The 114,456-nt window shown below is 68.1% G+C and carries 107 protein-coding genes and 1 pseudogene (2 of these 108 only partly in view); 48 read left to right on the top strand and 60 right to left on the bottom strand.

The features are described 5' to 3' along the window. On the top strand, positions 1–39 hold the 3' end of the coding sequence (locus ABT313_RS02130; RefSeq protein WP_350847702.1) for an ABC transporter ATP-binding protein. It extends 1,791 nt beyond the left edge of the window; 39 of the gene's 1,830 nt are visible here — the last part of the coding sequence; its start codon lies off the left edge, out of view; it ends in the stop codon at positions 37–39. A gap of 63 nt (positions 40–102) precedes the next feature. After that, entirely contained in the window at positions 103–2,448 is a 2,346-nt protein-coding gene (locus ABT313_RS02125; protein WP_350847700.1) for a glycoside hydrolase family 95 protein, read from the top strand. Here the strand turns inward: ABT313_RS02125 and ABT313_RS02120 are convergent. After that, positions 2,433–3,170, bottom strand: a complete 738-nt coding sequence (locus ABT313_RS02120) for an SDR family NAD(P)-dependent oxidoreductase (protein ID WP_350847698.1) — start codon at positions 3,168–3,170, stop codon at positions 2,433–2,435. The two genes, ABT313_RS02125 and ABT313_RS02120, sit on opposite strands and share 16 nt — an antisense overlap. Before the next feature lie 290 nt (positions 3,171–3,460). On the opposite strand from ABT313_RS02120, the gene ABT313_RS02115 reads away from it, so the two are divergent. Next, positions 3,461–4,297 (top strand): class I SAM-dependent methyltransferase, encoded by an 837-nt coding sequence (locus ABT313_RS02115; RefSeq protein WP_350847696.1) that lies wholly within the window; start codon positions 3,461–3,463, stop codon positions 4,295–4,297. 43 nt (positions 4,298–4,340) lie between these two features. On the opposite strand, the gene ABT313_RS02110 is transcribed toward ABT313_RS02115, so the two are convergent. From ABT313_RS02110 to ABT313_RS02075, 8 genes are all read right to left on the bottom strand, one after another. Beyond that, entirely contained in the window at positions 4,341–4,550 is a 210-nt protein-coding gene (locus ABT313_RS02110) for an antitoxin (protein WP_350847694.1), read from the bottom strand. A gap of 80 nt (positions 4,551–4,630) precedes the next feature. After that, positions 4,631–5,386: an isocitrate lyase/PEP mutase family protein gene (locus ABT313_RS02105; protein ID WP_350847693.1), complete on the bottom strand. Its 756-nt coding sequence runs from the start codon at positions 5,384–5,386 to the stop codon at positions 4,631–4,633. A 5-nt stretch (positions 5,387–5,391) separates the two neighbouring features. Continuing rightward, positions 5,392–6,339, bottom strand: coding sequence for a sigma-70 family RNA polymerase sigma factor (locus ABT313_RS02100; protein ID WP_350847692.1), 948 nt, complete (start codon positions 6,337–6,339; stop codon positions 5,392–5,394). Then, positions 6,339–7,673: a DHA2 family efflux MFS transporter permease subunit gene (locus ABT313_RS02095; RefSeq protein ID WP_350847690.1), complete on the bottom strand. Its 1,335-nt coding sequence runs from the start codon at positions 7,671–7,673 to the stop codon at positions 6,339–6,341. The genes ABT313_RS02100 and ABT313_RS02095 overlap by 1 nt, the downstream gene beginning before the upstream one ends. 134 nt (positions 7,674–7,807) lie before the next feature. Continuing rightward, positions 7,808–8,245, bottom strand: coding sequence for a PaaI family thioesterase (locus ABT313_RS02090; RefSeq protein WP_350847688.1), 438 nt, complete (start codon positions 8,243–8,245; stop codon positions 7,808–7,810). A 941-nt stretch (positions 8,246–9,186) separates the two neighbouring features. Next, complete coding sequence (locus tag ABT313_RS02085) at positions 9,187–9,906, bottom strand: anti-sigma factor (protein ID WP_350847686.1); 720 nt, start codon at positions 9,904–9,906, stop codon at positions 9,187–9,189. Beyond that, positions 9,903–10,502 carry an ECF RNA polymerase sigma factor SigK gene (gene sigK / locus ABT313_RS02080; protein WP_350847684.1) on the bottom strand — a complete coding sequence of 200 codons (600 nt, stop codon included), beginning with the start codon at positions 10,500–10,502 and terminating at the stop codon, positions 9,903–9,905. The genes ABT313_RS02085 and sigK overlap by 4 nt, the downstream gene beginning before the upstream one ends. 2 nt (positions 10,503–10,504) lie before the next feature. Then, positions 10,505–11,173, bottom strand: coding sequence for a fasciclin domain-containing protein (locus tag ABT313_RS02075; RefSeq protein WP_350847682.1), 669 nt, complete (start codon positions 11,171–11,173; stop codon positions 10,505–10,507). A gap of 159 nt (positions 11,174–11,332) precedes the next feature. Here ABT313_RS02075 and aroQ point away from each other — a divergent pair, with 159 nt between their 5' ends. After that, the gene (gene aroQ, locus ABT313_RS02070) at positions 11,333–11,944 is read left to right on the top strand and encodes a gamma subclass chorismate mutase AroQ (protein WP_350847680.1); all 612 of its coding nucleotides are present in this window, start codon (positions 11,333–11,335) and stop codon (positions 11,942–11,944) included. On the opposite strand, the gene ABT313_RS02065 is transcribed toward aroQ, so the two are convergent. Genes ABT313_RS02065 through ABT313_RS02055 form a run of 3 tightly spaced genes read right to left on the bottom strand, consistent with a single transcriptional unit; the run spans position 11,941 to position 16,003 of the window. Then, positions 11,941–12,936, bottom strand: a complete 996-nt coding sequence (locus ABT313_RS02065) for a hydroxyacid dehydrogenase (protein WP_350847678.1) — start codon at positions 12,934–12,936, stop codon at positions 11,941–11,943. The genes aroQ and ABT313_RS02065 overlap by 4 nt on opposite strands. A gap of 9 nt (positions 12,937–12,945) precedes the next feature. Beyond that, positions 12,946–14,835, bottom strand: a complete 1,890-nt coding sequence (locus ABT313_RS02060) for a putative Ig domain-containing protein (protein WP_350847676.1) — start codon at positions 14,833–14,835, stop codon at positions 12,946–12,948. 25 nt (positions 14,836–14,860) lie between these two features. Then, positions 14,861–16,003, bottom strand: a complete 1,143-nt coding sequence (locus ABT313_RS02055; protein WP_350847674.1) for a WD40/YVTN/BNR-like repeat-containing protein — start codon at positions 16,001–16,003, stop codon at positions 14,861–14,863. A 109-nt stretch (positions 16,004–16,112) separates the two neighbouring features. Between ABT313_RS02055 and ABT313_RS02050 the strand changes: the two genes are divergently transcribed. Beyond that, positions 16,113–17,066 (top strand): transcriptional regulator TrmB, encoded by a 954-nt coding sequence (locus ABT313_RS02050; protein ID WP_350847672.1) that lies wholly within the window; start codon positions 16,113–16,115, stop codon positions 17,064–17,066. 134 nt (positions 17,067–17,200) lie between these two features. Here the strand turns inward: ABT313_RS02050 and ABT313_RS02045 are convergent, their stop codons facing one another. From ABT313_RS02045 to ABT313_RS02030, 4 genes are all read right to left on the bottom strand, one after another. Then, entirely contained in the window at positions 17,201–18,412 is a 1,212-nt protein-coding gene (locus ABT313_RS02045) for an MFS transporter (RefSeq protein WP_350847670.1), read from the bottom strand. An 87-nt stretch (positions 18,413–18,499) separates the two neighbouring features. Next, on the bottom strand, positions 18,500–19,405 hold the full coding sequence (locus tag ABT313_RS02040; RefSeq protein WP_350847668.1) for a hypothetical protein: 906 nt from the start codon (positions 19,403–19,405) through the stop codon (positions 18,500–18,502). After that, complete coding sequence (locus ABT313_RS02035) at positions 19,402–19,971, bottom strand: RNA polymerase sigma factor (protein ID WP_350847666.1); 570 nt, start codon at positions 19,969–19,971, stop codon at positions 19,402–19,404. Before ABT313_RS02035 ends, ABT313_RS02040 begins: the two co-directional genes overlap by 4 nt. A 95-nt stretch (positions 19,972–20,066) precedes the next feature. Further along, entirely contained in the window at positions 20,067–21,860 is a 1,794-nt protein-coding gene (locus ABT313_RS02030) for a heparinase II/III domain-containing protein (protein ID WP_350847664.1), read from the bottom strand. A gap of 124 nt (positions 21,861–21,984) precedes the next feature. On the opposite strand from ABT313_RS02030, the gene ABT313_RS02025 reads away from it, so the two are divergent. Next, positions 21,985–22,128, top strand: a complete 144-nt coding sequence (locus tag ABT313_RS02025; RefSeq protein WP_166678160.1) for a GPGG-motif small membrane protein — start codon at positions 21,985–21,987, stop codon at positions 22,126–22,128. A 48-nt stretch (positions 22,129–22,176) separates the two neighbouring features. Here the strand turns inward: ABT313_RS02025 and groL are convergent, their stop codons facing one another. The 9 genes from groL to ABT313_RS01980 all read right to left on the bottom strand — a co-directional run bounded on the left by groL (position 22,177) and on the right by ABT313_RS01980 (position 31,289). Further along, a complete protein-coding gene (gene groL, locus ABT313_RS02020; protein WP_350849832.1) occupies positions 22,177–23,871 on the bottom strand; it encodes a chaperonin GroEL in 1,695 nt (564 codons plus the stop codon). Between the two features lie 21 nt (positions 23,872–23,892). Beyond that, positions 23,893–24,918 carry an NAD(P)-dependent alcohol dehydrogenase gene (locus ABT313_RS02015; protein ID WP_350847661.1) on the bottom strand — a complete coding sequence of 342 codons (1,026 nt, stop codon included), beginning with the start codon at positions 24,916–24,918 and terminating at the stop codon, positions 23,893–23,895. Continuing rightward, the gene (locus ABT313_RS02010; protein ID WP_350847659.1) at positions 24,915–25,628 is read right to left on the bottom strand and encodes an iron-sulfur cluster assembly protein; all 714 of its coding nucleotides are present in this window, start codon (positions 25,626–25,628) and stop codon (positions 24,915–24,917) included. Before ABT313_RS02010 ends, ABT313_RS02015 begins: the two co-directional genes overlap by 4 nt. Beyond that, positions 25,628–26,656: an amidohydrolase family protein gene (locus ABT313_RS02005; protein WP_350847657.1), complete on the bottom strand. Its 1,029-nt coding sequence runs from the start codon at positions 26,654–26,656 to the stop codon at positions 25,628–25,630. The genes ABT313_RS02010 and ABT313_RS02005 overlap by 1 nt, the downstream gene beginning before the upstream one ends. 15 nt (positions 26,657–26,671) lie before the next feature. After that, positions 26,672–27,046: a propane 2-monooxygenase effector subunit MimD gene (mimD, locus tag ABT313_RS02000; RefSeq protein ID WP_350847655.1), complete on the bottom strand. Its 375-nt coding sequence runs from the start codon at positions 27,044–27,046 to the stop codon at positions 26,672–26,674. Continuing rightward, entirely contained in the window at positions 27,043–28,230 is a 1,188-nt protein-coding gene (locus tag ABT313_RS01995; RefSeq protein ID WP_350847652.1) for a ferritin family protein, read from the bottom strand. The genes mimD and ABT313_RS01995 overlap by 4 nt, the downstream gene beginning before the upstream one ends. Beyond that, entirely contained in the window at positions 28,227–29,279 is a 1,053-nt protein-coding gene (locus ABT313_RS01990; RefSeq protein WP_350847650.1) for an NADH:ubiquinone reductase (Na(+)-transporting) subunit F, read from the bottom strand. Before ABT313_RS01990 ends, ABT313_RS01995 begins: the two co-directional genes overlap by 4 nt. A gap of 23 nt (positions 29,280–29,302) precedes the next feature. Further along, positions 29,303–30,955, bottom strand: a complete 1,653-nt coding sequence (locus ABT313_RS01985) for a ferritin family protein (RefSeq protein ID WP_130445110.1) — start codon at positions 30,953–30,955, stop codon at positions 29,303–29,305. An 85-nt stretch (positions 30,956–31,040) separates the two neighbouring features. Then, positions 31,041–31,289: a hypothetical protein gene (locus ABT313_RS01980; RefSeq protein ID WP_350847645.1), complete on the bottom strand. Its 249-nt coding sequence runs from the start codon at positions 31,287–31,289 to the stop codon at positions 31,041–31,043. Positions 31,290–31,416: 127 nt separating this feature from the next. On the opposite strand from ABT313_RS01980, the gene ABT313_RS01975 reads away from it, so the two are divergent. Next, positions 31,417–33,219 carry a sigma-54-dependent Fis family transcriptional regulator gene (locus tag ABT313_RS01975; RefSeq protein WP_350847643.1) on the top strand — a complete coding sequence of 601 codons (1,803 nt, stop codon included), beginning with the start codon at positions 31,417–31,419 and terminating at the stop codon, positions 33,217–33,219. On the opposite strand, the gene ABT313_RS01970 is transcribed toward ABT313_RS01975, so the two are convergent. The 8 genes from ABT313_RS01970 to ABT313_RS01935 all read right to left on the bottom strand — a co-directional run bounded on the left by ABT313_RS01970 (position 33,216) and on the right by ABT313_RS01935 (position 41,169). After that, positions 33,216–33,668, bottom strand: coding sequence for a GNAT family N-acetyltransferase (locus ABT313_RS01970; protein WP_350847641.1), 453 nt, complete (start codon positions 33,666–33,668; stop codon positions 33,216–33,218). The two genes, ABT313_RS01975 and ABT313_RS01970, sit on opposite strands and share 4 nt — an antisense overlap. Positions 33,669–33,805: 137 nt before the next feature. Continuing rightward, complete coding sequence (locus tag ABT313_RS01965) at positions 33,806–35,560, bottom strand: ABC transporter ATP-binding protein (RefSeq protein WP_350847639.1); 1,755 nt, start codon at positions 35,558–35,560, stop codon at positions 33,806–33,808. After that, positions 35,553–37,358 carry an ABC transporter ATP-binding protein gene (locus ABT313_RS01960; RefSeq protein ID WP_350847637.1) on the bottom strand — a complete coding sequence of 602 codons (1,806 nt, stop codon included), beginning with the start codon at positions 37,356–37,358 and terminating at the stop codon, positions 35,553–35,555. The genes ABT313_RS01965 and ABT313_RS01960 overlap by 8 nt, the downstream gene beginning before the upstream one ends. Next, positions 37,355–38,431 carry an RNA polymerase sigma factor gene (locus ABT313_RS01955; protein ID WP_350847635.1) on the bottom strand — a complete coding sequence of 359 codons (1,077 nt, stop codon included), beginning with the start codon at positions 38,429–38,431 and terminating at the stop codon, positions 37,355–37,357. Before ABT313_RS01955 ends, ABT313_RS01960 begins: the two co-directional genes overlap by 4 nt. Positions 38,432–38,482: 51 nt before the next feature. Next, entirely contained in the window at positions 38,483–39,271 is a 789-nt protein-coding gene (locus ABT313_RS01950) for a class I SAM-dependent methyltransferase (RefSeq protein ID WP_350847632.1), read from the bottom strand. Between the two features lie 95 nt (positions 39,272–39,366). Then, entirely contained in the window at positions 39,367–40,401 is a 1,035-nt protein-coding gene (locus tag ABT313_RS01945; protein ID WP_350847630.1) for a cation diffusion facilitator family transporter, read from the bottom strand. Positions 40,402–40,433: 32 nt separating this feature from the next. Next, positions 40,434–40,817, bottom strand: coding sequence for an ArsR/SmtB family transcription factor (locus ABT313_RS01940; RefSeq protein ID WP_350847628.1), 384 nt, complete (start codon positions 40,815–40,817; stop codon positions 40,434–40,436). A gap of 7 nt (positions 40,818–40,824) precedes the next feature. Next, on the bottom strand, positions 40,825–41,169 hold the full coding sequence (locus ABT313_RS01935; RefSeq protein WP_350847626.1) for a hypothetical protein: 345 nt from the start codon (positions 41,167–41,169) through the stop codon (positions 40,825–40,827). Positions 41,170–41,318: 149 nt separating this feature from the next. Between ABT313_RS01935 and ABT313_RS01930 the strand changes: the two genes are divergently transcribed. Beyond that, the gene (locus ABT313_RS01930; RefSeq protein WP_350847624.1) at positions 41,319–42,647 is read left to right on the top strand and encodes an FAD-dependent oxidoreductase; all 1,329 of its coding nucleotides are present in this window, start codon (positions 41,319–41,321) and stop codon (positions 42,645–42,647) included. Here the strand turns inward: ABT313_RS01930 and ABT313_RS01925 are convergent. Both ABT313_RS01925 and ABT313_RS01920 read right to left on the bottom strand, forming a co-directional pair. Beyond that, positions 42,625–43,422: an ABC transporter substrate-binding protein gene (locus ABT313_RS01925; protein WP_350847622.1), complete on the bottom strand. Its 798-nt coding sequence runs from the start codon at positions 43,420–43,422 to the stop codon at positions 42,625–42,627. The genes ABT313_RS01930 and ABT313_RS01925 overlap by 23 nt on opposite strands. A gap of 576 nt (positions 43,423–43,998) precedes the next feature. Next, the gene (locus ABT313_RS01920) at positions 43,999–44,226 is read right to left on the bottom strand and encodes an NAD/NADP octopine/nopaline dehydrogenase family protein (RefSeq protein WP_350847620.1); all 228 of its coding nucleotides are present in this window, start codon (positions 44,224–44,226) and stop codon (positions 43,999–44,001) included. A 166-nt stretch (positions 44,227–44,392) separates the two neighbouring features. Between ABT313_RS01920 and ABT313_RS01915 the strand changes: the two genes are divergently transcribed. Both ABT313_RS01915 and ABT313_RS01910 read left to right on the top strand, forming a co-directional pair. Continuing rightward, positions 44,393–48,457: a patatin-like protein gene (locus tag ABT313_RS01915; protein ID WP_350847618.1), complete on the top strand. Its 4,065-nt coding sequence runs from the start codon at positions 44,393–44,395 to the stop codon at positions 48,455–48,457. A 15-nt stretch (positions 48,458–48,472) separates the two neighbouring features. Beyond that, the gene (locus ABT313_RS01910) at positions 48,473–49,060 is read left to right on the top strand and encodes a DUF2278 family protein (RefSeq protein WP_350847616.1); all 588 of its coding nucleotides are present in this window, start codon (positions 48,473–48,475) and stop codon (positions 49,058–49,060) included. Here the strand turns inward: ABT313_RS01910 and ABT313_RS01905 are convergent. Both ABT313_RS01905 and ABT313_RS01900 read right to left on the bottom strand, forming a co-directional pair. Then, positions 49,049–50,473, bottom strand: coding sequence for an META domain-containing protein (locus ABT313_RS01905; protein ID WP_350847614.1), 1,425 nt, complete (start codon positions 50,471–50,473; stop codon positions 49,049–49,051). The genes ABT313_RS01910 and ABT313_RS01905 overlap by 12 nt on opposite strands. Continuing rightward, positions 50,461–51,681 carry an FAD-dependent monooxygenase gene (locus ABT313_RS01900; RefSeq protein ID WP_350847612.1) on the bottom strand — a complete coding sequence of 407 codons (1,221 nt, stop codon included), beginning with the start codon at positions 51,679–51,681 and terminating at the stop codon, positions 50,461–50,463. Before ABT313_RS01900 ends, ABT313_RS01905 begins: the two co-directional genes overlap by 13 nt. Positions 51,682–51,763: 82 nt before the next feature. On the opposite strand from ABT313_RS01900, the gene trxA reads away from it, so the two are divergent. Further along, positions 51,764–52,189 carry a thioredoxin gene (trxA, locus tag ABT313_RS01895; RefSeq protein ID WP_350847610.1) on the top strand — a complete coding sequence of 142 codons (426 nt, stop codon included), beginning with the start codon at positions 51,764–51,766 and terminating at the stop codon, positions 52,187–52,189. Further along, on the top strand, positions 52,189–52,809 hold the full coding sequence (locus ABT313_RS01890) for a DUF1345 domain-containing protein (RefSeq protein WP_350847608.1): 621 nt from the start codon (positions 52,189–52,191) through the stop codon (positions 52,807–52,809). The genes trxA and ABT313_RS01890 overlap by 1 nt, the downstream gene beginning before the upstream one ends. Here ABT313_RS01890 and ABT313_RS01885 read toward each other — a convergent pair. Further along, complete coding sequence (locus ABT313_RS01885; protein ID WP_350847606.1) at positions 52,806–53,795, bottom strand: NAD-dependent epimerase/dehydratase family protein; 990 nt, start codon at positions 53,793–53,795, stop codon at positions 52,806–52,808. The genes ABT313_RS01890 and ABT313_RS01885 overlap by 4 nt on opposite strands. Before the next feature lie 73 nt (positions 53,796–53,868). Between ABT313_RS01885 and ABT313_RS01880 the strand changes: the two genes are divergently transcribed. Together ABT313_RS01880 and ABT313_RS01875 are read left to right on the top strand one after the other, a co-directional pair. Beyond that, on the top strand, positions 53,869–54,378 hold the full coding sequence (locus tag ABT313_RS01880) for a P-loop nucleotide/nucleoside kinase family protein (protein ID WP_350847604.1): 510 nt from the start codon (positions 53,869–53,871) through the stop codon (positions 54,376–54,378). Continuing rightward, positions 54,267–55,181 (top strand): aldo/keto reductase, encoded by a 915-nt coding sequence (locus tag ABT313_RS01875; protein WP_350847602.1) that lies wholly within the window; start codon positions 54,267–54,269, stop codon positions 55,179–55,181. Before ABT313_RS01880 ends, ABT313_RS01875 begins: the two co-directional genes overlap by 112 nt. Here ABT313_RS01875 and ABT313_RS01870 read toward each other — a convergent pair. From ABT313_RS01870 to ABT313_RS01860, 3 genes are read right to left on the bottom strand one after another with little or no spacing between them, the layout of a single operon-like run. Beyond that, the gene (locus ABT313_RS01870; protein WP_350847600.1) at positions 55,178–55,330 is read right to left on the bottom strand and encodes a hypothetical protein; all 153 of its coding nucleotides are present in this window, start codon (positions 55,328–55,330) and stop codon (positions 55,178–55,180) included. The two genes, ABT313_RS01875 and ABT313_RS01870, sit on opposite strands and share 4 nt — an antisense overlap. Positions 55,331–55,389: 59 nt before the next feature. Beyond that, positions 55,390–55,545, bottom strand: coding sequence for a hypothetical protein (locus ABT313_RS01865; protein ID WP_350847598.1), 156 nt, complete (start codon positions 55,543–55,545; stop codon positions 55,390–55,392). A gap of 13 nt (positions 55,546–55,558) precedes the next feature. Next, entirely contained in the window at positions 55,559–56,317 is a 759-nt protein-coding gene (locus tag ABT313_RS01860) for an IclR family transcriptional regulator (RefSeq protein ID WP_350847596.1), read from the bottom strand. A 222-nt stretch (positions 56,318–56,539) separates the two neighbouring features. Here ABT313_RS01860 and ABT313_RS01855 point away from each other — a divergent pair, with 222 nt between their 5' ends. Genes ABT313_RS01855 through ABT313_RS01815 form a run of 9 tightly spaced genes read left to right on the top strand, consistent with a single transcriptional unit; the run spans position 56,540 to position 64,440 of the window. Next, positions 56,540–57,943, top strand: a complete 1,404-nt coding sequence (locus tag ABT313_RS01855) for an extracellular solute-binding protein (protein WP_350847594.1) — start codon at positions 56,540–56,542, stop codon at positions 57,941–57,943. Beyond that, positions 57,940–58,836, top strand: coding sequence for a carbohydrate ABC transporter permease (locus ABT313_RS01850; RefSeq protein WP_350847592.1), 897 nt, complete (start codon positions 57,940–57,942; stop codon positions 58,834–58,836). Before ABT313_RS01855 ends, ABT313_RS01850 begins: the two co-directional genes overlap by 4 nt. Next, positions 58,833–59,747 carry a carbohydrate ABC transporter permease gene (locus ABT313_RS01845; RefSeq protein ID WP_350847590.1) on the top strand — a complete coding sequence of 305 codons (915 nt, stop codon included), beginning with the start codon at positions 58,833–58,835 and terminating at the stop codon, positions 59,745–59,747. Before ABT313_RS01850 ends, ABT313_RS01845 begins: the two co-directional genes overlap by 4 nt. A gap of 9 nt (positions 59,748–59,756) precedes the next feature. Beyond that, on the top strand, positions 59,757–60,203 hold the full coding sequence (locus tag ABT313_RS01840) for a Rieske (2Fe-2S) protein (protein ID WP_350847588.1): 447 nt from the start codon (positions 59,757–59,759) through the stop codon (positions 60,201–60,203). Between the two features lie 10 nt (positions 60,204–60,213). Then, positions 60,214–61,167 carry a PDR/VanB family oxidoreductase gene (locus ABT313_RS01835; protein WP_350847586.1) on the top strand — a complete coding sequence of 318 codons (954 nt, stop codon included), beginning with the start codon at positions 60,214–60,216 and terminating at the stop codon, positions 61,165–61,167. Positions 61,168–61,182: 15 nt separating this feature from the next. Beyond that, the gene (locus ABT313_RS01830; RefSeq protein ID WP_350847584.1) at positions 61,183–62,277 is read left to right on the top strand and encodes an amidohydrolase family protein; all 1,095 of its coding nucleotides are present in this window, start codon (positions 61,183–61,185) and stop codon (positions 62,275–62,277) included. An 8-nt stretch (positions 62,278–62,285) separates the two neighbouring features. After that, entirely contained in the window at positions 62,286–63,359 is a 1,074-nt protein-coding gene (locus ABT313_RS01825) for an amidohydrolase family protein (RefSeq protein ID WP_350847582.1), read from the top strand. Further along, positions 63,356–63,790, top strand: coding sequence for an enolase-like domain-containing protein (locus tag ABT313_RS01820; RefSeq protein ID WP_350847580.1), 435 nt, complete (start codon positions 63,356–63,358; stop codon positions 63,788–63,790). Before ABT313_RS01825 ends, ABT313_RS01820 begins: the two co-directional genes overlap by 4 nt. Then, on the top strand, positions 63,712–64,440 hold the full coding sequence (locus ABT313_RS01815; RefSeq protein ID WP_350847578.1) for a mandelate racemase/muconate lactonizing enzyme family protein: 729 nt from the start codon (positions 63,712–63,714) through the stop codon (positions 64,438–64,440). Before ABT313_RS01820 ends, ABT313_RS01815 begins: the two co-directional genes overlap by 79 nt. A gap of 12 nt (positions 64,441–64,452) precedes the next feature. On the opposite strand, the gene ABT313_RS01810 is transcribed toward ABT313_RS01815, so the two are convergent. After that, the gene (locus ABT313_RS01810; protein WP_350847576.1) at positions 64,453–65,028 is read right to left on the bottom strand and encodes a hypothetical protein; all 576 of its coding nucleotides are present in this window, start codon (positions 65,026–65,028) and stop codon (positions 64,453–64,455) included. Between the two features lie 132 nt (positions 65,029–65,160). Next, entirely contained in the window at positions 65,161–65,661 is a 501-nt protein-coding gene (locus tag ABT313_RS01805; RefSeq protein ID WP_350847574.1) for a hypothetical protein, read from the bottom strand. Positions 65,662–66,079: 418 nt separating this feature from the next. On the opposite strand from ABT313_RS01805, the gene ABT313_RS01800 reads away from it, so the two are divergent. Beyond that, on the top strand, positions 66,080–66,763 hold the full coding sequence (locus ABT313_RS01800) for a hypothetical protein (protein ID WP_350847573.1): 684 nt from the start codon (positions 66,080–66,082) through the stop codon (positions 66,761–66,763). A 26-nt stretch (positions 66,764–66,789) separates the two neighbouring features. On the opposite strand, the gene ABT313_RS01795 is transcribed toward ABT313_RS01800, so the two are convergent. The 9 genes from ABT313_RS01795 to ABT313_RS01755 form a co-directional block, all read right to left on the bottom strand. Further along, on the bottom strand, positions 66,790–66,990 hold the full coding sequence (locus ABT313_RS01795) for a hypothetical protein (protein WP_350847572.1): 201 nt from the start codon (positions 66,988–66,990) through the stop codon (positions 66,790–66,792). A gap of 219 nt (positions 66,991–67,209) precedes the next feature. Continuing rightward, a complete protein-coding gene (locus ABT313_RS01790) occupies positions 67,210–67,338 on the bottom strand; it encodes a helix-turn-helix domain-containing protein (protein ID WP_350847570.1) in 129 nt (42 codons plus the stop codon). 246 nt (positions 67,339–67,584) lie between these two features. Beyond that, complete coding sequence (locus ABT313_RS01785) at positions 67,585–68,985, bottom strand: extracellular solute-binding protein (protein ID WP_350847568.1); 1,401 nt, start codon at positions 68,983–68,985, stop codon at positions 67,585–67,587. A gap of 52 nt (positions 68,986–69,037) precedes the next feature. Continuing rightward, positions 69,038–69,799, bottom strand: coding sequence for a sugar phosphate isomerase/epimerase family protein (locus ABT313_RS01780; RefSeq protein WP_350849830.1), 762 nt, complete (start codon positions 69,797–69,799; stop codon positions 69,038–69,040). Beyond that, entirely contained in the window at positions 69,799–70,791 is a 993-nt protein-coding gene (locus ABT313_RS01775; RefSeq protein ID WP_350847566.1) for a Gfo/Idh/MocA family protein, read from the bottom strand. Before ABT313_RS01775 ends, ABT313_RS01780 begins: the two co-directional genes overlap by 1 nt. Before the next feature lie 35 nt (positions 70,792–70,826). Then, on the bottom strand, positions 70,827–71,657 hold the full coding sequence (locus ABT313_RS01770; protein ID WP_350847564.1) for a carbohydrate ABC transporter permease: 831 nt from the start codon (positions 71,655–71,657) through the stop codon (positions 70,827–70,829). Further along, on the bottom strand, positions 71,654–72,613 hold the full coding sequence (locus ABT313_RS01765; protein WP_350847562.1) for a carbohydrate ABC transporter permease: 960 nt from the start codon (positions 72,611–72,613) through the stop codon (positions 71,654–71,656). Before ABT313_RS01765 ends, ABT313_RS01770 begins: the two co-directional genes overlap by 4 nt. Positions 72,614–72,629: 16 nt before the next feature. Then, entirely contained in the window at positions 72,630–72,989 is a 360-nt protein-coding gene (locus ABT313_RS01760; RefSeq protein ID WP_350847560.1) for a cupin domain-containing protein, read from the bottom strand. 93 nt (positions 72,990–73,082) lie between these two features. Beyond that, entirely contained in the window at positions 73,083–74,459 is a 1,377-nt protein-coding gene (locus ABT313_RS01755; protein ID WP_350847558.1) for an aminotransferase-like domain-containing protein, read from the bottom strand. Positions 74,460–74,568: 109 nt separating this feature from the next. On the opposite strand from ABT313_RS01755, the gene ABT313_RS01750 reads away from it, so the two are divergent. Both ABT313_RS01750 and ABT313_RS01745 read left to right on the top strand, forming a co-directional pair. Continuing rightward, the gene (locus ABT313_RS01750; RefSeq protein ID WP_350847556.1) at positions 74,569–75,816 is read left to right on the top strand and encodes a Tm-1-like ATP-binding domain-containing protein; all 1,248 of its coding nucleotides are present in this window, start codon (positions 74,569–74,571) and stop codon (positions 75,814–75,816) included. Positions 75,817–75,845: 29 nt separating this feature from the next. Continuing rightward, positions 75,846–76,676, top strand: coding sequence for a phosphoenolpyruvate hydrolase family protein (locus tag ABT313_RS01745; protein WP_350847553.1), 831 nt, complete (start codon positions 75,846–75,848; stop codon positions 76,674–76,676). Here ABT313_RS01745 and ABT313_RS01740 read toward each other — a convergent pair. Beyond that, the gene (locus ABT313_RS01740) at positions 76,666–80,094 is read right to left on the bottom strand and encodes a discoidin domain-containing protein (RefSeq protein WP_350847551.1); all 3,429 of its coding nucleotides are present in this window, start codon (positions 80,092–80,094) and stop codon (positions 76,666–76,668) included. The two genes, ABT313_RS01745 and ABT313_RS01740, sit on opposite strands and share 11 nt — an antisense overlap. 187 nt (positions 80,095–80,281) lie before the next feature. On the opposite strand from ABT313_RS01740, the gene ABT313_RS01735 reads away from it, so the two are divergent. From ABT313_RS01735 to ABT313_RS01715, 6 genes and pseudogenes are all read left to right on the top strand, one after another. Further along, positions 80,282–81,268, top strand: a complete 987-nt coding sequence (locus ABT313_RS01735; protein WP_350847549.1) for a hydroxyacid dehydrogenase — start codon at positions 80,282–80,284, stop codon at positions 81,266–81,268. 95 nt (positions 81,269–81,363) lie between these two features. Beyond that, complete coding sequence (locus ABT313_RS01730) at positions 81,364–82,314, top strand: ABC transporter permease (protein WP_350847547.1); 951 nt, start codon at positions 81,364–81,366, stop codon at positions 82,312–82,314. Then, positions 82,311–83,231, top strand: a complete 921-nt coding sequence (locus ABT313_RS01725; protein WP_350847545.1) for a carbohydrate ABC transporter permease — start codon at positions 82,311–82,313, stop codon at positions 83,229–83,231. Before ABT313_RS01730 ends, ABT313_RS01725 begins: the two co-directional genes overlap by 4 nt. A gap of 39 nt (positions 83,232–83,270) precedes the next feature. Further along, the gene (locus tag ABT313_RS01720) at positions 83,271–84,839 is read left to right on the top strand and encodes a DUF3502 domain-containing protein (protein ID WP_350847543.1); all 1,569 of its coding nucleotides are present in this window, start codon (positions 83,271–83,273) and stop codon (positions 84,837–84,839) included. Between the two features lie 6 nt (positions 84,840–84,845). Further along, a pseudogene (locus ABT313_RS44690) lies at positions 84,846–84,935 on the top strand (LacI family DNA-binding transcriptional regulator); the annotation flags it as partial. Positions 84,936–84,961: 26 nt separating this feature from the next. Continuing rightward, a complete protein-coding gene (locus ABT313_RS01715) occupies positions 84,962–85,354 on the top strand; it encodes a type 1 periplasmic-binding domain-containing protein (RefSeq protein WP_350847541.1) in 393 nt (130 codons plus the stop codon). Here the strand turns inward: ABT313_RS01715 and ABT313_RS01710 are convergent. Further along, positions 85,351–86,433 (bottom strand): LacI family DNA-binding transcriptional regulator, encoded by a 1,083-nt coding sequence (locus ABT313_RS01710; protein WP_350847539.1) that lies wholly within the window; start codon positions 86,431–86,433, stop codon positions 85,351–85,353. The two genes, ABT313_RS01715 and ABT313_RS01710, sit on opposite strands and share 4 nt — an antisense overlap. Before the next feature lie 25 nt (positions 86,434–86,458). After that, positions 86,459–87,517, bottom strand: coding sequence for a LacI family DNA-binding transcriptional regulator (locus ABT313_RS01705; RefSeq protein WP_350847537.1), 1,059 nt, complete (start codon positions 87,515–87,517; stop codon positions 86,459–86,461). Positions 87,518–87,571: 54 nt separating this feature from the next. On the opposite strand from ABT313_RS01705, the gene ABT313_RS01700 reads away from it, so the two are divergent. Then, a complete protein-coding gene (locus ABT313_RS01700) occupies positions 87,572–88,324 on the top strand; it encodes an alpha/beta fold hydrolase (RefSeq protein WP_350847535.1) in 753 nt (250 codons plus the stop codon). Here the strand turns inward: ABT313_RS01700 and ABT313_RS01695 are convergent. Next, positions 88,309–90,261, bottom strand: a complete 1,953-nt coding sequence (locus ABT313_RS01695) for a DUF5005 domain-containing protein (RefSeq protein WP_350847534.1) — start codon at positions 90,259–90,261, stop codon at positions 88,309–88,311. The two genes, ABT313_RS01700 and ABT313_RS01695, sit on opposite strands and share 16 nt — an antisense overlap. A 108-nt stretch (positions 90,262–90,369) precedes the next feature. On the opposite strand from ABT313_RS01695, the gene ABT313_RS01690 reads away from it, so the two are divergent. The 7 genes from ABT313_RS01690 to ABT313_RS01660 are packed head-to-tail and all read left to right on the top strand — an operon-like array spanning position 90,370 to position 99,203. Next, entirely contained in the window at positions 90,370–91,578 is a 1,209-nt protein-coding gene (locus ABT313_RS01690) for a DUF4185 domain-containing protein (RefSeq protein WP_350847532.1), read from the top strand. Next, on the top strand, positions 91,578–94,595 hold the full coding sequence (locus tag ABT313_RS01685) for an alpha-mannosidase (protein WP_350847530.1): 3,018 nt from the start codon (positions 91,578–91,580) through the stop codon (positions 94,593–94,595). The genes ABT313_RS01690 and ABT313_RS01685 overlap by 1 nt, the downstream gene beginning before the upstream one ends. After that, the gene (locus ABT313_RS01680) at positions 94,588–95,484 is read left to right on the top strand and encodes a carbohydrate ABC transporter permease (protein ID WP_350847528.1); all 897 of its coding nucleotides are present in this window, start codon (positions 94,588–94,590) and stop codon (positions 95,482–95,484) included. Before ABT313_RS01685 ends, ABT313_RS01680 begins: the two co-directional genes overlap by 8 nt. After that, positions 95,481–96,362, top strand: a complete 882-nt coding sequence (locus ABT313_RS01675; protein ID WP_350847526.1) for a carbohydrate ABC transporter permease — start codon at positions 95,481–95,483, stop codon at positions 96,360–96,362. Before ABT313_RS01680 ends, ABT313_RS01675 begins: the two co-directional genes overlap by 4 nt. A gap of 11 nt (positions 96,363–96,373) precedes the next feature. Continuing rightward, on the top strand, positions 96,374–97,660 hold the full coding sequence (locus tag ABT313_RS01670; RefSeq protein ID WP_350847525.1) for an ABC transporter substrate-binding protein: 1,287 nt from the start codon (positions 96,374–96,376) through the stop codon (positions 97,658–97,660). Then, a complete protein-coding gene (locus tag ABT313_RS01665) occupies positions 97,657–98,592 on the top strand; it encodes a glycoside hydrolase family 130 protein (RefSeq protein WP_350847523.1) in 936 nt (311 codons plus the stop codon). Before ABT313_RS01670 ends, ABT313_RS01665 begins: the two co-directional genes overlap by 4 nt. Further along, positions 98,589–99,203: an SGNH/GDSL hydrolase family protein gene (locus tag ABT313_RS01660; protein WP_350847521.1), complete on the top strand. Its 615-nt coding sequence runs from the start codon at positions 98,589–98,591 to the stop codon at positions 99,201–99,203. Before ABT313_RS01665 ends, ABT313_RS01660 begins: the two co-directional genes overlap by 4 nt. Positions 99,204–99,262: 59 nt before the next feature. Here ABT313_RS01660 and ABT313_RS01655 read toward each other — a convergent pair whose 3' ends face one another. After that, a complete protein-coding gene (locus ABT313_RS01655) occupies positions 99,263–100,270 on the bottom strand; it encodes a LacI family DNA-binding transcriptional regulator (protein ID WP_350847519.1) in 1,008 nt (335 codons plus the stop codon). 80 nt (positions 100,271–100,350) lie between these two features. Here ABT313_RS01655 and ABT313_RS01650 point away from each other — a divergent pair, with 80 nt between their 5' ends. After that, positions 100,351–102,684, top strand: coding sequence for an alpha-L-rhamnosidase-related protein (locus ABT313_RS01650; protein WP_350847517.1), 2,334 nt, complete (start codon positions 100,351–100,353; stop codon positions 102,682–102,684). Positions 102,685–102,768: 84 nt separating this feature from the next. Then, a complete protein-coding gene (locus ABT313_RS01645) occupies positions 102,769–103,596 on the top strand; it encodes an SCO6745 family protein (RefSeq protein ID WP_350847515.1) in 828 nt (275 codons plus the stop codon). 2 nt (positions 103,597–103,598) lie between these two features. Here ABT313_RS01645 and ABT313_RS01640 read toward each other — a convergent pair whose 3' ends face one another. Continuing rightward, entirely contained in the window at positions 103,599–104,879 is a 1,281-nt protein-coding gene (locus ABT313_RS01640) for an NAD(P)/FAD-dependent oxidoreductase (RefSeq protein ID WP_350847513.1), read from the bottom strand. Between the two features lie 119 nt (positions 104,880–104,998). On the opposite strand from ABT313_RS01640, the gene ABT313_RS01635 reads away from it, so the two are divergent. The 5 genes from ABT313_RS01635 (at position 104,999) to ABT313_RS01615 (ending at position 110,067) form a co-directional block, all read left to right on the top strand. Continuing rightward, positions 104,999–105,631 carry a TetR/AcrR family transcriptional regulator gene (locus ABT313_RS01635; protein ID WP_350847511.1) on the top strand — a complete coding sequence of 211 codons (633 nt, stop codon included), beginning with the start codon at positions 104,999–105,001 and terminating at the stop codon, positions 105,629–105,631. Next, positions 105,628–106,554, top strand: coding sequence for an ABC transporter ATP-binding protein (locus ABT313_RS01630; protein ID WP_350847510.1), 927 nt, complete (start codon positions 105,628–105,630; stop codon positions 106,552–106,554). The genes ABT313_RS01635 and ABT313_RS01630 overlap by 4 nt, the downstream gene beginning before the upstream one ends. Then, positions 106,551–108,125, top strand: coding sequence for an ABC transporter permease (locus ABT313_RS01625; protein ID WP_350847509.1), 1,575 nt, complete (start codon positions 106,551–106,553; stop codon positions 108,123–108,125). Before ABT313_RS01630 ends, ABT313_RS01625 begins: the two co-directional genes overlap by 4 nt. Before the next feature lie 69 nt (positions 108,126–108,194). Further along, complete coding sequence (locus tag ABT313_RS01620; RefSeq protein WP_350847508.1) at positions 108,195–108,977, top strand: polysaccharide deacetylase family protein; 783 nt, start codon at positions 108,195–108,197, stop codon at positions 108,975–108,977. Between the two features lie 19 nt (positions 108,978–108,996). Then, positions 108,997–110,067, top strand: coding sequence for a pyridoxal-phosphate dependent enzyme (locus tag ABT313_RS01615; RefSeq protein WP_350847506.1), 1,071 nt, complete (start codon positions 108,997–108,999; stop codon positions 110,065–110,067). Between the two features lie 57 nt (positions 110,068–110,124). On the opposite strand, the gene ABT313_RS01610 is transcribed toward ABT313_RS01615, so the two are convergent. Together ABT313_RS01610 and ABT313_RS01605 are read right to left on the bottom strand one after the other, a co-directional pair. Next, positions 110,125–112,743, bottom strand: coding sequence for a right-handed parallel beta-helix repeat-containing protein (locus tag ABT313_RS01610; RefSeq protein ID WP_350847504.1), 2,619 nt, complete (start codon positions 112,741–112,743; stop codon positions 110,125–110,127). A gap of 117 nt (positions 112,744–112,860) precedes the next feature. Continuing rightward, a complete protein-coding gene (locus ABT313_RS01605; protein ID WP_350847502.1) occupies positions 112,861–113,853 on the bottom strand; it encodes an aldo/keto reductase in 993 nt (330 codons plus the stop codon). A 54-nt stretch (positions 113,854–113,907) separates the two neighbouring features. On the opposite strand from ABT313_RS01605, the gene ABT313_RS01600 reads away from it, so the two are divergent. Further along, on the top strand, positions 113,908–114,456 hold the 5' portion of the coding sequence (locus tag ABT313_RS01600; RefSeq protein WP_350847500.1) for a zinc-dependent alcohol dehydrogenase. The gene runs 471 nt beyond the window's last position; the window shows 549 of its 1,020 coding nt (coding positions 1–549); the start codon lies at positions 113,908–113,910; its stop codon lies beyond the right edge, outside the window.

Below are 114,456 nucleotides of genomic sequence, written 5' to 3'. Positions count from 1 at the left end.
GCCGACCTGTACGCGACCCAGTTCGCCAAGGCCGCCTAGGGCGCTGACCGCCAGCTGGACCCCCGGTCGCGTCGTGGGACGCGCTCGGGGGAGGATCAGCGCATGAGAGATCGGATGACTGCCGCTGCCACCGAACTGACGTACGACGCTCCGGCGGCGAGCTGGCTGGAGGCGTTGCCGCTCGGCAACGGCCGGATCGGCGCGATGGCGTTCGGCGGTCCCGGCCGGGACCGGATCGCGTTGAACGACGAGACCCTCTGGTCGGGCAGCCCCGAGACCACCCGCCGCCTGGCCACGCCGGTGGGCGAGGTCGGCGCCGCCGCGGTGGACCGGATCCGCGCTGCGCTCGCGGACGGCGACGTACGCACGGCCGAGGAGCTCGCGCATGGGTTCCACAGCGGGCACTCGCAGTCATATCTCCCGCTCGGCGATCTGCTCCTCGACTTCCAGATCGACGGCGAGGTCGACGGTGAGGTCACGAAGTACCGGCGCCGCCTGGACCTGGACACCGCGGTTGCGCGATCCGAGTACGAGGTCGCGGGCGTCGAGGTCTGGCAAGAGGTCTTCGTCAGCGCCCCGGCGCAAGCATTGATCCTATGTCTGGGCGCCTCGCAGCCGCTCGACGTGACGATCCGTCTGACCTCACAGCTTCGCGCCACCACGGAAGCGATCGGCGACAATGGTCTAGCGCTGCTCGCGACCTGCCCGTCGTCGGTCCCGCCGCCGCACGGCAGGGCCGGCCTGGAGATCGAGTACTCCGACGGCGACGACCGCGGGATGAACGCCGCCGTCGTACTGCGTGCCCGCACGGACGGATCCACGACGGCGACCGACGAGGCGCTGACGATGAGCAACTCGACGGACCTGCTGCTCGTCCTCTCGACCGCCACCGGCTACGAAGGCCCGCACACCGCACCGACCCGCTCGACATCCGACTGCCGCGATGCCGCCGATGCCGCCGTACTGCAGGCGCTGGACCGATCGGCAGAGCTGCAAGATGAGCACGTCGCCGACTACCAGAGCCTCTTCCGGCGTTCGATCCTCACGCTGCCGTCGACCGCGGACCTGACCACCGACCGCCGCCTGGCGGATGCGGCCGACGATCCCAGCCTCGCCGCGCTGATCTACAACTTCGGCCGCTACCTGATGATCGCCAGCTCTCGTCCCGGCGGCCTGCCGACCAACCTGCAAGGCATCTGGAACGAGCACCTGCAGCCGCCGTGGAGCAGCAACTACACGGTCAACATCAACACCGAGATGAACTACTGGCCGGCCGAGACCACGTCCCTGTCCGAGTGCCACGAGCCGCTGCTCACGTACGTCAAGGACCTCGCCGAGGCAGGACGCCGTACGGCGGAGGACCTGTACGGCGCCAAGGGCTGGGCCGCGCACCACAACGCCGACGCGTGGTGCTGGACCGCGCCCGTCGACGGCAACCCGAAGTGGGCGAACTGGCCGATGGCCGGCGTCTGGATGTGCCGTCATCTGTGGGACCACTTCGCCTTCACCGGCGACCGCGAGTACCTCCAAGACGTCTGGCCAGTACTGCGCGGTGCCGCCGAGTTCTGCCTCGACTGGCTGATCGAACTCCCGGACGGCACCCTCGGCACCGCGCCGTCCACCTCCCCGGAGAACGAGTACATCGCTGCGGACGGCAGCCCCGCCTCGGTCACGACCTCCTCGACGATGGACCTTTCGCTGATCGCCGACCTGTTCGACCGCTGCGCGCAAACGGCGCACGAGCTCGGTCTCACGGATCCGCTCGTCGACGACCTGGCAACGGCCCGCAAGCGCATTCCCGACCCGCAGATCGGTGGCCGAGGGCAACTACAGGAATGGCTCGAGGACCTGCCCGAGGCCGAGCCGCACCACCGCCACACGTCGCACCTGATCGGCCTGCACCCCGGCGACCAGATCACCCCGGACGGTACGCCGGACCTCGCGCGGGCAGCCGCCCGGACGCTCGAGCTCCGCGGCGACAAGAGCACCGGCTGGTCGCTCGCGTGGCGGATCTCGCTGTGGGCCAGGCTGCGTGACGGCGCAGCCGCTCATCGCCTCGTACGCGAGCTGCTCACGCCGGCCGGCGATTCCGGTACGGACTATGTCGGCGACGGTTCCGGCCTGTACCCGAACCTGTTCTGCGCTCACCCGCCGTTCCAGATCGACGGCAACTTCGGCGCCACCGCCGGGATCGCGGAGATGCTGCTGCAGAGTCACACGGACGAGCTCGAGATCTTTCCCGCCCTCCCGGCCGAGTGGTCCGAAGGCGCGATCACCGGCCTGCGTGCGCGGGGCGGCGTCGGCGTCGACCTGGAGTGGTCTCCGGCCGCTGCAAACGCCGTACTGACAGCGGATCGGGACACGGCCGTTGTGATCCGGCACGGCGATCAGCGCCAGGAGGTGTCGCTGCGCGCCGGGGTCCCGCTGACGCATCAGGTCAGGTCGTGAAGGTGAAGGACGGCGCCGCTGTCCAGGTCGCGGTCGAGCAGCGACCAGATGATGCGGGCAACGTTCTCCGGTTTCGAGAGTTGGCCGAGCGCCTCCATCTCGCGGAAGCGGGTCGACTCCGGGACTTCCTCAGGACTTGAGGCCCGGAGCTCGGCCTGCATGTCGGTGTCGAGTGCGCCGGGTGACACGGAGATCACCCGGCAGCCGGGACTGCGACGCTGCTGCTCCAGCCCGACCGTGCGCACCCACTGGTCGATCCCGGCCTTGCCGGCGCAGTAGCTCGCCTCGCCCTCGTGCGGCCGCATCGCCGCGCCGGACGAGATCATGATCAGGTGCTGCTCGCACTGCCGGCCGGACACCGCGCGCAGGAACGAATGCCCGAGCACCTGCGCGGACGCCGAGTTGAGCAGGACGTTCCGCGTGTACTGCGCGGTGTCGACGTGATCGGCGGATCCGAGCGGCGTCAACGTCCCGGCGTTGTGTATGAAGATCACCATGTCCGGATCGCTGGATGCGATCCGTTGCTGAAAGTCGTCGTCCACCAGCGGCCAGGACGACGGCTCGGCCAGATCGACGGCGACGTGATGCGCCCCCGGCGCGCCACCACGTCGCGAGAGGTCGATCAGCTCCGCGCTCTCGAACGGAATCGTCGCTGCCAACGCAGCCCCCAGCCCTGCGGAGGCTCCCGATATCCAGATCAGGATCCGCCGCAGCGACGTCACTTTGCCATCCCCGAGGCCAGGCAAAAATCCAGCATCGTGCAGTACCCCCTGCCGTGCCCCCACATCCCCTTGGGCATGCAGCCTACGACGCAAATCCCTTTAAATGCACCCCTTCCGGCGATTCTGCCTACCAGCTGAGTGTTTGCTGAGTGTCGTTGCTTACACCGCCGTGAACAGTCGGCCGTAGGCGGTCGGACGCGCTGCGCTACGGGCAGCGTGGAGCAGGCCCCACAGCAGCGCGGAGTCGCGCCGAAAGGAAACGCGGGCCGAGTGGTCGGTAGCCTCAGGTGGTGAGCAGCGACTGGGACTGGCAGTGGGATGCGAGCTTGTACGCCGGGAGCGCTCGGCACTACGCGGTGGGGCGGATGGCCTACCCAGTGGCATTGGGGGAGGCGATCAGGGACGAGCTGGGGCTGGACGGTCGCGGGCGGTTACTGGACGTCGGCTGTGGTCCCGGTTCGCTGACGTTGGTGCTGGCGCCGTACTTCGCGGAAGCGGTCGGGGTGGATGCGGACGGTGAGATGGTCGAGGTGGCCGCGTCACGGGCCGCCGAGCAGAAGCTGAGCAATGTGAAATGGCAGCGGATGCGGGCGGAGGAGTTGCCGGGGGAGCTCGGGACGTTCCAGGTCGTGTCGTTCGCTCAGTCGTTCCATTGGATGGATCAACGGCTGGTCGCGGACCGCGTGCGCGGCATGCTCGAGCCCGACGGCGCATGGGTGCATGTGGGCGCGACGACCCATCGCGGACTCGAAGGTGCGGATGACCTGCCGCATCCGCGGCCACCGTGGAAGGCGATCGAGGAACTCGTGGCGCGTTACCTCGGCCCGGCACGGCGGGCCGGCAAGAGCGTGCTGCCCGCCGGCACCCGACCGGGCGAGGAGACGGTGATGCGCGCCGCCGGGTACCGCGGACCGGCGCGGGTAGTCGTCGGAGGCAACGAAGTCGAGGAGCGCACCGTGGACGATGTCGTCGCCGCGGTGTTCTCGCTCTCGAGCTCGACGCCTCACCAGCTCGGCGCGCAACTATCCGCCTTCGAGGCGGACCTCCGTGAACTGCTCACCAAGGCCTCGGACAACGGTCTGTTCTCCGAGCAGCGCCGCGAGATCGAGGCCGTCATCTGGCGCTGACCCGCCGTTCGAGGGGGCGCACACCCCTCGAACGGGTCAGGTCTCAGGACTGGTCGTCCGGGATGTCGTCGTTCTCGCCGTCGAGGTTGTCCAGCTGGTCCTTCGCGGCGTCGGTGCCCTGGTCGATCTTGTCGCCGTACTTGCCGCCGGTCTTCTCGTCGGCGAAATCGCCGGCCTTGTCCAGACCCTCGCCGACCTTGTCGCCGTGCTCGTCGACCAGATCGCCGGCCTTGTCCTTCATGTTGTCGAACATGCCCATCGTCTTTCCCCGTTCTCTCGATGGTCGCCTAACGCTCGTATTACCCGATCGCCGGGATCCCACACAAGGGCTGGTCAAGCGGCAAACGGATTCCGGTCCGCTTGCAGTGCCGGGAGTACGGCGCCCGCGAACACGCCGTACAGGTGCCGCTGGAACATCGGGCCGAAGCTGATCCGGGCGACGCCGCGGGCCGTGTAGTCGGCGATCGAGTGCGCTCCCTGCCCGTACGCGACGTTCACCGGGCCGTTGATCTGCGTCGTGAGCGTGGCGATCACGTCGAGCTCGCCGACGCCGATCGGGTACACGCAGTCCGCGCCCGCAGCGAGGTAGCGGTCCGCGCGATCGAGCGCGGTCTGCAACTGTTCCGCCGCCGAACCGGCCTTGCGGATGAAGGCGTCGATGCGGGCGTTGACGACGAGCGCGTCCCCGGCGGCGGCCCGAACCGCGGCCAGGAAGTCCGCCTGCTCGCCCGGATCGACCATCTCGCCGGTCGCCGGATCGGAGTCCTCGAGGTTGAGGCCGACGGCGCCGGTGGCGAGGAAGCGTTCGACCAGCTCGGCCGGCGCCAGCCGGTAGCCGCGTTCGAAGTCGACCGTTACCGGTACGGACACCGAGCGCGCGATGTGGGTCGCGGCGGCGAGTACGTCGTCGACCGGCACGTGCTCGCCGTCGTCGTACCCGAGGACCGCGGCCGTGGCGTTGCTGCTGGTGGCGACCGCACCGAAACCGGCCGCCTCGACCACCCGCGCCGACGCGGCATCCCAGGCGTTCGGCACGACGAGCGGAGTACCGGGAACGTGCAGTTCCCGCAGAGTAGTTGCCAATGACATCGAAATCAGCTCCTGTGGATCAAGGGCAGCCCGAAGGCTGGGAACAAAGCAGGTTGGTGGAACGCGAGCACGGCCGAGATGCCGGCGTTCGTCAAGGTCAGTGCCTTGATCGAGTGCGCGTGGTACTGCTCGTCCTTGCCGCGGATGTAGAGCGCGAAGGCGGGCTGACCGTTCGCGGAGGTCTCGACCAAGACCCGTCGCCCCGGGCCGGGTCGCAGCTTCGAGTCGAGCAGCCGCAGTACGTCGGTACGCCCGCTGAACCAGGTCGGGATCGGCGGCATCTCCCACCGCGCGTCCTCGGTGAACAGCCCTTCCAGTACGACGAGATCCTTGCTCTCCATCGCCTGCTGGAACTGGTCGAGCAAGGCCCGTCGCAGCGGCTCGTGCGGTTCCCGCAGTTCGTCCTCGCGCGGCTTCAGCCGGGCGAGCTCGGCGCGGGCCCGCTGCAACGAACTGTTCACCGCCGCGGTCGTTGTGTCGAGCAACGAAGCGACATCGGCGGCCGGCCAGGTGAGCACCTCGCGCAGGATCAGTACGGCGCGTTGCCGTGGCGGGAGATGTTGCATCGCGGCAACCATTGCCAGCCGCAAGCTCTGCCGGTCGCCGACCACCGTGGCCGGATCGGCCCCGAGCAACTGATCCGGGAACGGTTCCAGCCACGGCACCTCGAGTGCTTGCGCGTGCAGGTCGTCCGGGTCGTTGCCCGGGGCACCCAGCGCCGACGGGACGACCCGGCGGCTGCTGTGTTGCAGGAGGTTCAGGCACACGTTGGTGGCGATCCGGTACAGCCAGGTCCGGACCGTCGAACGGTGCTCGAAGTCCGCGTAACCCCGCCAGGCGCGCAGGTACGTCTCCTGGACCGCGTCCTCGGCGTCGTGCAGCGAGCCGAGCATCCGGTAGCAGTGCGCCACCAGCCCGCCACGGTGCTGTGCGAACTCCTCCTCGAGGTCCATCAGACTCCTTCCACCACCAGTTCGTCGGTCCGGTCGCCGGATCCGGTACGACGACGCCGCGCCGCGATCGCCAAGCCCGACAGTGCCCCGAGCAACGACAGTACGCCGCCACCCGCGAGCGCCCGCTCGAATCCGTTGCCCGTGTAGCCGCCGGCCGCGGTGAAGACGGACCCGAGTACGGCGACCCCGGCCGCGCCGCCGAGCTGACGGTTCATGCTGTAGAGGCCGGACGCGATCCCGACGGCCTCTCGCGGCAGCGAGGACATCGCCGCGCTCTGCGCCGCGGGCATCGCCAGGGAGATCCCGCAGCCGCAGATGATGGCCGGTGCGACGAGTTCGTAGTAGTGGTCGGCTCCAAGGCTCAGCCAGAGCATGCCGGCCGCCTGCAGCAGCATCCCGATGACGACGAGCGGACGCTCACCGACGCGATCGACCAGCCGGCCGGCGATCGGACCGACGATAAACAGTGTCGCTGTCCACGGCAGCAGCTGGAGTCCTGCCTTGAACGGCGCCGATCCGAGCTCGGCCTGCATGTACTGCGAGAGGAAGAAGACCGCGCTGATCAGCGCGGCGGTGAGGAAGAAGCCGGCCGAGTTCGCCGCCGTGAACGTCCGGTTGCGGAAGAACGCCAGCGGCACCATCGCGTGATCGGTCCGCCGTTCCCACAGCCCGAACGCCAGCAGCATCACGACCCCGATCGCGAACGCGGTCAGTACCTCGGCGCTCGTCCAGCCAGCCGTCTCGCCGCGCACCGTGCCCCAGACCAGCCCGAGCACGGCGAGACTGATCAGCACCGCGCCGATCAGGTCCAGTCGTCGCGCCGGACCGGTGCTTTCCGGGATCTTCGCCAGTACCAACGCGATCGCGATCACGCCGATCGGCACGTTGATCCAGAAAATCCACTGCCACGACAAACCTTCGGTCACCGCGCCGCCGATCAGCGGTCCGCCGAGTACGGCGATACCGGTCACGCCGCTGAACACGCCGATCGCCTGGCCGCGACGCTCGGGCGGGAACGCCGCTCCGAGCAGGCCCAGAGCCAGCGGCATCACCATCGCCGCGCCGATGCCCTGCACGGCCCGGGCCGCGATCAGGAACGGCAGCGTGGTGGCCAGCGCGCAGGCGACGGACGCGGCGGTGAACAAGGCCAGCCCGGCGGCGTACGTCCGTCGCCGGCCCAGACGGTCGCCGATCGCGGCGGCCGTCATCAGAAGCATCGCGAAACTCAACCCATATGCGTTGACCGTCCATTCGAGCTGCTCGGCGGATGCGCCGAGGTCGCTCCGGATCGTGGTCAGAGCGGCAGCGACCACGAGGGTGTCCAACGCGACCATGACCGACCCCAGGGAGGTCAGCCCTAGAACCCATCTTTGTTGACCTGTCATTCGTGCGGAAGATTGCTTCACACCACTACAGACCGGCGGCGAGGGCCGAACTCATCGCTGCGATGAGAAGAAGTTTCCCGGGGTCAGCGCTCGGGGCGGGCCTCGACCTGGATCAGGGTCTGCTGCCCGACGGCGACCAGCGTCCGCCGGACGCCCGCGACCGCGAACACCTCGAGCTTGCAGATCGTCAGCGTCCGACCTGTCTTGATCACCGTGCCCACGGCCTCGAGCCGCTCACCCTCGGCCGGGGCCAGCAGGTTGATCTTGAACTCGACCGTGAGCACGGACGTGTCCTCCGGGAACAGCGTGAAGGCGGCATACCCGCCCGCACTGTCCGCGATCGAACTGGTCGCTCCCGCATGAAAGTACCCGTGCTGCTGCGTGACCTCGGGCCGGCTCGGCAACTCGATCCGCACCTCCCCGTCCCCCACGAACGAGACCTGCGCCCCCAGATGCTCCATCAACCCTTGCCGAGCAAAACTCTCCCGCACCCGCCCTTGCACGTCAGCCGCCGCCTCCATCCCGCGAGCGTACTGGCCCACCAGGACCACCGCAGCCCCACCTGAACGACACCCCAGAACAAAGAAGAGAAGAGAATGAGACAAAGAAGGAAATTGAGTGCTGGTTGCCCTCGGTGGCCGGCGGAGGTTCACCTGCGCGACGCGGCGGCCAGTCGCGCGACCATTGTCCCGGATGAGCCTGCAGTGAAGAGGATCTTAAGAAGGACAGAGAAAGAGGAATTTAGAGTCATGGCTGACTCCGGCGGCCGGCTGGAGGTTCACCTGCGCGCCGTGGGCCGGTCGGACTCGCCTCGAGGCGAGGTCGGCGCCGGCACGTCGTACTCGCGCTGACGTAGGCCTGAGCCGACCGCCCCGGACCGGCCTTCCGGAAAGCGACACCTCAGCCGCCGCCGGGTTCGGGCTCGCAGATGTTCCAGCGGATGAAGCTGTTCGCGGTGGAGCGTCCGAGGAGTCTGCAACTCGACAGGAGGTGCCACCTCACCGGGGCTCGGTTTCGGGCGTGCGCGAGCGGGCCGAGGGCAGCTATGGGAGGCACACGTCCCGTCCAGATGCAGATCAAGTTCGCGGAGTCACACAGACTCAGCAGATGCCCGATCGACGCCGGCGGCTTCCCGGCCACATCACCCGCCCGCCGAGTCGTGGAAGGTAGTTCAGAGAATCTGCCGGGATCCCTGGATGACCTGACTTGGGGAGGATCTTGCACCGATTCGGGCACAAGATCCTCCCCAACCACGACTGCCCGCGGCGCGGAGGCGGACTGCCACCACTCAGCAACCCACGTCATTGGCGCCGAAGCCACGTGCCAGACGCCTGCGGCCACGAGCCTGCGTTCGGTTGATGAGTGACTCACGTCCGGACCACATCCACGAGCGCCGACTACGCGCAGGCAACTTCCGGTACGCCACCGAAGCCAGCCACCACTCTAAAACTCGCTTCTTCTTCTAGGTCAGTGGGACCAGGGAAGCGGCTGGGAGGGTTGGGGTTCGGGAGCCGCCTTCGGGTTCGATGGTTAGGCCGAAGGTGGTCATTCCGGTGGTGGAGCCGTTGACGACCTGGGTGGTGTCGCCGGTGGTGAGGCCGATCGAGGTGGCCTTGTTGGCGGGGTCCATCATCCAGAGTTGCCAGGTGCGGTCCTTGGGCAGTTTCGGGAGGTCGCGGAGTACGACGACCGACTTGTCGGCCTTGGCGGACAGGACGACTGTCGCTTGGCCGCCGCCTTCGACCGTGCCGTGGACGGTATGGGCATCGGGCTGTGCCAGTACGGCCGCCACCTGCTGGTTGGCGCGCTCCGCGGCGGAGCGGTCCTGGTACTGATCGATCGCGACTCCGCCGGCCGCCGCGACCGCGAGCGCCGCCGCGGCCAGCGCGAGCACAGAGCGCCGGGTGAAGCGCTGCGGCTTCAGCGGAGAGGGAGCAACTGGTACCTGCGGGGGCAGTTGGCGGACGTCCTCGATGGCCGCCATCACGTTCGCCTTCAGCCCGGGCGGTGGCGGGGTCGAGACCTGCGTCGCGAGCTTGATCGCGGCCTGTCGCAGTTCGGTCACCTCGGTGCTGCAGAACGTGCACTCGGTGAGGTGCGCCTCGAAGCGCGCGCGTTCATCCGGCGGCAGTGCGTCGAGAACGTACGGGCCGGTCAGGGTGTGTACGTCGGGATCCGTCATGACCTTTGCCCCTCCGTGGTGCCGAGGCAGTCGCGGAGGCGGATCAGGCCGTCGCGCATTCTCGCCTTGATGGTCGGAAGCTTGGCGCCGAGCTGCTGGGCCACCTCCGGGTAGGTGTAACCGTTGTAGTACGCCAGCTCGATCGACTCGCGTTGCAGCTCGGTCAGCGTCCCGAGACAGCGCCGTACCTGCTCGGCCTCGAGGCGGGTGCTGACCGTGTCCGCGACCTGGTCGAAGTCGACCTCGGCGGACCGGGCGCCGGCCAGGTCGGTCCGGTCCGCCGAGGCCTGCTCGGAGCGCACCCGGTCGACCGCCCGGCGGTGCGCGATCGTGAGGATCCACGAGTGCGCGGAGCCGCGGTCGGCGTCGTACCGGGTGGCCGTCCGCCAGACGTCGATCATGACCTCCTGCGTGACCTCCTCCGACTGGGCCGGATTGCGCAGGATCCGGCGGACCAGGCCGAACACCCAGGGGGCGACCCGGTCGTAGAGGGCGCTGAACGCGGCCGTGTCACCGGTCGCGGTCAGCGCGAGCAGGTCACCGTCGGATCGCGCGGGCGATCCGACGGGCCAGGGAAGCGAAGTAGGTTCGTTCACGGTCAGCTTGCCGGGGGCATCAGCACGGAGTCGATCAGGTACACCGTAGCGTTCGCGGTCCGTACTCCGCCGCAGATCACGTTCGCGCCGTTCACCTTCAGGCTGTCGCCCGAGCCGGTGACCGTCACGCTCTGCTTCTCCACGGTCGGGTGGGTGCCGACGACCGCGGACGGGTCGAGCTGACCGGCGACCACGTGGTAGGTGAGGATCTTGGTCAGCAGCGCATCGTTGGTCTTGAGCGTGTTCACGGTGGCGGCCGGGATCTTCGCGAAGGCCGTGTCGACCGGCGCGAAGACGGTGAACTCGCCGCCGTTGAGCGTGGAGACCAGGTCGACCTTCGGGTTGAGCTTGCCGGAGACGGCCGCGACCAGGGTCTTCAGCAGCGGGTTGCCCGACGCGGCGGTGGCCACCGGGGCGGCCGCCATACCGTCGATCGAGCCGGCGCCGCTCGGGTTGGCCTTCGCGTACGCCGCGCAGCCGGGGCCAACCATGGTGTTCGCGGCCTCACTCGCCGACGGCGTCATGCTCGGGGTGTCGGCGGGCGCCGAGGACGACGACGAGGCGGCGGGGGCGCTGCTGCTGCTGTTGTCGGACCCACCGCAGGCGGACGCGGTCACGGCGAGGGCCAGCGCGCTGAGGGCGATACCGGCGCGGGTGAGGTGCTTGGACATGACGTGATCTCTTTCCTGACGAGGGTGTCTGACACCGGTACTTCGGAGCCGCTCGCGGACCGGATGGGTTCGAGATTTGTGAAAGTGAACAGGCGTGCACCCGGAGCGGCGTACAGTCGCGAGCCGTCCTGGAGTGTGACTGGAGAGGGTGGAAATACCGTGCTGCGAAAGCTGATCACCGGAGCCGTTGCCGTGGGCACCGTCGGCGGGTTCGCGCTGCTCGCGCCGACCGCGAACGCTGCGACTGTGACTGCTGTACCGACCGCTGTGGCCGTCGGTCACGACACCGCGGCGGTGACGTTCGACGGGCTGACCGAGCTGATGATCCAGCGGATCCTGATCGGCGACGACGTCGCGGCGTCGAAGTACTTCAGTGGGAAGCCGGTCGACGACCCGGTCCGCGAGCAGCAGATCCTCGACTCGGTGCGGCAGTCCGCGGTCCAGCTCGGGATCGATCCGGACGCTACCGCGGCGTTCTTCCAGGCCCAGATCGACGCGAGCAAGGTGGTCCAGCGCGGACTGCTGGCGTACTGGGCCGCCCACCCGGACAAGGCTCCGACCAGCGGACCCGACCTCAACGTCATCCGCGAGAAGCTCGACGCTCTGACCACCCAGCTGCTGGCCGAGCTGGTCCGCGTCGACCACCTTCGCCAGACCGGTCTCCGGTGCGACATCTCGCTCGTCGTGTCAACCGCGACCGGCGACATCCGCCACCACCTGGACGCGCTGCACCGCCAGGCCGTGCGGACGGCCTCGGCGACCGTCTGTTAACCCATGCGGGTGAGGGCGGCCTTGGTGAGCTCGTACTCGAGCGGGTCGCCCGCCGCGAAGCGCTCGATCTCGGCGGCGGTGATCTCGCCCATCTCGAGGTAACACTCGACGGTCGCCGCCGCCTGGTGCGGGGTCAGCAGGACGTTGGCGAGGGTCCTGTACGGGCTGTCGGTCGGTAGCGGCTCCTCGTCGAACACGTCCAGCGCTGCGTCGATCCGGCCGGTTCGAAGTTCCGCGAGGAGCGCGGGGGAGTCGATCAGCCAGGAGCGAGCGGTGTTGACCAGGGACGAGCCGTCGGGCATGAGCGCGAGCTCGCGGGCGCCGATCATGTGGTGGGTCTCGGGCAGGGTCGGCGCGTGCAGGGCGACGACCCTGCTGGTCCGGAGCAGGTCGTCGAGCGGGGTTCGTCGTACGCCGAGCTGATCCGCGCGATCGTCGGTCAGATACGGGTCGTAGACGACGACCTCCGCGCCGAGCGCGACCAGCATCCGGATGTACTCGACGCCGGTCCGCGATGCGCCGACCACGCCGATCCGCGACGCCGTGAGCCCGTGCTGCGGCGGAGCGGCGTCCCGCCACGCACCGTCGTGCATCTGGTGGTCGAAGCGCTGGATCCGGTGCAGCAGGCTCAACGTGAACGCCAGCGACACCTCGGCCACCGGCTCCGCCATTGCCTGTCCCGCCTGCGTGATCCGCAGGCCACGCCGGAACACCTCATCGGTGACGAAATGCTTCACCGACGAGGCGCTGTGCGCGATCAGCCGCAACCGGTCCGCGTGATCCAGCACCTCCGCGGTCAACGGCGTTGCACCCCACGACGTGATCAGCACGTCGGCGCCGGGCAGCGCCGCCGTCAACGCTGCCGCGTCCCCGGGATCATCGAGTACGACGACGTCCCCGAGCGCGTCCAGCCGGGCGACGCTCGCCGTCCCGAACACCATGTCGCGGAACGACGGCGTCGCCGCCAGCACTATCCGTATCTTTTCGGCCATGGCCGAATTCTAGTTCACCGAAACGTCGTCGAGCAGGAATGTCGTCGGCGCCCCTTCGTTCTCCGTGCTGGTCCACTCCAGGGTGACGGTCCTGCTTCGGTACGGCGTGAGGTCGACGGACTGCGTCGCGTACGACGCCGTAGTCCGGCTGAAGCTCTTCACCACGTGACCGTCGACGGTCAGCTGGAGGGCGTCATCCCCGCCGGCGACCCGCAAGGCGAACCGCAGGGTCGGGTGCCCGAACGAGGGGACGCTGACGCGCTGGCTGAGCGAGTCGGTGTGCGTCGTGCCGGTCCCGCCTAGCCAGGCGTATCCCAGGCCGCTGTGGCTGTACTGACCGTCGGCCCGGATCACGTCCGGCGTCTGCGTCCAGCCGCCGCTGCCGGATTCGAAGTCGCCGTTGACCACGGCGTTCTTCCGGGTGCTGACGACCCAGTTGATCACAGTGTTGCCGCGCGCCTTGGTGGAGTCGGTCGCTGTCACCGTCGCGGAGTACGTCCCGGGAGTGGTCGGTCGTCCGTAGATGATCCCGCTCAGCGCGTCGATTCGGAGTCCGGCGGGCAGACCGGTCGCGGAGAACCTCACCAGGCTATGGCCCGAGTCCGTCGCACGCGCCCGCAGTACGACGACATCGCCGGCCGCATCGAACTGCTGGGTCGGGGCGGAGACGGTGATCCGGTTGGCCTTGGTCGGCGAGGTCAGGGCGCGGGTGCCGTTCGGCGTACCGAGGCCGGTGGGGCCGTCCCAGCCGGGCCGCGCCGTGCAGAGCGCGGCCGGGGTGCACTCGCCGTTGTTGCCTTCGACAACATCGTTGAGGTTGCCGGTGGCCCCGTACGGGTATCCGGCCGGACGGGAGTCCGGAGCAGGGTCACCGGCAAGTGCGTAGGTGGCGGCGATGACCGGGGCGGCGGCGCTGGTCCCGCCGTACACGGCCCAGCCGGAGCCGCCGGTGGTTTGGTATACCGCAACGCCGTTGGCTGGGTCGGCGACGGCGGAGACATCCGCGATCGCGCGCTTCGGGCAGGTCGTTGCCGGGATCACCGATTGCCAGCTCGGCTTGGCGACGACGCTCGAGCAGCCGGATCCGGTGCCCTGGCCGGGGCCGTTGTTCCAGACCGTCTCGGTCCAGCCGCGTGCCGAGTCGTCCTTGGTCAGCGTCGTACCGCCGATCGCGGTCGTGGCCGCGGAGCTGGCGGGGTAGGAGACGCCGGCGTCGTAGTCGTAGTCACCGGTGGACGCCGCGTACACGACACCGCGCGGGCTGAAGTACGTCTTGTCGAGCTCGGCCAGGTCGGACGACTCCGGACCGCCCCAGCTCAGCGAGACGAACTTGGCGCCGAGGTCGTTCGCGGTCTTCACCGCCTTGAGCAGGTCGTCGCTCGGGGAGTCGGACTCGATCAGCGTGATGCCGCAGTTCGGGCAGATCGCCGACACCATGTCCAGGTCGAGCGAGATCTCGCCGGACCACGAACGCGACGGCGCCGGCAGCGGGCTCGGCAGCCCGTCCTGGTTCAGCTTCTGGAAGCAGCCGTTCGCGGTCGTGCACTCTGGTATACCAAACTGCTTGCGGTAGACCGCGAGGTCCGCCTCGGCGGTCGGGTCGTCGTACGCGTCGACGATGTAGACCCGTTGCCCTTGGCCCGCCGTTGCTGAGGGCAACTTGTACGCCGACTGCAGATCGGCCGGGCCGTATCCGTCCGGCGCTCCGCCGAGTGCCTTGCCGCGGAAGCCCAGGTCGGCGCGTCGCTGCGCGAAGCAGGTGTACTCGCCGGGCTTGACGAGCTGGTCGCAGCTCGCGACGACCTTCGGTGGTTCCTGGGTGTCCGCGGCCGCCGCCGTCGTCGTACCGGCGACGAGGACAAGCGCGAGCGGGACCGCCAACCGGCGCAATGAGATCACTGTTCTACTCCTGATCGGGTCGGCGTCACGCCGGGACGAGGGTGGTCTGCTGCCAGCTCGCGCCGGCGTCATGGCTCACCCAGAGCTGCGGGTTCTGGGTGTACGCCGCATCGCGCTCGACGACCCAGGCCGTCGTACCGTTCTGCTGGACCAGGTCGTGGATGTGCTCGCTGTTCTCGAGCCATTCCTGGTCGATGCGCCACGCCTTCGACAGCGTCGGCCGGTTGTAGACGAGGCTCGCGGTGAGCGTGGAAAGCATGACCGCGCCGTCCGGTCCGACCGACAGTTGGCCGGCCAGGCCGAGCCCGCCCGGAATCGCGTCGTACCGGAAGGTCTTGCCGCCGTCACCAGAGACCAGCAGGGTCTTGTCGGAGTGGCCGCGGCCGAAGTTCGCCATGCAGAGGACGTAGACGCGACCGGGGCCGTTGGTGGCGAGATCGGTCATCGTCGCGTCCTCGGCGTCGGCGCAGGTGACCGTGCTCGTCGGCCGGACCGTGCCGTTGTGGATCGTGGACAGGCGGCCTGGGCCGACGAACGGCGCGGCCAGGAAGTAGACCGTCGACCCCTCGGCGTCCATGGCGACGTGATCGTCAGCGGCGACCTGGACGTCGACCTGCTTCCAGCCGGTGGACTTGCCGGCGGGCGCGCGCCAGACCTTCAGCGGGCGGTCGTCGCAGATGCCGGTGCCGATCTCGCAGCCTGACGTGACGAGGTAGGTGCCGTCGGGCGCGGCGAGCAGGTTGAGGATCTTGGCTTCACCGCCGGGCAACGGGACCTGGGTCCACGTCTTGCCGCCGTCATTGGTGACCTCGAGGTACGGGTCGTACGCCCAACCGAACTTGGCGTTCGCGAACTGCAGGCTGGTCAGGCCCGGCTCGCCGCTCTTCGCGAGTCCGTTGTGGGTGCGACCGGCGACGGTCCAGGTCTTGCCACCGTTGTGCGTGGCAAGCACTTCGGCCGGACAGGTCGTCGTGCCGGTGGCGCAGGTGACGCCGCCGAGCACATAGCCGTCGGTCTGGGTCGGCCAGACGATCGACTGCGGGGCGAAGGCGGGTTCGCTCGGATCGGCGGTCGCGACGTCGGCTCCGGAGCCGACCAGAAGCGCGCTGACGACGGCGCCGATGGTGCCCACCAGCGCGATCGTCTTGCGGCCAGCATGCAGACGCACAGTTCACTCCTCGGACAGGCGACGTTTCCTGGGACACGCTAAGCCCAGATCTCGCGATTGCGGCGCCCATTCCGGCCAAACGCCGATCCCGGCCAACTACGCTCACCAGGTGGCTGATTGGGAAGCAGTTGGGCTGTCAGGAATCGATGCCCAGGTGTATCGGCAGCTCCTGCGTGATCCGGGGGTGCCGGTGGGGCAGCTTGGTGAGCTCCTGGAGTTACCGGACAAAGTGGTAACACAGGCGGTCGAGCGGCTCGTCGTGGCCGGGCTGGTGCGGAGTGGGTCGGAGGCCGCGCCGGCGCCGGTCGATCCGCGGTCGGGGCTGGGCATGCTGGTGCGCGAGCGGCGGGCCGCGCTCGACGGTGTCGCGGCGATGACGGATCAGCTCGCGCGTGAATTCAGCGCGGGTCAGCTGCAGGCTGAGCCGAGCCGGCTGATCGAGATCGCGGTCGGCCGGGACGCGATCGAGGCGCGGATCGACGACATGCTCCGCGGTGCCACTCAGCAGGCGGTCGGCACGGACACCCCGCCGTACGTCGCCGACGGGAGCGCTCAGGTGTCGGGCGCGGAGTTGGCGCTGCTCGATCGTGGGGTGCGGTTTCGGTCGATCTACGCGGCTGAGGTGCTCGATCATCCGGGGTGGGTCGACCGGCTGCGGTCGATGGCGGAGCGGGGTGAGCAGTCGCGGGTGTTGCCGCAGGTGCCGGTGAAGCTGCTGGTTGTGGACGGGACTACCGCGATCCTGCCGCTGGCGGGTGGACCGTCGGCGCCGGGGCAGCCGCGGGCCGTGGTGGTGTCGGACTCGGCGTTGACGAGCGCGCTGCAGGTCTTGTTCGACCAGTTGTGGAGTCAGGCGACGCCGTTGCGGCTGTCCGAGAACGCGGATCCCAACCAGACGCTGGTCAATCTGCTGGCGAGTGGGATGAAGGACGAGGCCATCGCCCGGCAGCTCGGCGTCAGCGGGCGAACGCTGCGCCGCCGGATCGCGCAGGTCCAGGAGGAACTCGGCGCCACCAGCCGCTTCCAAGCCGGCCTCCAAGCCGCCCGCCGCGGCTGGCGCTAGACCCGCCTGCCAAGAGGCCGGGTTACCGTCCGGCCGGGGTCGCCACCGGGCCGAGGTGGCGCTGGGTGGGGTGGCGCTGGGTGGGGTGGCGCTGGGTGGGGTGGCGCTGGGCCGGGGTGGCGCGGAGCTGAGCGTCAGGCGGTGGTGGCTCGGTGGGTGGCTCGGGTGACCAGGGCGTGGAGGGTGACGGTGATCGCGAGGATGATGCCGGCGACGCCGAGGAGGCCGTCTGGCGAAGCGCCGGCGGTGAGGGCGACGCCGCCGAGGGCGCTGCCGAGGGCTGAGCCGAGGGAGATCGCGCTGCCGTTCAGGGCGATCACGATCGTCGCCGAGTCCGGCGCCATCGAGGCGAGCCGGGCCTGCTGCGGTACGGCGCCGCCGCCGTTGCCGACACCCGCCGAGAAGAACCAGACCAGGCCCCACACCGCGGCCACGACAGCCGGCGCGAACATCAGCGCGACCATGCCCAGGACCGAGTTCAGCAGCAGCCCGATCAGGACCACGGTGAGCACGCGGATCGCGCTGAAGCGGTCGACCAGCCGGCCGGTGATCGCGTTGCCCGCCATGCTCGAGACGCCGTACCCGAACATGATCAGGATGATCGCCCAGTGCGCATGGAAGTGCGGGCCGAGGATCAGGGTGGCGTAGGTGAAGCAGGTGTAGCTGCTGCAGAGGATGCCGGTGGTGACCAGCAGCCCGGCGAGGAGCCGTGGCTGCTTCAGCGGCCGGAGCCGGTCAACCAGCGATCCGCCGGGCAGATGCAACCGGGGGAGTCGGAGCAGGATGCCGACGAGCGCGATGGTGCCGACCACCGCGACCATGATCATCGGGAAGCGCCAGCTGGACTGCCCGATCACCAGGCCGATCGGCACGCCGAGCGCGGTCGCCGTCATCCAGCCGCCGAGGACGAACGACAGCGCCTTGCCGTGGTGCTCGGGCGGCGTCAGCGCGATCACGTACCCGGTGACGGCCGCGTTCAGCAGGCAACCGCCGAGCGCCGCGATCACCCGGCCGCCGAGTGCGATCGGGTAGTTCGTCGCGATCCCGACGATCAGGTTGCCGAGCACGAACACCGCGAGCGCGAGCGCGATCGTCGTACGGCGTTCCCAGCGTGAGGTCAGCGTGCCGAGGACGGGACCGGCGAGCGCCGCGGTGAACGCGAACACCGACATCAGCTGCCCGGCCGCCGCCGCGGTGACGCTGAGGTCGCCGGCGATCTGCGGGAGCAGGCCGGCCAGCACGTACCCGTCGATCCCCATCGAGAACGTCGCGACCGCCAGCCAGATGAACGGCCGGTACGAGAACCCCTGCCCGTCCACCGCGCCGGCGGCCCGCGTCTGCGTCATGGAGATATCTCACCCCGAGCGGCCGACTCACGGCAAGACTAAACTGATCAAACCTGCTAAAAAGCCTGCGGCTGTGATCACGGATGGTCAGGACGGCCAGCGGTACTCGCGACATTCCGGCGGGGTCGGCGTCTTCGGGACGGTGTCGAGCTTCCCGTTCGGCAACGTGACCACGACCACCGGGCAGGTCACCGGCGCGGCCGTCGGGTCGATGCCGCGATCGGTCACGATCAGCGTGCCGTTCGCGTCGTACCCGCGGACCACGAAGTCGTTCTGGCCGGTGTCGTCGGAGTCGTACGGTCCCCAGTTGGTGCGGCCAACGGTCGGCGCGAACCAGAACCCGTCCTGCAGCAACGCCTCGACCGGCGCCTGCCCCTTCGGCTGCACGGTGACCCGGGCGACCGGCTTGGTGTAGACGCCCGCGTTGCGTGCGATCCGCATCATCGGGTCTCCGCTCAGCCGGGCGCCGGTGCCGAACCGGATGCTGGACTCGCTGATGACGCCGCCCGCGGTCCGGCTGCAGAGCCAGAACCCCGGCGAGGTCTGGGGCGGGAGGCCCTTCGGCATCGGGATGCGTTCCACGCCGGAGCCGATCAGCCAGGTGCTGACCACCTTCGGATCCTTCACGCCGGTGAACTCGAACGCCCTGACCACCTTGTAGTCGGTGAACGGATGTGGCAGCGACTTGCCGGTGATCCGGTTGGCCTCGGCCAGGCACTGCGTGCGCAGGGTCGCGGTCTCGTCGGCGGTCAACGTCCTCGTCTTCGCCGGACCGGTCGCCGGCGGTGCGCTGTCGGTCTTGAACGCCCGTACGGCGACTACGAGCCCGGCGACCACGACGAGGACGGACGCGGCCGCAAGCGCCGGGGCGAGGATCCGTCGCGGCCGGCGTACAGGCTCGCGCACGATCGCCTCGAGCAGTTCGGCGCGCAGCTTCGCGTGTACGCCGGGCGGCAGCGGCCGGTCGGTACGGCGGGTGAGTAGCTCGTTCATGGCAGTCTCTCCAAAGCCTCGTCGTCCGATAAGACGCTGAGATCGCGAAGCCGCTTGCGGGCCCGGGACAGCCGGGACTTCACGGTGCCGAGCGGTACGTCGAGCGCGACGGCCGCCGACTGCGCGTCGAGCCCGCTCCAGAAGCACAGCTCGACGATCTCCTGCTCGTGCCGCGGCAGCTTCCGCAGCAACGCCCGCAGCCGGCTCGCCTCCCGCTCGTCGTCGACCTGCGCCGCGACCTGGTCCGCATGATCGGGTTCGTCCGTCGTCGGTGTCTGCCGGGTGACGTTCAACCACCGGAACCGTTGCCGGCGGCGCTCGTTGCGGACCACGAAGTCCGCCGTACGGAACAACCACGGCAGGGCCGAGTCGTGGACGAGCACGACGTCGGCCCGGCGTCGCCAGGCGTGCAGGAACACCAGCGAGGTCAGGTCCTCGGCGTCACTCCACGATCCGATCCGCCGGAACACGAAGTTGTACACCGCCTTGGCATGCCGATCGAACAGCTCGCCGAACGCCTCCGGCTCCCCGTCGACCGCCTGCCGCCACAACTCCCCGTCACCCACCGCCACCTCCAGATCGTCCCTCCGTCGGGGGCCTTCCCCGGGTATATGTCCCGACCCCCACTCCGGGGTCCCACGACCTCAGGCGGTCGTCGCGGTCAGGACGGGCGCACGGTGAAAGTCGTCGTGCCGGTTGCGGTCAAGGTGCGGGCGGACAGGACGAGGCGGTTCAGACGATCGCCCCAGATCGCGCTCAGGCGAGGGTCGGTCAAGGGGAGCGGCTCGATCGTGAGCGCCACCTCGCCGGCGTCGTACGAGATCGACAGGTCGCCGATCTGCACAGTGCCGTCGGACGTGGTGATCGGGCCGTTGACGACCAGGTGCCAGACCAGCGAGCTCGGTGCTTCCTGCAGCTCCCAGGTGTCGGTGAGTTCGATCAGCTCGGCCGGGCGATCCATCACCAACTCCCTGCGCCAGGAACGGATGCCGGCCTCGGCCGGGTACGCCCGCGCCAGGTCGAGCTCGCAACGGACCCGCTCGTCGCCGATCCCGGCCGACATCCCGGTCGCGCGAAACTCCGGGCCGGGCAACTGCGACAGTCCGTTGACCTTCGGCAGGTTGTGGTAGTCGCTCTGCATCGTGAAGATCTGGTAGCGCTCGGCCGAGAACGTCTGCCGCGTGTAGCTGCCGACGCCGAGATCGACGATCCGGGGTACGCCGTCGACGGCGATGACGAACGAGCCGACGTCGTTGTGGTTGTGCGACTCGTCGTTGTGCCCGCCCTTGAGCGCGAGCAGCAGACGCTCGGAACGGGCGACCAGTACCTCGGTGTCCGGCAGCCAGGTGGCCCGGGCTCCCGGATCTTCCTCGTCGGCGCGGAGAGCCGGCGTCAGCAACGTGCCGACCACCCGACCCATCGACGGGATCCGCGCGACCAGCGGGTCGCCACGGCGCTTGATCGCCCGGGCATGGTGCCGCGCGGACGGCTCGTCGGTGTGCACGCCGAGCCGGTACAGCGGGTACGCGACCGACGGATCGTCCAGTTGCGCCGGGCAGTCCGCGAAGTTGACGTACCACAGGCCGTCGATGTGCATCGCCGGCAGGTACGACGCGATCGGCCGCAGCTTCGGATGCCGGAACCCGTCCAGCGTTCCGCCGGAGGCGTCGTACAACAGCGCGAGACTGTCCGCGACGGCGCCGCCGGCCCGGGTCCAGTACGACGCGCCCTCGTCGCAGCCGCCGTCGTCGGGGTAGGAGTCGAGGAAGACGTCCAAGCCGTCGATCACGCGCGACACGACCTCGGTACGCTGGGCCGGATCGCGTTCGAGCAGGACGGCGCACGCGGTCAGGTTGGAGTGGATCCACGGGTTCCAGTTGTTCGTGAACCCGGTCAGCCACGGCCAGTCGCGGATCTCCAGGAACGGCGTCAGCACCCGGCGGTCGACCTCGGTCGCAATCCGGTCCCGGGTGCCGGCGTCCAGCCCGACGAGCGCGTCCACCCACGCGAGGAGGCCGCCGGTCTCGGCGCAGAACAGGTCGAGATCGCGATCGCCCGGACGCGGCAGAGCCTCGCCGCGCGCGATCGCGGACGTGGCGTGGGCCGGGATCGTCCAGGTCAGCTCGTCACACACCAACCAGATGCCGTCGGTGACATCGGCGACCCAGCGCTGCTCGCCGGTCAGCAAGGCGGCGACCGCGCTGGTCACGATCCGGCGCCGACGCGCGAAGTACGGCGTCTCGTAGCGCTCGCGATCGCCGTCGTGGTGGAAGCGGGCGTAGTCGCTCGCCAGCAGGACCGGCCAGGGCGTGGCGAGCTGTGATTCGGCGTCCGCGAGCAGCGCCGTACGGTCGGCTGCCGGGACGCTGTCCCACGCCGGGACTGTGGCGAAAGGCTTGTCCAGCGATCGGGCCAGAAGTTCTTCGGGCAGCAGGTCACGCAGTGTTTGAGCCATCGGGCCAGAAGTCTAGCCGCCGATTTCATACGACTGTTTCGTCAACCAGGACAGGGTTTGCGTGGCGGCGGCCCGGGCACCGGGGCGGCGATACGGGGATCACAACTGACGGAGGGAAGGAAGAATGGCATTCATCCTGTGGATCATCGCGGTGATCCTCGTCGTGTCCGGCATCGTGTCGCTGTTCCGCGGCCAGGTGATGTGGGGCGCAGCCCTGATCATCATCGGTCTGCTGGTCGGCCCGGGCGGCGTCAGTATCTTCACGTGACCCAGTGGCTGGGGGTCCGCGAACGACCCCCAGCCACCCCACGCACTGCTAACCGACGGACGGCCCCAGGCCGAGGGACTGCGGCGTGCTGGAGTCGGGGCTCGGCTGATGCAGCCCTTCGTCGAGCGCGCCGTACTCCGTCATCAGGGCGGGACTGCCGCCCCACGGCGTCTGCTCCTCCGCGATGAGGGTGTTGGTCGTCAAGAGCAGACCGGCCACCGACGCGCCGTTCTGCAAAGCAGAGCGCGCCACCCGGAGCGGGTCGATGATGCCCATCGCGAGCATGTTGCCGTAGACGCCGTCCAGCGCGTCGAAGCCTTCGTCGACGCCCATCTGCGACGTACGTTCCAATACCTCGGCGCCGTTGTACCCCGCGTTCGCGGCGATCAGGTACGCCGGTTCGCGCAGCGCCCGCCGCACGATGTCGACGCCCGTCTTGTAGTCACCCTTCACGTCCAGGCCGTCGAGGGCCGATGCGGCATGCAGGAGGGCCATGCCGCCGCCCGCGACGATCCCTTCGGCCATCGCGGCCCGCGTCGCGGACAGCGCGTCCTCGACCCGGTGCTGGAGCTCCTTGAGCTCGGCCGGGGTCGGCGCGCCGACGCGGATCACCGCGACCTTGCCCGACAACGCGCCGATCCGCTCGGTCAGCACGTCCTCGTCGACGCCGAATGTCGCCCGCTCGAGTTCCGCCCGCAGCTGCGCGATCCGGAAGGCGACGTCCTTGTCGTGGCCGCTGCCGGCGACGATCGCCGTCCGGTCGGCCGTCACCCGCACCTGGTCCGCGCGGCCCAGCTGGTCCAGCGTCATCGTCTCGAGGGTGAACCCGGAGTGCCGGCTGTAGACCGCGCCGCCGGTGATCGCCGCGATGTCCTCCAGCTTGTGCAGCCGCCGGTCGCCGAACCCTGGCGCCTTCACCGCCACGCACTGGAACAGCCCGTTGACGTGGTTGTGCACCAGCATGCTGAGCGCCGTACCTTCGAGGCTCTCGGCGATGATCACCAGCGGCCGCGGCTCGCGCATGATCTTGTCGAGCAGCGGCATGACCTCCTGCACCTTGGTGATCTTCTCGCTGCACAACAGGATGTACGGGTTGTCCAGGACGGCCTGCAGACTGCCCGGATCGGTCACCATGTACGGCGACAGGTACCCGTTGTCGAACTCGAACCCCTCGACGAAGTTCACGCCCATCCCGTTGATCGAGGACTCCTCGACCGTCACGATGCCGCCGTCGCCGACGGTGTGCAGCGCGTTCGCGATCACCGCGCCGACGATGTCGTCGTCGTTCGCCGAGATCGCCGCCACCCGCGCGTAGTCCTGCTCGGTCACGACCGGGTGCGCGACCTCGCGCAGCCGCTCGACCAGCTTGCCGACGGCCAGGTCGATACCCCGTTTCACCAGAACGGGGTTCCCGCCGGAGCCGATCGCGTGCATCCCCTCGCGGATGATGGCCTGCGCGATCACGGTCGCCGTGGTGGTGCCGTCGCCGACGATGTCGTTGGTCTTGATCGCGGCTTCCTTGACCAGCTGCGCGCCCATGTTCTCGAACTGGTTCTTGAGGAAGATCTCCCGCGCGATCGTCACGCCGTCGTTGGTGACGACCGGCGATCCGGTGATCTTCTCCAGGATGACGTTGCGGCCCTTCGGCCCCAGCGTCGACTTCACCGCGTCGGCGAGCTGGTCCACCCCGGCCAGCAGCAGATCCCGCGCGCTCTCACCAAACCTCAGTTCCTTGGCCATCAGTTCCCTCCGGAAATGGTCGTGTTACGGCACGAGAATCGCGCGGCCGCGGACCCGGCCGGCGTCGAGATCGGCGACCGCGTCGGCGGCCGCGTCGAGCGGGTACGTCCGGGTGTGCAGTGTGACCTTGCCGGCCTGTGCGAGCGCCATCAGCTCGGCCAGCTCGTTGAAGGTGCCGACGATGTTGCCGACGATGTTGCGCTCGGTCGAGATGATGTCCAGCGTCGGGATCTGCACCTGGCCGCCGTACCCGATCACGAAGTACGAACCGCCGCGGCCGGTCATCGCGAAGCCGTCCTGCTCCGCGCCCTGCTCGGCGACGAAGTCCAGGACCACGTGGGCGCCGGCGCCGCCGGTCAGCTCCAGTACCTTCTCCACCTGCTTGCCGTCAGCAACGACCGTCTGGTCGGCACCGAGCTGTTCGGCCAGCTTGAGCGCGTCCGGGTTGCGGTCGACGACGATGATCCGCGCCGCCGTCAGCGCGGCCAGGCACTGGACGCCGATGTGGCCCAGGCCGCCCGCGCCGATCACCACGGCCGTGGTGCCGGGAGGCAACAGTGGCAGCGCCTTCCGGACCGCGTGGTAGGCCGTGATGCCGGCGTCGGCGAGCGCCGCGACGTCCTGAGGTCGCGTGCTCGGGTCGAGTTTCACGCAGGCGCGGGCGGAGGTGAGGAGGTACTCCGCCATCCCCCCGTCGCTGTCCAGACCGGGGAACGAGCTGTTCTCGCAGTGCATGTCGTCCCCGGCGCGACAGGCGTGACACAGACCGCAGGTCGGCGTCGGATGCAGGATGACGGTGTCGCCGACCTGCACGTTGGTGACCGCCGAGCCGACCTCGTGCACCCAGCCGGCGTTCTCGTGCCCGATCGTGTACGGGAGCGACGGGTGCATCGCCGCGTCCCACTGACCCTCGATGATGTGCAGATCGGTCCGGCACACGCCCGCGCCGCCGATCTTGACGATGACGTCCAGCGGGCCCTTGACGACCGGTTCCGGTACGTCCTCGACCACTGGTTGCTGGTGGTACCCGTGCAGTCGAACGGCCTTCATCCCTGCTCCTCCTCGCCCGCACCGGCCTCGGTGTACCGGTGCCTCAGCATTCCCCTGCAGATACCGGTGTTGGCCTCGATGCCGGTCCGGGTCAGCCGGGCCAGCCCGAGGTGCCGCGCCGCCGCGGGTGCGGCGACGGCCTCGCCGGTCGCGACGTCGATGAGCAGCGGTGCGTCCGGTCCGGTCGGCAGCCCGAGCTCGGCCCGCCGCCGCAGCAGCCGGTCCAGCTCGGCCGACGGCGGTACGTCGGCGATCGTCAGCCGCGCCACCTCCGCCGGATCGGTGCCAGAAGCAACAAAAGGCCGGCAGACCTGATCGGTCCCGGCCAGCACCGCCTTGGCGACGAACGTACGGCGTAACTCGTCGAGCTCCGCCGCCGCCTCGCCGTCGAACGAGGCGACGAACCCCGCCCGCGCCGCCACCCCCGCATTGATCTGGGCCGCGGCGAAATGATCCTCCAGTGCGACGTCGACCGATCGCAACGCAGGCAGCGCCGACACCACGTCGTACGCGTCGGCGACCATCAGGAACGCGAAGTTCGGCGCGCAGAAGTAGGTCGGCAGCCGCAACCGCACGACCGCGTCACCGGCGGCCGACACGACGCAGGTCGAGACGAATCCCAGCGTCGTGATCGGCTCGTCCAGCTCCGGGTCCCGGACCGCGCTCAGCGCGTCCAGGACCCGGTCCTTCTCCGTGAAGACCGCTGTCATCAGGCTTCGACCAGCTTGGCGCTGTCGTCGGTCTTGAGCTGCAGCTCGGCCGGCACCTTGAGGTCGTAGAGCTTGGCGGCGTTCAGCCCGAGGATCTTCTTCTTCCCCTCCACCCCGAGCCGCGGGTAGTCCGCGAACTCCGGCTGGTCGGGGAACTCCCAGTCCACGAAGCCCTCGACCTGCCACTTCGGCTCCCAGATGCCGTAGTCGCTGCCGAACGTCATCTTGTCCTCGCCGACCCAGAACAGCAGTTCGCCCATCACCTTGTTGAAGAACTGCGGCCGGGCGTGCATCAACCCGCCGATGACGACCGACAGACCGGCGTACACGTTGGGTTCCTGGGTGGCCATGAAGCAGAAGTCCTCGATCCGCGGCAGGCCGACGTGCTCGACGATGAAGTTGAGCTCGGGGAAGTCGGTCGCGGCGTGGTCGACATCGGCGACGTCGAACGCGTCCTTGTCCAGCGGCCAGATCGTGGGGCCCTTGTGGACGTGGATGTTCTTGATCCCCAGCTCCTGCGCCTTCGCCAGGTAGGTGTACGCCGCCGGGTCGGTCAGCTTGTAACCGCGCGAGCCGGCGTTCCACTCGGCGGTGTAGAGCTTGACGCCCTTCGAGCCGTACCGCTCGACATTGCGCGCCAGCTCCTCCAGGCCGGCGTCGCCGTCACGGGGGTCGAACCGGGTGTTCAGGACGAACATGCCCGGGTGCTTCTCGCCCAGGTTGGCGTTCTGCTCGGTGGTGTTGAAACCCTCCGTGTACCACTCCTTCAGGTACGTCGGCTGGAAGATCGCGATGTCCACGTAGCCGTCCTCGAAGACGTCCTTCATCAGGTCGTCCTCGGTGTAGCTCATGAACTTCTCGATCGGCCAGTGGGTCTCCTTCGGCGCGAGGCTCTGGTACGCGTGGAAGCACTCGATCCAGCCCTTCGCGTACTGCTCGGCACCCTTCACCCAGTTGTCCGGGCCGGCCTTCCACATATGCATGTGGCTGTCGACCACGAAGTACTTCTCACCGTTCTTCTCGTACACTCCAGGACCCCCTTGTCAGCTGGATGCGGTCAGGTCGAAGCCGATGTACTCGGCGGCGTCCTCCGGGTTGGCGAACATGATGGTCCGGTCGTCGAGGTGGACCATGCGGCCGTAGTGGGTCGACATGTTCTCCTCGAACTCGGCCTGGTCGAAGTACCCGGGCTCTTCGCCGAGCGCCTCGGAGATGTCGTCGTAGATGAACTCCATCTTGCCGATCGCGTCGACCCGGATCATCGACGGCAGCGGTGTCACCGTGACGTTGTCGTACGCCTTCATGACGTCCGCGACAACCGCGCCGACCTGGTTGTTCATCAGCGTGACGCCGCACTTGTTGGATGCGGTGTTGTCCTGCTTGAACGGGCTTTCCGCGGTGGTGAACGTACTGGTCACAGTGACAGCTCCTTCGGTTCTTCGAGGCTCAGCGTGCCGAGGATGCCGCCGAACCGGCTCTTGACCCGGTCGAGGCCGTCCTCGAACCGTGGCGGTTTCGCGTCCGGCTGCGACCACAACGGCTGCAGCGTGCGGGCCGCGGACAGTGACAGCGCGGTCCACTTCGACGCCCAGTCCTGCAGGATCGACTTGTTGTGGTCCGCGAACTCCCTGTCGTTGGTGAGCAGCTCGAACATCGCCGTCGTGTAGCGCAGATCGCGCTCGGCGAAGTCGTACTCCGCCGCGCCGACGACCGTCGGGGTGACGAAGTCGCCGTTGCGCGGGGCGGCCTGCTGCACCAGCTGGCTGCGGAACAGTTCGCCGACGAGCGGCTCGAAGACGACGTTCGCGGCGAAGATCGCCTCGCACCAGTCGTCGATCGCGGTCAGCTGCTCGGCCACCTCGCGCACACCCTGCCAGGCCGGATCGTTGTTCCAGGTCTCCAGGTGCGCACTGCCGTCGAAGCCCTCGATCTCCTCCGACAGCGTGAGGTTGTACAGCGCGAGGTCCTGGGCGGCGCGGATCCGGTGCATGCTGTTCACCGAGATCGCGTTGTTGTGCATGTTCGTGGGTGCGCGCCGGTTCGCGTTCGCGTACAGGTACAGGCCGAGCCCGTGGTCGACGTGCATCCACGCGCCGACGTGCTGCTCGACGAACCGCACCCAGTTCGTGTTCCACTGCTCGAACGCCTTGGACGCCTTCGCGGCCTCGACGTTCTGGGTGACCTGGCGGACCACGTTCGAGTTGTAGCGGTAGAGCGTGAGCTCCCACTCCTCGTTCGGGTCGCGGAACTCGTGCCAGCCGGTGGCCGGCCATTCCTTCACGAACAGACCGCCGGTACCCGGTCCGCGCTGCGGGCTGGGCTGGTCCGAGCCCCAGGCCTTCAGTACGGTCCAGTCCAGCGGGTAGCCGCCGCGGCCGTCGGAGAAGCCGTACAGCCAGCCCTGGCTGAGGTAGTGCCGCGGGTCGGGCTGTACGTCGACCGTGACGTCCTCGTAGTGGGTCTGCTTACGCTTCTGCGGCGTGTAGTAGTTGTACCGCCGGGAGTTGGAGTCCGGGAACTCGCGTGCGCCCGCCTCGGCATCGGTGAAGACCGGCTTGGGGACACTGCGTTCTGTCTTTGGTGAGTCCTGTGTGGTGGTCATCGGCTTCCTGCCTCCAGCACCTTCGAGTCACCGGCGTCGCCGGTCGTGGTGAACTTGTCGTAGTAGATGTGCTTGGTCGCGACACCGAGCCGTTCGAGCAGCGGGATCGCCGCCTCGACCATCGGCGGCGGGCCGCACACGTAGGCATCGGCCCCGGTCAGGTCCGGTTCGAGCCGCTTGACCACATCGGTGATCAGTCCGCTCTCGCCGTCCCAGTCCTCCTCCGACAGCGCCGGTACGTACCGGAACCGCGGCAGCCGCTGCTCGAGCTCGCGCAACTCCTCCTCGAAACACAGGTCCAGTTGCGTCCTGGACCCGTAGTAGAACGTCGTCGGCCGGTCGATCCCGCGCTCGGCCATCGACCGCAGCAGGGCCAGGATCGGTGCCATCCCGGCCCCGCCACCGAGGAAGACCAGCCGGGCGTCCGGGTTGTCCCGGAGGGTGAACACCCCGAACGGTCCGGTCAGGTCCAACCGGTCACCGACCCGGAGCCGCTGGTCCAGGAACTCCGAGAACATCCCGCCCGGATAGACCTTGATGACGAACTCCAGTTGCCCGCTCTCGCGGCTGGACGTGTTCGCCATCGAGAACGAGCGGCTGGCCCCTTCCTCGCCGGCGTCCGGCACCGAGATGTCGACGTACTGGCCGGGAAAGAACTTCAGCTCGCCGGGCTCGGACAGTTTCAGCACCAGGTGCCGGAGGTCGTGCGTCACCGGGGTGATCGCGACGACCTCCGCCGTCCGTTCCTGGATCGGCAGACCCGAGCGGATCATGTCCTCGTCGTAGTTGAGCAGCTCGATCGTGAGGTCCTCGAAGGCGTGCGCCCGGCACAGCAGCGTGTAGCCCTCGTCCAGTTCGTACTCCGGCAGCGCGAAGGTGCTGTAGCGGTCCAGGTCGATGTCCTCACCGTCGAGGACGAACGACTTGCAGGACGCGCACTGTCCCTCCTTGCAGCCGTGCATGAGCATCACGCCCTGCTCGGCCGCTGCGCGCAGGATCGTCTGGTCCTCGTCGACCTCGATCTCGATGCCGACGGGTTCGAACCTCACGACGTGCTTGTCGCCCATGTGAATCAGGCGTCAGCAGGAGCGGGTCGTCCGGCCGGGCCGCCCTTGACGTAGCGCGCCGCGAACGCGGTCCGCTCGTCGTCGGACATCTCGTTCAGCAATACGTTCGGGCTCGCCAGCGGCGGGCACTTGCGCAGGTGATCGAGGGTCCACATCTTGCTCGGGTCCAGGTCGAGGTGCGGCTGCGCGACCATGGTCTTGCCGTCGTCGCGGACGAAGCCCATGTCGGAGACCACGTCGGCCCAGTTCCAGCCGTGGTACAGCGTCTCCCACTCGCGGTGGCCGATCAGCTTGCCCATGTTCGGCGTCTGCCGGCCCTGGTACGTCGGCCGGAAGGCGGTCTCGTCGGTCCACTTGCACATCTCGTGGCAGTACGTCCGCCACTGGCCGTCGACCTTGGCCATCACCATGTCCTCACGGACCAGGCACGGGACCATGCAGGTCCAGCAGCGGTGCGGGTACTCGTAGTCGACGTCCTCGAAGACGATCGGCTTGTGCCCGTTCGGCGTCGCGAGCCGGTTGTAGTTCTCCCACCACGCGCCGTACTTGTCGTACCAGCCCGGGTACTTGTACTCGAACCACTCGAAGTCCTTGTCCGTCATCGGGTCGATCCGCCAGTAGTTGGCGAGCCAGCCGGTGGCGAAGAACTGGGCGACCTCGTGCACGTAGCCCTTGTTCCAGATCTGGTTCCAGGACTCCTCGATCAGGTCGTGCGGGATCTCGAGTCCGTACTTCTCCAGCGGCACCAGGTAGCTGCGGTAGTAGTCGTCGTAGATCCAGCGGCGCCACATCTCGGCGTAGGACTCGCGGTCCTTGCGGCGGTCCTTGGTGCCGTACTCGATGAAGGTGCCGATCGCGGCGTCGACGACGCGGTGGTTGTTCCACCAGGCGTACCGCAGGTCGCGGGCGAGCAGCTGGTGGTTGTCCTCGTCGGCGAGCGCCATCAGCAGCGTCGCGTACCCGTTGCTGATGTGCCGGGACTCGTCGGACTGGACCGAGTGGAACACCGTCGGCAGCAGGTAGTCGCCGTTCGCGGCGGCCTCGGCCGGCATCGCGACGAACAGCGTGTTGGTGAAGGCGGTCTCGGCCACGATCGTCAGGTAGATGCTGGCCGCGGTGATCGCGTCACCGGTGATGAAGCCCTCGGCGAACTGACGGCCGATGGTGCCGCAGTAGTCGCTCTGGAAGTCGCGCAGGCTCGAGTTGAAGCCCGCTGGGTCGATGTAGTTGTTCATGTACAGACGCTTCAGGTTCTGCTGGATCGTCGAGTGCCTGACCTCGTCGATCATCTGGATGGCCTGCCCGTTGTGCAGCTCGGGGTTCGGCACGGTCCGGAACAGCAGCGGCATCGCCCGCGCGGCCGAGATCTCCGGCAGCGGGATGATGCTCAGGAACAGCTTCTGCCATTCCAGCCAGCGTTCCTGGACCTGGCGGAACATGTTGCCGCGGATCGCGCCGTCCGAGGCGCCGTACACCCGGTGGTCCTTCTCTTCCTGCATCGGGAAGTACGACCGCAGCACCTGCTTCAGGGGGTCCTTCTTCTGCGCCTTACGGAACGTGTAGTCCGTCCCGTACTGGGAGACCGGCTCGTGGTACGCCGGTTCCCATGACAACTCCTGGATCTTCTGGTGGGCCTTCGCCACGCTTTGGCGACTCATGGCTTTCCTCCCGCTCATGTGGCCGGCTGTGTGTTTGCAGTACATCGCCGCCACGAGCGGGGTGAGGTCTCAAATTGAGAAGGGTTCAGGACTCGCCGAAGAAGGCCTCGCGGAGCTCGGCGAGCCGCTCTTCCTTCTGCTCGACGAGCCGGTTGTCACCCTGCGGATCGGGCTGGATACCCAGGCAGCGCAACAGTTCGGCGGCCGGTTCGCCGGGGTGCCCGGTGGCTCCGAGAACAGGGTGCAGACCGACGTCGGCGAGGTGTTCGAAGACGAGATGTACGACGGTCCACGGGTTGTAGGACTCCTGCTGGGGCGAGACATCGTTGTCCATCGGACCTCCAGTCGTTGACCTCCATCGGATGCCCGTGCGGGGCTGCCGGTTGTCTCATTCTGAGACGCCACTTGTGTCCGGCTGCACTACGCTCGGAGGTACGGGACGTGACCTGGTGGGAGGCCCCGTGGACGAACTCGCACCGTCGATGGAGGACAACCGGCGAGCCGCAACGGCGCGCCTGAACTTCCTGACGCTCGATCCGGTCAAGCCGCAGGATGTCCGGCCGCCGATCCTTGCCTCCTGGGTACGGTCGCGGCGCTGGAACCTCCCGGCCGACCGGATCACGCTGCCGTACGTCGCCGACCCGGACCTCGACATCCCCTTGACCCGCAGCGCCGGACCCGTACTGCGGCAACTGCACCAGAACCTCGACGGTCAGCCGATCAGCGTGATCCTCACCGACCGGACCGGCATGGTGCTGGAACGGCTGACCGCGGACACCAACCTGGCCCGCTATCTGGACAAGGTTTTCCTGGCGCCGGGATTCAGCTACGCCGAGGAGTTCGCCGGCACGAACGGCATCGGGACCGCGCTCGAGGGCGGCGGGCCGATGCACGTGTTCGGGCACGAGCACTACGCGGAGGATCTGGAGGACCTCGCGTGTGCCGGCGTACCGATCAAGCATCCGGTGAACGGCAAGACGATCGGCGCGATCGATCTGACCTGCTGGCGCAAGGATGCCGGGTCGTTGCTGATGGCGCTGGCCAAGACCACCGCGGAGAACATCCGGGCCGCGCTGCTCAAGGACAGCTCCGCGCGGGAGTTGTCGCTGCTGCAGGCGTATCTGCAGAGTTCACGCCGGCTCGGGGACATGGTGATCGCGGTCGACGACGACCTGTTGCTGATGAACGCGAAGGCCGGTCAGTCGCTTGATGCGGCCGACCAGCGTGCGGTGATCGGTTACGCGGGCGAGATGCTCGCCCGCGGGACGACCGAGGCGATCGTGGCCGAGCTGCCGACCGGTTCGTGGGTCCGGATCATGTGCCGCCCGGTCACGTCCGGCGGTCGTGGCGGCGGCGGGATCATCCAGGTCAGCCCGCACTCGCCGGGGGTCGGCGTACGCACCCCGTCCACAGGGCATCGGCCGCCGCCGCGTCCGGTGCTGCCCGGGCTCGTGGGGCGTAGCGCGCCGTGGCTGGGCAGCAGTCGTGAGGTGGACAACGCCTGCCGGGCCGGCCAATGGGTCGTGCTGACCGGCGAACGGGGCACCGGCAAGGTCACGCTGGCCCGCGCCGCGCATCATCAGAACAACCCGGCCGGTTTGTTCCACACTGTCGACGTGGCTCGGCTGGGTGACGGGTTCGCCGCCGAGCTGGAGTCGGAGCTGGCCGACGATTCGGTGCAGGCGTTGGTGATCCGGCACGTCGAGCGCCTGGACGCGAACGGTGTCGACGCGACGATCGCCGCGCTGTACGACGTACTCGAACGCCGGCCGGCAGATCCGCCATGGGTGGCGATCACGCTCACGTCCGACGACGCCGACACTCCTGACTTCGGTGAGCTGCTGTCGCTGTTCCCGCTGACCGTCGAGGTGCCGCCGCTGCGGCATCACATCGAGGATGTCCGCGAACTCGTTCCGTATTTCCTCAACCAGTTGAGTCACGGCGAGCTGACGTGCGGGCCGGATGCCATGCAGCAGCTGATGCGCTCCGCCTGGCCCGGGAACACGGCCGAGCTGTGCCAGATGCTCAAGCAGGTCGTCGTACGGCGTCGTCGTACCGGGGTGATCACGCCTGCGGATCTGCCGGCTCGTGCGCAGGCGATCAGCCGCCGCAGCCTGAGCCAGTTGGAGGCGCTGGAACGCGACGCGATCATCCGCAGCCTGATCGCGAACGACGGCCACAAGGGTCACGCCGCGAAGTCGCTCGGCATGTCCCGCGCCACCATCTACCGCAAGATCCACGACTACGGGATCCAGCCGCCTTAAACGGTCCGGGTGACGACCCAGCGGTGCGGCGAGATGGGCCGGGTGCGGGTGAAGCCGTGGTTCTCGAAGGCGGACATCGGCCCGGTGTGCAGGAACGAGCCGGACACCTTGCGGTCGTCGGTTTCCTCCGGGTAGCCCTCGACGACGCCGCCGCCGTACTGCGTGATCTGCTCCAGCGCACCGCCGAGTGCCGCATCCGCGACCCCGCGTCCACGCAGTCCCTTGCCGGTGAAGAAACAGGTGATCCGCCAGTCGGGCAGCGTCGTCAGGCCCTTCTCGTACAGCCGACGGCTCTTCACCTCCGGCAGCTCTTCAGGCGACCCGAACTGACACCACCCCAAACACTTCTCGCCCTCGAAGACCAGCGCCGCATGCGTGTCCCCGCTACGAACCCGCGCTTCCTTCTCCTCCCGATTCTGCTGAGGAGTCCGCCCCTTCCCGAGCTTCACATGAAACCCCACACACCAGCAGCCACCCCACACCCCGTTATTAGCCTCAACAAGCTCAGCAAACGCATCCCAAGTCCCGGCATCCAACGCCCGCACAGAAAACCCCACGCCCAACCACCTCCAACCACACCGTACTGTCAGCGGTAAGCGGTGGCCTGTAGGTGGTAGAGCTCGGCGTAGGTTCCGTTGGAGTTGATGAGTTGTTGGTGGGTGCCGGTTTCGAGGATTTTGCCGTTGGACAGGACGACGATCAGGTCGGCCATGGTGACAGTGGAGAAGCGGTGGGAAATGAGCAGGGTCACGGTTCCTGGGCGCCGTGCCTGACTGGCGATCTGTTCGAAGAGTGCGTGTTCGGTGGGCGGGTCGAGGGCTGCGGTCGGCTCGTCGAAGACGACCAGTGCGGGATGGGCGCGCATCAGCCCGCGAGCTAGTGCGAGTTTCTGCCACTGGCCGCCGGAGAGGTCGACGCCGTCGTCCCAGGCCGAACCCAGTTGGGTGTCCAGACCGCGAGGAAGGATCGTGCGTACGTCGGTGGCGCCGGCTCGCTCCATCGCCGCCAGCACGTTCCGATCGGTGAGCCGGTCGAGGTCCGCGACGCCGACGGTCTCGCGAGCGAGGAACTCGAAGGTCGCGTAGTCCTGGTACGTCCCGCTGACCCGCTGCCACCACGCGGGGACGTCGGCCAGGTCGGTCCCGTCGACGGTGATCCTTCCGCTGTCGGGCCGGTAGAAGCCGCTCAGAAGTTTGACCAGGCTGGTCTTTCCGGCGCCGTTCTCGCCGACCAAGGCTACGACCGAACCAGCCGGCAACTCCAGCGAAAGATCGTCGATCACCGGTCGGTCGCTCCCGGGATAAGCAAACGACACATTCTCGAGCTGAATCTCTCGCGACAACGCGGCCGCGGTTTCGATTGTCGGTTGGTCGACAATTCGCGTGCGGTCCTGCAGTGCGACCAGCCGCGTCGCGACCCGCAGCACCCAGAAGAACTGGCCGAGATAGGCGACGCCATTGACGACAGCACCGCCGACAGACCCGGCGAGCCCGATCACCAGCACCACATCGCCAGGCGTCGCCGTGCCGCCAACCGCATGCCGGATGATCAACACAATCGCGCCAACAAAGGCAGCAGCAGAGACGAGCGCATCGAAGGACTCCAGTACTGCCGCCTTCCGATCGGCCGTCTTCCGTACGCCGATGATCCGGTCGGACACGCGATGATGCCGTGCCCGCAGCTCCGCACCGAGCCCGAAGATCCGCAGCTCCTTGCCCGAGTCCGAGCTCGTCGCGACATCGAACAGATGCCGCCGAAGCCGCTCCGGCTCACTCGTCGCCTCCTGCGCGGCGACCCGCAGATCCCGCGCGCGCCGGCTGATCACGAGCGACACGAGCGCAACCGCGACGAGTACCAGGAGCACCGGATCCACCCGAGCGAGCAACACCGAAGTGACCACCAGTACGGCGGCCGCCCGGAGCAGCCCGGCGACCGCGTTGACCATGCTGCCGAGGCCGTCCCGTTCCTCGCGGATCCGCTGCACCTCGTCCAGGTACGCCGGTTGTTCGCGCTGCGCGAGTTCCGCCGTACCAAGCAGCTCCATCAGCCGCTTGTCGGCCAGCGCCTGGGCTCGTTCGATCACCGAGAACACGCAGTCCACATAGAAGAACAGCGCGACGATAAAGGTGCCGACGGCAACCGCCAGCAGCGCGGCCGCGAACAGGCCGGTTTCGACGTCGCCGGCGATCGCCGCGTCGACGAGCACCTTCGCGCCGTACGCACCGGCCGGTCCGCTCAGTTCGAACACCACACCGGTAATCAACTGCCAGCTCGCCGCCCGCGGCGCGGCGTGGAACCCGAACCCGAGCGCGACCCGGACGGCCCGCCAGGTCCTACGCATCGGCGAACCGTTCCGCTTGCAGCCGGAACATGTACGCATACCGGCCATCCGCGGCGAGCAGTTCGTCGTGGCTGCCGTCCTCGACGATGCCGCCGTCCGACAGTACGACGATCCGCTCGGCCCGTCGTACGGTCGAGAACCGGTGTGAGATGACCACCGTTGTCAGCCCCGCGGTGAGTTCGAGGAACCGCTGGTACAGATCGGCTTCCGCCCGTACGTCGAGGGCAGCGGTCGGCTCGTCCAGGATCAGCAGCTCCGCGCCCGTCTCGACGGCGTACAGCGCCCGGGCGAGCGCGATCCGTTGCCACTGCCCGCCCGACAGGTCGACGCCGCCCTCGTATTCACGCGAGAGAACCGTGTCCCACCCGCGGGGGAGCGACTCGACCAGGTCGACGGCCCCGGCCTTCACCGCCGCCCTCAGCATCAGCTCGTCGGCCTCATCGGGCGCACCGAGCGTGATGTTGTCGCGGACCGACAGGTGATAGCGGGTGAAGTCCTGGAACAACACTGCGACCTTCGACCGCCACGCCGCCGGATCGAGCCCAGCAAGCGGCTCGCCGTCGACGGTGATGCTGCCGGCGCTCGGCTCGTACAAGCGGCACAGCAGCTTGACCAGAGTCGTCTTGCCGCTGCCGTTGTCCCCGACGATCGCCAGCGACTGCCCGGCCGCGATCGTGAGATCCAGTGGACCGAGGGCGTTCCGCCGGGCACCCGGATACCGGAACCCGACGCCGGAGAGTCGCACCTCGGCCCCCGGAGCACGCGTACTCCGGCCCGACGCAGTGTCGGCGATCAGCCGCCCGTCGAGCTCCAGCACCTTCGGCACCGAGACCGTCGCAAAGGCGAGGTGCGCATTGGCGTCGCTGAAGGCCGGGTACCCGTTGGCCGTCGAGAGCGCCTGCAGATAAACAGTAAGAGCACCCAGCGCGATGTCGCCACGTGCTCCCGCGAATGCGAGCAGCCCGTACGAGCCGACGTTCAGCCCCACGATCGTCGCGGTGATCGCGAGCACCAGGACCAGCCGCGGCCGACGTACCCGCCAGACCGGAATCATCGAGGCCTGCCAGGTCGCCTCGAACCGGCCGATGAGCCAGTCGAGCATTCCCCACAGCCGCAACTCCTTCGCCGTCCCCGGAGCAAAGGCAAGGTCACGCAGGTACTCCGCTCGCCGCAGCGCCCGACTCTGGCCGTACCCGAGCTGCCCGACCCGGACGTACTCGCGCTGCATGAAGAAGAACAGCACCGGCCAGGCCAGCAGCCAGGCCAACCCGAGCCACCAACGGAACGCGGAGAGTACTGCGGCCGCGCCGAGGGCCTGCAGCGACGGCGCCAGGACCTCGGGCAACGCCTCCACGGCCCGACTCGGCCTGCTCGACTCGAGGCCGAGTCCGCGTGCGATGCGGATATCTGCCTGTACCGACGGGTCGTCCAGGTGATCGATACCCACCGGCCTGGCCACCGCAGCCATCACGACCTCCTGTAGATGGCGGTCGAGGTCGCGCCCCAGACCAGTCATCAGCAGACGCAGCAGCGGCTGCACGATCCGTTGCACCAGGATCAGCCCCGCGACCACGCCGAGCAGCGCCAACGTACGGCGGCCGGACGCGGAGCCGAATCCGCCGTCAGCAGCAGCCGGGATCGACCCGATCAGCATCCCGGTGAAGACCGCGATCATCACCGGGACCACCGCCGCGACCAGCACCGCCGTACCCGCCACTCCGGACCGCACCGGGCCGAGCCGGACCACCAACCGGATCACACCGGCGATACCGCGGAGTGCAGAAAGGTCCCTGGTCACGAGCGATCGGCGCGGACGAGGCGCCAGTCGTCGCAGGTCAGCACCGCGTCGAACCGCGCATGCGACGTCACGCTCTCGTACGTCGTGTGCACCGCCGGGACACCGTCGGCCTCGATCTCGACGTACCCGCTGCGGCGGATCCGGGGATGGTCCTGCCAGAACCGCATGCCTTCGGGCGAGAAGAGTGCCTGTGCATCAAGGCTCGAGCTCATCAGGAACCCGCACTGCGGACAGTCCACCCGTCGCGTATGCGTCCCGACCGGCGACCGCCCGCGCTCGAACGACACCGTGTGCCGATGCTCAGCGAGATGCTCGAAGACGTCGGTCCACACGTCGTACGCGTTGGCCGCTGTCCGGCGATAGAGCGCGCGGAATCCGGTGACGCCGTACGCGCGGGTGACCTGCACTGTTTCGTCGACGCCGTAGTGCCATGCCTCGCAGGACGCGCAGCGGAGGTCGAGCCGGCGCTCCGGTCCGGTGAACCTCCCCAGCCACCTGCTCGACCCGCAGCCCGGACACCAGATCGGAGTCTGCCGCCAGCCGGCGTCGTCCTTGTCGATCAGCCCGTGCGCGATCGCGTCATCCTGGTAGGTCGTGGTCAGCACCTTCCGCAACGCCAGCTTGCCGCGCTGCAACCGCATCTGGACCGCGCCCTCGGTCAGCCCGAGCCGTCCGGCCAACTCGGCGACCGGCGTCTCCTCGACGAACCTGCGAACCAGCGCCTCACGCGTGTCTTCGGGCAGCTCGCCGAGAGCGCGATCGAGCAGCTCGACCAGCTCCCGGCGTTCCAGCTCTGTCTCGATGTCGACGGTGCTTTCCGTCGTACGGTCGCTGACCAGCGCGAGCGGCTCACGTGCGCTCAGCCATCGCTTGCACAGGTTGCCGAGGATGACGAACACCCAGCGGTCGACGCCTGCCTGGTCATAGATCCGGCTGCGTAGCCGCCAGGCCTCGTACAGCGCCTGCTGGGCGAGATCCTCGGCAGCGTCGGCATCAACCCCGAGCCGCCGGGCGCGCCCGACCAGCCGGCCCCGGAGACCCGGCAACAGTTCGTCCCACGACGGTGATGTCATACCCCTTCATCATGGAACAGCCGCCGGATCTCACGCGCTTTCCGGGATTTCTCAGGCAGACACGATCATGACCAGGGAGCCGTCGAAGTGGGACTGGTTGCGGAGCTCGCCGTGCTTGGAGTCCCAGGTGCCGTCGGCGAGGTCGCGGGACAGGTGGTCCTCGAAACGGGTGTGGACCTCGGGGGAGACGAAGCTCCAGGCGGAGTTGGCCTTGCGGGCCCCGGGGTCGAGCAGGCGTTCCGGGCGGCCGTAGTACGCCTCGCCGAAGCCGTCGGTGCAGAGGAGGGGGATGGGCAGCGACATCACCAGGCCACCGCCGAGCGCGGACACGATCGTGTCGACGGGCGGGTAGCGGCCGGCCTCGACCTCGATGGCCTCGGGTGCGTACTCGTACAGCCAGAACTTCTGCAGGAGCGTCGGATCGCAGGTCAGTACGACGATCGGTCCGCGCGTGACCCGGCGTACCTCGGCCAGCCCGGCGCGCAGATCGGGCCACTGATGCACGGTGAACGTCGCCATCGCGGCGTCGAAGCTGTTGTCGTCGAAGGGCAGGTGCTCCGCGGTGGCGTCGACCGCCTCGACCCGGTCGGCCGGTCGCTGCGCGCGCATCTGCGCCGACGGCTCGACCGCGGTCACCTCGAGATCGCGCGGCTCGTACGATCCCGCGCCGGCGCCGACGTTGAGGACGGTCCGTACGTCGCCGAGCGCGTCGCGAATAGCCGCCTCGATCTGCGGCTCCGGCTGCCGGTACGACGTGTAGCCGCCGCCGATCCGCCCGTAATCCGCGTCCCCCGCACTCCCGTCCGCCGACCGTCCTGCCGTTTCCTGGTGGGTGCTCATCAGGCTCCTTTGCATGTGAGTTCCTACCAGCGACCATACGGCAGGACCAGGGATACCAGTGGTCTGTTCAGATGACCACTGGTATGCCTGGTACGTCAGTGGTGGTGCGAGCCGAGTCGATGGGCAGCGGTGGCGTCGGCGGCCAGCGGCTCGGTGTGGATGGTCGCCGAGGTGAGGCGGCGTACGCCGTGGACGAGGTCGTGCTCAACCTGGTGGCTGAGGTGGTGGGCGTCGACGAGTGACGTCGTCGAATCGACGGTGATGCTGGCCTCGGCGCGCAGACTGTGGCCCAGCCAGCGCAGCCGGACATCCGAGACGTCGAGGACGCCCGGGGTCGCGCGGATGATGCCTTCGGTCTGGTCCACCAGCGCCGGATCGACCGCGTCCATCAGCCGGCGGTAGACCTCACGGGCCGCGGCGCGCAGTACGAACAGGATGGCGATCGTGATCAGCAGGCCGATGATCGGGTCGGCGAGCCCGAAGCCGAGCCAGGCGCCGATCGCGCTCAGAACCACGGCCAGGCTGGTGAAACCGTCGGTGCGGGCGTGCAGGCCGTCGGCGACCAAAGCCGCCGAACCGATCCGCTTGCCGGTACGGATCCGGTACTGCGCGACGACCTCGTTGCCCACGAAGCCGACGACCCCCGCGACGATCAGTACGCCGACATGGCGCACGTCGGACGGGTGGACGAACCGCATGATCGCCTCGTATCCGGCGTACGCCGACGAGGCCGCGATCAGTACCACGACGAGGATCCCGGCCAGATCCTCCGCGCGACCGAAGCCGTAGGTGTACGCACGGGTCGCGAGCCGGCGGCCGACGATGAACGCGATCGCGAGCGGGATCGCGGTCAGCGCGTCGGCGTAGTTGTGCAGGGTGTCGCCGAGCAGGGCGACCGAGTTCGTGTAGCTCACGATCACGGTCTGGATCAGCGCGGTCAGGATCAGACCGGCGAAGCTGATCTTCAGGCAGCGGATACCCTCCTTGCTCGCCTCCAGCGCGGAGTCGACCTTGTCGGCGCTGTCGTGCGAATGCGGTACGAAGAGCTCCTTCAGCTTCCCGGCCGGACCACCATGACGCTCGTGCCCATGACCATGCCCGTGACCATGTGTATGCGTATCTGCGCACATACGCATACCTTAACCTTCGCGGCAGGCGCGAGCTAGCCCTCGGCGTTCTCGGCGAGGCTGGCGACGCCGTCGCTGCGATGGTGTTCGGGGATGCCCGGGCCGGCGTGTTCGGCATGGTGGATCGCGTCCTCGACCAGTTGCCGGACATGGTCGTTCTCGAGTCGGTAGAAGACCTGTGACCCTTGCCGGCGCGTGTGCACCAGCCGCGCCATCCGGAGCTTGGCCAGATGTTGCGACACAGCTGCCTGCGGCTTCCCGACCTGTGCGGAGAGTTCGTTCACCGCCAGTTCGGTGTCCAGTAACGCCCACAGCACCCGCACCCGGGTGGCGTCGGCCAGCATCCGGAACACCTCGACCGCCAACGCGACCTGCTCGCCCCCGGGCTGGTCCCTAACCTCGTCTGTGCGTGCGCTCATTCGCAGATCATGACAGCCCGGCCCGGTGCCGGAACCTCTTCTTCTGCAGTTGCCAGGTGGGGAGCAGGAGTAGCTCGTCCTGGTTCGACTGGTCGTCGGGGGTGCTGCGGAGGTAGCGGCTGATGCCGTCGGAGTTCACCCGGACGCGGGGGCCGCGGGTGCCGTCGCTGCGGCGGACGAAGGCGCGGCCGGCGCCTCGGTCGAGCCACTGGACGAAGTCGGCGAGCGACGACTCCTCCGGGTCGAGGCTGCCGGGGTCCCACCGGACGGCAGCGATGTGCTTGAGGTCGGGTTCCCCGTTCAGCCCGACCGCGGTCACGTACAGGGTCGTGTAACTCGCCAAGCTGGCCATCGAACTGTTCCTTCGAAGTACGCGGAGAAGTCAGGGTTTCTCCACCTCGGAGGCTAGCCGTCGGCCATCGCCTTGTGAAGTGAGTCTCAAAGTATGTCAGAATCCGTCATTCCGGATAGGTTAGGCTTACCTAACTTATGGAGTGAATCGTGACGGACCCTCGGGTCGCCGTGGTCGGTGCCGGCCCGGCTGGAATCTATGCCGCTGACATTCTCGCCCAGGAACATCCCCGGGTGCTGGTCGATCTCATCGAGCGGCTGCCGGCGCCGTTCGGCCTGGTGCGGTACGGCGTGGCGCCGGACCATCCGCGGATCAAGGAGATCATCAAGGCGCTGCACCGGGTGGTGAACCGCGACCGGATCAGCTTCGTCGGGAACGTTGCGTACGGCACCGACCTGAAGCTCGACGACCTGCGCCGGCACTACGACGCGGTCATCTTCGCCACCGGCGCGATGGCGGACCGATCGCTGGACATCCCGGGGATCGACCTGCCGGGCAGCTACGGCGCCGCGGACTTCGTCAGCTGGTACGCCGGGCATCCCGACGTACCGCGTGATTGGCCGCTGGAGGCTCGCGAGGTCGCGGTCATCGGTGCGGGCAACGTGGCGCTCGACGTCGCCCGGATGCTGGCCAAGCCGGCCGACGAGCAGCTCAGCACCGAGATCGCGGACAACGTGTATCGAGGGCTGAAGCTCAATCAGGCGACCGACGTCCACGTCTTCGCGCGGCGCGGTCCGGCGCAGATCAAGTTCACGCCGATGGAGCTGCGGGAGTTGTCCCACTCGCCGTCGGTGGACGTGATCGTGCATCCCGAGGGCTTCGAGATTGACGATGCGAGCCAGGCGGCAATCAGTTCGAGCAAGAGCACCCGGCTGGTTGTCGACACGCTGCTGAAGCACCTCGACGCCGAACCGACGGGTGCGCCGCACCGGATCCACATCCACCTGTGCCAGGCGCCGGTCGAGGTCCTCGGCACGGACCGCGTCAAAGGCCTGCGCACCGAGCGGATGCAGCTGCAAGGCGACGGCACGGTGAAGGGCACCGGCGAGTACGTCGACACTCCCGTGCAGGCCGTGTACCGCGCGGTCGGGTACCTCTCCTCGCACCTGCCGGAGATCCCGTTCGACCACCACGCCGGCGTCATCGCCAACGATCGCGGCCGGGTCCTCGACCTGGACGGCGTACCGCTGCCCGGGCTGTATGTGACCGGCTGGATCAAGCGCGGCCCGGTCGGCCTCATCGGTCACACGAAGTCGGACGCCGCCGAGACGATCGCCAGTCTGCTCCAGGACCTCGACCAGCTACCGGCCCCGGAGATCAGCGGCTCGATCCTTGAGCATCTCCCCGGTCCCGTCGTCGACGCCGCCGGCTGGGCCCGGCTCGACGCCCACGAGATCGCCTTGGGTCAGGTCGAGGGGCGCGACCGGGTGAAGGTCGTCCCTCGCGACGAGATGCTCAACGCGGCGCGAGACCGCTGACGAACGACGCAGCCGCCGCGTAGGTCAGCGGCGGCTCCGGGTTCCACGGGAGCACGTTGCCCGCGCGTACGCCGGGCACCTCGGACCAGCCCGCGATCGTGGCCAGACGGTCGGCGGCGAGCGAGTTCGGGCGCTCGTCGTACAGCACGAGATCCGCCGGGTGCTTGGCGGCGAGCTCGTCCCACTTGACGACCTCCCAGCCGCCCGCGGTTGTCGTCGGGGTGAACTGCACGCCCGCGTCGGCGAGCATGCGAAGGCTCGGCCAGTAGGCGGGGTTCGCGACGTACGCGTCGGTGTCGGTGCCGCCGGACAGGGCGACGACCCGCAGCTCGGTCGGCGTCGAGGTCAGGTCCGCGGCGGGGTCCTGTACGTCGGCCCCGAGTGCCTCGGCCAGTTCGTGGAAGCGCCGGATGACCGACTCGAGCGTCCGGTCCCCGGCGATACCGATCGCGAGGATCGGCGCGCGCTCGGCGATCCGGGCGGCGACGTCTTGGGAGAGTCCGTAGACCTCCCCGCCGTACGTCACGCTCACCACGAGATCCGGGTCGAGGGACTTGACCAGCTCCTCGTCGACAGCGTCGCCTCCACCGACGTACGGCAGGTCCAACCCGACCGACGCCCCGCTGTCCGCATGATGCTGCGACCCGAAGTACCCCACCACCGGCACACCCAGCCCCACGAGCGTCCGCGCCGCCTGCGCAAAAGCCAACACCCTGGCCGGCCGCCCCGCCGTCTCGACGCGCCGCCCCCGATCATCCTCAAACACCCAAGCCATCCAAACCCCACCCCTCCAGTCGTCACACGGTCACCCACAGAAACCTACCGCCCACCACAGCGCAACGTAAGGCCAACCTAACTTCGCAACCACAGAGGCGAGAAGAAGCGCAAGGAAGAAAGAGAAGTTCTGGAGTGCTGGCTCGCGTCGGTGACCGGCGAACTGGTTGGTCTGCCCGGGTCCGTGCCGGCGCCCCGCCCGCTCGCCGAGTCGTGGCAACCGGTTCCGGGGCCTCCACCGAGTCGTGGAAAGCGGTCAAGAAAATGTGCCACGATCCACGACTCGGCGCTCGGGGCGGCGGAACCATTCGCCACGACTCGGCGGGTTGCGGATGACGCCGGTGGCGGGACTCCTGGTGTGACCGACGGCCGTTCGGGTCGCACAGCTGAACCTTCGGCTGACGGCCGGAGGCAGCCAGCACTCTAAATCTCTCCCTTTTTCTCTTCCTTCTCATTCTGCAAGGCTTCATCTGACTACCTCTGGTGGTCGCCGAAGTCGGCCGTTGCTGTCTCTCTTTCTTCTAATTCTTCTGTTCTTCATCTTTCTTGGCATCGGGTGGCGGGGTTGTTGAGGCGGTTAGATCTGTTGGACCGCGGCTAGTAGAGCCTTTGCTCGTACGTCGGTGCCGGCGCGGAGGTCGGTTGCTGTTGCGGCGCTGAGTGCGGTGACCCTGGCGGTCGTGAGCGGGACGGGTACGGCGAGGTGACGGGCCAGCTGTTCGAGGACCGCGAGGCCGCAGGTGACGTCGTCGGTCAGGAAGCGGTGGTCGAGGGTTGTCGGCTGCCCGTTCGTTGTCGATGGCAACTACGAGCTGTTCGCAGTCGGGTTGCAGATCACCGGGGTCGACCGGCCAGCAGGTCGGCGTACCTCACCCGCCGAACTCTACTGTGCCGCAGGCGCCGGGCGTACCATCCCGACAAGGCCGGTGAGCAATCCAGGGGTGGGGCGCGGGGACCGGCGGGGGGAAGTCATGGTGCAGGTGAACGAGGCGCCGGAGGAGATCCGGTTCGCCGTCGTGATGAACGGTGGCGTCAGCCTCGCCGTCTGGATGGGCGGCGTCGTACGCGAGATCGACCGGCTGACGCACGGCAAGGGACCGTACGGTCGGCTGCTCCGGCTGCTTGATGTCAAGGCGCGGGCCGACGTCATCGCCGGTACGTCGGCGGGCGGGATCAACGGCGCGGCGCTCGCGCTCGGCCAGGTGAACAAGAACGCTGACGTCGGCCTGATGCGCGACCTGTGGTCGGAGCAGGGCCGGATGGACGCCCTGCTGCAGAAGCCGTTCAAGGGATCGCCGGCGTCGTTGCTGCGGGGTGACGAGTACTTCCTGCCCAAGCTGTACGACGCGATGAAGCAACTGTGCGCGGGTTGGGAGGCGACCGAGCCGGCGGACAATCCGATCGAGCTGATCCTTACCACGACCTTGCTCCACGGCGCGAGGATCGTGACTGTCGACGCGCTGGGGCAGCAGTTGCCGCAGATGTTGCACGAGGGTACGTTCACGTTCCGGCGGGGAGAGGCGGGCGCGGGGGACTTCGAGCTTGGTGAGGACCACAAGCTCGCGGCGGCGCTGGCGATGGCGGCTCGCTGTACGGCGGGGTTCCCGGTCGCGTTCGAGCCGTGTTTCGTCCCGGCGCGGACCGCTTCGGGAACGGCACCCGAGCAGCCGTACGACCTGGCCGACCCGAGCCGCCGGCCGGATCTCGGCGACTACGTGTCCTGGCGGACGGCGGGCCCGAGGGAGGCGCTGCCGCCGGACAGGTCGCGGTACGCGATGGACGGCGGGTTGCTCGCGAACACGCCGACGAAGCCTGCGCTCGACGCGGTCGCGGCGATGCCGGCGAGTGGATTGGTGCAGCGGGTGATGCTGCTCGTGTATCCGCATGCGCCGACGAATCGCCCAGATCCGCCCGACCGTGTCGAGGAGCCGCCGACGGTGACGGGCGCGTTGACCGGCGTACTGGGTGCGTTGTTGAGTCAGGGCAACCGGACGTTCGTCAACGAGGTCGTGAAGCACAACGAGGCCGCGACTGCGCGGCGCGGGACTCGGCTGGACATCATGGGGAGCGTCAGTACTGCGGACGAGCTGCGGCGGCTGGCGAAGTGTGTGTTCGAGCAGTACCGCAACCAGCGCATCCGGCGGGCGGCGCGTGATCTCGCGGCGAGGGTCGAGGCGCCGGTGGACTGGTCGCTGCGGCGGATCGGCAGGGCGGTGGAGACGGCGCAGCGTGAGTGGGCGGTGCCGGATGTTCGGTCGCTGCCGTACGTACCGCAGTACCTGCCGGGGGAGGCGGACGAGCGGGAGACCTACTGGCGGTGGGGGATCACGGCGGGCCTTGATCTCGCGGATGCGGCGATGGACCTGATGTATCGCCTGATCAGCGTGACGTCGGAAGCGTCCACGCGGCGTGAGCTTGCCGGCGCGCGGGAGCAGGTCAGCAAGGCTCGAACCGACCTGCGTGGTGTCCGGGACCGGATCGACAAACCATGGAAGGAAGACCGGGTGCTGAGCACGCTCCGCCCGGACACGGAGTACTGGACCCTCCGACTGGCGCATTACGCGCGAGTGATGCTCAACGACGAGAGCCGCGTAGCAGCCGCCGAACAAGCAGTCCTACGAACTGAACATGTCGAGGACCCACCAAAGGCCCAACCCGACCGGCGCACACTGTTCGAGCGCCGACAGGCCCAGCTCCGCGCAAGACTCCGAAACTGGCGACCCCAGGAAGATGCCGGAGACACCTCCGGTGATGAGGTCGAGTTGTCGGGTCGGGTTGGCGAGTTGCAGGCGGCGTTTCGGCGGTTGCGGCGGGCCTCGGCGGCGGGAGCTCTTGGTGTGGAGGCGGAGGATGCGGTCGAGCGCGTCGTGGCGGCCGTGGCAGGCAGTCTGGGTGTGTTGGGGAATGTTGCTGAAGGCATCGCCAAGACCTCCGGGTTGTCGCCCTGGCAGACCGTTTTCGCCGACCCGTCCATGTCGTCGTACGACGGACCGGACCCACAGACCCGGGTACTCGCGCGCATGCTGTGGCTGCACGTGGTCTCCTGGACCCTCGCTGATGAGTCCGGGGCGGCGAGCAGTCAACCGGTCGAGCTGGTGCAGCTCTCGCTGCAAGCCAGGAACGATTTCGCGATCCAGTCGATCACTGCTGACGACAAGGTCGGCGGGATGTCGCTCAACCGTTTCGGCGGCTTCCTCAAACGCTCCTGGCGGATGAACGACTGGGCCTGGGGGCGCATGGATGCCGCGACGACGCTCTGCCAGACCATCCTGTCGCCGGAACGCCTGCGCCGGCGGGCGATCCAGCGCAGTCAGGGCGAGCATCCCGAAGAACCTGCCGAGTTCGTCGCCACGCTGGTGGCCGAGCTCTTCGACGGACCGTGCCCGGACTTCCTCGACGACCTCGCGGCCAGGGCTGCGGACGAGCTCGTCCCGGTGTACGACCTGCAACAGCAAGACCTACCTGGCAGCCTGCCGAACCTCTCGGCGTTGGCGGCCTGGGCCATACACCTGCGCGCGATCGTCGAGGAACTCCCGTCGATCGAAGCCGCCGTGACCGCCGACCGCGTCGACCGCGCGAACCCGGACTCGAAAGGCGAACTGTTCCTGATCCAGAACAAACTGTTGCTCGACCAGATCAAGACGACGCCCGCGCCGGCAGATGACACGAGTCTGTCCACCGACGAGGTCCAGCTCGGCCGCGCCGCGCTCCGCGCCTTCGACCGCGCAGGCATCGGCCGCGAACCGCTTGACGAAGAAGCCCGCAGCGACCAACTGATTCGTACGGCGGCCACGGCCGCGAGCGTCGCGGTAACCGTCGCCGACAGCAGCCGATCCGGCCTGTCGGCGATCAAGCCGGTCACGCGAGCCCTTCGCGGCGGCATGATGATGCCGTACTGGACCGTCATGGGTCTGGCCGGCGGCGGCACGATCGCCCGCTTCCTGGCGCAGTTCGCGCTCGCCTCGGGCGCACTCCTGCTGGCGCTGTCGTTGTTCGGTGTGATCGGGGGATGGGCAGCCGGTCCTGCGACCGCGATCGGCGTCGGCGCGTTGCTGACCGCGTTCGGGTACGCCGCCGCGCGTACGGGCACGCTGCTGCACAGCGTCGTACTGCTGACGCCGGTGATTCCGTTGATCGCCTTCGCGGCGGACGGTTGGGTCGCCGGGGACAAGACCGGGCAGAACCACGCGCTGGCGGTGGCCGGCACGATCGTTGCGCTGGCGCTCGCGCTGATGTTCCTCGGAAGTCTGCCGTCGCAGGTCCGGAGCCCGGTCTCGACCCTGTATCGCGCGCTGGACGGGCTGGTGAAGAAGTACCTCGGCGCGACACCGGCGGAGCTGCTGCCGATCCCACGGTTCGTACTGCGGCTGCTGGCCGGTGTGTTGTGGATCCTGGCGGTCGTGGTAGGGCTGGCGGTTGTTGCCGCAGGCGCCTACGGCCTTACTCAGTTGGTGTTCTGGATCGATCGGCATGCGGTGGAGTGGAAGAACGATCGAGTCCTGCTGATCGTCGTGGCGATCGCGTTCGTTGCGATCGGTCTCGCGATCGGGTACTTCGCGGGCTGGTGGTTGCGCTGCTGGTCGGACCAGAGCACGACCGGGGTTCCGCAGTACAAGATCAGTGCCGTCCGCAACGCGAGCGGTGTCGCGGCGACCTGGTCGGTGATCTACGGGACCTGCTACGCGATCGTTGCCGTCGGCCTCATCTGGTGGTGGCCGGCCAAGCCCGATTGGGTGTGGCGATCGGCGCTGGCGACCGCTGTCGTGTTCGCGCTGGTGCTGCTGTTCGTGGTGCCGCTCGCGGTCGTGCTCGGGTCGGTTCGCGAGATCGGGCAACGCCTGGCCGCGGACGCCCGCTGTGCGGTGATCGCCTGGCCGGCGACGTCCGCGAGCGAACCCGAGGTCGTTGCCCTGCTGTGGCGCCTCGACGTGCGCTTCCGCTGCCTCCTCGCGAGCTCGGCCCCCGACCAACTCCGCCTGACCGGCCGCGGCCGCGCACTACGCACCAAGATCGACACCTTGCTCGCCGAGACCTGACCTACCGGAGGAAACATGCCTCTCTCGAGCTACGGCGTCCTCGCCGGCCGGCTGGTCCGGTTCGCACGCGAGGACCCCAACGATTTCGGCTCCTGGTACCACGGGAAGATGTACGTCGCGGCGCCCGCAGGCGAGTACGAAGGCGCTGTGGACGTGTCGACGCCCAGCGGCGTACCGGTGGAGTATCGCGAAGTGCGCTACCTCGACCCGGAACTGTTCGCCGCCACTGCCGCACTCCCCGACGGTTGGCATTTACTCGACAGCACGCCGGACTCCGGCGCTCTCGACTACCTCCGCTCGCCCCTGCTGGGATCGCCTTCCGGCTGGGTGGAGAGCACTGCCGACAACGCCCTGGACCTCCTCGAGCAACTACTAACCGGCTCACGCCGCGTCTACGTCTACGGCGCCCCGTACGACGAAGGCCTCGGCGTACACGACATCCACTACAACCAAGGCGACCCACCAGGCGAGTTCCAACACCTCGACGCCATCTGGCAAGACGGCGCCACCATCATCGAACAACCCACCGGCGAACTAACCGCCTTCCTCACCAAGTTCAAACCCCAATCCCTAACCACAGACGACAACGGCCTACCGATCTAGATCTGCTTTCAGGTCGAGGCCGATGCCGGATGGGGCGATGAGGGTCAACTTGTTGTGGTCGATTGTGTAGGTGACTGCGGCTCCGAGTGTGGCCAGGATCTCGGCCTGCACCTCGGCTGTTTCGCCTGTGCAGGTGCGGTCGGTGATGGTGACGTCGGTGAAGGTCAGCTCGGTGTTGTTCCGGGTGACCGTGCCGGAGAGTTCATTGCAGCCGGTCGAGCCGCTCAGGTGCTCCCCATCGATTCGGATCCACGCGGGATCGGCGTGGTAGCGGTGGTGGCGCAGGTCGGCGTTGGTGATGGTTGCGCCGACCTCCCACCCGATCCCGTCGAGCGGGAAGTCGGGCTCAGCGATCTTCTTGTCGAGCAGTGTGATCGTCGTACTGCCGGAGGTGAGCGTGAGCTCGTCACCGTCCACCTGCCAGCTCGGTTTGCTCGTCAGGAACGTCTGCAGCCATTCCTCCTGAGCCCGCAGCGGTGGTTTGCAACCGCGCTGGGTGCCGCCGAATCCAGTGACCGACAAGGTTCCGCCGGTCAGCAGCTCGCCGGCCGCGACGGCGGCGCCCATCCGGTTGCAGCCGGCGTGTACTCGCAGGACGTCGTACACCCGCGATCCGCCTGCGTTCTTGTTCGGCGTCCGCGCGAACTCCACCCGGATGCGCGTCCCCGGCACCAACTGCCTGGGCACGCCATCCTCCGTCACCGCGGTGGACAAGTAGGTGCGCCCCATCGGCGACGGCGCCGATCCGTCCAGTACGCCGATCACGGATCTGAAATCGCGCAACCGGTCCAGGAGGCCGTCACCGGCCAGCTGGTCCCGGGTACCTGATCGATGGAGGGTGAACCGACCGGCCGGATCGACACGGATCACCGTGCCGGCCCCGTCGACGTCGGACGGCGTACGCCGGTCGTCGGCGTCGATGATCACGGTGCCGGCCGGGAACTGCTCCCGGGCCTCCGCGGCGGAGGCCGCCGGGGCTTCGCCGGCTCTACTTCCGTACAGGAAGGGAAAGGTCAGCCAGAGCAACGCCAGCGGACTCCAGACTCCGTCGAAGAACAAGATCCAGCCGTCTTCGATGGCCGGCGACAGCCACTCGGGCATTGTCGGGTCCGAGCGGATCGGTGCGAGTACGGCGATGCGCTCGGCGAGAGCGAGGTCGACGGCGGCGAGCGCGTCGGTGCGGAGGTCGAGGTACCGGAACAGCTGATCGTGTGCGGCCTGCGAGTGGACCGACACCGCGACCGGCTGGTCGGCGGGACGGCCCACCAGCAGGTTGATCGCGCTCGGCTCGCGCGCCACCACGCCGTACGTCATCGGACTGGGGCTGGTCACGACGACAGCCCCACCGCCGCGCAGGACCCTGATCGCATGCAGCTGCGTGCGATCGAACTCCGGCAGATCTAACTCCGACACTCCCCAAGTATCTGCGCGCTCGCGTAGTTGTCGACGGTTATGGAGTTGTAGGTTCGGGCGCTTTTGGTGGTTAGGCGGAGGAGGGCTCGGCTGGGGGCGGCGGGGAGGGTGGAGATCAGGCGGGCGCCGTGGGCTAGGGCGGCCATCGAGAGGCGGGAGGTGGGGATGAGGGTTTTGGCGGCGCTCAGGGCTACGGCGCGGCTGGCGGTGACGTGGGTGGTCATGGCGCGTTCGTACGCGGGGTAGGCGCGCTTCTGGTCGCCGTCGGCTCGGGCCAGTTCGCCGGCCAGGACGTACGCGCCGACGACGGCGAGTGTGGTGCTGCCGCCGACGGCGGGGCCGGGGCAGTAGGCGGCGTCGCCGACGAGGGTTACCCGGCCGCGGGACCAGGTGGGCATGCGGAGCTGGGTGATCGAGTCGAAGTAGAAGGCGGGTGTGCGGTCGAGCTCGCGCAGCCAGCCGTCGACCTCGGGATCCATGCCGTCGAACGCCGCCCGCAACAGCTCCTTCTGCCGAGGTACGTCGCGGTGGTGGTAATCGAGCTGCTCGCTCCGGAACAAGAACAACGCCCGCGCGTCCTCGATGTGCCGCGCGCCGTAGATCCCCGCCGTACGGCCGACAGCCGTATGGATCACCATCTCGCCGTCCAGTCCGGCGGCGTTCGGCAGCGTCAGTACGCCGAGGTACGCCCCGATGAAGGCGCTGTACTGCGACTCCTCGCCGAAGACGAGCCGCCGCACGTTGGAGTGCAGCCCATCCGCCCCGATGACGAGATCGAACCGACGCGGTACCGCGTTCTCGAACTCCACCTCGCCGTCGGCCGAGATCGCGGTGATCGAGTCGCCGAACATGTACTCGACCTCATCGCATGCGTCGTAGTAGATCTCGCTCAGATCGTCCCGCAGTACCTCGAGGTGCCGGTCCGCTGCCCCGCCGAACACCTTCGACAGGTCCACCCGGACAGGACGTCGTACGCCGTCGCGGTACAGCGTCAGCCGGTCCGTGCCGGTCGCGCGCTCCTGGATCCGGGCCAGCACCCCCATCTCCTCGGAGATGTCCACCGCGGGCCGGAACAGGTCGACGGCATGACCGCCGGTCTTGCGCAGCTCCGGCGCGCGCTCGACGACGGTGACGTCGAAGCCGTATTTCGTCAGCCAGTACGCCAGCACCGGACCGGCCACACTGGCGCCGGAGATCAGAATCCTCATGAGCACGCCTCCTCGGGGTCACCCCTTGATCGGAGCCGCGTGACCACTTTCGACACGAGGTGGACAATGTGGACAATGTGGCATGGCTGACATCGTTTCGTGCCCGCACTGCGGGCAGAAGAACCGCGTTCAGGCGACCGGTGACGGCAAGCCGGTCTGCGGCAAGTGCGGCAAGCCGTTGCCCTGGATGGTCAATGCGGGGGACAAGGACTTCGCCGAGGTCGTAGAGATGTCGAACATCCCGGTGCTGGTCGACGTGTGGGCGCCGTGGTGCGGGCCGTGCCGGATGGTCAGCCCGGTCCTGGAGAAGCTCGCCGCCGAGAAGGCCGGCCAGATCAAGCTGGTGAAGATCAACGCCGACGAGGCGCCGGACGTGTCGCGCCACTTCGACATCCGGTCGATCCCCACCCTGATGGTCTTCCGCGGCGGTAAACCGACCGCCACCCACATCGGCGCCGCGCCGGCCGCCGTCCTCCGTCCCTGGCTGGAAGATGCCCTGAGCAACTGATGACCGCGAATGCCCGGCAGCTCCTGTCCGTGCTGATCGGCTGTGTCGTCGGCGCGGTCGTCGCGGTCATCTGGAGTGTGCCGCTGGGGATACTGGCGGCGATCACGGTGATCGGTGCGGCGTTCGTGATCAGTGCCGTGATCGTGCTGTGGCCGATGGACGCCGACGCCACCCGCCGGCATGTCGGGCGCGAGGACTTCCGCCCGGCCGTCGACGAGCTGTTCGTGGTGGCGCTCGCGATCGGCGCCGTCACGCTCATCGCACTGATCCTGATCCTCGGGCGCTCGCAGGGCCAGAACGTCGCGGCCGCGATCGGCCTGGCCGGTGTCTTCATGAACTGGGCCGTCCTGCACATGATGTACGCCGCCCGCTACGCCCACCTCTACTACTTCGATCCCGCCGGCGGGATCGACTTCAACAGCGACGAGAGCCCGTCGTACCGCGACTTCTTCTACTTCAGCTACAACCTCGGCATGACCTACCAGGTCTCCGACACCAGCGTCTCCAGCTCGGCCATCCGCGCCGTCGTACTACGCCACTGCCTGCTCTCGTACATCTTCGGCACCGTCATCCTCGCCGCAACCATCAACCTCGTCGCCGGCATCGTCACCAGCGCCTAGCCCAGCTGGTACTGCGCGATCAGGGCGGTCATGGCCTCGTCGATGGCGGGGTCGGTGCGTTGGCGGGTCGGGTCTTCGTCGTACCAGCTGATGATCTCGCGGGCGCCTACCTCGAACGGGATCGTGGCGACGTAGTCCGGGACGACCTGGCGGAGTTTGCTGTTGTCGAAGACGGCCGAGTGGGTCTTGTCGCCGAGCAGGCCGGCGCCCCAGCCGGGGTGTACGGCGGCGATCGCGTCCGACGGGACGTGGACGATCTGTGCCGTCGTGCCGGCCGCGGCGGCGAGGGTGTGGGCGATCTGGTCCCAGGTCAGGACGTCGTCGGAGGTGATCTGGAAGGTGTCGCCGAGCGTGCGCGGGTGGCCGAGCAGCGGGACGAATCCCTTGGCGAAGTCGCGGTGGTGCGTCAGCGTCCACAGCGACGTCCCGTCACCGTGGACGACGACGGGTTCGCCGCGGCGCATCCGGTCGACGATCGTCCAGCCGCCGTCGAACGGGATCAGCGTGCGGTCATAGGTGTGCGAGGGCCGCACGATCGTGATCGGGTAGTTCTCGTCGCGGTACAGCCCGGTCAGCAGGTCCTCGCAGGCGATCTTGTTCCGCGAGTACTGCCAGAAGGGGTTCCGCAGCGGCGTCGACTCGGTGATCGGCAGTCGAGCTGGCGGCGTCTGGTACGCCGATGCCGAGCTGATGAACACGTACTGCCCGACGTGCCCACGCAACGCGTCGGTCCGCGCCCGCACCTGCTCCGGCGTGAACGCCAGCCAGTCGACCACGACGTCGAAGTCCTGGCCGGCGACCTCGGCGAAGGCCGATGCGTCCTCGATGTCGGCGCTGATCTGCCGGACCTCCGCCGGCAACGGCCGGCTCGAGGTCTTGCCCCGGTTGACGACCGTGAGGTCGAGCCCGGCCTCGACGGCGCGCCGCGAGGACGCCGAGCTGATAATTCCGGTCCCGCCCAGAAAGAGAACCCGCAATCCAGTCACCCGCGTAAGTCTTCCAGACCGGCCCGACCACCGCACTACGCTGTCCACGCCCGCGTGCCTAGACTCGGTCCGGATGACCAGAGAATCGGAAGTTGACGACCCGGATATCATTTGGATCGGCGGTCCGGCGGCGGCAGGCAAGACGACGGTGAGCCAGTTGTTCGCGCAAAAACACGGCTATTTCTATTACAGCGTCGATGCCCACGCATTCGATCACGAGAAGCGCGCGGCGGCGGCCGGGATTCATGTTCTGGGTTCCGGTCCCGGGGATTTCGACCGCCGGCCGATGATCATCGAGGACATCAGGTCCTCGGCTGCCGGTGCGACGGCTGTTGTCGAGGGCGCATTCGTCACTCCGGCCATGGCGGGGGTCGGCGAGAATGCCCTCTGGCTCATGCCCTCCAAGGAAGAACAGCTCGCGCGACTCGAGCACAGGAATCCCGGTGGTAACCACGAAGGTCGCGTCTGGGGATGGGGGCTGGTGCGCAGTCAGCTCGAGGGGACCGGGGCCCGGGTGATCGTCGTCGACGGGCAGACCGTAGACCAAACAGTGATGGCTGTCGAAAAACTCTTGGAGAAATGATGCAGGAACTTTCCGGTCGGGTTGTGCTGGGTCTTGCCGGCTTTTCCATGACGCCGCGCGATCGGTCCGCCGACCTCGCCACCGTTCGCGCCGGTATCGAAGCCGGCGCGACAATTCTTGATACCGCACGCGCGTACGCCCAGGCGGACAATCCGCTGTACGGCGAAGAGCTCGCCGCCGAAGCCGCAGCCGGCACGGATGTGATCGTCGGAACCAAAGGCGGCCATTCGCGAATCAACGCGGACACGTGGGACGCAGACATCAGCGCGACCCGGATCCGGAACGACGTCGAGTCGAGCTTGCGGGTGTTCGGACGCGAGCAGCTCGACCTGTTCTACCTGCACCGGGTCGACCTCGCCGAGCAACCCGTGGAGGAGGGCGTCACCGCGCTGGCAGCACTGCGCGACGAGGGAAAGCTGGCTCGGATCGGCCTGTCGAACGTCACGGTCGCCGAGCTCGACCGCGCCTCAGCGATCACCCGGGTCGACGCCGTACAGAATCGCCATACAGCCATGGGTCGCGAGGCGGATGACGTGGTCGCGTGGTGCGAAGCCAACGAGGTCCCGTTCTTCGCGTACTCGCCACTGCGCTCGTCGAGCCCAGCCCCACGCCTGGCAGCCGTCGCCGCTGAGCGAGGAGTGTCGCTGCAACGCCTACAACTCGCCGCTCTGCTGCACTCGTCGCCGGTCGTCTCCGTGATCTCCGGCGCGACCCGTCCGCAGACGGCGCTCGACTCCGTCGCCGCCGAGCGCGAACCATGGAGCTCCGAACTCCAAACGGCGTACGAAGCGGACCTGGCCTAGAGGCGGTCCAGGGCCTCGTCGTCGGCCTTGATCGGATCCGGGCCGCGAGGGGCAGGCCGGCGGACGAGCGCCAGGAGCGCACGCAAGCGTCGGACCAGATCCGCGTCATACGGATCCGGTCCGGCCTGCCGATACCTGCAGCGTCGCATCAACCCAACTCCTCCCAAGGGGATATCGAGCCGGGCGAAGCGGTTGTTACAGGCTGACCTCAGAAAGCTGGTTCCTCGCGACTGCGGTACTTCAGCAGGCCCTCGACGCCGCGCAGGAGCGTCGCGCAGATCGGTTTCGGGTCGGACAGGCAACCAGCAGTCATCGCGCCGTCACGGAGCATGACGAAATGCCGGGCGGCGGGGGCGCGGGTCACCGAGAGGTGAGATTCAGCCCAGGATGCCGAGCAGCTCGTCGGAGATCGAGCGCGCCTCGGTGATGAGCAGCGGCACCGCCTGCTTGGCGAGCTCCTGGGTCATGCGGAAGGCCGGGCCGGACACCGAGATCGCCATCGAGATCGGTACGTCGGGGATCGCGACGGCGTAGCAGACGACGCCCGGTTCCTGTTCGCCGTTGTCGGTCGCGTAACCGGCCCGGCGGACCCGGCCGAGTTCCTTGCGGAGCTTGGTCAGCTCGGTGATGCTCCGATCGGTCGCGGCCGGCATGCCGGCCCGGCCGACGATCCGGGCCATCTGCTCGTCCGGCAGGTCGGCGAGGATCGCCTTCCCGACACCGGTCAGGTGCGTGTAGGCGCGATGCCCGACCTCGGTGAACATCCGCATCGCGTGCCGCGACGGCGACTGCGCGATGTAGACGACCATGTGCCCTTCCAGTACGGCGAGATTCGCGGACTCGCCGATCTCCCGGGCGAGCGTGTCCAGGTGCGGCGTGACGATCGGGGCGAGCTGGGAATCGACCCGGCCGGCCAGCCTCGTCAGCTTGAGCCCGAGCCCGTACTGCCGGTTCGGCAACTGCCGCACGTACCCGAGCGAGACCAGCGTCTTCAGGAACCGGTGCGTGGTCGGCGCCGGTACGTCGATCGCGGCCGAGAGCTCGGTCAGCGTCGAATCGCCGTTGTCGGCCAGCAGTTCGAGCAGGTGGAACGCCCGTTCGACGGACTGGACACTCCCGGACGTCTTGTTCTCCACGGCGCCAGCATAAGTGCAGCCGCGGGCTGGCCAGGTCCGGTCAGAAAGTTCCACATATCGAAAATGTGATTCCAGATAGTGTTGACAGCCTCGCCGGGGTAAGCGAAAACTGATGCAACACCCGACGACCGATAGCCCGCAGCTCTCTGCCGCTTCGTAGTACATCGGTGTAGAGCGTGCGTGCCGCCCGCCGGTCGAACCCGCTTGCCGAGGGAGACACTCATGACTTCCGGCTCCTTGCTCACCCGCCGCCGACTGCTCCGGTCCGGACTCGGCCTGGCCGCCGCCGGCGTCGCCGGGACCTCGCTGGCCGCGTGCGGCGGCTCGTCGTCCGGTTCGCCGGCCGGCTGGACCCAGGTGACCTTCAGTTCCGTGGGCGATCCGACCACCCAGAAGATGTTCAAGGACATGATCGCGGCTGCTCAGAAAGAGAGCCTCGACGAGCACAAGATCAAGATCGTCTGGAAACCCGCACCGGGCGACGACTGGGCCAGCGTCATGCTCCAGTTCGCCTCGGGTACGGCGGCCGACCTGCAGCGCATCGACGACGACCGGGTGTACGACCTGGCCACGACCGGCAAGATCCTGCAGCTGGACAAGATGATGCAGGACAGCACCAACGGCTTCGACCTGACGAAGTACAGCCCGACGTTCACCACCAAGGTCGCGGTCGAGGGCTACCAGTTCTCGATCACGCCCGGGATGAGCGCCAATGCCCTGTACTACAACAAGAAACTCTTCGCCGACGCCGGCCTGACCGCGCCGACCTCCTGGGCCGACGCGTGGAGCTGGGACGAGTTCGACGCCGCCGTCAAGAAGCTCACGAAGAAGAGCGGCAACAGGACCGATACCTACGGCCTGCAGTACGCCGTCAACACCATCCAGCCCACTGCGTACGGTGCTGGCGACACCGCGCTCTACAACAACCAGACCGAGTGCGGGTACGGCAAACCCGAGACGCTGGACGCGATCGACAAGCAGATCTCCTACATCCGTGACGGCTACGCGCCGACCGTCGACGTCGAGTACCTGCCGCTGTTCAACGCCGGCAAGCTCGCGATGACCTGGCAGGCGATGGACATCAGCGCGCAGATCAGCAAGGACGTCGACTGGGACGTGATGCCCTGGCCGAAGACGCCGCTGTTCGCGATGACGAAGAACTACGCCCGGACCTGGGTGATCCCGAAGACCGCGAAGGACCCGCAGGCCGCGTTCCTGGCGATGAAGGCCCTGTGCGGAAAGGCGGCTTCGGAGGTGATGGCCAAGGCGCAGTTCGCCGTACCGGCGCTGACCGAGGTGGCCAAGAGCGCGGCGTTCACCGACCACCCGCGCCCGAAGACAGCGAACGTGTGGGCCGAGGCGCTCGGCAACGTCAACGGCAAGCCGGTGGACGTGCCGTTCCCGCGCGGCCCGATCGGTACGGCGCTGGCCGACTCGTTCGTCGAGGGAACCAACGCGAACAACCTGGTCAGCGGCAAGCTGGCGACCGCCGACTACCTCAAGCGCGGCCGCGACGCCGTCAACGCCGAGATCAAGAAGCGCGGCTGGAACGGGGACAAGGGCAAGGAGTTGCTCGAGAAGGGAGGAGCGCTCACCGATCCCGACCTGAAGGTGGCGGCCAAGTGACGGCCGAGCAAACGGTCACCGCGCGGCGGCGCACCCTGCGCGGCTGGATGTTCATCGGTCCGGTCGTGATCGGCACGCTGCTGTTCAACGTCATCCCCGTGCTGCCGACGCTCGTCACCAGCTTCACCGACTGGGACGGGCTGTCGGCGCCGAAGTTCACCGGCGTCGCCAACTACAAGGAGATGTTCTCCGGGCAGGATCCGCTGTTCGGCAAGAGCCTGATCAACACGGCCATCTACACGATCGGGTACGTCCCGGTCGGGATCGTCATCGGGATCGCCCTGGCATTGCTGGTGAACAACCGCCTGCGCGGGATGGCCGTGATCCGGGCGCTGATCTTCCTGCCGTACGTGACGTCGCTGGTCGCGGTCGGCGTGATCAGCCGGTGGGTGTTCAGCGACCAGTACGGCGTGATCAACGCGGTCCTGGCGTCGTTCGGGATCACCGGACCGCACTGGCTGGGTGAGCCCGCATCGGCGATGGCCGCGGTGATCGTGACGGCGATCTGGGCGAACATGGGCTTCAACATGGTCATCGTCCTGGCCGGCCTGCAAGGCGTCCCGGAGACGTTGATCGAAGCGGCCACCCTGGACGGGGCCGGCCGGTTCTCCCGGTTCTTCCACGTCACGCTGCCGTTCCTCACCCCGACGATCTTCATGCTGCTGATCCTGCAGACGATCGGTTCGTTCCAGGTCTTCGCGCTGATCCTGGTGATGACCGGCGGCGGGCCGGGCGACGGCACCTACGTCTACATCTACCACCTCTGGTACGAGGCGTTCTCGCTGCGCCGGATGGGTTACGCGTCCGCGCTGGCGATCGTGCTGTTCGCCGTACTGCTCGCGGTCACCTGGATCCAGAACCGCCTGTCGAAGAGGTGGGTGTTCTATCAATGACGATCGAAGACACGCGCGAGACGCTCGCGCCGCCGCGATCGCCGGCGCCGGCCGACGGCAGCACCGCGGCAGGCCGGCGCAGGCTCGGCCGGATCGCCGGGCCGACGGCGACGTACATCGGTTGCGTGATCGTGGCGCTGATCGCGATCGCGCCGTTCCTGTGGATGCTGTCCAGCTCGTTCAAGGAGCCGGGCGACGTGATCAGCTTGACGCCGCGCCTGCTCCCGAACCCGTTCACGTTCGAGAACTACGAGTACCTGGTCAACAACGGGGTCCTGCCGTTCATCCGGTTCCTCGGCAACAGCGCCTACATCACGGTGCTGGTGATCATCGGCCGGCTGATGGTGTGCGCGCTCGGCGCCTACGGGTTCGCGCGGTTGCAGTTCCGCGGCCGGGACGCGGCCTTCGGGCTGCTGCTGGCGTCGCTGATGATCCCGGACATGCTGATGGTGCTGCCGCTGTACTCGGCGTACGTGAAGGCCGGTCTGATCGACACGCATTTCCCGTTGATCGTGCCGCCGATCGTCGCCAACACCTTCGGCACCTTCCTGCTCCGGCAGTTCTTCATGACGATTCCCAAGGAGTACGACGAGGCCGCGCTGGTCGACGGGGCGAGTCATTTCCGGATCTTCGTGAGCATCATCCTGCCGCTGTCGAAACCGGCCCTGGCCACGCTGGCGGTGCTGACCTTCGTCAACGTCTGGAACGACTTCTTCGGCCCGTTGGTCTACCTCAGCGATGTCAACAAGTTCACCGTCCCGGTGGGGCTGGCGTTCTTCCAGACCCAGGACAGCACGCAGTACGGCCCGCTGATGGCGGGCGCGACGCTGGCCATCGTCCCGACCGGCCTGGTCTTCGTGTTCGCACAGAAGTACTTCACCCGTGGGATCTCGATGACCGGAATCAAATAAGGAGACAACGTGACCAAGTACGTGGTGGCTACCGTCGACGAGATTCCGCCCGGGTCCCGGAAGGTGGTCGAGATCGCCAGGCGGTCGATCGGCGTCTTCAATGTCAAGGGCAACTACTACGCGATCCGCAACCTGTGCCCGCACGGCGGCGGGCCGATGTGCGAGGGCGTCACCTCCGGGCTGGTTCGCTCGGACAAGCCGGGCAACTATGAGTACATCATGCGCGGGGAGATCATCCGCTGTCCGTGGCACGGGTGGGAGTTCGAGATCGCCACCGGCCAGTCCTGGTTCGACCCCGCGAAGACCAAGGTGAAGGCCTATCCGACCGGCGTGGAGTCCGGGGAGAGCCTGGCCGGCAATCCGGAGCTGTCCGCGGCCGGTTTCCAGCCCGGCCCGTACTCCGGTGAGACGTACCAGGTCGAGGTCGATCGCGACTATGTCATTGTCAATATCTGATGCCGCCGGGATGGTGGGCGAGACCACCATCCCGCTGCGGGTGCAGTCCACCAGGCAGGTGTCGGCCGGGGTGACGGAGCTGGTGCTCGTCGCGGCCGACGCCTCGGAGTTGCCGCCATGGGCGCCGGGGAGCCACATCGACGTGGAGATCCGCCCCGGACTCGTCCGGCAGTACTCGCTGTGCAGCGATCCCGCGGATCGCGGCCGGTGGCGCATCGCCGTACTGCGGGAGCCGGCGAGCCGCGGTGGCTCGATCGTGCTGTGCGAGCGGGTCCGGGCCGGCGACGTACTGACGGCGACCGGACCGCGCAACCACTTCCCGCTGCACGCGTCGCCGCGGTACCTGTTCATTGCCGGGGGCATCGGAATCACGCCGATCATCCCGATGATCAAGGCCGCGCACACAGCCGGCGCGGACTGGCGGCTGGTGTACGGCGGTCGCAGCGAGGCGTCGATGGCGTACCGGGACGAGCTCGGCGGGATCGATCCCGCGCGCGTGCTCGAATGGCCGCAGGACCGTCGCGGCCTGATCGAACTGGATCAGATCCTGGCCGAACCGCAGCCCGGAACGTTGATCTACTGCTGCGGCCCCGAGCCGTTGATCGCGGCCGTCGAGGCGAAGAGCGCGCACTGGCCGCACAAGACCCTGCAGGTGGAGCGGTTCGCGCCGCGGCCGCTGATCGGCGTACCGCCGAACACGTCGTTCGAGATCGAGCTCGCCGACAGCGACGAGGTGCTCGTCGTACCACCGGACCGATCCATCCTGGAGGTTGTCGACGAGGCCGGGATCTTCGTCTTGTCGAACTGTGAGGAAGGCACCTGCGGGACCTGCCGGACGACCGTGCTGGAAGGCGTTCCGGACCATCGCGACTCCGTTCTCGACGAGGACGAGCGCGCCGCCAACGACACGATGATGATCTGCGTCTCCCGCGCGCTGTCGTCCCGACTGGTCCTCGACCTGTGAAAGGTGAGATCACAAGTGGCTGTACAACAACTTGAGAATTACGCCCGGCCCGAGCAATGGACCGGACTCGAACTGGTCGACACCGACGTCCATATCAACCTCCCGAGTCTGAAGAATCTCTTCCCGTACCTCGAGGCGCGGTGGCGCGACTACATCACCGAGTCCGGGATGGGCGGACTGCCGTCGAATCTCTACCCGTCGAACGCGCCGAATCTGTTCCTCGACGGCTCACGGCCGGATCAGGGGCCGGCCGGATCGAGCCTCGAGCTTCTCCAGGCACAGCTGCTGGACCCGTGGCAGTTGCAGTACGCGATCCTGAACTGCACCTACGCAATCGACTCGATCCACAATGACGATCTGGCGGCTGCGCTCGCCCGGGCGCTGAATCGCTGGCAGTTGCACGAGTGGCTGGAGCAGGACGACCGGCTGCGCGGCTCCGCCGTACTGCCGCTGCAGAACCCGGCGTTCGCGGCTAAGGAGGTCGAGTGGGCCGCTGAGCACAGTCAGTTCGTCCAGGTGACGGTTCCGTCGCGCAGCCGTGAGCCGCTCGGGCGGCGCGGGTTCTGGCCGATCTACAAGGCGGCGCAGGCGGCCGGCTTCGTCGTCGGCGTCCAGGCCGGTGGACTGAGTGGAAACCCGACGACGCCGGTCGGCTGGTCGACGTACTTCGTCGAGGACTACGTGAACGTCCCGCTTGCGTTCCAGACCCAGCTGATGAGCTTCGTCACCGAAGGCGTCTTCGTCGAGTTCCCCGAGCTGAAGGTCGCGACGATCGAGGGCGGCTTCAGCTGGCTGCCGCCGATGCTGTGGCGGTTCGACAAGGACTGGAAGGGTCTGCGGCGTGAGGTGCCATGGGTGGAGCGTCCGCCGTCGGAGGTGATCCGCGACCACGTCCGGATGACGATCGCGCCGCTCGACCGGCCGGACGACCCGCAGCAGCTGCTCGAGGTGATCGACCAGCTGCTGTCCGACGACATGCTGATGTTCTCCACCGACTACCCGCACGCGCACTTCGCGGACTCCGCCGACGCGCTGCCGGAGGGGATCTCCCCGGAACTGCAGACCAAGATCATGTCCGGCAACGCGCACGCGACGTACCGGCTGGGATGAGGAGTGACATGAAGCGGACGCAGATGATCATCGACTGCGACATCCACAACGTGATGGCGCCCGGCGCTCTGGATCCTTACCTCTCGAACCGCTGGCTCCGGCACCACAAGACATTCGGCTCGCGCCAGCACAACGGGAACGTGTATCCGAAGGGCTCGCCGGCGCGGTACGACGCGTTCCCGCCGTCGGGCCTACCCGCGGGCGCGGACCTGGGGTTCATGCAGAAACAGCACCTCGACGGGCTGAACGTGGAGTTCGGCATCCTCGGACCGCTCAGCGGATCGGGCAGTCAGCTCGACCCGGAGTACTCCGCGGCGTTGTCGGCGGCAACCAACGACTGGCAGATCAAGGAGTGGCTGGAGCCCGAGCCGCGGCTGCGCGCGGGCATGATCGTGCCGGCCGAGCACAGCGAGCAGGCGGTCGCCGAGATCGAGCGGCTCGCCGGCCATCCGGGGTTCGTGCAGGTGCTGCTGGTTGCCCGGAGCTCGGCGCCGCTGGGGGATCGCCGGTACTGGAAGATGTACGAGGCTGCTGCACGCCATGATCTGCCGATCGGGATTCACTACGGTGGCGGCGTTCGCGGCGTACCGATCAGCAGTGCGGGCTGGCCGTCGTTCTACCTCGAGGACCACGCGGGGATGTCGGCCGCGTTCCAGGCACACGTGGCGAGCCTGGTCTTCGGCGGGATCTTCGACCGGCTCCCGAACCTACGTATCGCCCTGATCGAGGGCGGGTTCGCCTGGCTGCCGTCACTGGCATGGCGGATGGACACCCACTGGGAGCGGTTCCGCGCCGAGATTCCCCAGGTACGGCGCAGGCCATCGGAGTACCTGCGTGACCACTTCTGGATGACGACGCAGCCGATCGAGGAACCCCATCGGCCGGCCGACCTGCTGAAGGTCTTCGAACACCTCGGCGGCAGCGACAAGGTGATGTTCTCCACGGACTACCCGCACTGGGACTTCGATCATCCCTCGCACGCCTTCAAGGTCCGGCTGTCCGCGGAGCAGCGGGACACCATCTACACCGAGAACGCCCGGGCGTTCTACAAACTGCCGGCGCGGGTGGAGGCGGCGCTTTGACCAAGATCACCTCGATCGAGACGTTCGACGGCCACGGCTGCATCGTCCGGGTGCGGACCGACGACGGTCTCGAAGGCTACGGGCAGACCGCGCACTCCGAGGCCCGGATCACCGGGGAGGTCCTGCACACGCTGGTCGCGCGGAACTACCTCGGCCGTGACCCGTTCGACGTCATGACGCTGGCCGAAGAGTGCGCGCGTGCGGAGTACAAGTACTTCGGCAGCTTCCTGTTCCGTGCGCTGGCCGGCGTCGACACCGCGCTGTGGGATCTCGTGGGGAAGGCGAAGTCGCAGCCGGTCTACCAGTCCTCGGCGGCAAGTTCCGGCCGTCGGTGCCGGTCTACGGTTCGGGGATGCGCCGGGACACGACACCGGAGCAGGAGGTCGACCGGATGGTGGCGGCCGTCGCCGAGCACGGGTTCCGGGCGGTGAAGATCAAGATCGGCGAGCGCAACGGCCGCGATGCCGAGTCGCGGACCGGCCGGACCCGGCGGCTGGTTCCCTTGCTGCGTAAGGAGCTCGGCGACGAGATCGAGCTGAGCGCGGACGCGAACGGCGCCTACTCACCGGGCCAGGCGGTCCGGATCGGGCGGCTGCTCGAGGAGTACGACTACCTGCACTTCGAGGAGCCGGTGCCGTTCTGGGAGTACGAGAACGCCGCCGGTGTCGCGGCGACGCTAGACATCCCGGTCGGCCTGGGCGAGCAGGAGTTCTCGGTCGACGCGCTGCGGCGGATCATCCAGAGTGGCATCGACGTCATCCAGCCCGACGTCTGCTACGTCGGCGGCATCACCCGCGCCCGCCAGGTCGCCGAACTGGCCAACCTCGCCGGGCTCCCGTGCGTACCGCACTCGTCGGGCAGATCGCTGACGGCAATCTTCACCGCCCACCTGGTGACGGCCATGCCGGCCTGCAACCTCTTCCACGAGTGGACCATCGAAGACGCGTCGTCCATGCACATCTACGACCCATTCCCCACCGCCCACAACGGCGAAGTCCACCTCTCCGACGCCCCCGGCTGGGGCATACAAATCCCCCACCCCACCCTCCAACAAATGAACCGAAGAGTCTCCACCTCCTGAGGTGTGGGTTATTCAGAGGACCTTGAAGAACAAGGAGAGAAACGACCAGAGACAGACAAAGACGAAAGATAAAGTGGCGGTTGGGTGCCTGGCCGGGTCCGACGGTCCAGTGGCAGTCGTCATTGTCTGCGAATGTCCTGTTCTCTGACCTTTCTTGAGAGCTCTGAATAGCCCTCGACCAAGGATGAGGGGAAGGAAGGAGAGAAGAGGATGTAAGAGGTCGTGGCTGACTTGGATGATCGGCCAGAGGTTGCCCGCGAACGTGAGCGCGCGAGGACCGCCGGCCGGAGCGGTCAGGCTCAGGCTCAGGCTTCTGCGCCTCACAGGAGCTGCTGTCCCCCAGCCGGAGGAGCTGGTCGTCGCGAGCGTTGGATGTGCGCGTTCGTCTTGTAAATAAGGGGTTTGGTCGGGCGGGGTGACTTGGAAGAAGCGCCTCGAGCAGGTAGAATCGAACACATGTTCGAGACAGATCTGGATGAGCTCTCGACGGCCGACCTGCTCGAGTCGGCCACCGAGCACCGCGCGATGGCCAATCGGGCCGATGCGCGGCTGCTGCAGCACGCCCAGATCTACGCCGACCGGTTCCATCCCTCCACCTGCGACACCCGGCCCGGCCGCCGGGCGTTCGATGGGCGGGAGCGGGCCGTGGTGCTAGGCGGTGAGGGCTGCCCGCAGATCGCGGAGTTCGCGATCGCCGAATTCGGCGTGATGCTCGGAATCTCACCCATGGTCGCGGCCCGGTTCATCGGCGAGGCCCTGGCACTCCGCCACCGGTTCCCCTTCACCTGGGCCCGCGTACTGGCCGGCGACGCCACCCCGTGGAAAGCCCGCCAACTCGCCTCGGCGTGCGTGAAGCTGTCCGAGGACGCCGCGGCGTACGTCGACCGGCGGGTCGCGCCGCTGATCGACGCGATCACGCCGTACCGGCTGGACAAGATCATCCGCGCCGCCAAGTCCCACGCCGACCCCGAACAGGCTCGCGGTGAGGCCGCCGAGGCTGCAGGCGAGCGTGGCGTGTTCGTCGGCCGCAGCGACAATCACGGCAACAAAACCATGTACGTCAAAGCCCCCGCCGGCGCGGTCATCCGCCACGAAGCCACCATCGCCGCGATCGCCGAAGCCCTGAAGACCTTCGGCGACACCCGCCAGGTCCAGCACCGCCGAGCCGACGCGATCGGCATCATCGCCGACCCCCGCTACACCCAAGAACTCCTCACCCAAGCCCACAACCACCCCGCGCACACACCCCCGACAGATACCCCCGTACGCCCGATGGATGCCCCCGACTCCGCCGGCTCACCTGGCTCCGCGGACTCAGCTCCTGCTGCGTCTTCCCCGCGCACCGACCGCCGCGGCCCCGCGATCAGCCCCACAAGCCCGCGGTACGACGACACGCCTGCAACCGGGACGGACCCGACGAACCACCGCGCACCGGCCCGGCACACACCCGCCGGTGAGCCTGCCAACGGACCGGTCGCCGCGAGCGCCAGCGACGGACCGGACCGCAGGAGCCCGGCCCAATCAGCAGACCGTAGTAGCTCCGCCCCATCATCGGCCGCCGCTCTCCCCGACCACCTGCCCGGTCTGCTCGACCTGCTGGATCCACGGGAGGTGCCGTTCGCGGAGGAATTCGAGCTACGTGAGCCGGATCCACCGACCGACCCATTCGACACTCGGCCGCCCGGCTACGTTCCCGGTCCGCGGGCCGAACCCGATCCAGGATCCCCGATGGACGCCGCCGCCCTACGGGCACTCGACGCGCGTCTCGCGCGGATCAAGCACGACGCGTACGCCTGTCCCACCAAGGGACAGGTGCGTCCCGGGGCACACCGAGGTCTTCGTCCACCTGACCGACCTCACGCTGGCGACCGGCAACGGGGTGCTGCGGGCCGAGGGGATCGGTCCCATGCTCGCCGACCAGCTCACCGAACTCGTCGGACACGGGCCGTACGCGGTCAAGCCGGTGATCGACCTCAACGACGCCGTCAGCGTCGACGCCTACGAAATCCCCGCCCGGATCCGCGAACGCGTCCGACTCAGCTACCCCGTCGAGTTGTTCCCCTACGGCACCCGCGAAACCCACCGCACCATCGACCTCGACCACATCCAGCCCTACGACCCGTACGGCCCGGCCGGCCAAACCAGCACGGGCAACCTCGCGCCGCTCAGCCGCTTCGGGCATCGGGTCAAGACCCACGCCCGCGGCTGGAACGTCCGCCGCGTCGACGTTAAGACCCTGGAATGGACCACACCCCACGGCTTCACCTTCCGGGTCGACCCCACCGGAACCCACCGCCTGCCCAACCCCACAACCGACCGGTGAAGGCCCAGCCGACGTCCAAGAACCAATCAGGCTCCAGCGCCGACCGAGCCGATCGAGCTGACACGGTCGGCGTCGGCGTACCAGGTGTAGCTGTCCAGCACCGGTTGCCAGTTGCAGTTGGTGATCGCGCGGTGCTGCTCAGGCGGTCGTGATGTCGTACTCGCCGTCCGCGCGATGCCCGGTCGTGCCAGGGGCCTGTCGACCAGCACCTCACTGGTAGCGAACACGCCGGTCAGCTCCGGTTCGTGCAGGCAGAGGACCTGGAAGACCGCCTTCCGATCACCGAAGCCAGCCCGCCCTCAGTTCCTGCCACAACGTTTATTCAGAGGTCGCCGGCCAAGTCGGTACTGGTGATGCGGATAATGCTGGTCCAGAATGGGTTCCTGACCGCGCTCGGCTATCGCGTGGCTTTCTGTCGGTGCGAGCGTTCCGTCGAAACGAGCACGTCACGGTTTGCGGAACACGCTGGTCGAGTCGGGTTCGCGCACGCACAGCACCTGGTCGAGCAGCGGCATGATCGAGCGGTAGTTCCGCGACACTGTCGACTGACTGACGCCGTGCGCGTCGGCTAGCACCCTCTGGCTCAGATTCTGGCAACACCAGAACAGCCTGCCGATACAGCCCCAGCACTGCTGGACGCCCGGACGTTCTTGGCCAGCCGGGTGGTCCAGTGACGGTCCGCGTTTCGAACATACGTCGACCAAGCTGCGGCGGAACGTCAGTCAGCGACCACCACTGGACTGTCGGACCCGGCCAGGCACCCGACTCCCACTCTATCTTTTGTTTTTCTCTCTCTTCTTGTTCTTCCTGGCCTCTTGCTTCTAGATCGAGTTGGGGATGGGGTAGCGGCCTTTGAGGAGGGGTTGGATCTTGGGTTCGAGGGCGTCCAGGACGGTCTTGGCGGGGACCTTGCCGGTGGCGATCTGTTCGATGGCGGGGGTCAGGACCTCTTGGATGGCAGGGATGTTCTTGAGGACCTGCGTGAAGTCGCGGACCGAGTTGTTCAGCCGATAGTCGACGGCCGCGGTGCGGTACTCCGGCGGGTGGACGTCGTTCTTGGTCCACGCGTCGATCGCCGCCGCGTCGGAGTAGTACTTCGTCTCCACCGGCATCCACAGGCCCTTCTTGAACAGGTCGCTGTTACTGCCGTCGACGCTGTACGCGTAGAGCTCGATCGCCTGCTCGGGATGTTTCGTGGACGCGGACATGACCCGGCAACTGCCGGCCTCCTGGGTGATCGGCTCCTGGTACGACGGCAGGACGCCGATGCCGTACTTCAGATTGCTCTCGCCCATGTCCAGCAGCGTCCACTGCCCGTCGATCGCCATCGCGACGCGCTTCGTCTGCAGCTGCACGGTGGTCGTCGGCGCGTTCGCGGTGTCACCGCCACCGAGCTGCGCCGGGCTCGGCGCGACCTTGTGCTTGTAGATCAGGTCCTGCAGGTCCTGGAACACCTTGACGCATTCCGGGCTGTTCAGCGTGTACTTCGTACCGGTCTCGTCCGTCACATCCCCGCCGTTGCTGCGGATCAGCGGATACCAGGTCCACTGCGTCGACAACGGAGCCGAGAGCCCGAACTGACGGATCCGGTCGGCCTTGAACCCCGAGTCACTCGGCCGCTTGCCGTTCTGATCGAGGGTCAATGCCGTCGCGACCTCGAGCAGGCGGTCCCAGGACCAGGCCTTGCCGGCCTCCGCCGGGGGCGTCATCGAGGCGTCGGTGAACAGGTCCTTGTTGTACCAGAGCAGGCTGATCTCGCTCGCCGCCGGTGTCCCGGCGACCTGCTTGTCGCCGTACCAGAAGAAGTTCTGCGGCTTCCGGCCGGACAGCTGGCTGAACTTCTCGATGTAGGGGTAGATGTTGGCGATCTTGCCCTGCTCGGCCAGCCGGTACGCCGTCGGCGCGGTCATGTACGCGACGTCGGGGAGGTTGCCACTGGCAACGAGAGTGTTGACCTTGGTCTCGTAGTCGCCCGGCACGTGCACCGGCTGGACCTTCACGCCGGAGTGGGACTTCTCGAACGCCTTCGTCATCTGCTCGATCGCGGCCTTCTCGTTGGCCGAGCCCCAGTACATGAACTGCAGGTCGGCCTGGCCCCCGCTCTTGGTGGTTGATTGCCCACCGCAACCGAAGAGGCCGAGGCCGGCGGTGGCGGCGACGCCGGCGCCGAGGAAGGACCGGCGGGACAGGCCGCGCGGCAATGAACGTGGATCGGTGGGCATCGCTGGCTCCTTCGAACGCGATGAGAAAGCTGGTACTGGGTACCGCAGGAGGTCAGCCCTGGGTCAGGTGCTGAGTGAGGTAGCCACGCGAGACCTGAAGCCCTTCGAGGATCTCGGCGCGGCTCTCTTCGTCGACGCACAGGGTGGTCCCCGGGTCGAGCTTGGCAATGGTGTCCAGGACGCTGGTCAGCTCCACCGAGCCTTGTCCCAGCAGGCGGAATTCGCCGTCCTCGTAGTCCTTGAGGTGGATGTTGTCGATGACGCCGGAGAAGTCCGTGAGCAGCCCGGAGATATCGGTCACCCCGGACTTCAGCAGGTGGCCCGTGTCGACCGTGAGCCGGAGAGTGTTGTCACGCACGGCCCCGAAGAACACCTCGAAGTCGCGACGGTGCATGACGGGCTCACCGGTGTGGTGGTGCAGCGACAGTACGACGTCCTGCCCGGCGGCCTCCTCGGCCAGATCGGACAGCTCCCCGGCGAATCGGATCAGATCGCTGTCGTCGAGCCCGTCCCGGGGTACGTCGTGACACAGCACGACCCGCTGTGAGCCGACCGCACTGGCGAAGCCGACGATCGCGCGCAACCGCTGCTTGCCCTCGGCATCGAGCGGGTTCATCGTGATCAGCGATGAGACATGCCCCGGCTCGGTTCCCCAGTCGTTCCGGAACCTCTCGGCATCGGCAACGGGATCGGAGAGGTAATCGCCGTACTGGTTGCCCTTGAGCTGGAGACCGGCGAATCCGAAGTCGGGGTAGCGGTCGAACAACAGCCGTTGCTGCTCGGCGCCGCGGGTCGGTTTCGAGAATGCGATCATCACGAGGGTAGACCGTCCTTCAACTCGATGGGGGCGCCGGAGTCGGCCGACCGGTAGGCGCCGTCGAGCAGCGCGATCGTGCGGAGGTTGTCCCGGCCGCTGTTCGGGGCCTCGACGCCGGTCTCCACGGCGGTCAGCAGGCGATCGAGTCCGAGGAACATCGCCTCCGACCGTTCGCTGCCGACCAGCGGGTTGGGGATCGTTTTCGACTCGCCCTCGCGGTGCAGGACGGCCTCGGCGTACCCGAGTTGCAGGGTGCCCGCCGTACCGAAGACCATTGTTTCGGTGCGGTCGAGCCGGCTGGAGAAGCTCTGGACGTAGGTGACCGGGGTGTCGCCGAAGAAGATCTGGACGCTGGCGTCGGTCTCGCCGGCCGCTTCGATGGCCGGTGACGAGAACGTCCGGGCCGACAGCCAGGTCGCTTCCTTGCCCAGGAGCAGCCGGAACCCGTCGAACCAGTGGATTCCCATCACCGACAAGGCGTGGCGTTGTTGGGTCAGCCGCCAGCCCTTGTCCTGCCGGAACATCAGCTCCTGCTGGGAGATCGCGAGTACGTCGCCGATCTCGCCCTGCGCGATCAGCTCGCGGCCGAGGCCGAAGGCGTAGCTGTCCCGGAAGTTCTGGTTGACGGCGAGGTGGACACCCGCCGCGTCACAGGCGTCGACGATCGACCGGGCGTCGGCGAAGTCGAACGAGAGCGGCTTCTCCACGAAGATGTGCTTGCCCGCGGCAGCGAGCTCGAGGACGGCGGAGGTCCGGACGTGGCTCGGCGTACAGACGACTGCGACGTCCCAGCCGCCGGCCTCGATCATCTCGGCGACGGTCTCGTAGGTACGCGTGACGCCGTAGGTGTCGCGGACCCAGTCGCGTCGTTCGGCGAGCGGGTCGGCGGCGGCGACGACCTCGACGCGGTCCGGGTGGTTGGCGTAGCTGGTCAGGTGGGATCGGGAGATGTTGCCTGCCCCGACGAGGGCGATCTTGTGTACGGTCATGTGCCTTCCAAAGCAGTCAGTCAGTGGAGGGTGGGTCAGCCCTTGACCCCGGTCAGGGTGACGCCTTCGATCAGGTAGCGCTGGGCGAAGAAGAACAGGACGACGATCGGCAGGATGGTCGCGGTGGCGGCCGCCATCAGGTAGCCCCACTGCGCGTTGTAGGTGCCCTGGAACGACGCGAGGCCGAGGGCGAGGGTGAACTTGCTGCTGTCGTTGAGGTAGATCAGCGGATCGAGGAACTCGTTCCAGGTCCGGATGAAGGTGAAGATCCCGACCACCATCAGGGCCGGCTTCGAGAGCGGGACGATCACCTGCCAGAACACCCGCAGCGGCGAGGCTCCGTCGATGTACGCCGCCTCGTCGAGCTCGTACGGGATGGTCAGGAAGAACTGCCGGAGCAGGAAGACGTTGAAGATGCCGCCGCCCGCGCCGCCCAGCCAGGCCGGCACGATCAGCGGGTAGTAGGTGTTGATCGCCTGGACCGCGTCCCACATCAGGAACGTCGGCACGAGCAGCACCGCCTGCGGCAGCATCAGCCCGCTGAGCAGGATGCCGAAGACGACATTGCGTCCGCGCCAACGCAGCCGGGAGAAGCTGAACGCCGCGATCGAGCAGGTGACCAGCGTCCCGATGACCGTGAAGACCTCGATGATCATCGTGTTGAGGAAGTAGCGGGCGAACGGCTGCGCGGTCAGCGCGCCGCTGAAGTTCGACCATTCGAAGGGTTTCGGGATCCATTGCGGCGGTGCGATGAACATCTGGTTGTTGTCCATCAGCGCGCTGCGGACCAGCCACACGAACGGCAACAGGGTCGGGACGACGCCGACGATCAGTACGGCGTACAGGAGCACCCGTCGGTATTTCATCGCGCGGCTCCCATCTCGTAGTAGACCCACCGGTTGGAGGACCGGAAGAGCGCCACGGTGATCACCATGACGATCACGAACAGGGCCCAGGCCAGCGCGCTCGCGTAGCCCATCTGGCTCTTGGTGAAGGCGGTCGTGTAGAGGTAGTACACGTAGAAGGTCGACGCGTTGTTCGGGCCGCCCTGGGTCATGATGTAGGCCTGGTTGAAGACCTGGAACGTGCCGATGATGCTGGTGACGAGGTTGTAGAACAGCACCGGCGTCATCATCGGCAGCGTGACGTGGCGGAACTGCCGCCAGGCGCCCCCGCCGTCGATCGAGACCGCCTCGTAGAGATGCCGGGGTACGCCCTGCAGGCCGGCGAGGAAGATCACCATGATGTTGCCGAAACCCCAGCTGCTCATCAGGATCAGCGACGGCACCACCGCGGTCTCGCTGAAGACCCAGTTGGAGGTGGGCGCTCCGAGTTGCCGCAGGGTCGAGTTGAGCAGGCCGAAGTCCGGGTTGAAGATCCACAGCCACAACACGGCGTTCGCGACACTCGGCACCAGCGTCGGCAGGTAGTAGATGGTGCGGTAGACGCCGAGACCGCGGACCTTCGCGTTCAGCAGCATCGCGATCGCGAACGCGACCACCAGGGTCAGCGGCACCGCGCCGAGCGTGTAGTACGTCGTGACGCCGAGCGACTTGAGGAACAGCGGGTCCCGGCTGAACATGTGCACGTAGTTGTCGACGCCGACGAACGACGGCGTCGAGCCGATGGTCCAGTCGGTCAGGCTGAGCACCGCCGAGACGGCCATCGGCGCCAGGCTGAAGACGACGAACCCGATGATGGCAGGCATCGCCAGCAGCAGTCCCCAGCGGCGTTCGAGCCGGCTCTGCCCGCTGACCCCGCTCCGCAGTTTCCGCGCCGCGCGCGTCACAGCGGTGCGGCGGATCGCGACCTCGTCTGTCATGTCACCCTCCCGGCTGTTATTCGCCGACGACCTTCCGGTCGGGTGTCGAGAACGCGATCAGCATCACCGCGGCGTCCGTACCGACGTTGCGGGCGTTGTGGACCGTTCCGGCCGGGATCGAGATGGTGTCGCCGGCCGACATCGGCAGCTGGGTATCGCCGAGGCGGTGGTCGATCGTTCCACTGACGACGTGCAGCACCTCGTCGCAGTTCGGGTGGTAGTGCGGGGGATTCTGCTCGCCGGGCTCGATCGTGCACCGACCGATCGTCATCGTGTCGGAGTTGCCGATGGCCCCCGAAACCATCCACTCCAGCTTGCCCCACGGCTGGGGCTCGACGACGACCTTGTCGGCAGGTGTCAGTCCTCCACGGCCCACGATGTGCCTCCTGGCGTCGACTGTCCGTTGTCCTGCCATCCTGGAAGCAGCACGCGAACTCCGACAGTGCCAATTCGGCACTCGTGGCGAGGATCAGCCGCGGTTGCCGACGATCCGCCAGGCTTCGGCCAGCGCGCCGACGCCGGCCAGCAGTTCGGCGTGGCCGGCCGCGAACCCGATCCGCAGGTGGTCGTCGAAGTCGTCGACACAGCTGAACGTCGGACCGGGAAGCAGTTGTACGCCGAGACGTTCCGCACGCTGGACGAGCGTGGTCGCGACCGGGGCCGGCAGCCGGACCCACAGGGACGCGCCGCCCGCCGGCACCACCGGTTCCCATTCCGGCAGGAGGTCGGTGAGCGAGTGGAGGACGAGGTCGCGGGCCGCTCCGAGCACGCGACTGCGTTCGGCTCTGGCCTCGTCGATCCGTGGCAGGAGCCGCGCGGTGGTCACCTGCGCGAGCAACGACGTACCGAGGTCCTCGCCTGCTTTGATCGATGCCAGCGCCGCGACGGTCGCGGGATCGGCTCGCAACCACCCCACCCGCAGGCCACCCCAGAACGACTTGCTGACCGAGCCGACCGTGATCACGCCCGGCCCCCAGGCGGCCATCGGTGTCGCCGGCGGGTCGTCGATCATCGCGTCCGCCAGCGTGGTGTCGTCGAGCACGGTCAGGCCGAGGTTGGTGGCCGTGATCGCGAGCTGCCGTCGCCGGCCGGCGTTCATCACCGAACCGGTCGGGTTGTGCACGGTCGACTGCATCACGAGGAGCTTCGGCCTGGTACGGCGTACCGCTGCGATCAGCTCGGACGTCTCGATGCCGTACGGGCCGCGCCGGACCGGTTCGAGGCGTGCGCCCGCGGCCCGGAGTACCTCGATGGCGCCGCGGAAGGACGGCTCCTCGACCAGCGCGACCGATCCCGGCTCGAGCATCGACACGGCGGCCATCCGCATCGCCTGCTGAGCGCCCGACGTGATCAGGATCTGGTCCGGAGCGGTGGGCAGGCCGATCGCGCTGTAGTACTTCGCGACCTCGGCGCGGAGCGCGGGCAGACCTTCGGGGACGTATCCGTGCGAGTCGACCAGCGGCGCGAGCTCCGGACCCACGACCGACGCCGCCTCCACGACCAAGCGGAGCCCCGGCAGGGCGGCGCTGCGCAGGTCGATCCGCGGTCCGACGCCCGGCGCATTCGCCAGGAACGACTCGAACCGGTCGTCACCGCGCACCCCGAGGAACTGCCGGGCCGAGCTGACATACGTACCGTCCCCGCGCCGGCTGGTCAGGATCCCGTCGCCGCGAAGCTCGTCGAACGCTGCGCCTACGGTGTTGCGACTGACATCCAGCGCCTCGGCGAGCGAGCGTTCGGACGGCAGCCGGACACCGGCAGCCAGCTTGCCCGAGACGACCAGCATGCGCAGGTGGCTCGCCAACTGGGTGTGCAGCGCGCCCTCGCCCAGTCCCCACTGTCCCATCAGCCGAACCATCTGATGCACGTTCAGCGGGGTGACCATTCGCGGGGAATTGGCTCTCGTTGCCTTCATTCCGGTCCTCCATCATGGGACAGAACTTCGGGAGGAGACCATGGCCACCGTCGCACCCACCGTCGCACTGGTAGGCACGCTCGACACCAAGAGCTCCGAGTACCGTTTCGTCGCCGAACGACTCCGCGATCTCGGAGTCGAGGTGATCATGATCGACTGCGGAGTGCTAGGGGAGCCGGGCTTCCCACCGCAGATCTCTCGCCATCAGGTCGCCGAGCGCGCCGGCGAGGACCTCGACCAGTTGGTCGCCGCGGGTGACCGCGGCGCCGCCGTCCAGGCGATGTCGCGCGGCGCGGCGAAGGCCGTCGAGGAGTTGTACGCCGCCGGCCGGCTGCAGGGCGCGATGGCCCTCGGCGGCACCGGCGGTACGTCGCTCGCGGCGGCAGCGTTCCGGCCGCTGCCGCTCGGAGTACCGAAGCTCATCGTCTCGACTGCGGCTGCCGGCGACAACGCGCCGTACGTCGGCGAGACGGATCTGATCCTGGTCCCCAGCGTCGTCGACGTGGCCGGGCTGAACCGGATCTCGACCCGGGTCCTCGGCAACGCGGCCGCGGCGATGGCCGGCATGGTGACCGCGGCGCCGGTCGTCCCGTCGAGCGACGAGAAGCCGCTCGTGGCAGCTTCGATGTTCGGCGTGACGACTCCTTGCGTCACGCGAGCCCGGGAACAGCTGGAGGGCCTGGGGTACGAGGTCCTGGTGTTCCACATGACCGGCGCCGGCGGCCGCACGCTCGAATCGCTGGTGTCGAACGGCATGCTCGCGGGTGTCCTCGACGTCACGACGACCGAGCTGGCTGATCACCTGGTCGGCGGGATCTTCGACGCCGGACCCGATCGGCTGCGCGCTGCGGCGCGGACCGGCACGCCGGCGGTTGTCTCGCTCGGTGCCCTCGACATGGTCAACTTCGGGCCGGTCGACACCGTGCCTGCACAGTTCGCGGATCGCCTGTTCTACCAGCACAACGCCACGACGACCTTGATGCGTACCACGCCCGCGGAGTGCCGCGAGCTGGGCACGCAACTGGCGGCCAGGGTTCGCGAATCGGTGGGGCCGGCGACCGTCTTCATCCCGTTGAACGGCATCTCGGCGATCGCGGTCAAGGACGGGGCGTTCTACGACCCCGAGGCCGATCAGGAACTGTTCGACGCCGTGCGGGCCGGACTGCGGGACAGCTCCGTCGAGCTGGTCGAACTGAGCTCCGACGTCAATGCCGTCGAGTTCGCCGACGCCATGGTGCAGCGGCTGCACAGCGCGATTTCCAGTGCCGGAACCACTGCCCGGCTGTGAGCAACGAGAGATCACGAGGGAGACCGAGCATGGGACGAATCGAGCGCCACGACATCCTGCAGCGGTTGCGCGGCAAGGTGGAGCGGCACGAGCCGATCGTCGGCGGCGGGGCCGGTACCGGCCTGTCCGCCAAGTGCGAGGAGGCCGGGGGGATCGACCTGATCATCGTCTACAACTCGGGACGGTTCCGGATGGCGGGGCGCGGTTCGCTGGCCGGATTGCTTGCCTACGGCAATGCCAACGACATCGTGCTGGAGATGGCGGCCGAGATCGTCACCGTCGTCGAGCGGACGCCGGTGCTGGCCGGCGTCAACGCCACCGACCCGTTCTACCAGCCCGACGCCTTCCTCGCGGAGCTGGTCGCGGCCGGGTACTCCGGCGTACAGAACTTCCCCACCGTCGGGCTGATCGACGGCACCTTCCGTCAGAACCTCGAAGAGACCGGTATGGGCTACCAGTCGGAGGTCGAGCTGATCCGGCTCGCGGCCGAGCGCGATCTGCTCACCACGCCGTACGTCTTCTCCGCCGAGGACGCGGCCGCGATGGCCGAGGCCGGCGCCGACGTGATCGTCTGCCACATGGGCCTGACCACCGGCGGCCGGATCGGCGCCGGGACCGCGCGCAACCTCGACGACTGCGTCCAGCTGAGCAACCAGTGGGCCGAGGCTGCCCGGGCCGTCCGCGACGACGTCATCATCCTCGTCCACGGCGGCCCGGTCGCCGAACCCGCGGATGCCGAGTACGTCCTACGCAAGACCACCGGCATCCACGGCTTCTACGGCGCGTCCTCCCTCGAACGCCTCCCGGTCGAACGAGCCCTGGTCGAACAGACCCGGGCTTTCACCTCGATTACGTTCTAGTGGACAGGAGCTGGACCTCGGCGAGGTTGGTGAAGCCGCCGTGGTTGTCGCTGATGCGGATCAGGGGTGCGGACGCCGGGGCGGTCAGTGGGTAGACGTACCACTGGTTGCCGTCGGCGATTCCGGTGACGGTGGCGAGGGTCGTCCAGGTGCTTCCGCCGTCGGACGAAGCCTGGATGAGGGTTCCGTTCGCGCGCCCGGGGAAGTTGCTGCGGGGATGGACCCGGACCGCGTCGAACGTGAGGGGCGCGCCGGGGCTGACCTGGACCCAGCCGTTGCCGCTTGTGGTGTCGGTGAAGGTGGTGATGTCACCGTCGAACATCCGCCAGCCGTTCGCCTCCGGGGTGCCGACGCCGGGGAACGCCGGGCTGGAGGCAACGACCCAGCTTTGCTCGATCGGGACCGTGCGGACGCGGGTGTTCCAGAGTTGGAGTGAGGTGCCGTCGGTGGTGGCGACGATGGTCGCACCGGTCTGACCAGCGGCCGTGGTGTAGTCGATGCTGAAGCGCAGGGTGCGGCCGTACGCGACGTCAGCGGGCAGCGTCGCTGTCGCGGTCCAGTGGGTGCTGTCGCTGTTGGTGACCTGGGCGTCTAGACCCTCAACGTTCGCCATCACGGTGCTCAGCGGTTCGGCGGCGGTCATGGTGAGGGTGACGGTGTCGCCGTCCTGGGCGAGGGTCGGGTCGCTGTCGTTCGAGGCGATCGAGACGGACTGCATCGCCGTACTCATCTCGATTCGTTGCCCGTAGACCCGGAACTCGCTGAAGCTGGACAGACCGGGGTACGCCGGATCGGTCGGCACGCCCGGATGGTCGACCTGGAGCTTCAGGAACCGGAAGCTCATGCCCTTGACCTCGTACCGGACCGGGATCCGCTCCAGCGCGAACCCGTTGTCCGAGGTGTCGGTCGTCTCGCGGGATGTCAGCAACGTCCAGGTCCGGCCGTCGTTGGACCCGTAGACGTTGGCGCCCTGGGTCCGGTTCGCGAAGTTGTACCGCGCCTGCAACCCGAACGCGTCGGCGGTGATCCGGAAGCCGGATCCGAAGTCGATGATCGCGGGCGCCGTGAGATCGCCCGAGAACGTGTTGAAGTCACCGTCGAGCATGTTGCCCAGAGCAACCTGGGACAGCGTCGCCGAGGTGGCCCGGCCCCAGTAGTCGAACGAGCCGTCGTCTGACATCGTCGGCGTCAGCTTCTCCAGGTGCGCGACCGCGCTCTGCAGGTTGACGAGATCAGCCGCGAAGGTCGCTGAGTCCGCGCTCTGGACATGACCTTCGGCGACAACCTTCGCCGCCTCGACCGCGCTCTGGGTCGCACGGGTGTAGCCGGTTCCGTCGTACCCGTCCAGCGCAGCACGGATCGCTGCCGCGCGGTCCCGGCTGACCGTCAGCCGGACTCGCAGGACCGCGTCCGTGGCCGGGTCGGAGGCAACGATGAACGTGTTGACCGTCCCGACTTGCCGCGCGGTCGGACGCCACGTCAGCGTTCCGGTCTGCGTGTCGATCGCGGCACCTGCGGGCAGTGTTGTCCCGGCTGTGTAGGTCAGCGGATCGTTGTCCGTGGCAACGAGCGGCGCCGACAGCGGTTCACCCGCGACACCCAGCAGGCGTACGTCCGGGCCTTGCGGGAACGTCGGCGGTGACAGCTCGGTCTTGGCCTTCAGGTTGACGGTGTCAAGGTCCACGTCGGAGCCCAGGACGGTGTAGTAGGCGAGATACTCGCCGCCGGCGCTGCCGCGGAGCTTGGTGGTGCTCATGTCGTAGGTGATGTATCGCCACTTGCCGTGCGTGTCAGGCAGCGTCAAGGAGTAGTACGGCGACAACGTCCGCTGCTTGCGGATCTGCAAGGTCGCCGTGCCGTTCGTCCGGATCAGGACGCCGACCGGGCTGTACCCGGACCTGTCGTCGTACAGCAGCGTCCGCACCGCCAAGGTCGACCGGTCCTTCATCCGGACGTACGTCCCGTGCACCGACGTCCCCGGCGTGATCGGCACAGTGCGCGTCTCCGCCTGCACCAGTGCGCTCTGCTGCACCGGCGTCGTCGTACCGGCGAGCGACGCGGGGAACGACAGCCAGGAGTCCGGGTTGAAGTCCGGGTTGCTGTTCCAGAAATTGTACGGCGCTGTGCCCCAGAAGAACTGCGGACCGCCGTCCTGCTTGGTCGCCAGCTCGGTGATGCTCGGAGCAACCTTTGCGATCGCCGATCCGAGCAACCCCTTGTAGACCGTGTAGAGCTCGTTGGTCGGGTCGAAGAGCCGGCCGCGGTACGCCTGCGACAGCACGCCGCCGCGTTGGGTGGTGTCGATCCAGGGGATGTCCTTGCCCATCATGAACGCGAAGAACTGCTCCGATCCGCGCAGCAGCCGGTAGTCCCCGAACGCGTACGGCGAGACCGCGTCGCGCTGCGTCGACACCGTGCCCCGGACCGGATCGAGCCGGGTTCCCTGGACATCGATGACCCGCGCGAGCTGCGTCAGCATCGTGACGTCGTCCCAGGCGTGCGCCTGGTCCCGTCCCATCTCCTGCAGCTGCACGAACGAGCGCCCGTACGGATTGCGCGGATCGGACTTGCCGATCACCGGCATCACCTTGCTGAGCGCGCCGTTGGTGTCGGCGTCGGTGTTGGTCGAGTTGACCGAGAACCACTCGACCGCCTCGCGATAGCGGGGGAGGTTGTCGGTGAAGATGTAGCCGGCGATCGCGCCGATCAGCGAGTAGCTGTGCTGACCCATGAAGTTGTGGTTGCGGTACAGGAAGGTCTGGGTGAGCGGTACGACGAGGTTGGCGGTCAGGTTCGCGGTGTCGCTGTCGTTCCAGGCGAGGTCGTAGCCGCTCGTCCCCGGGTTCACGCTGGTGTAGCGCAGGATCTCCGCGGCCGCGAGCATCCGCATCAGCGGAGCGCCGCTGTGGATGTGGGCGTCCGGGTAGTACACGTACCCGTTCGGGTCCATGTGGCTCCAGATCCGGATCAGCCGCAGACTGTTCTCGCGGTACACCGGATCGCCGGTGATGACGTACTGGATCGCCTGTGTGTACGCGCGGAACGCGTCGTCGATGAACTGCGACTCGACGCCCTGGGAGTTGAACGCCTTGTTCGCGGGCTGGTCCACACCGGGGCCTTGGTTCCGCGAGCTGAAGGTCGTCGACGCGTACGACGTGACCGTCATCGCCGCGTAGTACGACGCCCACGGCTCCACGTGCTGCTGCACCTGCGTACGCGCTGTCTCGAGGGAGGACGCGCTGACCGCCAGACCGGGATGCACGAACCCGGCCGCTGACGTCACACGGTTGATCGTCGGCGCGGGGAACCCGGCCGCCGCCGCGGGCGGCGCGACTCCGGCCAGCCCACCTATCGCCGTGAGGACGGTAGCTGTGACGGTAGCCACCGCAACCGCCACGGCTGCCCGGAGCTGATTCATCGTGGGTCACTCTCCCTAGATCGTCGGCGGGGACCAGCGGGAGCCTCGCATCGCGGTCAACGGCGGCCAAGAACGAACCCGGTCCCGAAAATTTTGCAACGGTCATAGTTAACGATTGCTGTGCGACGCTTGAGCGCACATCGAGCGGTTGATCCAGAAAGCGCTCTCTGGTCTGTGTGGAGGTACCGTGCCCGATCGACCGCCGGCCGTCTTCGTCCTGTCCGCGGAGCACTGGCCGGCGCTGTTCCCGAGCGCCGTCCTGCGGCGGATCGGCGAACTCGTCGCCTGCGATCCGGTGCTGGTCGTCGACCGGTTCGACGATGCGCGCCTCGACGGACGGCTCGCCGACCTCGAGATCCTGATCACCGGCTGGGGTTGCCCCGCAATCGACGTACCGCTGCTCGACGCGATGCCGAAACTCCGCGCGGTGCTGCATGCCGCGGGGAGCGTGAAGGGGCACCTGTGTCCGGAGGTGTGGGACCGGGGGATCGCAGTCTCGTCCGCCGCGTCGGCCAACGCCGTGCCGGTCGCGGAGTTCACGCTCGGCGCGATTCTGCTCGCGGGCAAAGGCGCGTTCGGATTGCGAGAGCGGTACCGCCGGGAGCAGGGCTTCCAGCTGGGGTACATCCATCCCGACGTGGGCAACTACGGGCGCACGGTCGGCATCATCGGCGCGTCCCGGATCGGCCGGCAGGTGATCGATCTCCTCCGCCCGCTGGACTTCCACGTCCAGGTCTACGACCCGTACGCCGATGACCTGCCTGGGGTCGACCTGACGACCTTGCTCTCGACGAGCGACATCGTCAGCGTGCATGCGCCCTCCACACCGGAGACGTACCGCATGATCGGGCCGCAAGAACTGGCGCTGATGCCCGACGGCGCGACCCTGATCAACACCGCGCGCGGACAGCTCGTCGACACCGAGGCGCTGATCGCGGAGTTGCGGTCGGGGCGGCTCGCGGCGGTGATCGACGTGACCGATCCGGAGCCCCTGCCACCGGGCTCGCCGCTGTTCAGCCTGCCGAATGCGTTCGTCACACCGCACATCGCCGGATCGCACGGCAACGAGCTCACCCGCCTCGGCGCGTGTGTGGCCGACGAGCTGCAGCGCTTCCTGTCCGGGGACCCGCTCCGCTTCCCGGTCACGCTCGCCGAGCTCGGTCGCGGCGCGTGAAAGACAACGATCCCTGCCCTTGACACGCCTCAGTGGCGCAGTTAGGTTCCCGACAGATGGAAAGCGCTTTCTATACAAACCGGAAGGAGACTGCCATGACCGATCTGCCCGCTGATCTGCCCGCCGGGCGGCGTCGCGCGATGCTGCGCACGAGTCTGTGGCTGAGCCTGCTGGCCCTGCCCGCGGTGGCGTTCTTCGTGGTCTTCAGCTACGCGCCGATGGCCGGGCTGGTGGTCGCCTTCAAGGAGTTCGACATCAGCCGCGGCATCTTCGGCAGCCCGTGGAACGGCCTGGACAACTTCCGGTACTTCTTCAGCTCCGGCGACGCACAGCGGATCCTGGTGAACACGCTGCTGCTCAACGTGCTGTTCCTGGCTGCCACACTGGCCGCCGGCGTCACGCTCGCGATCATGCTCAACGAGCTCCGCGGCCGGTATTTCAAGCGCGTCGCCCAGTCGACGATCTTCTTCCCGTACTTCGTCTCGCCGGTCGTGATCGCGATCATGCTGCAGGTGCTGCTGTCGGGGCCGGCCGGCTCCGGCGGCGCGGTCAACGACGCGCTGGCGGGCTTCGGCCTGCCGACGGTCAGCTGGTACACCGAGCCCAGTCCGTGGCCGTGGATCCTCACCGTGGTGAAGGTCTGGCAGATGGGCGGCTACATGAGCGTGATCTTCCTGGCCGCGATCACGTCGATCCCCGAGGACGTCTACGAGGCCGGCCAGATCGACGGCGCGAGCCGCGCGCAGATGGCGCTGCGGATCACGCTCCCGCTGCTGAAGCCGACCGCGGCGGTGCTGCTCGTGCTCGGCGTCGGCCGGATCTTCTACGGCGACTTCGGCACGATCTACGCGATCATCGGCGACAACGGCACGCTGTTCCCGACGACCGATGTCATCGACACCTACGTCTTCCGCTCCTTGCGCCAGATCGGCGACTTCGGCACCACGGCCGCGATCGGCCTGTTCCAGTCCGTCGTCGGATTCGTCCTGGTCGCGACGGCTCTGCTGATCCAGCGCCGGTACTCCAAGGAAACGAGCCTGCTGTGACCACTGCCATCACCTCGAGCCTGGCGAAGACGACCGCCCGGACCGCGACCCGGCGGCGCCGCCGGCCGGAAGCCTTCACCGTCGTCAGCGTCATCGGCGTCACCGCCTTCATGCTGATCTGCCTGGTGCCGTTCTGGATGATCGTGTCCGGGTCGTTCACCGACGAGCAGACGCTGGCCACGACCGGGTACAGCCTGATCCCGAGGCCGTTCTCCACCACGTCGTACGAGCTGATCTTCACCGGTCCGACCGTGCTGAGCGCCTACACCGCGAGCATCTTCATCACCGTGGTCGGTACTGCGATGGCGTTGGCCTTCACGTCCGGGCTGAGCTGGGTCATCGCGCGGCGGTTGCCCTACGTCAGCAGGCCGTTGGCGGTGTTCGCGTACATCCCGATGCTGTTCACCGGCGGACTGGTCCCGCTGTACCTGCTCGTCACGCAGTACCTGAAACTGCAGAACAGCTACTTCGCCGTCATCCTGCCGTTGCTCGTGGCACCTTTCCTGGTGTTCATCCAGGTCTCGGCGTTCCGGCAGCTGCCCGAGGAGATCCTCGACTCGGCCCGGGTCGACGGCGCGGGGGAGATGCAGATCTTCTTCCGCATCGGGCTGCCGCTGTCGAAGCCGATCCTCGCGGTGGTCGGCCTGTTCTACGCCGTGCACTACTGGAACGAATGGTTCACGGCGCTGCTGTTCATGTCCGACGTGCACAAGTATCCGCTCCCGCTGTTGCTGCAGAACCTGATCTCGAACGTCTCGTTCTCGCAGATGCTGCCGACAGCCGCGGAGCAGTCGACGCCGGTCTACCAGCTCCGGCTCGCCCTGACGGTCGTCACCATCGGCCCGATCCTGCTCGCGTATCCCTTCGCGCAGCGCTACTTCGTCAAAGGCATCACGCTCGGAGCCACCAAGGGCTGACGGGCAACCTCAATCCACTTTGCACTTGCAGGAGGCATCATGCCCGCCACATCTCCAGCCGGTCTCAGCAGGCGCGGCTTCCTGGCCGCCACCGGCGGCCTGTCCCTCGCGTCCCTTCTCGGCCTGAACGGCTGCGGCGACTCGTCGTCGGGCTCCGGCTCCGGCTCCGCCGGCAGCACCGACAATCTCGCGTTGCTGCTCCCGGGTGACGCGCCGAAGGGCTGGGACGCGGTCCTCGCGAAGGTGAACGAGAAGCTGAAGAAGGATCTCGGCTTCACGATCTCGCCGCAGTTCATCGCCTGGTCGAACTACCAGCAGCAGTCGCTGCTGAAGTTCACCGCCGGCGAGAAGTTCGACACCGCGCTCCAGGCGCGCTGGCTGAACATGATCCAGCTGGTCGCGAGCAAGTCCCTCGTGCCGGTCGGCGACCTGATCGCCAAGTACCCGAACCTGAGCAAGACGCTCGATGCCCAGCTGCTCGAGCAGAACAAGTGGTCCGGCAAGCTGTACGGCATCCCGCAGGTCAACTCGGCCGCCCGCCTGCACCACTTCACCGTCCGGCAGGACCTGGCCGACAAGCTCGGCGCCGGCGACCTCAGCACGTTCGACCAGCTGGAGAAGTTCTGGTACGACGTGAAGCAGAAGGAGAAGATCACGCCGGTCGGCATCTCGTCGAACATGCCCGATCTGCTCGTCGCCTTCGCGCCCGTCGGCTGGCTCAACCAGCACGACTGGGAGAACCCGCACGTCAGCGTGCAGACCTTCAGTGGCGGCTCGTTCCCGTTCTACCTGGCGCAGGACGGGAAGACGACCGGCTCGGCCCACCCGATCCCGTTCTGGGAGGCACCCGGCGTCCTCGACGCGCTCCGCACGGTCCGCAAGTACTACCTCGACGGCATCATCAACAAGGACGCGCTGAACGTCGACTCGTCCACGATCGGCACCCAGTTCGAGTCCGGCCGCATCTCCACCCGCTGGGCGATGACCGACGGCCTGTCGTCACAGTCGCTGGCGCCGCTGCGCAAGGCCGTGCCGGGCGCCCAGATCGCCAACGTCATCCCGCTCGGCGGCGGCAAGGGCGCCAAGCCGAACCAGACCTTCCAGGCCGACAACTTCGTCGTACTGAACGTCAAGGGCAAGAGCAATGAACGCGCCATGCAACTCGAGGACTGGGTCTCGATCAAGGAGAACCACGACCTGCTCAGCTACGGCGTCGAAGGCAAGGACTGGAAGCCGGTCGGCACGGACAAGTTCGAGCAGCTCTCGCAGTACGGCTTCCCCGGGTTCGCCCTGTGCTGGCGGCAGAAGCTCGAGCTGAAGATCAAGGACATCACGCCGACCGAGGAGGCGTGGTTCGACTGGGCGCAGGACTACGACAACTTCACCGTCGACCCGTACGCGTCGTTCGTGCCGGACGTGACACCGGTGAAGCGGCAGGACAGTCAGGTGAGCGCGGCAATGACGCAGTACGGGAACCCGTTGTGGATCGGGGCGGTGGACGTCGACAAGGGCCTGGACGGTCTGAAGAAGGCGGTCGACAAGGCCGGGCTCGCGGACCTGCAGGCCGAGATGGAGAAGCAGGCGAACGCATACCTCAAGGGTGCCTGAGAACCGATGAGTACGCCGCGGAGGAAGCTCGCCGTCGTCGCGCGGGAAGCCGGCGTCTCGGTGTCCACGGTGTCGAAGGTACTGCGGGCGTACCCGGACGTGGCACCGCGACGCGCGAGCGGGTGCGTGCCGTACTGCGCCGCGCGGGGTACCCGGTGGAGACCGCGGTACGGCGGGATCCGTCCGTGCTCGTCGACGTCGTGGTCGCGAGCAGCGGGACGAGCTGGGCCGGCGAGGTCCTCGCCGGCCTGGCCGAGCGGGTCCGTGAGCCCGGGCTGGCCGTCGTGGTCACGACGGTCACGCCCGGGTGCCCGGTCCCCAGGGTGTGGCTGGAGCAGTTGTTCGCGCGGGGAAGCCGTGGGGTGATCGGGCTCGACGCCGAGTTCACCGAGGTCCAGCGGGCGTACCTCGCGGCCCATCAGATCCCTTGTGTGCTTGTCGATTCCGGCCTCGACGATGCGGTGTCGCACGCGTTGGCGACGATCTTCGAGAGCCCGGCAGAGCTCGCCGGCTAGCGCAGCCGGCTGACCGAGCTGCGGATCACCACATGGGTCTTGAACAGTCGGTGGTCTCCGGCCCAGCCCGGTTGCCGGTGCTGGTCGTCGACCGCGATCTGGGCCGCCGTCCGTCCGAGATCCTCGTAGGGCACGTGGACGGTGGTCAGCCGCGGACGCAGGTCCTGGGCGAGCTCGACATCGTCGTACCCGACGACGGACAGATCCTCCGGCACCGACAGGCCCTGCTCGTTCGCGGCGGCGTACACACCGGCCGCGACCACGTCGGTGCCCGCGAAGACTGCGGTGAAGTCGTGGCCCGCGGTCAGCCTGCGCCGGGTCAGCTGGTAACCGGAGGCGCGGGTGAAGACGCCGTGCTCGACCAGCTCCGGAGCATCCGGCACACCGAAGTCGGTCAGCGCCCGGCGATACCCGGCGAGCCGCTCGATGCTGGTGCTGTGCCGCTCCGGTCCGGCCAGGAACAGGATGCGCCGATGGCCCTGTGACAGCAGATGGCTGGTCAGCGCGTAGGCGCCGTTCTCGTTGTCGTACTCGATCACGGCCGCAGGCACCCCGTCGCCCAACGGCGGCCGGCCGCAGAGCACCAGGAGCGAACCGGCGGCGTGGAGTGAGTTCGCGAGCTCGGTCATCTTCTGCCGGTACTCGTCGGCCTCGTCCGTGACCCCGCCGATCAGGATCACCGCGCCGGCTCGCTGCTCACGCATCAGTTGCACGAGCGCCAGCTCCCGCTCGGGGGCGCCCTGCGTGGTGCCGATCAGCGTGAGCCATCCGCGCTGCGCCGCCTCCTGCTCGACGCCGTGCGCCGCGTCGGCGAAGGACTGGCCGCGAACGTCGGCCAGGATGAACGCCATCGTCTTCGATCCCGCTCCCGCGGCGAGGGCCCGCGCATGGGTGTTCGCGGAGTAGTTCAGCTCGCGGATCGACCGCTGCACGCGTTGGCGGGCGGAGCGGGAGACCGGGTAGTTGTCGGCCAGCACCCGGGAGACCGTCGCCGGTGAAACCCCTGCGTGGGCGGCGACATCGGCAAGCGTCGGCCCCGTCGACGCCCGCCGGCGGCCGGATGCTCCCTCGTCTGTCATGTTCCCCTCTCGTGGCATCGCGATTCTAGTGCTGGCTGGGGGGAGCGGTGGACGAGCGGATCACGACGTGCGTCCCCAGCATCATGTGCTGGTCGAGCGCGTGCTCGTCACGATGCAACGCCAGCCGTACGGCGGCCCGCCCGAGCTCCTCGTGCGGGATGCGGACGGTCGTCAGCGCCGGGTTCAGGTCGGCGCTGAGCGGGATGTCGTCGTACCCCACGACCGAGATGTCTTCGGGGACCCGGAGGCCGGCGTCCCGGAGGGCGGCGAGGACGCCGCTGGCGACCATGTCGGTGACGGCGACGACGGCCGTCATGCCAGCGCCGCGAGCCAGCAGCGCGGTCGTCTGCCGATAACCGGACTCGCGGTCGTAGTTGCCGCTGACAATGAGTTCACGGTCGATCTCGACCCCGCGGGCGTTGTGCGCGGCGGTGAATCCGCCCAGCCGGGCGCCCGTCGTGGAGTGTTCCGGTTCGCCCGCGCCGACGAACGCGATCCGCCGGTGTCCGAGGGAGATCAGGTAGTCGGTCACCGCGAACGCCCCGCCCTCGTTGTCGTACTCGACCACGGTGGCCGGGACGTCCGGCCCGATCGGCGGACGGCCGCACAGCACCAGCCGGGAACCGACCCGGTCGAGCGAGTGCGCGATCTCCGCCATCCGGCGGGTGTGGGACTCGGTCCGCAGACCCCCGCCGACGAGCACGACGGCCTCGGCCTGCTGCTCGCGCATCAACTCGATCAGCTCGAGTTCGCGATCGGGATCGCCGTGATGGGTGGAGACCAGACACACCCGGCCCTCGGCGGTGGCCTGAAGTTCGACACCCTGGCCGATGCAGGCGAACAGCGGCCCGACCAGGTCGCGGACCACGAACGCGACGGTCCGGGTCGAGCCGCCGACGAGCGCCCGGGCCTGGGCGTTGATCACGTAGTCGAGGTCGCGGACCGCGCGCAGCACCCGCTTCCGGGTCGAGGCGCTGACCGGATAGTCGCCGCCGAGCACGCGCGAGACGGTGGTGGCGCTCACGTTGGCGGCGGCTGCCACGTCCTTGACCGTCGGCCGGCCGTTGGACGACGCTCTGGGCACCCGGGACTCCTCGCTGCTGGAACGGCATAGAAAACGTTAACTATGCTGCCACTCATGCAACCCGATGTCGAAGCCGTCCGGCTGTTCTTCACTGCCTTCGGAGCCGGCGAGCCGATCCTGCTCGTGCATGGCTGGGGCGGGGACGGGCGGTCGTGGGATCCCGTCGAGTTCGCGGGCCATCGGGTCGTGACGGTCGACCTCCGCGGCCACGGGCGCTCCCCGGTTCCGTCGCGCGGATACCGTCCGTACGACTATGCCTTCGATCTCACCAAGCTGATCGAGGCGCTCGACCTCGGACCGGTCGTCGCGGTCGGCCATTCGATGGGTGGTCAGATCGTGGTGCGGCTGGCGATCGAACGGCCGGATCTGGTCCGGGCGGTGGTGGCGATCGATCCGGCGTACGGCGCTGACGAGGTCGAGGCCGCGTCGTTCCAGCAGCGGCTGACCGATCTCCGGCGCGACGGCGCGGCTGCCGCCGTACGGCAGTTGGGACAGCTGACCGACGAGGTGCGCGATCAACTGTTGCGGACACCCGGGGATGTCCTCGCCGAGAGCTACGCCGGGATGTACACCGAGCCGGGCGCGATCGGTGCGCGCCCGGCGGCGGCGAAAGCTCTGGCGTCGTTGGAGCGGCCGGTGCTCTGCATCCGGCCGACTCCGTCGATGGCAGCGTGGGACCTGACGTGTGCACTTCGCCCCGGCTCACGGGTCGTCCTATGGCCCGGCGCAGGCCACTTCCTGCACCGGGAACGGCCCGAGGCCTTCACGCGGCTCGTCAACAGCTGGCTGGGTCAGGTGGGTGGGTAGATCTCGAGGGCGCGGACTCGGGTGGTCTTGTCGGGGGTGGTGTCGGCGACCGGGCGGGTGATGAGTAGGCGGAGGTAGCGGGCCGTGAACGGGGTGACGGTTCGCGTCGTGGTGGCTGAGGTGTTGCCGGTGACGGTGTCCCGGGTGGTCCAGAGTTTGTTGTTGTCGCTGGATTGGAGGACGAAGTCGCGGGTGTTCAGGTCCGGCTCGCCGGCGTGTTCGACGACGTACCGGCCGATGGTCCGGTCGGTGCCGAGGTCGACGGACAACCAGGTGGTCGCGTGGCCCGAGGCGTTGACCCAGAGGTCCGCGGCGGGGTCGGTCACGTAGTGGGCGGTGCTGTTGGCGGCGTCCGCGACGACCGGACGGTAGCGTGCCAGGTCGGGCGCCGCTGAGCCCGCGTCGGCGAAGGCAGCGAACTCCAGCACCCGTGCCGTGAGGTCGTCGGACTGTGTGGGGCGCTGCACGGACAGTCGGAGGTAGCGCGCGGACACGGCGTTGCCGAAGTGCCGCTCGGTGAGGTTCTCGACGTTGCCGGTGACAACATCTGCCGGACGCCACGGTCCGGTCGCGCGCTGGGCTGCCTCGACCGTGAAGTCCCTTGTATTGAAGGCTGTCGGCGCCGGACTGCCTTCGTACCCGGCGTGCTTGAGTCGGTAGCCGGAGATCGTCCGCAGCCCGCCGAGGTCGAGGACGAGGCGGTCACCAGGTCCACCGGTCCAATCCCGTACGGCGGCCACGTCGACGCTCGCGCGTGGCGCAGCGGGCTGGTCGGCGAGGCAGTCCAGGTCCAGCCAGACGAACCGCGGCCGGTAGATCTCGGTGGTCAGCGGGTCGCCGCCGTACTGGTTGACGTTGTAGCTGATCAGCAGCCGTCCGTGCTCCGACAGGCTCGGGTGGGCCTTCGCGTTGTAGGTGTAGGTCGCGCCCTCGGTCTGGGACTCGTAGACGTACGGCTCCGGGCAGTTGTAGAAGCGGACGCCCGCGGAGAACGGCCCGACCGGCGACGTTCCGACTGCGTACTCCAGCCCGGTCGAGTTCACGTTGCGCAGGTAGACGAGCAGGTACTTCCCGGCGTACCGCCCGGTCGGGATCGGTGTGACGCTGAGCTCGGTGGACACGTCGGGATGCAGTACGGCGGCGTCCTCGACGCTGACCGTGATGTCCGGGCTCCAAGCCGTACCGCTCCAGAACCGCCAGGCCGCGATGTCGGCGAACGCATCCCGGCGGACCCGCGCGCAGACCAGGTCCTTCTGGCCGTCGGTCAACCGGTTGCGGTACCCGTAGACGTACACCCAGCCGTCCGCGGCCGGTGTGATGCCGACGCCGAACATCACGATATACGTGCTGTCGCGGACCAGCAGCCCGACATCCTCGGTCCGGCGTACGGTGGTGTAGTCGGGGACCCCGTCGACGAGCGGTACGGCGATCAGGTCGACCCGGGCGGCGTTCCAGTTGGAGTCCGGGGCGAAGCCGGTGGCGTACAGGGTGCGGTCGATCGCGATCCCGTCGTTCATCCAGAATCCGTTGCCGAAAGCACCGTTCTCCGGGATGACGAAGGTGGCCCGGCCGGGATCGGGCCGGTTGCCGGTTAGGACCGCGGAGGAGTTGTTGACGAACCCGGTCTGGTTGTAGGTCAGCGACCGCGGGTCGACGGTGCCGATTCGGGTGTCGCTGAAGATGAACGCGGTCCGCGAACCGGGGGTCGCGGAGCCGAGACCGTCGCGGCCGTCGAGCGGGACCGAGTAGATACCGTCGGCGCCGATCCAGCCGGACCGGCGGTCGAAGAGGCGGGTCCACTCGTCGGCCCGGGAGGCGGCCAGCGGGCGGGTGGCAGGGTAGGACCAGGACAGTGCCGGCAGCGCGGCGGAGACGCTCAGGCCGGTGGCCAGAGCGGCGTTGGTGCGCAGGAAAGTACGGCGGGAAACGGTGGTCACCGCAGGCACCTTAGGAAGAAATGTCAACGTTGACAAGGCCATGTCAACGTTGACATCATCAAACCCGCCCCGCACCTGTTGCCGTCACTCAGTGAGGGAGTACCAACCGTGCGTCAATCCCGCATCCCGCTCTTCACCGCGGCGCTGCTCGCCGCCTCCGCCCTCTGCACACCGGCCCTGGCCGCGCAGCCCGCCCCCGCCCACTCCGCCAATCGCGCCTCGAACCTGGTGGTCGAGAGCACGACCGAGCTCGGCCCGATCACCCAGAACCCGCACAACGCCGCCCGCGACGACGGCCAGAGCGTCCGCTACGGCAACCAGTCGGTCTGGTTCTTCGACGACACGATCCTGAAGGATCCGGACGGCTTCCTGACCAGCACCGCCGCGACCACCAGCGACCTGGACGCGAGCGACAACATCACGATGACCGCGGCGAACCCGTTCGACGAGCACTCGACCGGCGTACCGCCCGAGTTCGTGCCGTTCTCCGCCGCCGAGCTCGCGTTCCAGCAGGCGCACGCGTCCGCCGACTGCACGAACTCCACCGACGAGTACTGCGGCACCGTGTTCGCGCACTGGCCGGGTCCGGCCGTGGTCGACCAGGCCCGGCACCGGATCCTGGTGTCGTACGGCAAGCTCTGCCGCGGCGGCCGGGTCGGTACCCCGTGCGAGTCCGGCTTCGTCGGCCAGGCGCAGGGCACCGGCCTGGTCTCGGTCGACATGAACAGCAAGACGATCACCCGGCTCACCGCGACCAACCGCCCGGCCGACATCCCGAGTCCGGAAGGCACCGACAACACGCTGTTCTTCCCGGTCGGCCAGGACTGGACCGGTCAGGCGATGGTGCTTGTCGGCGGCACGCTGTACGGGTACGGCAAGTGCACCCTCGACGGCTGTGCGGTCGCGAAGGTGCCGGTCGCGGACGTCACTGACATCTCCCGGTGGCGCTACTACACCGGTGCCGACAGCAACGGTCAGCCGCAGTGGTCGACGGATCCGAGCAACACCCCGCTGGTCAAGGCCAACGGCGCCGCGGGCTCGACCGTCTACTGGGACAAGGCGTTCGGCGCATATGTCAACACGTTCATGCCGTTCCAGTCGCAGGACGTCTTCTACCAGACCGCGCCGAACCCATGGGGTCCGTGGAGTACGCCGACCAAGCTCTTCACGGCCGCCAAGACCAGCGGGATCGAGTACGCCGCGTTCGCGCACCCGGAGTACACCAGCGCCGACGGGCTGACGAAGTACTACACCTACTACACGTCGTCGACCGGAGCGCAGATGCTCGTCAAGGTCCGCTTCGCGAAGGCGTCGTGATGCATCAGCATCCACAACGCACGATCGACCGGGCGCGCCGGATGCTCGACGAGCGGGTCCGTCCCGCAGTCGAGCGCCGGACCGCGCCGCTGCGAATCGACGTACGGCGGTTGCCGGGTGAGCCGGAGCCGTTCGAGCAGGCGACGTCCGGACCGTTCGAGCCGTTCACCGCCGGGTCCGCGTGGGGATCGGCCTGGACGACCGCGTGGTTCCGGCTGGCGGGCGAGGTCCCGGCCGACTGGACGGATGCCGAGGCTGCCGTGGTCGTCGACCTCGGCTTCGACGGCGGTCCCGGCTTCCAGTCCGAAGGGCTGGTCCACCGCGCGGACGGCAGCATCGTCAAGGGCGTCCACCCGCGCAGTCAGTACGTACAGCTCGACCCGGGAACGACAGCGGTCGAGCTGTACGTCGAGGCCGCGGCCAACCCCGACATCGCGGCACGGGCGTTCTCGCCGACCCGGCTCGGCGACGGGCTCGACGTCGACGGCGAGCCGCAGTACCGCTTCCGCCGGGCCGAGTTGGTCGCGCTCGATCGCCAGGCCGAAGCGCTGGCGGTCGATCTCGACGTACTGATCGGATGGGCGGTCGAGCTGGCCGCTGACGATCCGCGGCGGTCGAAGATCCTCCGCGCGCTCGACCGTGCCTGCGACGTGATCGATCCGGAGCGGATCCACGCGTGTGTCGCGGCCGCCCGGGCCGAGCTCGAGACGGTGCTGAGTCGGCCGGCCACGGCGAGCACCCACCGGGTCGCGGCCGTCGGACACGCGCACATCGATTCCGCGTGGCTCTGGCCGATGCGGGAGACGGTGCGCAAGTGCACGCGGACCTTTGCCAACGTGCTCGCGTTGATGGACGACTACCCCGAGCTGCGGTTCGCCTGCTCGCAGGCGCAGCAGTACGCGTGGATCGAGCAGCATCAGCCGAAGCTGTTCGCACGGATCACCGAGGCGGTGGCCACGGGCCGGTTCATCCCGGCCGGCGGCATGTGGGTCGAGTCCGACACGAACATGCCGGGCGGTGAGGCGCTGGTCCGGCAGTTCGTGCACGGCAAGCGGTACTTCGCCGAGCGGTTCGGCGTCGAGCCGCGCGAGGTCTGGCTGCCTGACTCGTTCGGGTACTCCGCGGCGCTGCCGCAGATCGCCGCGCTGGCCGGGTTCCGGTGGTTCCTGACCCAGAAACTCGCGTGGCATCCGACGAACCCCTTCCCGCACCACACGTTCTGGTGGGAAGGGATCGACGGCACCCGGCTGTTCGCGCACCTGCCGCCGGTCGACACCTATCTCGCCGAGCTGACGCCGGCCGAGCTGAACCACGCGACGCGGAACTTCCGCGACCACGCCGGTGCGACAACCTCGCTGGTCCCGTTCGGTCACGGCGACGGCGGTGGCGGGCCGACCGCGGTGATGATGGAGCGCGCCCGCCGGCAGGCCGATCTCGAAGGCGCGCCGCCGATCGAGCACCTGACACCGACGGCGTTCTTCGAGCGCGCCGAGGCCGAGTACCCTGACGCGCCGGTCTGGGTCGGTGAGCTCTACATGGAGGCCCATCGCGGCACATACACGTCGCAGGCGGCGATGAAGCGCGGCAACCGCCGCAGCGAACACCTGCTGCGCGAGGCCGAGCTGTGGTGTACGTCGGCGACGATCCGGACCGGGGCGCCGTACCCGTATGACGCTCTCGACCGGATCTGGAAGACCGTGCTGCTGCACCAGTTCCACGACGTACTGCCCGGCTCGTCGATCGCGTGGGTCCATCGGGAAGCGCGGGCGGCGTACGAACAGGTCCAGGCGGAGCTCGAGGAGCTGATCGACACTGCGCTTGAGCAGTTGGCCGGCGTAGGCCAGACCCCGATCCGCTTCAACGCAGTCCCGATGCCCGTCGACGGCGTTCCCGCGTTGGGGGCTTCGGCTGCACCGGCCCCGACCGGGCCGGCAGTGACAGCCACGTTCGACGGGGAGCGGTGGCTCGTCGACAACGGCGTACTGCGGATCACGATCGCCGCGGACGGGACGATCAGCTCGCTGGTCGACATCCGCCACGATCGCGAACTGGTTGCCGAGGGCTCCCGTCTCAACGACCTGGTGCTGCATCACGACCTGCCGAACGCCTTCGACGCCTGGGACCTCGACGCCTCGTACCGCGCCACGGCCGAACCGCTGCGGACGGTCGACTCGCTGCGGGTCACGGAAGCGCCCGACGCGGTGGTCGTGGAGGTACGCCGGTCGCAGGGAGCGTCGAGGTACACGCAGACGATCACCGTGCCGGCCGGCGCGGACCGGGTCGACTTCACGATCGACGTCGACTGGCACGAGCGCGAGAAGTTGCTGAAAGCAATGTTCGGGCTGGATGTCCGGGCCGATCAGGCGACCGCCGAGATCCAGTTCGGGCACCTGCGCCGGCCGACGCACGACAACACCACGTGGGACGAGGCCAAGTTCGAAGTGTGCGCGCATCGCTGGGTGCACGTCGGCGAACCCGGCTTCGGTGTCGCGATCGCCAACGACTCGACGTACGGCCACGACCTGCGGCGGCTCGCCGGACGGACCGGTGATCCGCTGGCCGGTCGCACCGGCACCGGAGTCGGGCTCTCGTTGCTCCGGGCACCGAGATACCCGGACCCCGAGACCGACCAGGGCCGGCACCGCGCGCAGTACACGCTGGTGTCCGGCGCCGGGATCGCGACCGCGATCGAGGCCGGACTCCGGCTGAACCTTCCGATCCGCGAGATCCGCGGTACGTCGGCACCGGCCCCGCTCGTCACGGTCGAGGGAGCCGGCGTGGTGATGGAGTCGGTCAAACTCGCCGAAGACCGCTCCGGCGACGTGATCGTGCGGCTCTACGAATCCCTGGGCGCACGCACCACAGCCCGGCTGAGCTGGGACTTCGTTGCCACCGGCACCGAGATCGTGGATCTGCTGGAACGCCCGCTCGAGACTGTCGACGAGCCGCGGTTCGCCGTGCGGCCGTTCCAGATCCTCACCGTCCGGATCCGGACCCGGGAGGCCGAGCATGACTAAACGACGCCGGGACACGATCCTGGGGTACTGCTTCATCTCGCCCGCGATCATCGGGCTGCTGCTGTTCGTCGTGTATCCGATGGTCACGTCGCTCTACCACTCGTTCACCGAGTGGAACGGGCTGACGCCGGCCAAATGGGTCGGACTGGAGAACTACAAGTTCCTGTTCACCAGCGACCCCACGTTCTGGCCGTCGTTGAAGGTGACCGTGCTGTGGGTGGTCATCTCGGTGCCGGCCACGCTGCTCGCCGGACTGCTGCTCGCCGTCGTGGTGAACCGCACGATCAAGGGCGTCAAGGTGTTCCGGACGATCTTCTACCTGCCGGTCGTGCTGCCGGCGGTCGCCGTACTCACGTTGTGGAAGTACATCTACGACCCGACGTACGGACTGGCCAACCAGATCCTGAAGTTCTTGCACCTGCCGACCACGATGTGGCTGGGCGACGCGCATGTGGCGCTGCCGGCGATCCTGATCGTCGGGATCTGGAGCGTCGGCGGCACGATGATGATCTTCCTGGCCGGCCTGCAGGCGGTGCCGGAGGAGATCCAGGAGGCGGCGAAGGTCGACGGCGCGGGCGCGTTCCGGCGGTTCACCCGGATCACGCTGCCGATGATCGGGCCGATCATGATGCTCCAGCTGATGCTGGCGCTGAACGGCGCGTTCCAGACCTTCAACCAGGTCGCGATCCTGACCAAGGGCGGACCCGGGCACTCCACGAACCTGCTGATGTACAAGATCTACAACGACGGGTTCGCCGACTTCATCACCTCACCGCAGCTCGGGTACGCGACCGCCGAGGTGTGGGTGCTGTTCGTGATCGTGATGCTGGTGACCGTCGTGATGTTGCGCCTCACCCGGAACCGCGTCTACCAGGGAGAGGGCTCGTGACCGCTGAAGCTCTTGTCATCGCACGCCCGGCTGCGCTCACGCAGCGGGTGCCGTTCATGCTGTCGCGGGTTGCCTGGTACGCCTTGTGCGGGCTGCTCGCGGTCTCGATGCTGCTGCCGCTGGTGTGGATGATCAGCATCGCGCTGAAGGGAAACGGCGACATCAACCAGCTGCCGCCGGCCTTCCTGCCGCGCGAGTTCCGGGCCGCGAACTTCGTCGACGGCCCGGCGCAGATCGGTTTCTACCGGCTGCTGCTGAACACGGTGATCGTCACCGTGCTGTCGACGATCGGCGCGGTGGTCAGCTCGATGATCGTCGGCTACGGCATCTCCCGGATCGACTTCCCGGGCCGCCGGTTCTGGTTCGCGCTGATCTCCGGCAGCATCTTCGTGCCGGGCATCGTCGGGCTGATCCCGCTGCAGCACCTCTACATCAACCTCGGGCTGATCGACACCTGGGTGCCGTTGATCCTGCCGGCCTTCTTCGGCAGCCCGATCTTCGTGTTCCTGGCCCGGCAGTACTACCAGTCGATCCCGAAGTACCTCGACGAGTCGGCCACGATCGACGGCGCCGGGCACTGGATGATCTTCACCCGGATCATGGTGCCGCTGACCAAGCCGGTCTGGATCACCGTCGCGATCATGTCGTTCCAGCTGGCCTGGAACGACTATCTGAGTCCGCTGGTCTACCTGCAGGACGCGAAGAAGTTCACCCTCCCGCTCGGGATGGCGGCGTTCCTGTCCGACCAGGCGGGTTCTCAGTACAACTACTACATGGCGACGAACCTGCTGTTCGTCGTACCGCCGCTGGTGCTGTTCTTCCTCGCCCAGCGCTACTTCATGGAGGGCCTCGGCGCCCTCGGGACCATTGCCAAATGAGGAGTTCGATCATGCCCAAATTCAGGGCGACAGCAGTACTTGTGGTCGCCGGTCTCGCCCTCGCGGGGTGCGGCGGCGGCTCCGATGCCGGCGGCAAGAGCGGCGGCACCGTCAGCTACATGACCTGGGAGTCCGTGGCGACCAACGCGGCCCTGGACAAGAGCATGGCCAAGATGCAGGGCGTGGGGGTCAAGCGCGAGGAGTCGCCGAACGCGGACTACGCGCAGAAGCTGGCCTCGCTGATCATGTCGAAGAAGGCGCCGGACTTCTTCTGGTGCTCGAACTCGCAGGAGCAGAACCTCGCCGCGGAAGGCCTGCTGTACGACTGGTCGTCGTACCTGAAGAAGGGTGACGGCCTGCAGGAGGACAAGTTCTCGCCCGGCTCGCTCGACCTGTGGCGCAACGCCGAGGGCAAGCTGTACGGGATCCCGACACTCGCGAACACCTACGGTTTCTTCTACAACAAGGCCGCCTTCGACAAGGCCAAGCTGAAGGCCCCGGCGATCGGCTGGACCTGGGACGAGTTGTACGCCGACATCACCGCGCTGAAGCGCACCGACCCGAAGGCCACGCCGCTGGTGAACGCGTGGGCGCTGCTGGAGAGCCCGCAGGGCGTCTCGGCGTACTCCGTCGCGAACGGCGGCGCGCCGATCCTCGAGAAGCCGATCGGGGCCAAGGAGGTGACGGCCGACGCGACGTTCCGCACCGGCGCCGAGCGGATGACGAAGGCGATCAAGGCCGGTGAGATGACCAACCCGGACTACGACGGCACGAACGCGGTCGCGCAGTTCGCGAACGGCGGTATGCCGCTGATGTTCGGCGGGCAGTGGCTGCACCAGTCGATCACCCAGAACAAGCCCAAGTTCGACTGGGGTTACGCGCCCTGGCCGGCCGGTACGGCGAAGTCCGTGCAGCCGATCGAGACCAACGGCGTCTGTTCCCCGGCGACGTTGAAGGACCCGGACAGCACCTGGAAGGTGATCAGCTACATGGAGGTCACCGGCTTCAACGAGACCATGAAGGACCAGCCGATCGCCCCGATCGCGTACGAGCCCGGATCCAAGGGGTACTACGAGGCACTGCAGGCCGGTGACGCCGCGGCGAAGAGCATCGCCGCGACCGCGACGTACGAGCTCGGGGTGAAGGACAAGTTCGTCACCCAGTTCCTCGACGCGTGGTCGACGCCGGCGGGTGACGTCGTCGGCACCACCTGGAACCCGGCGCTGTCGGGGAAGAAGGACGTCGGCGCCGGGATCGACGGAATGGTTGCCGGTATCAACAAACTGATCGCCAAATGAGCGCCGCCCCGGTCGACTACCCGTTCGGCCCGTTCGTGCCGCGGCCGGAGAATCCCGTCCTCCGGCCCGGCCGGCACGACTGGGAGTCGGGCAACGTCTACAACCCCGCCGCGATCTCGGTGGACGGGCGGATCGCGCTCGTCTACCGGGCGCATGCCGACGACATCGTGTCGCACCTCGGCCTGGCCTGGTCCGACGACGGCATCACGTTCGAGACCGAGCCGGATCCGGTGATGGTGCCGACGGAGGACTACGAGCGGTTCGGGTGTGAGGATCCGCGGGTCGTGTTCGTGGACGGCACCTACTACCTGACCTACACCGGCTGGGACCGGCACAGCGCGCGGCTCTGCCTCGCGACGTCGACGGATCTGCGCCGGTGGGACAAGCATGGGCCGATGTTCCCGGGCATCAACACCTTCGCCGGTGTGCGGGAGACGCCGGGTCCGGAGTGGAGCAAGGGCGGAGTGATCCTGCCCGAGCAGATCGACGGGCAGTACCTGATGTGGTTCGGTGAGGGGAACATCCACCTCGCCACCTCTCCCGACCTGCTGCATTGGAAGGCCGATCCGGTTCCCGTACTGCGGCCGGAGCCCGGCACGTTCATGGGCGACCTGGTCGAGACGGGCCCGCAACCGATCCGGACCCGGACCGGCCATGTCCTGCTGATGCACAACAGCGCGGTGGTGCGACCCGACGGCAGCGTGTACTACGCCTGCGGGCAGGTGTTGATCGATCCGCGGCGGCCGGACACGATCGTCGCCAAACTGACCGAGCCGTGGCTGGAACCGAGCAGCTACGAGGATCTGCACGGGCTGGTCGACAACGTCACATTCGTCGAGGGGCTCGTGTTCCATCGCGGGACCTGGTTCGCGTACTACGGGCAGAGCGACACCACGATCGGGGTCGCCACGTTCACACCGGAGGAACCGTGATCGTACTGGCGGATGGCGCCCGGGTGATGTTCACCGGTGACTCGATCACCGACTGCCACCGGCGCGACACCGACAATCCGCTCGGCTACGGGTACCCGCTGCGGATCGCCGGCCAATGGGGCCTCAGGCAACCGGATCGTCGCCCGGTCTGGCTGAACACCGGGATCTCCGGGGACACGCTCGCCGGTCTGGTCAGCCGGTGGGAGGCCGACGTACTCGAGGCGCGTCCCGACGTGGTGTCGATCCTGATCGGGATCAACGACACCGGGTACCGGTACTCGTTCGGCCACGACGAGGTGCCGGCGGATGCGTTCCGATCGGGATATCGGCGGTTGCTGGAGCCGCTGACCGGCGTACAACTCGTGCTGATCGAGCCGTTCCTGCTGCCGGTGAAGGAGGAGCAGCAGGAGTGGCGCGCCGACCTAGACGCCAAGCTCAAGGTCGTACGGGAACTGGCCGACGAGTACGGCGCGACGCTGGTCGCCGCCGACCGGATGTTCGCCGACCTCGCGGCAACCACCGGCCCCGAGCACTGGCTCTTCGACGGCGTGCACCCCACCCCCGCCGGCCACCAAGCTCTGGCCGACGCCTGGCTGCGTCACGTCAGCTGACCGGGATGGCCCGATGGGGACTGGCGATAGGCAATTGCTTATCGCCAGTCCCCGTTTGGTCAGTACGTCGGGGTGTCGTTGACGATCAGGCGGGCGGGGACCTCGAGGCGCTGGGGTGCCCGGGACGGGTCGGCCAGGCGGTCGAAGAACAGCTGTGCGCCGGCCCGTCCGACGTCGTACGGGTCGCTGTCGATCACCGAGACCCCGAACGCGGCCGCGAGCTCGAACCGGTCGAAGCTGACCACGTCCGGGCGGCGGCGCGCATACGCACCCGACTGCAGCAGGCCCGTGCAGAGCCGGTTGTTGTCGACGAACACCGCGTCCGGCTCGACCGTGTCCAGCAGGTCGTCGGCGGCCAGCCGGGCGTCGTCCTCGCTGACGAGGTTGTTGCGGACCAGGTCCGGGTCGACCGCGATACCGGCGGCTTCGAGGGCGGCGACGTACCCCGCCCAGCGCTCCTCGGCGCCGCTGCCGCTGCGCGGATGACCGAGGTACGCGATCCGGCGGCGGCCCTTCGCGAGCAGGTGCTCGATACCGGCCCGGGTGCTGGCCTCGTTGGTCGTGGTGACCGAGTCCATCGACTCACCGAGGCCCGGGGGAGGCGAGTCGACGAAGACGATCGCCGAACCGAAGCGGGCCTCGTTCACCAGGTAGCCGAGGTCGTTGCCGACCGGCGCGATGATCAGGCCGGCGACCCGGTGCGCGAAGAACGACCGGATCGCGCGGTGCTCGAGCTCCGGATCGTTCTGCGCGTCGGCGGTCAGCACCAGGTAGCCGCGTTCGGAGGCGACCGAGTGGATGCCGCGCAGCATCGGCGCGAAGAACGGGTTCGTGCAGTCGCCGAGCGTGACCCCGATCGAGGTCATCGCCTGGTTCTTCCGCCGCAGCCCGGCGGCGACGTCGTTCAGCTGCACGCCGAGCCGATCGGCCTCGGCCACGATCCGCTGCCGGGTCGACTCCCGCACCTTGGGATCCCCGCGCAGGGCTCGCGACACGGTCTTGATACTCACACCCGTGGTCGCGGCCACATCCTCGAGCCGCGGTCGCCGCGGAGGTTCGATCTGCATTCCCCCAGTGTAATGTCAACGTTGACATTATTCACTGATTCGCGGTCGCCGCTGCCGAGAGGGACTGACTGATCATGACGATGCCCGAGACAACGGCCGACGTCCAGCACCTGCGGGTCGAGGAGGACCCGTTCGCGGGTCGGGGTGAGTGGCCGGGGCGGTGGATCAGGGCGGCGGGGAGCGGCGATGTGGTCGGGTTCCGGCTGCCGGTCGAGTGTGTGGAGGCGGCTGAGGTCGTCGTACATGTGTCCGCCGATGAGCGGTACGAGTTGTGGCTCGACGGTGAGTTCGTTGGTCGTGGGCCGTCGCGGGGCGAGGTCGGTCACTGGTCGTTCGAGAGCTATCGGCTGCGGTTGCCTGCCGGGGCGCACTGGCTTGCGGCCCGGGTGTGGAGCCTTGGGGACGACGCGCCGCTGGCGCAGTTGAGTCGTGGTGACGGCCCTACCTTCCTGCTCGCCGCCGAGGCGGTCTCCGGTCCGGTGCCGGCGCTGGACACCGGTACGGCGGACTGGCGCGCGGCCGCGCTGCCCGGGCATGGCCGTCGACCGAAAGGCGATGGCTACGGCTGCGGTGCCAGGCAGGTCAGCGACGGCCGTAGCTTCCCGTGGGGTTGGCAGACCGGCGCGGACAGTCTCGGTTGGCCGGCTGCCGTAGCCGGCTCCGCACCGCGGGTGCTGGTTCCGGCTCGCTTGCCTGCACCAGTACGACGGTGGGCCGAGGGCGCGCGCGTACGTCATGTCGCGGAGCATCCGGTGGGCGAGCCGACGCGCGACCGCGTCGTGGACTCGGCCGACCATCTCGACGGTGAGGCCGACGACTGGCAGCGGCTGCTCGACGGTAGGCCGCTGGTGCTGCCGGCCGGGACCTGTCGTCGGGTGCTGATCGACCTCGACCAGTACGTCTGCGCGTACCCGGTCCTCGAGGTCGAGGGCGGCCGCGATGCCGAAGTACGTGTGCATTGGCAGGAGTCGTTGTATGAGCAGGAACCTCAAGTAGGTAAGGGACATCGCGACGTTGTCGAGGGCAAGCTGTTCGGCCGGCCGGGGCTCGAGGAGGACGGCCTGGGTGACCTCTTCATTGCCGGTGGCGGCCGCGAGCGGCACAGCACGCTGTGGTGGCAGTCCGGTCGGTACGTCGAGGTCCTCGTCACCACGGCGGCCGAACCGCTGACTATCACCGGGTTGCGGTTCGCCGAGACGCACTATCCGTACGAGGACCGCAGCGGATTCACTGCCAGCGACCCGCGGCTCGCACAGGTCGGCGTGCTCGCGTTCCGGACCCTGCAGGCGTGCAGCCACGAGACGACGATGGACTGCCCGTACTACGAGCAGTTGCAGTACGCCGGGGACACCCGTCTGCAGTGCTTGGTCGCGTACGCCACGACCGGGGACGACGCGCTTGCCCGACAGGCATTGCGCGCCTTCGCCCGCAGCCAGTCACGCGACGGCCTGACCCTGTCCCGGACGCCGTCGCGGCACTCGTCGCCGATCCCGCCGTTCACGCTGTGGTGGGTGGCGATGGTGCACGACTTCGCGTTGTGGCGTGGCGATCTGGCCTTCGTCGCCGAGCTGATGCCGGGAGTGCGCGCGGCGCTCGACGTACACCGTCGTGCGGTTGACGATCGCGGGATCTTCCGGGCGTTGCACGGCTGGAACTTCACCGACTGGGTGCCGGGTTGGGATGCGGGCACGCCGCCCGGGATCGTCCAGGACGGAGAACAGCACCCCGACTGGCCGGGTCCTGGAACCGGGGTGTCCGCCGTACTGCAGCTGCAGTTGGCGCTGGTGGCCCGGCAGGCGGCGGACCTGGAGGCGTGGGTAGGTGACAACGCCGACCAGAACTCACATCTGGCCGACCGATTGCTCGAGGCCGCCGACGAGGCCTTCTACGACGCCGACCGCAAGCTGTACGCCGACGATCTCGAGCACACCTCGTTCAGCGAACACGCGCAGTCGCTCGCCCTGCTCGCGGGAGCCAAGTACGGCGAGACGGCCGTCCGGACCATCCTGGAGGACCCTGCGGACGTGGCACGGACCACGGTGTATTTCGACCACTACCTGTTCGAGGCGCTGCACCGGATCGGGCGGACCGACGTACTACTGGATCGGCTCGAGCTCTGGTACGGCCTCCTGGACCAGGGCCTCCGCACGGTGATCGAACACCCCGAGCCGACCCGCAGCGACTGCCACGCGTGGGGTGCGCACCCCCTGTACCACTACGTCGCCACCCTCCTCGGCGTCCGGCCGACCTCGCCCGGAATGACGACGGTTGCCGTCGCCCCTCAACTCGGCGGCCTCGACTGGGCCAGTGGCTCAGTCCCGACCCCACACGGTCCCCTGACGGTCCACGCCCGCTCTGGCGAGCCCACAGAGGTGACCGCCCCGCCGGGAATCACGGTGACTTTGGCGTACTGACTACATGTCGGATCCGGGTCTGCCTGTTCGTGGCTAGGGTGAGTGACCGTCGACGGGGCGGTCGCACGACCACTGGAGACGATGATGACGATTCACTCGCGGGCGAAGGTTCACCGGATGTTCGAGCTCGTCGAGCCGATCGCCACCGTGACCTTCTCCGACGTACCGAACGAGGCGTTCCTGGCCATCGGCATGCGGAACTACTGGGACGGGTACTTCGCTGGCCGGGCCGCGCCGCTGGGGATGGTGCCGGCCGAGGTGGTGCACGCCGTCTTCTACAACTTCGCCGACGGCGAGGTCGCGCGCCACATCCCGTGGGTCTGGGGCAAGACCACGCCGGCGGAGGCAATCGCCGTACGCGAGCGAGGCAGCGCGCTCGCGCTCCGGCAGCTGATCGGGGAGCTCGCCGACTCCGCCGAGCTGGCGCAGGTCGCCGATCTCGCCACCCGTGCTGGGCTGAGCGCGCCGACGGAGGGTCGTGTGTTGTATGCCGGGCTCCAGGCGCTCGACGTACCGGAAGAGCCGGTGGCCAAGCTGTGGCACGCGGCGACGCCGCTGCGGGAGCACCGCGGGGACGGACACAACGCCGCACTGGTTGCCAACGGCATCGGTGGCACCGAAGCCCACGTGCTGATGGCTCTGGCGGCCGGGATGCCGGCGGAGAAGTTCGGCCGGATCCACCACCTGCCGAAGGCACAGCTCGACGGCGTCGTCGACGGCCTACGCCGCCGAGGCCTCGTCGACGCAGCCGGCGGCTTCACCGACACCGGCCGCGCCACCAAGTCCCGCATCGAATCCCTCACCGACGAACTCGCCGCACCGCCGTACGACGTCCTCACCCCGGACGAACTCGATCAGCTGATCGCGGGGCTCGAACCGATCGCCGCCGCCGTCGAGGCAGCTGACCACTGAGATCAGCGGGCTTCGGCGACGTGTTCCGGACTGGCTGTGTCGAGCGGGATGCTCTCGGCCGGGATGACGCCGAGTTGCGTTGTCTGCCGGGGGAGTACGGCGTCGTACAGCCACTCGGTCGCCGTGCGGATGCGGTTGCCGGGCATCGATAGCAAGTGATAGCCCCGGGTGACTGCCTTCGCCGGTAGACCAGCCAGCGGCAGATGCAGCGGGTTGGCCGCGGCTTTTGCACCGCCGAGGTCGACAGCGAAGCCGAGGTCGTGGTGCTTGTACGGCCGCAGGTCGCCGGTCCCGAAACCGGCCGCGAGGTTCTCGGCGGCGTGCTTTCCCTGGCGCTGCGCGTGTTGGGCGGTCATCGGGGTGACCTCGCCGGGCCGCGTCAGGTCCGGTACGGCGGCCGCGTCACCGCAGGCGAAGACCTCGGGGCGTCCCGGCACCCGCAGGTACTCGTCGACGACCAGCCGGCCCTTGTCGGTCTTCAGCCCGAGTCCGTCGACCACGGGATCCGGCCGTACGCCGACACACCAGATCAGCGAGCGCGTCGGTACGAACGAGCCGTCGTTCAGGCGTACGCCGAACTCCTCCGCCTCGTCGACCGACACACCCATCCGTGCGTCGACACCGCGCTCACGCAGTACGGCGTCCGCCGTCCGTGACAGTCGCTCGTCCAGCTCGGGGAGGACGCGGTCGGCCACGTCGAGGAGCATCCAGCGGATGCGTTGGTCGCTGAGCCGCGGATGGCGCTTCCGGAGCAGCTCGGTGTAGAGGACGCCGTGCGCGGCGACTTCCGTTCCGGTGTAGCCGGCGCCGACGACGACAAAGGTGCACAGCGAGTTGCGCTCGGCGGAGTCGGCGGAGTCGTCTGCCAGTTCGATCTGCTGTGTGAGGTGATCGCGGAGGAACACTGCTTCCGGGATGCCGCGGAACCCGTGCGCGTACTCCGCGACACCCGGGATCGGCAGCAGCTTGTTCACACTGCCGGCCGCGATGACAAGCCGGTCGTACTCGAGCTCAGCAGGCGAGCCGGTCGGCTCGGCGTACCGCACCGTCCTACGGTCGAGGTCCAGTCCGTCGACCTCGCCCAGCACCATCCGCACCCCCGGCAGCGCGTCGGCGAGGGACACGGTCACGTGCCGAGGTTCGAGGATGCCGCTGGCGACTTCGGGGAGGAGCGGGACGTAGAGGAAGTAGTCGGTCGGATTCACGACGACCACCTCCGCCCGCCCTCTCGCCAGCCGACTGAGCCGCCGCGCGGCGTGGAACCCGGCAAACCCGGCTCCCACGATGACAATCCTCGGCTTCACCATGCGCCCCCTGTACCAGCCGCCCCGGTTCGCAAACCGGGGCGGACCGCGGAACCGTCTCTTGATCTCCGGCTGATCGTCTGATTAGTATGCTGATCATGCGATCAGTCGGGGATGAGGACGACCTCACGGCCAAGGCGAATATCCGTAATGCCGCGCTGCGGTTGTTTGCCGAGCGTGGGCATGATGCGGTGACGATGCGGGAGATTGCCGGTGCGGCGGGGGTTTCGCAGGCGTTGCTGGCGCATCACTTCGGTAGCAAGGAGGGGCTGCGCGCGGCGGTGGACGACTATGCCGGGCGGGCGTTCGACGCGTTGTTCGCGATGGACGAGCAGGAGGTTGCCGGGGCGATGACCGGCGACGGCTGGGCCTCTGTCGCGGAGATGTTCGCGCAGGCGTTTCCGCCGGGCTCGCCACTGCCGGCGTACCTGCGCCGGTTGCTGCTGACCAACGATCCGGCCGGCTCGGCGTTGTTCGGCCGGTGGTTCATCCAGACCCGCCAGCTGCTCGAGACCATGGACGGGCTCGGGGCGACCCGGCCCGCGGAGGATCCGGCGGTTCGGGCGGCGTTCCTGCTGGTCAACGACTTGGCGGTGCTGTTGCTGCGGAACCACGTCGCCGCGGCGATCGGGGTCGACCCCCTGACGCCGGAAGGCATGTCCCGCTGGGCCAAGGAGGTCACCGCCGTGTACTCGCAGGGTGCGTTCGTATCCGAGGAGGGGCAATCATGACCGATGTCATCAGCGTCAGCGGACTCACCAAGACCTTCGGGACGTTCCGGGCTCTCGACGGTCTCGACCTGGCTGTCCGCGCGGGCGAGGTCCATGGCTTTCTCGGCCCGAACGGCGCGGGCAAGTCGACCACCATCCGCATCCTGCTCGGCCTGATGCGTGCGAGCGGCGGCCACGTCGAGCTGTTCGGCGCCGATCCCTGGCGGCGGGCCGACAAGCTGCACGGCCGTCTCTCGTACGTCGCCGGCGATGTCGCGCTGTGGCCCGGTCTCACCGGAGGCCAGTGCCTCGACGTGATCGGCACGACGTACGGCGGTGTCGACTACAAGCGCCGTGAGCAGCTGATCGAGCGCTTCGAGCTCGATCCGACGAAGCGGATCCGCGACTACTCCAAAGGCAATCGGCAGAAGGTCGCGCTGGTCGCCGCGCTGTCCGCAGAGGTGGAGCTGCTGGTGCTCGACGAGCCGACGTCCGGCCTCGATCCGTTGATGGAGCAGGCCTTTCAGCAGTGTGTGCGCGAACGGCGAGAGGCCGGCGTCACGGTCCTGCTGTCCAGCCACATCCTCGACGAGGTCGAGGCGCTGGCAGACCGGGTGAGCATCGTTCGCCGGGGCCGCACGGTGACGACGGGCAGCCTCGCCGACCTCCGTCGTCATACGCGTACGACGGTGCACGCGGTCACCGGCGCCGAACCAGCCGGGCTCGCCCGGGCCGACGGCGTGGCCGACTGCGTCTCCGAGCCGCTGGACGGCCAGGTGGACACTCGGTTCACGATCGATGCCGACCACCTCGACGCGACGATCGGTCTGCTGCACGCGGCGCGGATCCACACCTTGACGGTCACACCGCCGAGCCTGGACGCGCTGTTCCTGCGCAACTACGACGACGACGCCGTCGAGCCGATTGCGGCAGGCGCGCGATGAGTACCGGCAGCATCATGGTGGGGATCGTCTGGCGCACCCGCCGTCGTGGAATCCTGGTGTGGGTGGTCGCGCTCGTCGCCGGCATGGTCGGTACGGCCGCGGCCGTGGCGCACATGTACGACACCCCGGCCAAGATCCACACCTACGCCCAGGCGGTCACGTCCGGCAGCGCGCTGGCGGCGATCAACGGGCACGTCGAGGGCATCGACAGTCTCGGCGGAGTGATCCAGGACGAGTTCGGATTCCTGGCCTCGTTCCTGTTGCCCTTGCTCGGGATCGGACTCGTCGCCGGTTCGACCCGCCGCGAGGAGGAGTCTGGCCGGCTCGAGACGATCCTCGGCGGCCGGATCGCCCGCCACCAACCGACCCTTGCCGCGCTCGTGGTCGCGACGACGGCGATCCTCGCCACGTCAGTTCTCTTCGCGGGCGGTCTTGTGCTCGCAGGGGTGCCGGCATCCGGGGCGATCCTGTACGCCGCAGCACTCGGCGGGCTGGCCTTCGTGTTCGCCGGCTTCGCCGCATTCGTGGCGCAACTCGTCCTGCATTCGCGCGGGGTCTACCTGTGGAGCCTGATCATGCTGGCCGCGGCGTACGCGCTCCGGGGGATCGGTGACACCACCAAGACCTGGTTGACCTGGCTGTCTCCGCTGGGATGGGCCGAGAAGACGGCACCGTTCGGCGGCCAGCGGTGGTGGGCGCTCGCCCTTCCCGCAGTCGTCGGAGTCGCCCTGGGTGGTGCGGCCGTATGGCTGGCCGCTCGGCGCGACGTCGGCAGTGCGTTGAGACGGGGCGACGCGGGACCGGCGCGAGCGAGCCGGCTCCAGCGGCGGCCGATCGGGTTCGCGATCTGGATCCATCGTCCGGCGGCTACGGGCTGGTTGGCCGGCGGGGTCTTGTTCGCCGCGATGATGGGAGCGCTGGCCCAGCAGTTGCTCGACGCAATGACCGGCAACCCTGCGTTGGCCGAGTCCATGGGTATTCAGGGCGGCCGTCCGCTGGATGGTTTCGTTGCCGTGACCCAGCTGTACCTCGCTGTCGTTGCCGGCGGCTACGTCATTCAGGCGATCGGAACCCTCCGGGCCGAGGAGACAGAAGGACGCCTGGAGCCCCGCCTCGCGGGTACGCTGTCCAGGGTCCGCTGGCTCGCGGCCCACCTGATCGCGGTGGCAGCCGGGTTGGTGCTGATCGTCGTCGTCTCGTCTTTGGTACTCGCGCTCTCGGCGGCCTGGTCTGTTGGTAGCACCCACGACTTCGCCGCAATCATGAAGTCCGGCCTGGCCTACCTGCCGGCCGAACTCGTGCTGGCCGGGCTCGCGCTCGCGCTGTTCGGCACCTGGCCGCGCGCCTTCGGGCTCGCGTGGGCGGCGTACGCCGCGGCAACATTCGTCGCGTTCCTCGGCCCTGGGCTCAAGCTCGCGCAGTGGATCGTCGACCTCGCCCCCACCGCCCACGTCGGCAACCCTCCGGCGGGAACGGTCGACGCGGCCGGCCTGTCCGCCCTGAGCGTCCTCGCCGTCGCACTCCTACTGATCGGCTTCGTCGCCTTCCGGCATCGCGACGTACCCGGGTAAACCCCAACTTTCTTCCCGGTCGCGGCGTCAATCGTGCTGACCGGGATGAACGAGCGGGGGAGCAGGTTGATGAGGCACAGGTTCGGGTTGCCGATCGGGTTGGCACTGGGGGCGGCGGTGGCGATCGGCTGTCTGCATGCCGCATCCTCGGTCGAGGCCGGTACGGCGAACGCCGCCGAGAGCGCGCCCCGGGCCGTCGCCTCCACCACGTCCACGACGCCGGTGAAGCCGACGACGCCAACACGCACGCCCTCGACCACGCCGACCCCGTCGAGCACCCAGACCACTGAGCCGTCAGGCCCGGTGAAGCAGGCGCAGGGGAAGGTCGTGTACCTCACCTTCGACGACGGTCCCGACCCGCACTGGACTCCGGAAGTCCTTGCAGTGCTGGCGAAACACAACGCCCACGGCACGTTCTTCATGCTGGCCCAGAACGCGGACCCGCACCCCGAGCTGGTCGGCCAAGTCCGTGCCGCAGGCAACAGTGTCGGCAACCACTCGGTCTCGCACCCGCAGCTGCCCAAGCTTTCGCCCGCGCAGCTGCACCACGAGGTCGCCGACGGAGTGCAGTCGAAGTGCTTCCGCCCGCCGTACGGCGCGACCAACGCCCGCGTCCGCGCCGAGATCCACCGTGACGGCATGCAGCAGGTCCTGTGGGACGTCGACCCCGAGGACTGGGCGCGTCCGGGGACGGCGACGATCGTCCAGCGTGTACTGGCGGGAGCGCGACCCGGCGCGATTATCCTGATGCACGACGGCGGTGGCAACCGCGCCCAGACGGTGGCAGCCCTCGACCAGGTCCTCACCACCTTGTCCGCCCGCGGTTACACCTTCGCCACCTTGTCCTGCTGACGATCAAGGACGTTGGACGATGTATGTGAATCCCGTCGCGCGGACTTGGACGACAACGCCGGTCACGGGGGTGACGGAGTTCCACGAATCGTTGCCCGGCTACGCGCCGACCCGACTGGTCGACGTACCCGCTCTGGCCGACGAGCTCGGGGTCGGCAGCGTGTTCGTCAAGGAGGAGTCGAGCCGGTTCGGCCTGCCGGCGTTCAAGGTCCTCGGTGCGTCGTACGCCGTCTCGCGTGCGCTGTCCGCGCTGCTCGGCGACGGCGATCACGCGCTCCCGCTCCGGATGCTTGCGGACAGCAACGTCACGCTGATCGCGGCCACGGACGGCAACCACGGCCGCGCGGTCGCACACCTGGCTCGTTTGATCGGTCTGCCGGCCCGGATCTTCGTCCCCGACTCGCTCACCGCGGCGGCGAAGGCCGGCATCGCATCCGAGGGCGCGCAGATCGTCGAGTTGCCGCTCGAGTACGACGATGTCGTGGCGGCAGCCAGAGAAGCCGGATCCGCGCCGGGTGCGCTGCCGATCCAGGACACCGCCTGGCCCGGGTACACGCAGATCCCGCAATGGATCGTCGACGGCTACAGCACCTTGTTCACCGAAGCCGACACCCAACTCGCCGCAGCCGGAGCGCCGGCCCCCGACGTCGTCGTCGTACCGATCGGTGTCGGCTCCCTCGCCCAAGCCGCCGTACGCCACCACCGGGTTCACGGGAGGTCTCAACCCGTCGTGCTCGGGGTCGAACCGGAACACGCTCCCTCTGTCATCACCTCGCTCCAAGCAGGCCGCCTCACCTCCGTGCCCACGCACCCCACGATCATGGCCGGACTCAACTGCGGTACGCCGTCCCACGGCGCGTGGCCCGACCTGCAGTTCGGCCTCGACGCCGCAACGACCGTCACCGACCAACAAGCCGCAACCGCAGTCCACGACCTCGAATCCGCCGGCATCGACGCCGGCCCCTGCGGTGCGGCAACCCTCGCAGCCATCAGAACCGCCCTCCCCGAGCTGCACCTCCCCTCAACCGCAACCGTCCTCCTCCTGAGCACCGAGGCCCGTGCCGCCAACCCCCTTCCCGACCACCTCTAGCAACAAGCGGGCCTCCCACCCAGAGGATGGAAGGCCCGCGGTTGTTGCGGATCGTTGTCAGCTGGTGAACTTCACCGAGTCGAACTGGTTGATGGCCGATTGCGTTACGTCGTGCGACGTCGAGAAGATCCCGCCGTCCTGGGTTGCCGCGGCCGAGGCCAGGGTGACCGGCGTCCCCACCGCGACGTAGTTCTGGCCGTCGTAGGAGTACGCCGCGCTGTACGACGTACCGGACCGGGTCAGCTTCACCCAGATGGGCCGGTAGATGTCGACACTCGCGCGCACCTCGGTGTCGAGATAGCCGTCGCCGTTGGCGTCGTACTCGAAGACAACGCCGTTGCGGGCGGTGACGGCCACGACCGCGTAGCCCGCCGAGGATCCGGCCTTGGTCATGTCGTTGCGGATCATGACGCCCGACTTGGCGTTCGTGTTGGCGTCGTTCACCGACACGACCCGCGCCGAGACGCTACTCGTGCCCTGGACTGAACCGGGGCGGTAGATCGAGGCGAACTGGTCGTCGTGCTGACCGCCCGCGCCCCAGACGTCCGCGCCCTGGGCCGCGATACCGAAGGTCCCGCCGTTCTGGCCGGTGTACGAGCTGACGGCCGACGCGTTGGCGACCGCGAAACCGGGCGCGACGGGAGCAGGGGTCGCGCAGCCGGTGAACCCGAACTGGTTCGCGTTGAGCGCCGTGCGGTACTGCGGTGCGACACCCGCCGCGCAGATGACGTCATGCGCACCGGCCGGCCAGTTGGCGCCGCTGATCTTGATGTTGTTGATCAGCTGGTTGTTGTGCGCGGCCGCGTTGGGTGTGGACGCGCCGCCGGAGTTGTACCAGTTGTTCTGGATCAGGTTGTCGCTGGTGTTGTTCCGCAGGCTCGAAGCGTTCGTGAACAGGAACGAGCCGCCCTGGACGACGTTGTTCTGGTACGTCATCGACCGCGAGCCCTCGTCGAGGTAGAGGCCGACACCGGAGATGTTGAAGAGGTAGTTGTCGCTGACCACCGCGCCCGGGTTCGCCGAGAGGTTGTAGACGGACCCGCCGTCGGCGAAGCGCGCCTTCGTGTTGTGCACGAGGTTGCCCTCGACCTGGGTGTCCTTCAGCGTGGTCGGCGTCGTGTACTTGGTGTTCCAGTTGTAGTAGCCGCGGTCGACGTAGTCGTTCGAGCCGCCGGCGTCGTTGATCCCCCAGCCGTAGCCGGTGTCGATCCCGTCGTACGGGACGTTGGAGACCTCGTTGTGCAGGATCCGGGCACCGGTGACGTAGGTGCTGAGGATGCCGCTGTTGTCCTTGTAGTCCACGCCGACCCGGTTGATCGTGTTGTTCTCGATCAGGATGTCCTGGTTGGTCATCCGCGGGTCGCTGGGGTGGTGCGCGTCGGGCAGTACGCCGCCGACCGCGACGCCGTGGCCGCTGTTCTCGACGAACTGGTTGCCGACGACATCGATGTTGCTCGCGCCGAGGCCGACGCCGGTCACGGTGGCGTTCGAGTCGTTGCCGATACCCAGCGCGGACTGGCCGAGGTTGGTGAAGGTGTTCCCGGTGAACGAGACGCGGCTGGCGGCCGATACCTGTACGGCGGCCGGCTCCTGGAACCACGAGGTCCGGGCGCGCTCGAACATCTCACAGCCGCGCGAGCAGCTGGTGAACGCGTCGGCCGGGCGGTAGTCGTAGGCGCCCTTGATGAACAGGCCGTTCTGCTGGTCGGCGTACCCGTCGGTCGACGGGCCGAGCCAGGACGTGCCGGAGAACTGGATGCCCTCGAAGGAGAGCCCGGTGACCGGGTTGTCGTAGGTCCCGCCGATGCTGATCAGGGACTGCAGTCTGGGCAGCTCGACGTCCAGCTGGTTCGGGTCCACGCCGTCGGCGGGCTTGTAGTAGACCTTCCCGCCAGTCGGGTCGATGTACCACTGACCGACCTGGGTGAGGAAGCTCAGCGAGTTGTCCAGGTACCAGCTCGGCCCCGCCAGGAAGGACCGCTGGACAGTGTCCCAGCCCCACGTGTTGTTGTCCCAGGCCGGCTGCGCCATCGTGATCTCGGTCGGGCTGATGCTCTGGACCGGCGAGTACCGGTTGGTGAAGTCGCCGAGCGACTCGAACTCGATCCGGCCCTGGTCGGGCAGCGTGGCGAGATAGCTCAGCGCCGGGTTCTTGATGGTCAGACCCGTCGCGGTCGGGGTGACATCGGAGTTGGCGAGCCGAAGAGCGGCGCGCGGGGCGATCACGCCGTTCACGTACAGCTGGCGGGTGTCGAGGCCGACGGGAGTGCTTGCCTCCCAGATCCCCGGGCCGGCGGCGGACTTGGTCCAGCCGGTGACCGCCGAGGCGCCGGTGATGACGGGGTGGGCGCCGGGAGCGGCGACCCAGTGGACGGTGTGGTCGCCGCCGCTGTCGTCGGCGTCGAACCGGAGCGGCGCGGTCAACCGGTAGTTGCCATCGGCAAGTTGTACCGTCACGTCGCCGTGCTTCACGGACTTACGCAACGTCTTCTGCGCCCGCTCCAGCGTGCAGGGCTTCGCCTGGCTGCAGTTCCCGGCGTCCTTGCCGTCCGGCGCCGCGTAGTACGTCGTCGCGGGGGCGGCCTGCGCGCTCAGCGGGCTGAGCGCCGCGGCGATGACGGCGCCGGCGCCGAGCAGCGCGAGCAGCGCCGGTCGGCGTCCCCTGGGTGTGGTCATCGAGCGTCGTGATTCAGACCTCAATGTCATGTGCGATCGCTTCCTGTTCTAGGGGGCGTCGATACCCCCGGAACAGAGTTAGCATACGTATTATGTTTGCGACAAGAGGTCGCTCGGCTAGTGATTTCTGGCCGGATCCGGTGCTGAACCGGTTGAGTCGAGCTCGTCCCACAAGGCATCGGGGATCTCCTGCCGGTACCTCTTGGCGGTACTGCGGACATGCTCCGCGGTGCGCATCCCGGTGACCACCGACACGACCGCGGGGTGGCGCAACGGGTACTGGATCGCGGCCGCGGGAAGGCTCACGCCGTGGCGATCGCAGATCTCAGCGACGCGCAACGCCCGGTCGACGACGGCCTTCGGCGCGCGCCCGTAGTCGTAGTACGCCGTGCTGTCGACGGTCGCCGTACTGAGCAGGCCGGAGTTGTAGACCGCCGCCGCGACCACGCCGACGCCGCGCTCGTGGGCGACGGGTAGCAGGTCGTCGAGAGCCGACTGGTCGAGGAGCGTGAGGCGCCCGGCGACCATGACGACGTCGACATCCGTCCGCCGGACGAACTCCGCCAGCATCGCCGCCTGGTTCATGCCGGCGCCGATCGCGCCGACGACGCCCTGGTCCCGAAGCTCAACCAGGGCAGCGATCCCGGTCGATGCGGCCTGCTCCCAGTGGTCGTCCGGATCGTGCAGGTAGGCGATGTCGAGCCGGTCCGTCCCGAGTCGTGCGAGGGACTGTTCCACGGAGCGGAGGATCCCGTCGCGGCTGAAGTCCCAGACGCGCTTGCGCGTTGCCGGGACCGCGAAGCCGTCGTCGTCGAGTTGATCGGCGGTCTCCGGACTCGGGACCAGGAGGCGTCCCACTTTCGAGGAGACCAGGACGCCGGCAGCGCCGGCCAAGGCCTGGCCGAGCCGGTGCTCCGACAGGCCGAGGCCGTAGTGCGGCGCGGTGTCGAAGTACCGGATGCCTTCGTCGAGTGCGGCCGCGACGGCTCCGGCCGCCTCCTGGTCGGTGGTCTCGGTGAACAGGTTGCCGAACTGGGCGGCGCCGAGGCCGAGTTCGGTGAGCTGGTGACCGGTGCGTAGCGGCCTGGTGACAAGCGGGTGTCTGGACATATTTTCAGCATACGTATTATGTTTGCCGCGTTCTGATCGAGGAAGGAAACAGCGATGTTCGCGGTCAACTACGTGGGTAGCCGGACGATGGCGCTCGAAGAGCGTGAGCCGGCCGACCTTCGTCCGGGTGAGGTCCGGATCGCCGTTGCGTACGTCGGCCTGTGCGGCACCGACCTGCACGTGTTCCACGGTGACATGGACGCCCGCGTCACTACGCCGGCGACCATTGGGCACGAGATGTCGGGCACGATCGCCGCGCTGGGACCCGGCGTCGAGGGGTGGTCGATCGGTGACCCGGTGACCGTCATGCCGCTGGTGTGGGACGGGACGTGTCCGGCCTGCCGGGCCGGCAACCAGCACATCTGCCAGCACCTGGACTTCATCGGTATCGACAGCCCGGGAGCTTTGCAGCAGTTCTGGAACGTGCCGGCGGCGACGTTGGTGAGGCTGCCGTCCGGGGTGTCGCTGCGGGACGCGGCGCTCGTCGAGCCGGTCGCCGTCGCGGTTCACGACGTACGGCGGTCGGAGCTCGCGGCCGGCGACAAGGCCGTCGTGATCGGCGCCGGACCGATCGGTGTCCTGATCGCGACGGTCGCGGCCGCG

The sequence above is a fragment of the Kribbella sp. NPDC000426 genome (assembly GCF_040300265.1).
Lineage (GTDB): Bacteria > Actinomycetota > Actinomycetes > Propionibacteriales > Kribbellaceae > Kribbella.
The sequence above is the reverse complement of the archived record's forward strand: the minus strand, read 5'-3'. Positions and strand labels throughout refer to the sequence as shown.

What these genes read in the sequence shown, in the direction of transcription:
- ABT313_RS02125 (WP_350847700.1), top strand. Translation starts at nt 103, where the DNA reads ATGAGAGATCGGATGACTGCCGCTGCCACCGAACTGACGTACGACGCT.
- ABT313_RS02110 (WP_350847694.1), bottom strand. Translation starts at nt 4,550, where the DNA reads ATGTTCGACAACATGAAGGACAAGGCCGGCGATCTGGTCGACGAGCAC.
- ABT313_RS02105 (WP_350847693.1), bottom strand. Translation starts at nt 5,386, where the DNA reads ATGTCATTGGCAACTACTCTGCGGGAACTGCACGTTCCCGGTACTCCG.
- ABT313_RS02100 (WP_350847692.1), bottom strand. Translation starts at nt 6,339, where the DNA reads ATGGACCTCGAGGAGGAGTTCGCACAGCACCGTGGCGGGCTGGTGGCG.
- ABT313_RS02095 (WP_350847690.1), bottom strand. Translation starts at nt 7,673, where the DNA reads ATGGTCGCGTTGGACACCCTCGTGGTCGCTGCCGCTCTGACCACGATC.
- ABT313_RS02090 (WP_350847688.1), bottom strand. Translation starts at nt 8,245, where the DNA reads ATGGAGGCGGCGGCTGACGTGCAAGGGCGGGTGCGGGAGAGTTTTGCT.
- ABT313_RS02085 (WP_350847686.1), bottom strand. Translation starts at nt 9,906, where the DNA reads ATGACGGATCCCGACGTACACACCCTGACCGGCCCGTACGTTCTCGAC.
- ABT313_RS02075 (WP_350847682.1), bottom strand. Translation starts at nt 11,173, where the DNA reads ATGTCCAAGCACCTCACCCGCGCCGGTATCGCCCTCAGCGCGCTGGCC.
- ABT313_RS02065 (WP_350847678.1), bottom strand. Translation starts at nt 12,936, where the DNA reads ATGGCCGAAAAGATACGGATAGTGCTGGCGGCGACGCCGTCGTTCCGC.
- ABT313_RS02045 (WP_350847670.1), bottom strand. Translation starts at nt 18,412, where the DNA reads ATGACGCAGACGCGGGCCGCCGGCGCGGTGGACGGGCAGGGGTTCTCG.
- ABT313_RS02040 (WP_350847668.1), bottom strand. Translation starts at nt 19,405, where the DNA reads ATGAACGAGCTACTCACCCGCCGTACCGACCGGCCGCTGCCGCCCGGC.
- ABT313_RS02030 (WP_350847664.1), bottom strand. Translation starts at nt 21,860, where the DNA reads ATGGCTCAAACACTGCGTGACCTGCTGCCCGAAGAACTTCTGGCCCGA.
- ABT313_RS02025 (WP_166678160.1), top strand. Translation starts at nt 21,985, where the DNA reads ATGGCATTCATCCTGTGGATCATCGCGGTGATCCTCGTCGTGTCCGGC.
- ABT313_RS02015 (WP_350847661.1), bottom strand. Translation starts at nt 24,918, where the DNA reads ATGAAGGCCGTTCGACTGCACGGGTACCACCAGCAACCAGTGGTCGAG.
- ABT313_RS02010 (WP_350847659.1), bottom strand. Translation starts at nt 25,628, where the DNA reads ATGACAGCGGTCTTCACGGAGAAGGACCGGGTCCTGGACGCGCTGAGC.
- ABT313_RS01995 (WP_350847652.1), bottom strand. Translation starts at nt 28,230, where the DNA reads ATGACCACCACACAGGACTCACCAAAGACAGAACGCAGTGTCCCCAAG.
- ABT313_RS01985 (WP_130445110.1), bottom strand. Translation starts at nt 30,955, where the DNA reads ATGAGTCGCCAAAGCGTGGCGAAGGCCCACCAGAAGATCCAGGAGTTG.
- ABT313_RS01980 (WP_350847645.1), bottom strand. Translation starts at nt 31,289, where the DNA reads ATGGACAACGATGTCTCGCCCCAGCAGGAGTCCTACAACCCGTGGACC.
- ABT313_RS01965 (WP_350847639.1), bottom strand. Translation starts at nt 35,560, where the DNA reads ATGCGTAGGACCTGGCGGGCCGTCCGGGTCGCGCTCGGGTTCGGGTTC.
- ABT313_RS01955 (WP_350847635.1), bottom strand. Translation starts at nt 38,431, where the DNA reads ATGACATCACCGTCGTGGGACGAACTGTTGCCGGGTCTCCGGGGCCGG.
- ABT313_RS01950 (WP_350847632.1), bottom strand. Translation starts at nt 39,271, where the DNA reads ATGAGCACCCACCAGGAAACGGCAGGACGGTCGGCGGACGGGAGTGCG.
- ABT313_RS01945 (WP_350847630.1), bottom strand. Translation starts at nt 40,401, where the DNA reads ATGTGCGCAGATACGCATACACATGGTCACGGGCATGGTCATGGGCAC.
- ABT313_RS01940 (WP_350847628.1), bottom strand. Translation starts at nt 40,817, where the DNA reads ATGAGCGCACGCACAGACGAGGTTAGGGACCAGCCCGGGGGCGAGCAG.
- ABT313_RS01935 (WP_350847626.1), bottom strand. Translation starts at nt 41,169, where the DNA reads ATGGCCAGCTTGGCGAGTTACACGACCCTGTACGTGACCGCGGTCGGG.
- ABT313_RS01925 (WP_350847622.1), bottom strand. Translation starts at nt 43,422, where the DNA reads ATGGCTTGGGTGTTTGAGGATGATCGGGGGCGGCGCGTCGAGACGGCG.
- ABT313_RS01915 (WP_350847618.1), top strand. Translation starts at nt 44,393, where the DNA reads ATGGTGCAGGTGAACGAGGCGCCGGAGGAGATCCGGTTCGCCGTCGTG.
- ABT313_RS01910 (WP_350847616.1), top strand. Translation starts at nt 48,473, where the DNA reads ATGCCTCTCTCGAGCTACGGCGTCCTCGCCGGCCGGCTGGTCCGGTTC.
- ABT313_RS01900 (WP_350847612.1), bottom strand. Translation starts at nt 51,681, where the DNA reads ATGAGGATTCTGATCTCCGGCGCCAGTGTGGCCGGTCCGGTGCTGGCG.
- trxA (WP_350847610.1), top strand. Translation starts at nt 51,764, where the DNA reads ATGGCTGACATCGTTTCGTGCCCGCACTGCGGGCAGAAGAACCGCGTT.
- ABT313_RS01890 (WP_350847608.1), top strand. Translation starts at nt 52,189, where the DNA reads ATGACCGCGAATGCCCGGCAGCTCCTGTCCGTGCTGATCGGCTGTGTC.
- ABT313_RS01880 (WP_350847604.1), top strand. Translation starts at nt 53,869, where the DNA reads ATGACCAGAGAATCGGAAGTTGACGACCCGGATATCATTTGGATCGGC.
- ABT313_RS01875 (WP_350847602.1), top strand. Translation starts at nt 54,267, where the DNA reads ATGGGGGCTGGTGCGCAGTCAGCTCGAGGGGACCGGGGCCCGGGTGAT.
- ABT313_RS01870 (WP_350847600.1), bottom strand. Translation starts at nt 55,330, where the DNA reads ATGCGACGCTGCAGGTATCGGCAGGCCGGACCGGATCCGTATGACGCG.
- ABT313_RS01855 (WP_350847594.1), top strand. Translation starts at nt 56,540, where the DNA reads ATGACTTCCGGCTCCTTGCTCACCCGCCGCCGACTGCTCCGGTCCGGA.
- ABT313_RS01845 (WP_350847590.1), top strand. Translation starts at nt 58,833, where the DNA reads ATGACGATCGAAGACACGCGCGAGACGCTCGCGCCGCCGCGATCGCCG.
- ABT313_RS01835 (WP_350847586.1), top strand. Translation starts at nt 60,214, where the DNA reads ATGGTGGGCGAGACCACCATCCCGCTGCGGGTGCAGTCCACCAGGCAG.
- ABT313_RS01825 (WP_350847582.1), top strand. Translation starts at nt 62,286, where the DNA reads ATGAAGCGGACGCAGATGATCATCGACTGCGACATCCACAACGTGATG.
- ABT313_RS01815 (WP_350847578.1), top strand. Translation starts at nt 63,712, where the DNA reads ATGCGCCGGGACACGACACCGGAGCAGGAGGTCGACCGGATGGTGGCG.
- ABT313_RS01810 (WP_350847576.1), bottom strand. Translation starts at nt 65,028, where the DNA reads ATGGAACCGGTCGGCGTAGATCTGGGCGTGCTGCAGCAGCCGCGCATC.
- ABT313_RS01785 (WP_350847568.1), bottom strand. Translation starts at nt 68,985, where the DNA reads ATGCCCACCGATCCACGTTCATTGCCGCGCGGCCTGTCCCGCCGGTCC.
- ABT313_RS01780 (WP_350849830.1), bottom strand. Translation starts at nt 69,799, where the DNA reads ATGATCGCATTCTCGAAACCGACCCGCGGCGCCGAGCAGCAACGGCTG.
- ABT313_RS01775 (WP_350847566.1), bottom strand. Translation starts at nt 70,791, where the DNA reads ATGACCGTACACAAGATCGCCCTCGTCGGGGCAGGCAACATCTCCCGA.
- ABT313_RS01770 (WP_350847564.1), bottom strand. Translation starts at nt 71,657, where the DNA reads ATGAAATACCGACGGGTGCTCCTGTACGCCGTACTGATCGTCGGCGTC.
- ABT313_RS01765 (WP_350847562.1), bottom strand. Translation starts at nt 72,613, where the DNA reads ATGACAGACGAGGTCGCGATCCGCCGCACCGCTGTGACGCGCGCGGCG.
- ABT313_RS01755 (WP_350847558.1), bottom strand. Translation starts at nt 74,459, where the DNA reads ATGGGACAGTGGGGACTGGGCGAGGGCGCGCTGCACACCCAGTTGGCG.
- ABT313_RS01750 (WP_350847556.1), top strand. Translation starts at nt 74,569, where the DNA reads ATGGCCACCGTCGCACCCACCGTCGCACTGGTAGGCACGCTCGACACC.
- ABT313_RS01745 (WP_350847553.1), top strand. Translation starts at nt 75,846, where the DNA reads ATGGGACGAATCGAGCGCCACGACATCCTGCAGCGGTTGCGCGGCAAG.
- ABT313_RS01740 (WP_350847551.1), bottom strand. Translation starts at nt 80,094, where the DNA reads ATGAATCAGCTCCGGGCAGCCGTGGCGGTTGCGGTGGCTACCGTCACA.
- ABT313_RS01730 (WP_350847547.1), top strand. Translation starts at nt 81,364, where the DNA reads ATGACCGATCTGCCCGCTGATCTGCCCGCCGGGCGGCGTCGCGCGATG.
- ABT313_RS01720 (WP_350847543.1), top strand. Translation starts at nt 83,271, where the DNA reads ATGCCCGCCACATCTCCAGCCGGTCTCAGCAGGCGCGGCTTCCTGGCC.
- ABT313_RS01710 (WP_350847539.1), bottom strand. Translation starts at nt 86,433, where the DNA reads ATGACAGACGAGGGAGCATCCGGCCGCCGGCGGGCGTCGACGGGGCCG.
- ABT313_RS01700 (WP_350847535.1), top strand. Translation starts at nt 87,572, where the DNA reads ATGCAACCCGATGTCGAAGCCGTCCGGCTGTTCTTCACTGCCTTCGGA.
- ABT313_RS01685 (WP_350847530.1), top strand. Translation starts at nt 91,578, where the DNA reads ATGCATCAGCATCCACAACGCACGATCGACCGGGCGCGCCGGATGCTC.
- ABT313_RS01680 (WP_350847528.1), top strand. Translation starts at nt 94,588, where the DNA reads ATGACTAAACGACGCCGGGACACGATCCTGGGGTACTGCTTCATCTCG.
- ABT313_RS01670 (WP_350847525.1), top strand. Translation starts at nt 96,374, where the DNA reads ATGCCCAAATTCAGGGCGACAGCAGTACTTGTGGTCGCCGGTCTCGCC.
- ABT313_RS01665 (WP_350847523.1), top strand. Translation starts at nt 97,657, where the DNA reads ATGAGCGCCGCCCCGGTCGACTACCCGTTCGGCCCGTTCGTGCCGCGG.
- ABT313_RS01655 (WP_350847519.1), bottom strand. Translation starts at nt 100,270, where the DNA reads ATGCAGATCGAACCTCCGCGGCGACCGCGGCTCGAGGATGTGGCCGCG.
- ABT313_RS01650 (WP_350847517.1), top strand. Translation starts at nt 100,351, where the DNA reads ATGCCCGAGACAACGGCCGACGTCCAGCACCTGCGGGTCGAGGAGGAC.
- ABT313_RS01645 (WP_350847515.1), top strand. Translation starts at nt 102,769, where the DNA reads ATGACGATTCACTCGCGGGCGAAGGTTCACCGGATGTTCGAGCTCGTC.
- ABT313_RS01635 (WP_350847511.1), top strand. Translation starts at nt 104,999, where the DNA reads ATGCGATCAGTCGGGGATGAGGACGACCTCACGGCCAAGGCGAATATC.
- ABT313_RS01630 (WP_350847510.1), top strand. Translation starts at nt 105,628, where the DNA reads ATGACCGATGTCATCAGCGTCAGCGGACTCACCAAGACCTTCGGGACG.
- ABT313_RS01625 (WP_350847509.1), top strand. Translation starts at nt 106,551, where the DNA reads ATGAGTACCGGCAGCATCATGGTGGGGATCGTCTGGCGCACCCGCCGT.
- ABT313_RS01620 (WP_350847508.1), top strand. Translation starts at nt 108,195, where the DNA reads ATGAGGCACAGGTTCGGGTTGCCGATCGGGTTGGCACTGGGGGCGGCG.
- ABT313_RS01615 (WP_350847506.1), top strand. Translation starts at nt 108,997, where the DNA reads ATGTATGTGAATCCCGTCGCGCGGACTTGGACGACAACGCCGGTCACG.
- ABT313_RS01610 (WP_350847504.1), bottom strand. Translation starts at nt 112,743, where the DNA reads ATGACCACACCCAGGGGACGCCGACCGGCGCTGCTCGCGCTGCTCGGC.
- ABT313_RS01605 (WP_350847502.1), bottom strand. Translation starts at nt 113,853, where the DNA reads ATGTCCAGACACCCGCTTGTCACCAGGCCGCTACGCACCGGTCACCAG.